This window comes from Actinophytocola sp. (assembly GCF_035762905.1).
GTDB lineage: Bacteria > Actinomycetota > Actinomycetes > Mycobacteriales > Pseudonocardiaceae > DASYTH01.
The window spans coordinates 1-115,343 of the sequence record NZ_DASUCC010000056.1 but is presented as its reverse complement, the minus strand read 5'-3'; the positions used below and the strand labels follow the sequence as shown (position 1 = coordinate 115,343).

Here is a 115,343-nt window from a genome sequence, read left to right as displayed (position 1 = left end):
GCCGCCGGTGTTCCCGGCCGGCATGTGGTCGTTGCGGGACACCGCGGCCTGGACCCGGCCGATCGCCGAGACCGAACGCGCCGGCCGGATCCGGCCGACCATCGGGACCGACTCGACCGGCAGCTTGGCGGCCTCGCCGAACATGGTGCTGCCCGGCTCGACGGTGAGCAGGTTGGTGCCGAGCTTGGCCAGCTCGCGATCGAGCTGTGCGCGGCTGGAGGTCGAGATGCCCACCACGGCGACCATCGCGGCGACGTCGATGGCGATCCCCAGCGCGGTCAGCGCCACCCGCTCCGGGCGGCCCCGCAGGCCGACCGTTCCGAGCAGCACCGCGCGGCAGCGGGCGGCCGAAGCCGCGGCGCCCGGGTGATCGACGCTTTCCTAGTTCGGCGCGTCCTCCCGGGTGATCGCGAAGCGGATGAGGTCGGCGCTGTTGACGGCGCCGACCTTGTCCCGAACCCGGCGCAGACAGGTGTCGACCGTGTTGGTCGTGATGCCCGATTTGCGGGCGATCTGCCGGTACGTCATTCCCTGTGCGAAATTGATCGGAACCTCACCTTCCCGCGGTGACAATGGTGAGCCGACCGACATCGGCGAACTCTCCCCAAGATTATCGGCAATTGTCTGGCACGGCTCACATGTTTGGTCCCGAACCCGGCCTGATCGATGTGTTGATATTGCCACCCGCGGAGCGGCATCCGGGCCGGTGATCACCTGGCGGTCTGGAAATAGCGGGCATTGCAGGTGACGTTGGTCAGGCCTTTCGCGTCCGCCTCGAACTCGACCCTGATGGTGCGGCGGGTATCGTTGCGCCAGATGAGTTTTCGGCCACTGGCCGGGGATACCCATGCGGTCTGGCCGAGCCGGTGATGCCCGTCGCGGTTGTACAGGAAGAACTTCACGTCCTTGCCGCCGGACGACGTGTTCTCCACCCGGACGTAGTGCCCGGCCGGAACATCGAAGTGATCGCCATAGCAGTCGCCGTGGCCGGTCCGTGGAATTTGGCAGACGAAGTTGACCAACACGGTCGCCTCATCCGCGACAGCGACCGGAGCGATCCCCATCGTCACCGCACCGGCGACGGCGATACCCGCGAAAAGTTGCTTGCGCAATTCCATCGAATCCTCCCCATTTGCACGACTATTTCCGATGCTTGCCGACGTTCCGGGACGAGGCAAGTCGCCCGGACGGTTCTCACCCGGTCGTGGTACGGGAACGGCGTCTTGCTGAGCGGACCGGCCACCGGCTGAGTTGGTGTGTGGAACGGCCCCGGAATCCGTACGGGTTCCGGGGCCGTCCCACACCAACCTCGACGTTCCTAGTGCAGGCCGATGGGTCCCCAGTTCTTGACGCTCTCCTCGAGCGGGTGCAGCCGGCCCTGGAAGATGCCGATCGCCAACTCCTCGTACGCGGTCACCGCGGTCAGGTCGACGGCGTCCACGGCCAGGCCGATCTCCACCAGCCGGGTGAGGTACTCGTCGCGCTGCAGCGGAAGCCGGTCCCGGTCCTCGGGGCCGAGGCGCTCGTCGGCGCTGAGCTCGGCGTAGCGGGTGCGAACCAGCGTGTCCAACTCGCCAAGCCGCTGGCGCAGGAACGCCCGGAGCTGCTCCGGCAGCAGGCTGTAGTGGATGCCAAGGGAGCTCGACTTCCGGACCAGGTCGTGGATGTCGTCCTTGAGCTGGTTGTTGACCTGCCGCCACCCGGCCTGGTCGATGCTGTCGTACGCGGTCTGCCCGTCCGCCAGGCGCCGGGCCCGGCGCTCCTGGAACTTCCGGGCGGCGTCCCGGTCGGTCAGCTCAAGGCGTCCGGTCAACTCGGTCAGGTCGGCGAGGTTCTTCTCGAAGTCCGCCCACGGCGGCTTCAGATACTGGTCCGGGCCCCGGCTCGCGCTCAGCGCCTGCAACATCGTCTGCGCCTCGAGCAGCAGGTAGTGCGCTTTCGCCTGGTCGTGTCGCTTGGCAAGCAGGGCGTGCAGATCGTCCAGCCTCCGGCGCAGTACCGGCCCGGTGTTGGTGGCCTCCGCCGGGTGCAGCCCGCCGGACAGGGCGGCCCACTTCGTCCGTGCCGCCGAGGCGGCGTTCTCGATCTCCGGCCACGGCGGAACCTGCCGGACCGGGATGTCGATCAGCGCGCTGGCCGCGAGATCGAGGTGTGGCACCCGTACCGAGGCGCGAATGGTCCAGCCGACCTCGAACTCGAGCGTCAGCTCCACGGACGTGCCCGGCGGTACGTCCGTCGGCAAGTCCGGGACGGTTACCGTGCCGATCCTGATCCGGCCCTCGTAGAGGCCCACCGTCAGCGTGGAACCGGTCGACGCGGTCTCGAACCGGTGCCGCGCCCGGTGCGGAAGCCTGGTCCCCGCCTTGACCACGGTGCGCAACTGCCCGTCGACCAGCGGCACCGAGAAGTCGTGGGCCAGGACGTCGCCGTCCACCCGCGGCGCCGGTCCGCCGGCCGGCCGCACGGTGATCCGCTCGGCCGCGACCACGGCACCGTCGGCCACCACCCGGATGGTGAACTCGTTGTCCGCCAACGGCAACGGCACCTCGAGGAAGAGGAAGTCGCCCAGCGGCACCGAAGCGGGCTCGGACCACTGGTCGTTCCCCTGCGCGGCCACGAGCTCGACCACGATCTCGGTGGCCGTCTCCAGCGGGCCGTGCCGCAGCACCCGGCCACCGATGTCGACCGCCGACCCGACCGGTTCCGGACTGTCCAGTTCGAGCAGGCCGCTGCGCAGGCTGGCGGTGTCCGCCTTCAGCGCCGCCCCGACCGCGACGCACAGCTCCGGGTTCGACAGCCGCGGCCGGATTCCGTAGTGCTCGGCCAACAACCCGGCCACGAGCGGAATCCGGGACGAGCCGCCGACCAGCACCACCTCGTCGAGGTCGGCCTTGGTCAGCCGGGCGCGGGCCAGGGCCTGGTCGCACTGGGCGATGGTGTCCCGCAGCTGTTGCGCGATCAGCCGGTCGAACCCGGACCGGGTGAGCACCAGGTTGACGTTCATCGGCCGGCCGGCCCGGTCCTCCAGGTCCTGGATGATGATGTCGGTCTCGGTCTCGCGGGAAAGGTCGTGCTTGGCCGCCTCGGCGACGGCCAGCAGCCGGGCGAGCAGGCCCGCGCTCTGCTCGTCGCCGAGCCGAAGGTCGTAGGCCGGAACCTGTTCGGCGATCCAGTCCACGATGGCCCGATCGAAGTCGTACCCGCCGAGGAAGCGGTCGCCGTCGAAGGACCGGCTGGTGAACCCGTCCCGCGGATCCCACGACACCACCGAGGTGTCGAACGTGCCGCCACCCAGGTCGTAGACCAGGAACCGGCGCTGCCCGGCCGGTTCCGTCTCAGCGTCCCGCATGTAGGCCAGCGCCGCGGCCACCGGCTCGATGAGTGTCTCGACCACCTCGAGCCCGGCCTCGGCACCGGCCGCGGTGGTCTCGTTCTTGGCCCGGGTCTCGAAGAACGCCGGAACCGTGACCACCGCCCGGTCCACCGCGACGCCGATTGCGTCCCGCACCACGTTGCGCAGGTGGCGCAGGACCAGCACGGACGCCGCGCGCGGGGTCAGCGTCGCGTGGCCGGCGGTCACCGGCTGGTCGGAACCCATGTTGCGCTTGAAGAACATCGCCGGCGGCGCGCCGGGCAGCCGGGCCTTCCGCTTGGCCGCCGCCCCGACGATCGGGGTGCCGTCCCGGTCGACCCACACCACCGAGGGGGTGGTCGCCGACAGGTCGGGGTTGGTGACGATCAGGGCGCCGCCGAGCGGTCGCAGCCGCCCGGCGGCGAGCAGGGCGTCCTTGTCGGGGATCTCGGCGCCGGCCGGCACGGCGACACAACTGTTGGTGGTGCCGAGATCGATCCCGACCACGATGCTCATCCGGGCGTCCTCCTCAGCGGACCGGTTCGGCCGCGTCGTCCAGCAGCGGGGCGAACGTCCGCGCGCCGGGGTCGGGCAGGATCGCGGGCAGCACCCGCGGGTCGAGTGTGTCGTGCAGATCCGTGACCGCCCGCGGCGCGGTCTGCGCCCCGAGGCCGGCGGCCAGCTCGAAGAATCCGGTGGTGTCCAACAGATCCAGCAGATCGGCGAGTTCGCCGGGATCGGCGTCGCCGGTCACCGGTCGGTGGGTGAGCAGTTCGGCGAGCAGCCGACCGCGGGGCGTGCCGAGCCGCTCCTCCGCCTCGTTGATCTCCGCGACGGTCAGGGTCCGGCCGAACAACGGAAACCGGTCCGCGGCGTGTGCGATCCGCCGCCTGCGGACGTTGGCCCGGGTCCGCACCGCCGACTGGTCGGCCATCGGGTCGACGTCGACCACCTGCAAGGCGGTGGACAGGTACGGGTTGCCGCCCTCCCAGGCCCAGACGTTGTCGACCACCGCGTTTCCCTTCTGTATCAACGGAAACCGAACCGGTACGGCTGCCAGACAGGATCGCGTTCCAACTGCTCGCACTGCGCCTCGAGCTCGAGTGCCTGGTTCACGACGCTGTCGACCTGCCCGTACATGCCGTGTTCCCAACGGTTTTCGCTCAACCGCTTGGCCAGCCGGCAGTGCGCGACGGTCTCCTGGAGCGACTCGACCAGGGCGTCGAACCGGCGTGCCTCCAAGTTGGTCACCGATCTGAGCCACTGATGGTATCCCCACCAGAACTCGTACATCGCCAGTTCCTGAACGAGATCGTCCAGTTCCTCGCCGGCCGTCGCCTTGCCGGTGGACCGCGGAGTCAGCCCGAGGCTCTGGCACGCGGGGTTCACCAGCCTCCTGATCCGGCCGAGAATCCGCCCGGCCCGGCTGTTCCAGGCGGCCCAGTCGTCGCCGCGATAGGTGTGCTCGCTCCACCGCCGCCCGATCTCCACCGCAAGCATCACCATGTCCGCATTGGTCGGATCGATCGTGAGCAGCGGCTCGAGGTGGCGCAGCGCCGAGTCGAACCGGCGGTCGTCGACGGACTGGGCGATGGCGTGGAGCGCCGGCTGCCGGTGCACCTTCGACCTGGCCGGCATCGCGGCCCGCACCAACGCCATGTGCCGGCGGGCTCGTGGCGGGTCCTGCTCGCGCAGCTGGGCAGCCAAAACCTGGTTCGGGGCAAGGAGATGCTGGACCAGCTCGGCACGCACACCGGTGATTGCCCCGTCCACATCGGACGGCGTGGCGTCGGTGAGCACCTCGGTCAGGTGCGCTCGCATGCGCTCCCACCAGGCGTCGTCGGCCTGCAGCCGGACCCAGTAGCCGATCGCCTTGTCCCAGTGCGGCAACGCGGCCGGGTCGCCGGCCAGCTCGAGGTCGTAGGCGTGCGCGTGATGCGCCACCGCGAGATGGTGCAGCCGCGCCGGGTCGGCGGATCCGGACTCGGCCGCGGTCCAGATCAGCTCGGCCCGGTCCGCCCACGGACAGGTCACCTCGCCGCGCCGCAATGCCGCGGTGGCAAGCTGGTCCGGGATCTCCCCCAGCCGGTCCAGCTGCCCGGCCAGCCGGTCGATCAGCTCCGAGCGCCGGGCGTCCCGGTCGAACCGCCGGGCCAGGTCGAGCAGACCGCGCGCCCGGTCGACCTGCCCGGCGAGCGCCGCCTGGGTCGCCTCCGCCACCGCCCGCCGGGCGGCACCGTCGCTCAACTCGCCCGATTCGGGCTCCGGCCGGGAATCCAGCGCCGAGAACAGCGTCGCGTCCCGGCGGCAGACCGCGGCCAGCACCGGGCCGGCGCCCACCGCGCACCGGCCGGCCCACTTGCCGCCGTGCCGGTCGAGCAGCGTCCGGGCGCCGTCGGCCACGAGATCGTCGTCCGCGGTCAGCAGCCCGAGCAGCACCCGCGCGTTGGCCAGCAGATCGGACCCGTCGGGCGGCGCGGTGCCGAGCAGGTCGCGCAGCGTCTCGGCCGCGTCCTCCGGCCGCCGGGCACGCAACTGCGCCCAGGCCCGCATGAACACCAGCGGCGCCGAGAACGTGCGCTCCCGGCGCTTGCCCAACTCGGCGAGCACCTGGGTCGCCGGCCGGCCGCGGGCCAGCGTCGCCGCGATCCGGACGGCCCGGTACCCGGCGTCGTCGGCCAACCCGATCGCCGCATCGCACTGCCGCTCCGCCCCACCCGCGTCCCCGCCGGCCAGCCTGCGGAACCCGTCGATCGCCAGCAACCGGGCCAGCCTCGGCCGCGCCTGCTCACAACCCTTGTCCAGGGCCAGCTGGTAGCGCCGGACGGCACCCTCCTCGTTGCCCTTGGCCACCGCGTGATCGCCGAGCACGCCGAACCAGTCCGCCCGGGTACCGGGCCCGAGGAAGTACAGCACCTGCCAGACCGGCGAGGCCGACAACGCGAGCTGATCGAACCGCGCGTCCACGGTCTCGACCAGCCGCGCGAGCGCCAGCCGCCGGAACACCGGCGAGACGCCCCCGCGCTCGGTCCGGCGCAGCACCTGGTCGAGCAGCCGGTACCAGTCGTTGTCCCGGGCGCCGCCGGCCGAAAACGCGCCGGCCGCGGCCGCCCAGGTGACCGCGAACCCGTCCGGGTCGGGCCGCCGAACCCACGCCCGCAGCACCGCCTCGGTGCCCTCGCTCTGCGGCCCGTGCCGGCCGACGATCCGGCACAGCGTCCGGACCGCCTCGTCCGGCAGGACCGGCGCCGCCACCCCCACCCCGGACCGGAGCAGCGGCAGGCTCCCGCGCGCCGCGTCGTCGCCGGCCCGGTCGAGGAAGTCCGTGACCGCAGCCAGGGCCAGCCGCCCCTTGGCGACGGCGTCGGTCTCCTGGTCCGCCCGGCGAAACGCCTCGCGCAGCGTCTCCTCCGCCGGGCGCTCGCCCCCACCACTGTGCCAGCCGGCCATGCCGCTCCGACGATCTCTGCCATGCCCCGGTTCCCGAGCCGTGTCAGGATCGAGTCGGTGACCGGTTTGACACGATTTGCGGTGATCGCCGGGGCGGGCGCCACCGTCGTGCTCGGCCTGTGTTGGCTCGCGCTGGCCGAGGCCATCGTGGACCGGTCCGGCACGCCCACCCCGGCGGACACCGCGGTGCTGACGTTCATGATCGCGAACCGCAGCACCGCCGGCACCGCGGTCATGTTCGTGGTCACCACGCTCGGCGGAACCCTGGCGATGTCCGTCGCCGCACTGCTGGCCGCCGCCTGGCTGTCCCGGCGCCGGGCCTGGTCCCAGGCCACCCTGGTGCTCCTCGCCGGAATCGGCGCGTTCGTGCTCCTGCCGCTCACCAAGCACCTGATCGATCGCAGCCGGCCGCCGCCGGGCGCGCAGCTGGTGCTGATGACCAACCCGGCCTTCCCGTCCGGCCACGCGCTCGGCTCGCTCGCCGTGATCGGCGTGATCACCGCCGTGGCGCTGGCCCGGCTGCGCGCCGGCCGCACCCGGATCATCGTCGCGGCGACCGCCACGATGTTCGTCCTCCTGGTCGGCGCCAGCCGCCTCTACCTCGGCGTGCACTGGGCCACCGACATCCTCGGCGGCTGGCTGCTCGCCGGCACCTGGCTCGGCCTCTGCCTGGCCGGCTACGCCCTTCGCCGCAGGCCACCGTCCTGAGCGCTGACAGCGATCACTCGCGTGCGGTCGGGGCGCCGGACACCTCGGCGACGCGGGCGTGCAGCCGCTCCCTGATCTGGTCGGGCGTGTAGGCGCGGCGGCGCCGCTCTGCCCGGGCGATCACCACGCCGGTTGCGGCGATCCCGACGAAGCCCGCCAGGCCAAGCACTTTCAGCCAGCGCATCTGCCTAGGCTACAACGGTGGCCGACACCCAGATCAGCCTCGACGAGGCTGTCGACGTGACGCGTACCGGTGATGTGTGGCTCTTCCGTGGCCGCAGCAAGGCCGACCGGGCGATCCAGGTGACGACGAACAGCCCGGTCAACCACGTCGGCATGTCCGTGGTCATCGAGGATCTGCCGCCGCTGATGTGGCACGCCGAGTTGGGCCGGTCCTTGCCCGACCTGTGGACCGGCGCTCACCAGCGCGGGGTGCAGTTGCACGACCTGCGTGACGCCGTCGTGGTGTGGGCAACGAGGTACGGGCAGCGGGCCTGGCTTCGTCAGCTGGACCAGCCGATCACCCAGGAGGTGGAGGATGCGGTGCTGCGCACTATCGCACGGCTTGACGGCACCCCGTTCCCCTCCACCGCCCGGCTCTTCACGCGCTGGCTTGGCGGCCGGCTGCCGAGGCTGAAGCGGGGCGCGCCGGACACCGGTCTGGAGACCGCCTATTGCGCGGAGGTCGTCGCGGTGACCTATGAGGCCATGGGTCTGCTGCCCGCGGGGCCTCGACCGAACTGGTACGACCCCGGCCGGTTCTGGAGCGGTGACGACCTGAGGTTGCTGGCCGGCTCGCGGCTCGGGAAGGAGATCGCCGTACGGATCCCGCCCGACGCGCGCGTCACGGCCAAGGGCTCCGTCAAGAACTGACTCCGTCGGCTAGGGCTTGCCGACGTAGTCCATGAAGTGGGCTTGGATCGTGACCGGGTTGGTGGGGAGGTCGACGCCGCCTACGGCGAGGAGGTGGCGGGTGCGGGGGATGGCGGTGACGGCTTTCATGCTGACGCCGCTGGCACCGTTGGGGGTGGGGACGAGGGTGTCGGTCCATTTGCCGTCGGCGTAGGTGGTGAAGGTGGTGGTGGAGGCCGGCGGGTAGGTGCGGATCAGCCAGGGTTGGCCGTCGGCGTCGACGGTGAGGTCGGTCATCACGGCGTCGGGGAGGTCCCGGAACGCTTGCCAGGATTTGCCGTCGCTGTGGACGACGAGTTGTTTGCCGCCCATGTTGATGTGGCCGGCGGCCCACACGTCGGTGCCGGACCGGCCGGCAACGGCGACCAGGGTGAATTCCTCGTTGTAGCTGCCCACCTGGACGACCTGCCAGCCGGTGCCGTCCCAGTGCAGCAGCAGCGGGCCCTTGAAGCCGGCCCATGCGCCGTTGCCGGCGGCCCAGATGTCGTCGGGGCCGAACGCGGTGACCGAGTTGAGGTTGCAGAAGTTGGGCATGCCGGCGAACGAGGTGCCGCCCTGGGTGCATTCGGCCGGAGGTTGGTGCGCCTTCCAGGTCTGGCCGTCCCACTCCTGGATGATCGTTTTGACGCCCTCGTGACCGACCAGCCAGGTGTGGCCGCCGACGACGGCCATGCCGGTGATCGTCAGCGAGCTCGGCGTCGCACCGGGCGGGAACGCGACCTGCTGCCAGTTCGAGCCGTCGTAGCGCAGCAGCATGGTCAGGTTGGCGTCCGGGCTGGTGATCCACGGGCTGCCCTTGATCCACACGTTGGTGGGTGAGTCGGCCGCGACCAGGCTGACGCCGGTCGCCTTCCAGTCGGCCGGTAACTCCATCCGGGTCCACTGCCGGCCGTCCCACTTGGCGACCAGCGGGTGGCCGGTCGTGGCCGGCGCGTCCACCGAGTACCCGTCGCCGCCGCCCACCGACCAGGCGTGCGTCGCGTCGAGCGCCGCCACGTCCCAGTACATGGTGGTGGGCTTGGTCGGTGGTGGGGTGGCCGAATACCAGCCGGGCGCCCGGGGTGGGGTCGTCGCGGTGGCGGACTGCGTGCCGGAGGCGGGGCGGGCGCCGCCGAAGGCGAGGGTCGGGCCGCTGGGCGGGTGACTGCAGGCGGAGACCGCCAGGACCAGGACCGCCGTGATCGCGACCGGTCGCCACCGCACCATGTCCGCCTCCCCTGCGTGAGGACCGCACTCTTACCGCGACCGGGCGGCCCCGTCAAGCGCGCAAGGGGTCTGTGGGAAGGTCGACTGTAGCCAGGCGGGCACTGGAAAGGAAAGGCGATGCGGACCCTGCACTTCGGCCTGCGGGTGGCCGATCTCGCCGCCAACGGCGTCGACGCCGAGGCCCCCGGATCTCCGGACGGCTCCGCCGACTCCTCACCTCCTGGATCAGCGATCCCGACGGCAACCGGATCGAGCTGGTCCAATGGCCGCCCGGCCACCCCGACGGCCTGAGCGCGGCCGACTGGACCGAACAGGAGTCCCGCCCGCATTAGGATCGGCAGCGTGACCGACCTCGCCGCGTTCGCCGAGTTGGTGCCGCTCGACCACGGGCTGTGTGTGGTCAACACGGTGCGGGGTGACGGCAGCGTCCAGTCCTCGGTGGTCAACGCCGGGGTGCTGGCCCACCCGCTGCGGTCCGATCAGGTCGTCGGGTTGGTGGCCGTCGGCGGCTCGCGCAAGCTGCACAACCTCCGGGCCCGCCCCCGGACCACGATCGTCGCCAGGGCCGGCTGGCGTTGGGCGAGCGTCGAGGGAGACGTCGAGCTGATCGGCCCCGACGACCCGCACCCGGACCTCGACGCCGAAGCCCTCCGCTTGTTGCTGCGCGAGATCTTCCGGGCCGCAGGCGGCACCCACGACGACTGGGACACCTACGACCGCGTGATGGCCGAGGAACGCCGCACCGCCGTCCTGATCACCCCACGTCGCGTCTACACCAACCCCGGGTCCTAACCGACGCGCTCGATCCTGGCGCGGCGGATCAGGTTCTTGCCCGGTTCGCGGACCTGGTCGAAGGCGGCGTCGTTGAGCAGGACGCAGCTGCCGGAGACCGCGGTGACGGTGACGGTGGTGGATTTGTCGTTGTCCAGGTTGGTCACCCGGAGCCGGGTGCCGGAGGGGAACCGGTCGCTGGAGGCGGCTGGTGCACCGTCCTCACCGGACAGGGTGACCGTGGAGCCGGGGCAGACGACCGCACCCGGGTCGGGCGCGGGCGGGGCCGCGGGTTGGGGCGGTGCGGTGGGTTGGGTGGGTTGTAGCTGTGCGGGTGGGGTGGGGGCGATGTTCGTGGTGCAGCCGGCGGCTTGGCGGCGTTGCTGGAGCTGGTCGACCACGGCTTGGCGGTTGGCGATCCGGGCCGCCGACTGGGCGTCGGGATCGGCTTGCTGGGCGGCGATGAAGTTCAGGTTGTTCTGCAGGGCCTGATCGAGGCCGGCGCAGGACTCGCCGGAGTTGCCGGGGTTGATCGGTTGTGCGGCAACGGTTCCGGTGCAGCCGGCGGCGTGGCGGCGTTGCTGGAGCTGGTCGACGACGGCCTGGCGGTTGGCGATCCGGGCCGCCGACTGGGCGTCGGGGTCGGCTTGCTGGGCGGCGATGAAGTCGAGGTTGTTCTGCAGGGCGGTGTCCAGTCCCTGGCAGGATTCCGCGGCCTCGCTGCTGCCGCCGGTCAGGACCACGGCGACCGAGGCGATGGCCGCTGCGCCGACCGCGACGGCCAGCCCGAGTCTCGCCCGCTTACGGTGCCGGCCAACGCTTGCCAACAGGGACATCCACCACTCCTTCACGCGTTCGTGCCGCCCTCACCGCTGGATACGAACGGGTAACAAGAGTGGTTCAATCCAATTGCGGTTTCACTGAGTGAAAACCCGGCTACCACTCGCCGCGCGGGCGGCTGATCGTCAGAGGCGGGCTTTCCGTTCGGTGGCAGGGAGTGACGCGATGATGACGGAGTTCGTTCGCGACCGGTGGTACGTCGCGGCGTACGGGGACGAGGTGGGGCGGGAACTGCTGGCGAGGACGGTGCTCGGGGAGCCGCTGGTGTTGTTCCGGGACAGGGCGGGGTCGGTGGTGGCGCTGGCGGACCGGTGTGTGCACCGGCGGTTCCCGCTGTCGGAGAGCCGGCTGGCCGGGGACACGATCGTGTGTGGGTACCACGGGTTCACCTACGACACGAGCGGCGCCTGTGTGGGGGTGCCCGGGCAGACGCGGATTCCGCGCACGGCACGGGTTCCGGCGTATCCGGTGGTGGAGCGGGACTCGTTCGTGTGGGTGTGGATCGGGGACCGGGAGTTGGCCGACGAGTCGACGGTCCCCCGGGCGCCATGGCTGGCGGATCCGCGCTACGCCACCGTGCGCGGGATGGAACCGCTCGCCGCCCGGTACCTGCTGCTGGTGGACAACCTGCTGGACCTGTCGCACGAGACGTACCTGCACGCCGGTCACATCGGCACGCCCGAGGTGGCCCAGACGCCGATCGTCACCGAGGTGGACGAGGACAACGCGATCGTCTACGTGAGCCGGCGGATGGCCGACGCCGCCTGCCCGCCGTTCTACGCGCGGTCGACCGGCATCCAGGGCCGGATCACCCGCTGGCAGGACATCGAGTACCACCCGCCGTGCCTGTACCTGCTGCACAGCCGGATCGCCCCGGCTGGGGTGCTGCCCGAGCCGGACGGCTCCGACCCGCACGGCTTCCACGTCGAGGTGGTGTACGCGATCACGCCCGAGACCGAGCACAGCACGCACGACTTCTGGGCGGTGGCAAGGGACTTCGCGATCGACGATGCGGAAGTGTCGGAGTTCCTCAGGCAGAGCAACCACACCGTGGTGATGCAGGACGTGACGGCGCTGAACATCCTGGAGCGGGTGATCGCCGAGGAGCCGGCCGGCGGCCAGGAACTGTCGATCAACATCGACACCGGGGGCCTGGCCGCGCGGCGGATTCTGCAACGGATGGCGGCCGGCGAGCACCGGCCGGTGCCGGCGGTGACCTGAGATGAGCGGGCTTGCGAGCGAATCTGCCCTGCCGACGGGTGGGCGAGGCGGCGAGGCGGCTGCGGCGATGACCCGCACCGTCTACACGGTGCACTGGACGCCCGGCACCGACCTCCTCGTCGGCACCTGCCATTGCGGCGCCGAGCACACCTTCGAGGATCCGGCCACCCTGTGGGACTGGCTGCTGCGCCACCCCGACGGTCACCGGCCGGTGCCGGCACGGTGACGACCGAGGGCGCCCTGGTGCTGGCGCACCGGGAGATCGTCGCCCGGGACGTCGTCCGGCTGACGTTGCGGCACCCGGAGAACGAGCGGCTGCCGGCGTGGGAACCGGGCGCGCACCTCGACCTCGTGCTGCGCCCCGAGCTGGTGCGTCAGTACTCGCTGTGCGGGGATCCGGCCGACCGGTCGGTGTTCCAGCTGGCCGTACTGCGCGAACCCGCCGGCCGGGGCGGCTCGGCACACGTCCACGACCGGCTGCGGCCCGGCGACCCGGTCCGCATCCGCGGGCCGCGCAACAACTTCCCGTTGGTCGATGCGGCGCGCTACCTGTTCATCGCGGGCGGCATCGGGATCACGCCGATCGTGCCGATGGTGGCGGCGGTCGCCGCGCGCGGGGTGCCGTGGCGACTGGTGTACGGCGGGCGGCGCCGGACGTCGATGGCCTTTCTCCCGGAGCTCGGCCGGTACGGCGACCGGGTGCGCGTGTTGCCCGAGGACGAGACCGGCTTGCTGCCCGTTGACGAGCTGCTGCGCGGAACCGGTCCGGACACGGCGGTGTACTGCTGCGGTCCGGAACCTTTGCTGGCCGCGGTGGAGCGGCGCCGCGCCGGCCGGACCCTGCACGTCGAGCGGTTCACCCCGGTGGCCGCCACCGGTGCCGGCACCGGCTTCGAGGTCGAGCTGGCCCGGTCCGGCCGGACCCTGCACGTGCCGGCGGACCGGTCGATCCTGGACACCGTGCTGGCCGCCGGCATCCCGGTGCTGTCATCCTGCCGGGAGGGCACCTGCGGCACCTGCGAGACCGGGGTGCTGTCCGGGGAGCCCGATCACCGCGACGCGCTGCTCTCGCCGGAGGAGCGCGCGGCCGGAGAGGTCATGATGATCTGTGTGTCCCGCGCGTGCGGAGCGCGTCTCGTCCTTGATCTGTAGGGAGGGGAGATGGCGGCGACCCGGTCGGTCACGGGAAAAGTGCTGGCGCTGCTGGGCGCGTTCACGCCGGAGGCACCGGAGCTGACCCTCAGCGAGCTGGCCCGGCGGGCCGGGGTGTCGATTCCGACGGCGCACCGCCGGGTGCGTGAGCTGGTCGCCTGGGGGGCCATCGAACGCGGCGCCGACGGCCGGCTGCGGATCGGACTGCGGCTGTGGGAGGTCGCCTCGCTGGCGCCGCGTGGACTCGGGCTGCGTGAGGCCGCGATGCCGTTCCTCGAGGATCTCTACGAGGTCAGCCACGAGAACGTCCAGCTCGCCGTGCGCGCGGGCCTCGAGGTGGTGTTCGTCGAGCGGATCGCCGGCCGGCACGCCGTTCCGGTCCTGACCCGGGTCGGCGGCCGGTTCGCCCTGCATGCCACCGGTGTCGGGCTGGTGCTGCTGGCGCATGCCCCGGTGGCGGTGCAGGACGAGCTGTTGGGCACGCCGCTGCATGCCTACAGTCCCAAGACCATCATCGACCCGGTCCGGCTCCGCGAGGTGCTCGCCGCGACCCGACGCAACGGTTACGCGGTCAGCGACGGACAGGTCACCGTCGATGCCCTGTCCGTCGCCGCGCCGATCCGCGACCCGAGCGACGCTGTGACCGCCGCGGTGTCGCTGGTGGTCCGGGCGGACTGCGCGCAGCCCGCCGCTCTCGCCCCGCTCGTCATGGCCGCCGCTCGCGGCATCACCCGCGCACTGCGCGGGTTCGGCCGCTGAGCGGTCCTACAGTCGCGCCCGGCCCGCATCCGCGGCGGCCTGGACGGCCCCGGCGCGGCGCTCGCCGGCCCGGTCGGTGGCGCGGTCCCGACCGGTGCCGGCGGGCCTGGCCGTCCCGGGTTCGTCGTGGTCACCGACGATCCCGCCGCGGATGCGGTTGTTGCCGGCCACCTCGGCGACCGGGTCGTTGGCCTCGAGCACCAACCGGCCGTTGATGATGTTGTCGTCGACCACGGTGCGGCCGGTGGTGCCGGAGATCGTGACGTCGCGGCCGAAGAAGCCGCCGGAGCCGCAGCTGTCCAGGTTTCCGTTGGGGCCCAACTGGATGCCGCCCTGGTTGGTGCCGAACGTGGCCGCGCCCTGCACGGCGCTGCCGCAGACCACGCTGCCGGTCGCGTTGTTCCGCACGGACAGGGTTCCGTCGAGGAACGAGTCGACCAGGTCGGTGTAGTAGGCGCCGTCGGTGCTGAGGTTGCCGGTGATCTGGGCACCGGTCAGGCTGAACTCCCCGACCCCGGACGTCACGTTGCCGTTGATCGTGGTGTCGTCGACGAACAGGAAGCCCTGGACCGTGGTGCCGCCCTGCGGCGCCAGCGTGATGCCGCCGGTCTCACTGCCCCGGAGGAAGGCGCCGAAACCGCCTGCTGCCACCATGATCTGGCCGGTGACGGTGGTGTCCGTCACGTCGAGGTAGCCGTCCAGCGCGACCTGGACGTCGCGCTGGAACGTGCCACCGGAGACGATCAGGTTGCTGCCGGCGGACACCCGCACGTTACCGGTGACCGTGGTGCCGTCCAGGGTGCAGGACTCGCCGGCCGGCACGAGGAGATCACCGGGGACGGTCACGGCCCCGCCGGTGCCGACGCAGTGGGTGACCAGATCGGCGCTCGAGGTGGGCGCGGCCACCACCATCGACACGGTGACCAGGGCGCTCGCGGTGAGCGCGACGATGGCCTGTCTCTTCATTGCTGCTCTCCTCGCTTGTCAGTAGCCGATGTCGGATCGCGCGGCCGCGCGCACGATGACGCCCTTGTCCCTGCGGGTGAGAACGCCGGCGGTCACCAGGGCCTCGATGACCGCGTCCACGTGCCGGACGAACGCGGCGTGGTCGGCGTATTCGGCGTCCTCGTCGATCAGATCGTTGATGGTGCAGCCGTTTCCGGTGTCCACATTGGTCACTCCGGTGTTTTCGGCACCGATGACCACGGTTGGTCGGATGTCGGAGTTCGGGCAAACGTCGGGCCCGGGTTCGACCACGGTGAACGACACCATCTCCTCGGGCGCGGTGTTGCCCGCGACGTCGGTGGCCCGGTAGTGCACCATGTGCGCACCCAACTGACGCACCACCACCGGAGCCGTATAAGCCGTCCACGGCCCGCCATCGACGTTGTACTCCACCGTGGCCACCCCGGACCCAGCATCCGTCGCCGACACCGTGACCGTGGCACTGCCCAGATAGTTCCCGGAACCGTCCCGCTCCCCCGACACCACCGCCGACACCTCCGGCGGCGTGGTGTCCGCGCCGCCGGGGCCGACCGTGAACTCGCCGACCATCGTGCTGTGGCCCGGAATCGCGCAGAAATAGCGGTACCGGCCGGGCGTCAGGGTCACCTCGGCCTCGTGCCGACCGCCGTTGGCGTCGAACGGGTTGGCCAGGATGTTCAGCGCCACGTCGTGGTTGTAGCCCGGCGTCGAGGTGTCGAAGGTCAGCGTGTGCGGCATGCCGGTGGTGTTGCCGGTGGCTGCGCTGTTCTCGAACACGATCGTCGTCGGGCCGGCCACTGCTGTGGCCGGTGCCGAGGCGTACCGCGTGGTGCTGTCGTTCGCGGTCCAGGTCAGGACCTGCGCCACCACGGCCGAACTGGGCACGGCGACCAGCAGCGCCACCACCAGCGCCGCGCCCAGCACGGTTGCGAGCATCCGGCGAACCGTCACAGCGGCCGCACCCGGATGTTGCGGAAATCGATCAGATCGTTGGTGCCGTGGTTCTGCAGCCCGATGAACCCGCTGAGGAACTGCCGCAGATCCGTCGGCGGATCCCCGGCCCGGGAGGACTGCTTGCCGGGCGTGTTGTCGAACTCGTTGAGCACCACGCCGTTGCGGATGATCGTGTAGTGCTGCCCGACGACCCGGATCTCGTAGTTGTTCCACACACCCTTCGGCGTCGCGCCGGCCTGCTCGAGACCGAGCGGGTCGAAGTTGTAGACCGATCCGGTCTTCTGCGGCTCACCGGTCTCCCCGTCGTAGATCTGGATCTCCTGACCGCAGAAGATCGCGACCCAGGCCGGCGAGGTCCGCGCGTTGCCGACCGTTCCGCAACTGTCCGGCGGCCGCTCGGCCAGCGGTATGCGCGGATCCGGGAACCGGGTGAACACGCCGCTGTTGGCGCGGAACGCCTCCGGCGAGGAGTCCCGGAACTGCAGCCGAACGGAGAAGTCGGCGAACTCCTTGCGGGCGTACCAGAGCATGCCGAGCCCGCCGCTGGATCGCAGCGAGCCGTCCGGCTGGATGGCGAACGAGCCGGACGGCGCCTGCACCCAGCCGGCCAGCGACTCGGCGGTGCCGTCGAAGATCGACTCGTAGCCGGTGGTGCCCGGGTTGCCGATGTCCGACGACGCCGCGGCCCTGGTCAGGGTGCCCCGCTCGCGTCCATTGAGGACACCGTCGGCCACCAGCGCATCGGTGACCTGGGTGACGTGCCGGACGAAGCTGCCGTGGTCCGGCCAGACGCCCTCGTCGTCGATCAGGTCGTTGACCGTGCAGCCCTGGCCCACCTCACGGTTGGGCACGCCGGTGTCGGTTTCGCCCAGCCACACGGTTTCCCGGCCGTCGGTCACCGCACATCCGACGGTGACCTGGGTTCGGGTGCTGGCCCGCTCGCCGTCGGCGTAGGTCACGGTCAGCGTTGCGGTGTAGGCACCGACCCGGGCGTAGGTGTGCCGCGGGTTCGGCTCGGTGGACGTGCCGCCGTCGCCGAAGTCCCACTGGTAGGACACGCCGCCGGACTTCGTGCCGGTGAAGGCGACGGTGAGTGGCCGGTTGTGCAGGCCGACCGCCGAAGCGGTGGGTGCCGGCGTCGGCGCGCCGCCCTGGTAGGTGATCCGGATCAGCTTCTGGTTGGGGTGCACCGTGAAGAACCCGCCGCCGTAGTCGAGCAGGTACAGCGCGCCGTCCGGGCCGAACTTGGCGTCCATCCAGCTCTGCAGCCGGTCGGCCGCGCCGCCGCCGGGGACGATCGCCCGGAGCGACTCGGCGAAGGCCGGCGGGGCCGCCTGCGCGACGCCGGCCGGATCGACGGTCACCGCGACCCGGTTGGCGGAGTTGCACTCGTCGGCGATGAACCACTTGTCGTCCCAGTACGCCGGCCACGCCACGCCGCTGTTCACGTTGACCAGCGAGCGGTGGTAGGTCGGGCCGTTCATGATCGCCTGACATCCGCCGCGCAGGTACGGCTGGGTGTAGGTGGCCTGCGCCGCGTTGTAGGTCGGGATCCCGCTGCCGTCCGGACGCATCGGGAACACCGGGCCGCCGCCGTCCGGCGAGTACCAGATCATGTTGTCCCGCACCGGCGGCAGGTCCACAAGGCCGGTGTTGCGCGGCGAGGTGTTCTTCGGGTTGTCGCAGTCGTACCAGCCGGTCAGCACCGTGGCATCGGTGTTGCTGCGGTCCCGGTACGGCTGCCGGTTACCCATGCAGTACGGCCAACCCTGGTTGCCGGCCGAGGTGATGATGGTCGCGTGCTCGTACTTCGCCGGACCCAGTTCCGGGCTCGGCGTGTTGGCGTCCGGTCCCACCCAGGCAGCGGTGAGCCACTGGTGCACCGGGTCGATCGCCAGCCGCGAGATGTTCCGCACGCCCATCACGTAGATCTCCGGACGGGTCTTGTTGTCCGGGTCCTGCGCCTCCGGGAACAGGTTGCCCGCGGGGACCGTGTAGGTGGCGTCCGGTTCCGGATGGATCCGCAGGATCTTCCCGTTGAGGTCGTTGGTGTTCCCCGCGGTGCGGCGGGCGTCCTGGAACGAGGTGCCCTCCCAGTGCTGGGTCCAGTTGTTCCCGGAGTAGCCCATCGAACCGAGCGAGGAGTTGCTGTCGCCGGAACCGATGTAGAGGTTTCCGTTGGCGTCGAAGGACATGCCGCCGCCGGCGTGGCAGCAGCTGTGCGTCTGGGTTTCCCACTGCAGCAGGTCGCGGCGGGTTGCCTGGTCGATGGTCTGGGTGGCGAAGTTGTAGGTGAACCGGGAGATCGTGCGCTTGCCGATCCGGGTGACCCGGTTGACCGTGTCCTGCGGCATCCAGTAGGCGTAGATCCAGCCGTTGAGCAGGAACTGCGGGTCGTGCACGAGGCCCAGCAGGCCCTCCTCGTTCTTGACCAGCTCGCCGCCGCTGCCCCGGTTGCCCATCACCGGCAGCGTGGTCAGCAGCTTGACCTGCTTGGTGTGCGGGTCCCAGCGGTGGATCGTGCCGCAGCCGAGGCCGATGTTGGGGTTGGTCCACTCGTTGGGCTGCGGAACGGCGTTGCCCGCGCAGGCCGCCTTGCCGATGTAGAACACCGAGCCGTCCGGCGCGATGGCCAGCCCGTGCGGCTCGCCGATCTGGTCGAGCTGACCGGTCTGGTTGGCCGTGGTCAGCCGCTCGATCTTGTAGTTGGCCGCGATGGTGGCCTGGCAGTCGCCCCGCACCAGACCGGAGGTCCAGCGCAGCGCTCCGGTGAGGTGCGTGCGGAACGCGGCCTCGCGGTAGCTGCCCTCGGTGTGGCCCATGCCGGTGTAGAACGACCGGCCGCCGTCGTAGTCGCGGCACCAGGAGACCGGGTGGAACGGCCCGTTGGCGCCCGGACCGGGGTTGTAGTGCCGTTCCTCGACCTGTGCGACCGTGTGCACGATGCCGACCGGGTTCGGATCCCAGTTGTACCAACGGTCCGAGCGGGTCAGGTTCAGCGGCAGGGTCTTGTTCGCCGGGTGCTGCCGGTCGACCAGGTTGACCACGGCCTGGTTGATCCCGGGGTTGGGCGGCGGGGTGGGATCGCCGGCGAACAGGCGCAGCTCGGCGAGCTGGATCAGCGGCTCACCCGCGTTCGCGGTGATGTTGAGCCGGTAATGCCGGTACGCCTGGGTGTTGGCCATGTCGTACCGTTTGGTTTGGAATCTTTCGGTGAACGTCTGGTTGGTCTGGGTGTCCAGGTCGGTCCAGGTCTGCCCGTCGTCGGATCCCTGCAGGGCCCAGTCCTTCGGGTCGCGCCCGGCGGCGTCGTTGGCAGACGTGAGCGCGTATCCGTTCACCGCAAGCGGTGCGGCGAGCTGGCCGGCGACCCAGCCGGTCCGGGTCCGGACCAGCCATTTGGTCTGGTCGTTGCCGTCGAAGACCTTGTCCTTGGTCTCGTTCGGCGGGTTCTCGCCGCTCGCGGTCGGCTGGGTCACCGGCAGCGGGGTACGCACCGCGCCGAGCGGGCGAGTGCCGATCAGGCCGGTGAACCAGGCCGACTCGAGCTGGGCCTTCGCGGCGTCGCCGATGCCGAGGAAGCCACCGCCGGCCCGGACGTAGCCCTGCAGCGCGGCTTCCTGGTCCCGGCTCAGCGGGGAGCCCTCGGTCGACAGGAACACCACCCCGCGGTAGCGGCCGAGGTTGGCCGCGGTGAACACGGCCGGGTCGGAGGACGTGTCGACGGTGAGACCGTTCTGCTGACCGATCTCGGTGAGCACCGCGGCGGCCCGGGCGACCGGGTCCTGCTGCGCGGCGGCCGCGCCGTGGAAGAGCAGCACCGAGCCCACCGCGGCGGCCGGCGCGGCGGGTTGGGCCGATGCCGCCGATCCGGGTGCCGCCGACAGGCCCAGCACCATGGCGGCGCCGATCGGCACCGCCAAGGCCCGCTGCCAGCTTCTGCGCCGGTAGGAAGAAATTGACAGTCTTCGCCCCATCCTGACTCCCTTGTCGGTGGCCGGCGTGCGCTAGCCGTGCGAATGCGAGTGAGCGTGGAACCGGTCGATGGCCGCCTGGGCGCCGGGCGGCATGGTGCCGTCCGGGTTGCGGACGAGGAACAGTCCGACCATTCCGCCGTCCGAGTGGAACTGCACGTGGCAGTGGTACATCCAGACACCCGGCCCGACACCCTCGCCGGCGATCACCTGGAACCCGAACGAGCTGCCCGGGTCGAGGTTCTTGTTGTCGATCACGTGGCTCGGGTCGGCCGGGCCCTCCAGCATGCCGGTGCGGTTGTCCGCCCAGCGATGCGCGTGCAGGTGGAACGTGTGCGGCAGGCCGCCGTGCCCGATGCAGATGAACTCCACCCGCTGGCCCTGGTGGGCTTCGAACATCGGGGTGTGCGGCGCCATCCTGTTGTTGATCATCATGTCGTTGAACACGACGGTGAACTGCCGCTCCGGCAGGATGTCGCCACGACGGCGCACGATCAGCCCGCCGTAGAGGCCCTTGGCGATCCCGGCGGTGCCGTGGTCGGTGCCCATGGCGTGGTCGTGGTAGTGCCAGTAGCCCGCGCTGCCCGGCATGAACCGCCGGCCGGCGGCGGCGGACATCTCCCTGGTGTGCCAGACATACCTGCGCGTCTCGCCGGGATCGTTGAAGGAGTCGTTGAGCGGGCTGCCGTCCGAGTCGACCGAGTAGTCCACCCCGTGCGGATGGATGCTCAGCCGCTGGTTGGTCGCGTTGACCAGGTCGATCTCGAGGGTGTCGCCCTCCCAGATCTCCAGCACCGGCCCGGGTACCGTGGCCTGGCCGGGCGCCGTCCCGTAGCCGAACAGCCCGCCGGGCAACGCCTCGGCGTACAGGGTGATCCGGCGGGTCACGCCCGTGGTGGCACCACTCACCGTCACGGCGGCCGGGACCGCGATGCCGACCGCGGTACCGGCCAGCACGGCGCGCCGGGACACCGGAGTGTCCATTGTGGACTCCATTCGGGGCAGGTAGTGTCGACGGCTGCACGAGCTGGCGCCAGGGCACGGCGGGGAGACCCGCACCTCCCCGCCAACCGGCGAACCCCAGCACCTTTCGGTTGGTCAGTTTCGAACTTATGCAGTGGCCAGACAAAAGCTAAGGTCCAAACGGCCTAACGTGTTGACAATTCACGACAAAATTCGTTCGCCCTTCAAACAAACCGGTTCATTTGACAAATCTATTTGTCGAATGCAGGATGGTCGCCGTGGCCACCGGTGCGATGACCCTGCTGGCCGAGCCGGAGCGGCTTCGGGCGGCCCTGACGCCGCTGCGCCGGCGACTGCTCGAGCGGCTGCGTACCCCGGCATCGGCCACGCAGTTGGCCGGCGAGTTGGAGATCCCCCGGCAGAAGCTCAACTACCACCTGCGCACGCTGGAGCGGGCCGGCCTGGTCGAACTGGTCGAGGAGCGCAGGCGCCGGGGCTGCACCGAGCGAATCCTGCGCGCGACGGCGTACGCCTTCGTCGTCGACCCCGCCGTGATGAGTGCGGCGGAGTTCACCGCGATCGGCGACCGGTACGCCGCCGAGCACCTGGTCAGGGTCGCGGCCGACACCGTGCGCCAGGTGGCCCGCATGCAGGCCGGCGCCGAACGGACCGGCACCCGCCTGCTCACCTTCAGCATCGAGGCGGACATCCGGTTCGCCCACCCCGCCGACGTGCACCGGTTCACCGACGCCCTCCATGAGGCACTGGCCAGGACCGCCGCCGAGTTCGACCGGCCGGACGGGCGGTCCTACCGGATCGTGGTCGGCGGCCACCCCACTCCCAAGGAGACCAGCAATGACTGAGGCGAACAAGCCGTTCCGGATCGAGGTGACCATCGCGGCGCCGGTGGACGAGGTGTGGCGGTCGCTGCGCGACCCGGACCTGATCCGGCGCTGGCACGGCTGGGACTTCGAGGACCCCAACGGCGGGCTGGACGCCGAGATCGACTTCATCTACCGGCAGCACGCCACGCCGGACGAGGCCGAGCACACCCTGGCCCTTGGCGATGGCAGCACGTTCACGCTGCACGACGCCGGTGCCGGCGCGACGATGATCCGGCTGGTCCGCTCGCCGCGGGACGACAACTCCGAATGGGCCGACTACTGGGAGGACATCAACGAGGGCTGGGTGACCTTCCTGCACCAGCTGCGGTTCGCGCTCGAGCGCCATCCCGGCGCCGAGCGCCGGACGCTGTTCTTCAGCGGCCAACCGGGTCCGGCCGGGGAGCCGCGCGCCGCACTCGGCCTGGACCGGCTCGCCGGGCTGGCCCCGGGCGAGCCGTACTCCGCCGAGCTGGTCGGGGCGCCGGCCGCCGGCCAGGTCTGGTTCCACTCCGCAAGGCAGATCGGGCTCAGCGTGGACAGCTGGGGCGACGGCCTGATGATCGTCGGCACCGCTCCCCCGTCGCCGGTCCGCCCGAACCCGCAGGCGATGGCCGTGCTCACCACCTATGCCCTTGCCGACAAGGAGTTCGACGACCTGCGCGACCGGTGGACCCGGTGGTGGGAGCAGACGTTCACCAGTTGAGGTAGGTGCTGAGCCGGGTGATCCCGGCGACGATGTCGTCGTCGGACATTCCGGAGAAGTTGAACCGGGCGTGGTTGTGTTCGGGCGTGGTCGGGAAGAAGGTCGCGCCGGGGACATAGGCGACCCGGGCCCTCGGCACGGCCACGTCGCGCATGAACTCCGCGGTGTCGAAGCCGGCGGGGAAGGTCAGCCAGGTGAACAGTCCGCCGCGCGGCGTGGTGAAGGCGACCGTGTCCGGGAAGGTCTTCTGCAGGACCTCGAGGATGAGGTCGCGCTTCGCGCGGTAGCCGGCCCGCGCCGCGGTGATGTGCGCGTCGATGTCGTGGCGGTCCAGGTAGCGCGCGGCGGCCGCCATGTTCAGCGTGCTGCACTGGGTGTCGGCGGCGAGCTTGAGCAGTGCCAACCGGTCCAGCACTTCCGGGTCGGCCACCGCCCAGCCCAGCCGCATCCCGGGCGCCAGGATCTTGGAGAAGCTGCCAAGGTGCACCACCCGCCCCTCGGTGTCCAGGCTCTTCAGCGTGGGCAGCGAATCGCCGTCGTAGCGCAGCTCGCGGTACGGCGTGTCCTCCAGCACCAGCAGGTCGTGCTCGTTGGCCAGCTCGATCAGCCGGCGCCGCCGCGGCGTGCTCATCGTGATGCCGGTCGGGTTCTGGAAGTCCGGGACGGTGTAGAGCAGCTTCGCGCGCGGTGACCGCGACAGCACCCGCTCAAGGTCGGCCATGTCCATGCCGTCCTCGTCGGTGCGCACCGGGGCGTAGGCCGGCTCGAACGGGTTGAACGCGATCAGCGCGCCGAGGAACGTGGGATTCTCGGTGACGACCGTGTCCCCCGGGTTCAGCATCAGCTTCCCGGCGAGGTCCAGCCCCTGCTGCGCCCCCTGGATGATCAGCACGTCGCCGGCCGTGCAGTCCATCCCGTCCCGCCGCATCCGCGCGGCCACGTGCTCCCGCAGCTCCGGCAGCCCGTCCGAGGGGCAGTACTGCAGCGCCGCCGGGTCGCCACTGAGCAACTCGGCGTACACCCCGTGCAGCTCACCCGCCGGAAACAGCGCCGGATCCGGATACCCGCCGCCGAACGAGATCAGCTCCGGATCCGCCCCGTGCCGCAACAGATCCCTGATCGCCGAGGGACCCACCCGCCCCATCCGGTCCGCAAACCGCACGGCTCCTCCTCGCGCTCACCCGACCAAAGGACCATTGTCGCCCGGCGCACAAACCGAAACCGGCCGGAGGCCGGCGCCTGCGGCGCCGGCCTCCGGCCGGTTCAGGGGTCACAGGGAGCCAGGCGACCTGCTTTGACCGCGGCCAGCATGGCGGCCGAGTCGACCCGGATCATCGGCTCGGTGAGACTCTTCGGTTCCCGCACCGTGCCTAAGCTCGCCGGCTCGACACAGTCGACGCGGTTCCGCTGCCCTTCGACTCGGCGCTCAGGTCTCATGACTACCCAGCAACAAAAGTATCCATCTTAGGCCTTGGCCCTCATTTCTGAAATGGTCAACAAAAACGAGTGCGACAAGGGCTCCGAGGAAGAAGTTGTATAATTGCAAAGGACTGAGCCCGGACCAGGGTGGATAGCCAACCAGGCGTAAACGCAGGGCCAGCCGAAAGAGTCCCTTTGGGATCGCCCGTCTCGGTACATGCAACTTTACCCGGTTGGTGTTGAAGTACCACTCCTCGCCAGCAGCATCAACAAGGAAAACTTCGGCGATCGCCTCGGTGCCATACTTGGCTTTGCGGGGTCGGTTCCGCCTGGGCCGCAACCTTCGGTCGACTACGGCGTTTTCCCAGTTCAACCAAGGTTGATCTGGACCGGCCCGCCGCTGGTCACGCCATTTGGCCCACTCGTGCCATTCCTGGCGCCACTTTTTGCGTAGACGTTCTACCACCGGAAAATCGATCATCATGATCGATTTGTTGGGCTCCGCATCCGTTGCGTCATCTCGCTCGAATGTGCCAAACCATTGATGGTGATAATAAACCTGCAATCTCAGTATGTAGTGATTTTCTGGATTAATGATCCGAATGCCGTCGGTGATAGCTTGCACGCTTATGAGCGCGACCTGCTTCCTACGCTCATTCCGAACCTGGCGCCGAAAGGTTTTGCGGCTATAGTACAGGGCCAGGGCGCTAATCAACAGTGGCGACCAAGTAATGACGTCACTCACGTGAATCGTCAGGTCGCTAAGCAATTATCCTCCCATGCAGTGCAGGCGAAATAGTAAACTGTCGACCCAAGGCTGGCAATATCGAAATGACTGCCTCGCCACATGAACCGCCGCTCACCACACACTGTCTATTGTGGACCTTCGCTCGGTGATGGTGACCGGGTCGCCGACGGCGACGTGGCCGGGGGTGTGGACGGTGGCCTTCATTCCGAAGGTGACCCCGTCCGGCTCGCGGCGGTAGTCGGCAAGGGTGCGCAACGGCTCGGGGCCGGCTCGGACACCGGCCAGTTGGTCGACCATGGTGATCGCGCATCGGATCGCCAGCTCGCCGAAGCCGAACTCGGCGGTGCCCGCGGTCATCCGGGCCACCCGGTCCTCGGTGTGTGCCTCGGCCCAGCCCGTGACGATCATGTTGGGGCGAAAGCGGTTCATCGGTACCGGGGGCGCGCCCCGGGCAAGGATCCGGGTGTTGAGGCCGTCCAGCGACGACCGCGACGTGATCAGCAGCGCGGTCGGGTCGGCGCCGGTGCGGGCACCCGGCGGCTCACGCACCAGGCGGACCGCAACGTCGAGCAGTTCGGAGAGCCACTCCGCCGCCGCATCGCCCTGGTCGATCCCCCGGCCGGGCCACTTCTCCACCTCGACCGCAAGGGTCCGGCCGCCGGCCGCCGCGTCGACCTCGAGGTCGTCCGCGCCGGGGGCGCTCAACACGATGCCCGCGCCCAGCACCCGGCCCCGAACGGTCGCCATGCGTGGCACGGCGCCCTGCCACAGGCTCGCGCCCGACCGGTCGACGACCGCGAAGGTCCGGTCGTGCGTCAACCCGGCCGGCGTGACCTCGCTGCGCTCCAGAACGACCCCGGCGCACCCCTTGATCGGGTAGCACACCAACCCGGAAACCACCGCCACATCACCAAAGTACTTCCGTACCAAGGATTTTGACACCGCTGCCGGACCGAGGGCGAGAGGCGGCACCTGAACCACGTTAGGAGTCGGCCAGCCAGGCGAGCAGGCGGCCGCGCGACCAGCAGCGGCCGATGGCTTCGGCGTGCAGGGTCGAGTGGTTGAACACGGCCAGGCCGATGATGCTGTGGCCGGAGGCGCGGCGATCGCCGAGGGTCGGGATCGCCGGCGCGACTCCGACACCCTCCACCGACACCCATGAAATCGGCCGATTGGTCGCCGCTTCGTCGAGGCGGTGCAGGAAGCGCAGGCGGTGCTCGAGCGGGAACCGGGACAGCGCCCAGGTCGTGGTGACGACCGGCAGGGCGGTGGTGGGCACCTGGGCGAGGGCGTCGGGCAGCACCTCGACGGGGTCACCGGGCAGCAGCCGCGGCGGGGCGGACGCCGCCAACGCCAACTCCGCTTCGAGTCGCGCGGCTCGTTCCGGCTGATCCGGCCACTGGCAGGCGCGTAACCATCTGGCGTCGTCCGGGTCGGTCACGGCGAGGGGATCGAGGTCGATGCCGATCCGGGCGACGACCTCGGGCATCGCCCGCGTCGGAATGGGCCGGTCGCCCACGATCGAACACGACTGCCGCACCGGAGACGCCGGGTCGCCCAGCGATTGTCCGTTGCCGTAGGTGATGCCGACGCGATCGACACTGAGATTGAGCCCGGCCGAACAGCCCACGTCGATCAGCCCGACCGCATCCGCGCCGACCCGGCGCGCCGCCTCGGCGATGGCCGGGTACAGCACGGCGCAGCGTCCGGTCTCGTCGGTCCGCGTCGGCCGGCGTACGGCGATCGCCGCGACCGCGTCGGTCATCCGCAGCAGCGTGTCGATCGCCGCGGCAGCGGCAGCCGCGCCGTCGGCGGCGGCAAAGGCCGCGGCGAGTGCCGGGGCGCGTCCGGCCAGGGCGAGGTCGTGCAGCGCGGCCAGGATCACCGTGGGGCTCCGCTTGCGCGCCGGCACCGCCTCGATGGCGCGCAGCGCCTCCTCGGACTCGCTCAGCGCGACGGCGACCCGGGCGTACAGCGGCGATGATTCGGCGGCGTCGACCTCACCGAAACGCCGGTACACCTGCGCCAGCGAGCGGGCCTCAGCCATCCCGATGATCCTAGCCATCGCCGGCTAGTCGGGCTCGGCCGGTGGATCAGCGCCGGTGGCGAGCGGGCGTTGGGCCCAGGCGACGTCGTGCCAGGCGCCGTGTTTCCAGCCGATGCGGCGGTAGGTGCCGACGGGTTCGAAGCCCATCGCGCGATGGAGTCCGACGCTGGCGTCGTTGGGGAGGGTCATGCCGGCGACCGCGGTGCGGAAACCGCGGCGGGACAACCGGTCGAACAGCGCGCGGTAGAGCGCGCGACCGGCGCCGGTGCGGCGGCGACCGGGTTCGAGGTAGACGCTGACCTCGCACGACCAGCGGTAGGCCGGCCGAGCCTTGTACTGGCCGCCGTAGGCGTAGCCGACCACCCGGCCACCCTCCTCGAACACCACCCAGGCGTGGGTGCGCAGCGCGGTGGCGATCCGCTCGGCCATGTGGTCCGGCGTCGGCGGCTCGCTCTCGAACGTGATCGCGGTACCGGTGACGTACGGGGCGTAGATCGCCGCACACGCCGCGGCGTCGCACTCCGTGGCATCCCGGATCATGATGACGATAATAGCGTCAACTGTCGCTATAGTGACAGGGTGCCGGACCCGTTCTCCGCTTCGCTCGCCGAGGCCCTGAAGACCGCCCGAGCCTCCCGTGAGCTGTCGGTCAGCGCGCTCGCCGACCGCTCCGGCGTGTCCCGGGCGATGATCACCAAGATCGAGAACGGCGACGCGCAGCCCACCGCCGCGCTACTCGGCCGGCTCTGCGGCGCTCTTGGCATCACGCTGTCCCAACTGGTGGCGCGGGCCGAGGACGACGGCGGGCGGCTGGTGCGCGCCGCCGACCAACCCACCTGGACCGACCCCGAGACCGGCTACCTGCGCCGCGCGGTGTCCCCGGCCGGGGGTCCCCTCGAACTGGTCGAGGTGGAACTGCCGGCCGGCGCCCGGGCGTCCTTTCCGGCCGACAGCTACACCTTCGCCCACCACCACATCTGGGTGCTCGCCGGCCACCTCCGGTTCCACGAGGGCGACACCGCACACGACCTGCACACCGGCGACTGTCTGCAGCTCGGCCCGCCGGCCCCGTGCACCTACCACAACCCCACCCGCCGCCCCTGCCGCTACCTCGTCGTGCTCACCCGGCGGTCCGGCTGAGCGCGGGCCGCCGGCCTCCCGGGCGGCCGGCGGCCCGCGCGGCGTTCGGCGGCGCCGCGGGTGCCTACGTGGCGGCGGTAAGGGAGCATCTCGCCGGGCAGCGACTCGCCGCGACCGAGGACCTGATCGACGCGAGCTGGCCCTTGGCGGCCAGGACATCGTCCTCGCGGAGTTCCATGCTCTGCTCGAAACGAACCCGGTGCGGGCACGCCTGTGCCGGCAGATCATGCTGGCGCCGTACCGGACCGGGCGAGCCGTGGAGGCGTTGTGCACCGGGCACTGCGGGAGGCGCTGACCATCCTCGAGGAGCTCGACCATCCCGATGCCGGTGCGGTCCGGACCACGCTGTCCGACACCGCCGGCTCGGGTTGACCCCTGGATTCTCGTAGGGCTCAGGTCAGCTCTCGGGTCAGGGCGAAGACCCGGTCGTCGTCGTGCACCTGCCACCTCCTGATCGAATCGACACTCCGCGCGGGTGCGCTCCCTCAGCTGCCGGCCGGACCGGCCACGCCCGCGCCGTCACGGTGCGCAGTCTGCTGTGCCCGACTGGACACGCGCTGTACGCGGGCGGCTGAGGCTTGTCACATGGTCGACAAGTGTGCTTACACTACGTGCTGGGAGCGCTCCCAGAACAGGTGGCGCACACCAGGCGTCCACAGGTCGAGAAGGTCAGGGGTGACCGATGGTTCTGACACGTTGGGGTCGAGTACGACGTTGGGCCGCCGCCATCGCCGTTTCCGCGGCGGCGTTCGCCACCACCGCGACCACGACCAGCCAGGAGGCGGCGGCGGTCCCGGAGCGGGACTGGCTGCACGTGCAGGGCAACCGGATCGTGGATCTGGAAGGCAACCGGGTGTGGCTGACCGGGGCGAACTGGTTCGGCTTCAACGCCTCGGAGCGGGTGTTCCACGGCCTGTGGTCGGCCAACATCACCGAGCTGACCGCGGCGATCGCCCAGCGCGGCATCAACATCGTCCGGGTGCCGATCTCCACCCAGCTGCTGCTGGAGTGGCGCGCCGGGCAGACCGTGGCCCGCCCCAACGTGAACACGTTCGCCAACCCGGAGCTGGCGAACATGAACAACCTGCAGATCTGGGACTTCTGGCTGGCGCTGTGCGAGCGGTTCGGGATCAAGGTCATGCTCGACGTGCACAGCGCCGAGGCGGACAACTCCGGCCACATCTACCCGATGTGGTTCAAGGGAACGATCACCTCGGAGCAGTTCTACACGGCCTGGGAATGGGTCACCCAGCGGTACCGGGACAACGACACCATCGTCGCGATGGACATCAAGAACGAGCCGCACGGCACGCCCAACTCGCCGCCACGCGCCAAGTGGGACGGCAGCACCGACACCGACAACTTCAAGAACGCCTGCCAGGTCGCCGGCCGGCGCATCCTGGCGATCAACCCGAACCTGCTGATCCTGTGCGAGGGCATCGAGGTCTACCCGCGCCCCGGCGAGACCTGGAACTCCCCCAACACCGATCCCGACCTCAGCCCGAACTACTTCTACAACTGGTGGGGCGGAAACCTCCGTGGCGTCCGGGACTTCCCGGTCGATCTCGGCGCGAACCAGGACCAGCTGGTCTACTCTCCGCACGACTACGGCCCGCTGGTGTTCAACCAGCCCTGGTTCCAGGTGCCGTTCACCAAGGCGACCCTGACCACCGACGTGTGGCGGCCGAACTGGCTCTACATCCACGAGGAGAACATCGCGCCGCTGCTGATCGGCGAGTGGGGCGGGCGGCTCGGTCAGGACGAACGGCAGGACCGCTGGATGACCGCGCTGCGCGACCTGATCGTGGACGAGGGCCTGCACCAGACGTTCTGGGTGATCAACCCGAACTCCGGCGACACCGGCGGCCTGTTGCTCGACGACTGGCGCACCTGGGACGAGCAGAAGTACAACCTGCTCCGGCCGGCCCTGTGGCAGTTCAACAACAAGTTCGTCGGCCTGGACCACCAGGTCCGGCTCGGCGGCGCCGGCAGCACCACCGGGATCAACCTGGCCGAGCGGTACGGCAGCGGCCCGATCGACAGCACCGCGCCGAGCACCCCCACCGGCCTGACCGTCACCGGGACGACCTCGGCGTCGGTGTCCCTGTCCTGGAACGCGGCCACCGACAACGTCGGAGTGACCGGCTACCAGATCTTCCGCAACGGCGCGATCGTGAACACCGCGCCGGGCACCAGCTTCACCGACACCGGCCTGGCCGGCGGCACCACCTACACCTACACGGTGCGCGCCCGGGACGCGGCCGGCAACACCTCGGCCGCGTCCACGGCCGCCACCGGCACCACCCAACCCGGTGGCGGCGGCGGCAACTCCGGCTGCACCGCCACCTACCGCAGCACCAACAACTGGGACGGCGGATTCCAGGGCGAGGTCACGGTGACCAACACCGGCACCGCCCAGATCCGGGGCTGGTCGGTCGCGCTGACCCTGGCCACCGGCCGGAGCATCTCCAACGTCTGGAACGGAAACCTGACCGGCACCACGGTCACCAACGCCGGGCACAACGGCGCCCTCGCCCCGACCGCGAGCACGAACTTCGGCTTCGTCGCGAACGGCCAGTCCACCGATGCCGTCACCGTGGCCAGCTGCACCACGAACTGAGAATCCGCAAGGTTCTGGATCAGGCACCACGCGCCGGCGGCTCGACCCGGCCGACCTGCTCGGCCGGGTCGACGCCACGCGCGAGCTGAATTCGCGACGAACGGGCGCTTGCGATCGGGCGAACCGGGCCGGAAGATCATGCGATGGCTGACATCGACCGGCGTTCGGTTCTTCGGGGTGCGGCAGCGGTAGCGGGTGGAACGGTGATCGGCGGTCCGTTCCTCGGGTTCGTCAACCGGGCGGCGGCCGAGCCGGTGGCCGACTCCGGCGGGTTCCGGGAGCTGCGGCCCGTCCCCGACCTGCGCGACGGGACCGTCCGGTTGTGGCTGCCCGAGGACTTCCAGTACCGGTCGTTCCACGACACCGAGGTCCCGGTGGTGCTCGACGACGGCACCAACCTGCCCGGCCGGCACGACGGCATGGGCGCGTTCCGAGGCGAGGGCCGGCACTGCCGGCCGGGCAACTATCTCCTGGTCCGCAACCACGAGCTGAACAACGCCGGCCCGGCCTTCGGCGATGCCGGCAAGGCCTACGACCCGATGGCCCAGGGCGGGACCACCACCATCGAGGTGACCCGGTTCGGCGAGGTGGTCCGCGCCCACACCAGCCTCAACGGCACCCAGATGAACTGCTCCGGCGGGCGGATGCCGTGGGGCAGCTGGATCAGCTGCGAGGAAACGGTCAACGGACCGGACGTCGGGCCGGACTTCACCGGCGCGCCGAACACCGCGCTCACCCAGCGGCACGGCTTCGTGTTCGAGGTGCCGGTGGACGGCGAGTCCGACCGGGAACCACTGACCTCGGCCGGCCGGTTCGCCCACGAGTCGGTCGCGTTCGATCCGGACGGCGGCGCGCTCTACCTCACCGAGGACAACTTCGGCTTTCCGTCGGGCTTCTACCGCTACACCCCGCGGCGCAACCCGATGCGCACCGGCCGGATGGACAACCGCGGCCGGCTGCAGATGCTGGCGGTCAAGGGCCGGCCAAACGCCAACCTCGCCGCCGCCCAACCGGACCGGGCCAGCTACCGGGTGCAGTGGGTCGACATCGACGACCCGGCACCGAGCTTCCCGTACACCCCGGGCCAGCCCGCCCCCACCACCAACGACACCGCGCTGACCCACGTCGGCCGCCAGGGCTGGGCGCAGGGCGCCGCGTTCTTCTCCCGGCTGGAGGGCTCCGCCTACGACGACGGCACCGTCTACTTCACCTCGACCCAGGGTGGCGGACCCGCCGAGACCGGGATCGGACCGATCGCCGACGGCTACGGCAACGGCTCCGGCCAGATCTGGGCCTACCACATCAGGTCGAACACCCTGCGGCTCGCCTACCAGTCCCCCGGACCGGACGTGCTGGACTTCCCCGACAACGTCACAACCAGCCCGCGCGGCACCCTGGTGGTCTGCGAGGACAACGTCAACGACAACTACATCCGCGGTCTGTCCCGCCGTGGGCAATTGTTCGACATCGCCCTCAATCGGCTCAACAGCAACACCGGCACGCCGCGGTTCAACGACGAGTTCGCCGGCTCAACGTTCAGTCCGGACGGCCACACGCTGTTCGTCAACATCCAGGCGTCCCGCGGCATGACCTTCGCCATCTGGGGCCCCTGGCACCGGATCGGCGTCTGAGTCAGGCGAGGCTGAACTTCTCGGCGTGCACGGCCAGGTTGGGAACCTGCAGTGCCCGCAGGCTGTCCAGCACCGCGGCGGTCATGGCAGGCGGACCGCAGACGTAGACGTCCCGCCAGGCGATGTCGGGTACCAGGCGAAGCAGATTGCCCGGCTCGAACGGCCGCGCGCCCTGCCCGGTCCGGCCGGTGAGCAGGTGCAGCATCCCGCCGCGCGCCGCGACCAACTGCTGCAACTCGTTGCCCAGCACGGCATCGGCGGCGCTGTGCACCCGGTAGAGCACGACCACGTGCCCGGCCGACTGCTCCTCGAGCAGCGCCCTGATCGGCGTGACCCCTACTCCCCCGGCGATCAGCAGCAGGTGCGGGCGGGTCCGGTGCATCGAGGTGAACGCTCCATACGGGCCCTCGACGAACGCCCTGGTGCCGATCGGAAGCCGGCGCAGGCTGGCGCTGGTGGTCCCGACCGCCCGCGCGGTCAGCCGCAGGAACCGGCCGTTGGGTGCCGCGGACAGGGAGAACGGGTTCGCCTGCCACCAGCCGTTGTGCCCGGGGAAGCGCCAGATGCAGAACTGCCCCGCCCTGGCCGGCAACCGGTCAAGGTGCCGCCCGCCGACGTAGACCGACACCACGTCGTGCGCCTCGGGAACCACGGCCTCCACCCGGAACTGGTGGTAGGCGTTGCGCCACACCGGCACCACGATCCGTCCCACGATCAGCGCGCCGAACGCGAAGATCCACAGCAGCCACCAGTAGGCCATCGCGAACGCGGACGACCGGAACGTCGTGGTCTCGATCAGCTGGTGCACGAACGCGAACCCGAGCGCCAGGTACACCAACAGGTGCAGCGCATGCCAGGTCTCGTACCGCAGCCGCCGCCGGGCATACCGTGCCGAGACCGCCGCGATCACCACGATCAGGCCGGCGGCGAGCATGCCGAGCAGTGACGCCGGCACGCCGGCCAACGCCAGGAACGTCTCCGGCATCGACACCCCGTCCAGCACCGCGTACCCGAGCACGATCAGCGTGGCGTGGGCGAGGATGGTCCACAACAGAGTGAACCCGACCCACCGGTGCCACACCGTCAGCCGGTCCATCCCGATCCGACGGTCCAACCACGGCAGCCGCGCCACCAACAGCAGTTGGAACATCATCACCAGCGCCGCGTGCAGGCCGATGAACTTGCCGACCGTGAGAATCCCGTTCTTCCCGCTGTCCGCGGTGAAGAAGAGCGCCTCCACGATCGCCACGTTGATCGCGACGAATGTCCACATCGCCCACCGCGCCCGCACCACCGGCGGCGCATGCTCCCGCGCCGTGCGCGGACCCATCGTCGCTACCATCGCTACCTCTCCCCACCCGCCGGCCACACCCTGCACCAGTATGCACAGCACATCCCCAGACCACTGTGCACTCTCGGGCACGATTCGCTGCCCTAACGAACTCACCGGGCACGGTGCGTGATGGGCCGGTTGCTGGGCGGACCGGATCAGACAGTGCCGCACGGCTCTCATCGCGGGGACGTTGGTCCCCGCGACCTGAAGGAGGTGGTCCCTGGTCGCCAGGGACCGGCCCGGGCAGGCTCGACGTGCACGTCGAGAGGATCACGGTGACCATGGGCGCGACACACCAGAACACGGGCGGTGAGCCTTCGATGGGAATAAGGGTGTCGCGATTGGACGCTGACGACCGTCCACCCACGACCGGTCGACGGGTGTCGATGCTTGCGCTGGCCACCGTCGGGTTCGTGGTGAACTTCTGGGCCTGGGCGCTGCTCAGCCCGCTTGGTCCGCGGTTCAAGGACGACCTGGGGCTGACGTCGTTCCAGCAGGCGCTGGTCGTGGCCGTGCCGGTGGTGGTGGGGTCGCTCGGGCGGATTCCGGTGGGAGCACTGACCGACCGGTTCGGTGGCCGGCTGATGTTCCCGCTGGTGAGCCTGGCGACGATCGTGCCGGTGCTGTTCCTCGGGCTGGCCGGCCATTCGTCGCTGGCCGCGCTGCTGTTCGGCGGGTTCTTCCTCGGTATCGGCGGCACGGCGTTCGCGGTGGGGGTGCCGTTCGTCAACGCGTGGTTCCCGCCGCAGCGGCGCGGGCTGGCGATCGGGATCTTCGGCATGGGCATGGGTGGCACCGCGATCAGCGCGCTGACCACGGTGCGACTGGTCGACGCCGGTGGCCTGGCGACGCCGTTCGTGGTGACCGCGGTGGTGCTCGCGGTCTACGCGGTGGTGGCGGTCCTGCTGCTGCGCGACGCGCCGGGCCGGGTCGTGCCGACGGAGTCGTTGGGCCGCCGGCTGGCGGCCACCCTGCGGCTGCCGGTCACCTGGCAGGCCTCGGCGCTGTACGCGGTGGCCTTCGGCGGGTACGTGGCGTTCTCGGTCTACCTGCCCGCCTACCTCAAGACCGCCTACGGGCTGACCCAGGCCGACGCGGCCAACCGGATGGCGGGGTTCGTGCTGCTCGCGGTCCTGTTGCGACCCGTCGGCGGGTGGCTGTCCGACCGGCTGGGCCCGGCCGTGGTGCTGGTCGTCGCGATGGCCGTGGTGGCGGCCGGAGCCATCGTCACGGCGTTCACCCCGGCGCTGATGCCGCTGGGCACGATCGCGTTCCTGTCCATGGCGGCGGCGCTCGGCGCCGGCAGCGGCGCGGTGTTCGCGCTGGTCGCCCTGCTGGCACCGGCGAACAAGGTCGGCTCGGTCACCGGTGTGGTCGGCGCGGCCGGCGGGCTTGGCGGGTTCGTGCCGCCGCTGGTGATGGGTGCGCTGTACGGGGCGATGTCCTCCTACGCGCTGGGCCTGGCCGCCCTGGCCGTGGTCGCCCTTGCCGCACTGGCCTTCACCGCCAGCACCGTGCGCCGCGCGGTGCAGAACCGCGACACCACGGAGGCGACGGCGTGAGCGAGCTTGCGAGCGAATCCTTCAACACTGCCCCGGCGCCGAGCCTGCGCGGCGGCGGGGTCGGGCCGCACCGAGCTTGCGAGGTGCGGCCGTGAGTGATTCTGGTCTGGACGGCGGGCTGACCGACGCGCTGGTCCGCACCCGACGGTTCTTCACCCGCGCCGAGGTCTCCAGCGACCTGCGCACCCTGTACCGGATCGGCGGCCGGCAGGCGGACGACTTCTACCGGGACCGGTGGAGCCACGACAAGGTGGTGCGGTCCACCCACGGGGTGAACTGCACCGGCTCCTGCTCGTGGAAGGTCTACGTCAAGGACGGGATCATCACCTGGGAGACGCAGCAGACGGACTATCCGTCCGTGGGGCCCGACCGCCCGGAGTACGAGCCGCGGGGCTGCCCACGGGGGGCGGCGTTCTCCTGGTACACCTACTCGCCGACCCGGGTGCGCTACCCGTACGTGCGCGGCGTGCTGCTCCAGATGTACCGGGAGGCCAAGGCGCGCACCGGTGATCCGGTGCTGGCCTGGGCGGAGATCGTGACGAACCCGGAGACCAGGCGCCGGTACCAGGAGGCCCGCGGCCGCGGCGGTCTGGTCCGCGCGTCCTGGGACGAGGCCACCGAGCTGGTCGCCGCCGCGCACGTGCACACCATCAAGAAGTACGGGCCCGACCGGATTGCCGGCTTCTCCCCCATTCCGGCGATGTCGATGGTGTCGCACGCGTCCGGTGCCCGGTTCGTGTCGCTGCTCGGCGGGGCGATGCTGTCGTTCTACGACTGGTACGCCGACCTGCCGGTGGCCTCCCCGCAGGTGTTCGGCGACCAGACCGACGTGCCGGAGTCCGGCGACTGGTGGGACGCCGGCTACCTGATCATGTGGGGTTCCAACCTGCCGGTGACCCGCACCCCGGACGCGCACTGGATGGCCGAGGCCCGCTACCGCGGCCAGAAGGTGATCGCGGTGGCCCCGGACTACGCCGACAACGTCAAGTTCGCCGACGAGTGGCTGGCCGCGAAGCCCGGGACCGACGGCGCGCTGGCGATGGCCATGGGCCACGTGATCCTGCGCGAGTTCTTCGTCGAGCGGCAGGTGCCGTACTTCACCGACTACGTCAAGCGGTTCACCGACCTGCCGTTCCTGGTCCGGCTGGACGAGCACGACGGCGGCTACCGCCCGGGCAAGTTCCTCACCGCCGAGGACCTGGACGGCATGGCCCATACCGAGAACGCCGCGTTCAAGACCGTCCTGCTGGACGCCGCGACCGGCCGGCCGGTGGTGGCCAACGGCTCGGTCGGCTTCCGGTTCGGCCAGGACGGCATGGGCAAGTGGAACCTCGACCTGGGCGCCATCGATCCGCAACTGTCGCTGCACGACGCCGACCCGGTGCCGGTCACACTGCCCCGGTTCGACACGCCGGACGGCGCGGCCGGCGCGCTGCGCCGCGGGGTGCCGGCCCGGCGGGTCGGCGCGCACCTGGTGACCACCGTGTTCGATCTGCTGCTGGCGCAGTACGGGGTGCACCGGCCGGGGTTGCCCGGCGACTGGCCGACCGGCTACGACGACGCCACCCAGCCGTACACCCCGGCCTGGCAGCAGCCGATCACCGGTGTGCCGGCCGCGGCGGCAGCCCGGATCGGCCGGGAGTTCGCCGCCAACGCCGAGGAATCCCGGGGCCGGTCGATGATCGTCATGGGTGCCGGCACCAACCATTGGTTCCACTCCGACACCATCTACCGGGCCTTCCTTGCGCTCACCACGCTGACCGGCTGCCAGGGCGTCAACGGTGGCGGCTGGGCGCACTACGTTGGGCAGGAGAAGTGCCGGCCGGTCACCGGCTGGGCACAGCTGGCGTTCGGCCTGGACTGGTCCCGCCCGGCCCGGCAGATGATCCAGACCGCGTACTGGTACCTGCACACCGACCAGTTCCGGTACGACCCGTTCGGCGCGGACACCCTGGCCGCGGCCACTTCGGACGGACAGTTGGCCGGCCGGACCACGGCCGACGTGATCGCCATGGCCGCCCGGCTCGGCTGGATGCCGTCCTACCCGACGTTCGACCGCAACCCGCTCGACCTGGCCGACGACGCCGAACGCTCCGGTCTGTCCACAACGGACTACGTGGTCGGCGAGCTGAAGGCCGGGCGGCTGCGGTTCGCCTGCGAGGATCCGGACGCGCCGGAGAACTTTCCGAGGGTGCTGAGTGTGTGGCGGGCCAACCTGCTCGGCTCGTCGGCGAAGGGCAACGAGTACTTCCTCAAGCACCTGCTCGGCGCCGACTCCTCGCTGCGGGCGCAGGAGGCTCCGCCCGAAGCTCGCCCGAAAGACGTGGTGTGGCACGACGAGGCTCCGATCGGCAAGCTGGATCTGTTGCTGTCCCTGGACTTCCGGATGACCAGTACCACGCTGTTCTCCGACGTCGTGCTGCCGGCCGCGACCTGGTACGAGAAACACGACCTGAACACCACCGACATGCACCCGTTCGTGCACTCGTTCAACCCCGCCATCGCGCCACCCTGGCAGACCCGCACCGACTGGGCCGCGTTCCAGGCGATCGCCGAGGAGTTCAGCCACCTCGCCGAGAAGCACCTCGGGGTACGCAAGGACGTCGTGGCCACCCCGCTGCTGCACGACACCTCCGACGAGCTGGCCACGCCACACGGCCGGGTCCGGGACTGGAAGGCCGGGGAGTGCGAGCCGGTGCCCGGCCTGACCATGCCGGCGCTTGCCGTGCGGGAACGGGACTATCCGGCGGTCGCGGCGAAGATGGGTGCGCTGGGGCCGCTGGCCGAGACGCTCGGCGCGACCACCAAGGGCGTGACCTACAAGCTGGACCGCGAGGTCGAGTACCTGCGGAGCAAGAACGGCGCGGTGCGCGGCGGCCCGGCCGACGGCCGCCCGTCGCTGGCCCGGGACGTGCACGCGTGCGAGGCGATCCTGGCCCTGTCCGGGACCACCAACGGACACCTGGCCACGCAGGGCTTCCGGACGCTGGAGGCGCGCACCGGCACCGAGCTGGCGGACCTGGCCGCCGAGCACGAGGGCAAGCGGATCACCTTCGCCGACACCCAGGCGGCGCCGGTGCCGGTGATCACCTCGCCGGAGTGGTCCGGCTCGGAGACCGGTGGCCGGCGCTACTCGCCGTTCACCATCAACGTCGAGCGGCTCAAACCGTGGCACACCCTGACCGGCCGGCAGCAGTTCTTCATCGACCACGACTGGATGGCCGAGTTGGGCGAGCAGCTCCCGGTGTTCCGGCCACCGCTTTCCATGGCCGAGCTGTTCGGCGAGCCGGTCGTCGGCGAGCACGGCTCGCTCGGCATCACCGTGCGGTACCTGACCCCGCACTCCAAGTGGTCGATCCACTCCGAGTACCAGGACAACCTGTTCATGCTGAGCCTGTCCCGTGGCGGGCAGACCATTTGGATGTCCAAAGAGGACGCGGCGAAGATCGGTGTGGCGGACAACGACTGGATCGAGGCGGTCAACCGCAACGGCGTGGTCGTCGCCCGTGCCATCGTCTCGCACCGGATGCCGGAGGGCACCGTCTACATGCACCACGCGCAGGACCGGCTGATCGACGTACCGCGCGCGGAGACCTCGGGCAAACGCGGCGGAATCCACAACTCGCTCACCCGCCTGCTGATCAAACCCTCCCACCTGATCGGCGGCTACGCCCAACTCTCCTTCGCGTTCAACTACCTCGGCCCCACCGGCAACCAGCGCGACGAGGTCACCATGATCCGCCGACGCAGCCAGGAGGTGCAGTACTAGTGAAGGTTATGGCGCAGATGGCCATGGTGATGAACCTGGACAAGTGCATCGGCTGTCACACCTGCTCGGTGACCTGCAAGCAGGCCTGGACCAACCGGTCCGGGGTGGAGTACGTCTGGTTCAACAACGTGGAAACCCGTCCGGGACAAGGGTATCCGCGCACCTACGAGGACCAGGAGCGCTGGCGCGGCGGCTGGACGCTGAACCGGCGCGGCCGGCTCGTGCTCAAGGGCGGTGGCCGGTTGCGCAAGCTGCTGACCATTTTCGCCAATCCCAAGCTGCCCAACATCAAGGACTACTACGAGCCCTGGACCTACGACTACGACACCCTGACCAACGCGCCGCTGCAGGAGCACACCCCGGTGGCCCGGCCCCGGTCGCTGATCAGCGGTAAGTTCACCAAGATCACCTGGTCGGCGAACTGGGACGACAACCTCGGCGGCGCCCCGGACCACGGCCACGCGGATCCGTTGCTGCGCAACATCTCCGACAAGGTCCGGTTCGAGTTCGAGCAGACCTTCATGTTCTACCTGCCGCGCATCTGCGAGCACTGCCTCAACCCCTCGTGCGCCGCATCCTGCCCGTCCGGCGCCATCTACAAGCGCACCGAGGACGGCATCGTGCTGGTCGACCAGGACCGCTGCCGCGGTTGGCGGATGTGCGTGTCCGGCTGCCCGTACAAGAAGGTCTACTTCAACCACCGCACCGGCAAGGCCGAGAAGTGCACCTTCTGCTTCCCCCGCGTCGAGGTGGGCATTCCCACCGTGTGCGCCGAGACATGCGTGGGCCGGCTGCGCTACATCGGCCTGGTCCTCTACGACGCCGACCGGGTACTCGCCGCCGCGGCCACCCCGAACGAGCGCGATCTCTATGCGGCGCAACGGAACATCCTGCTCGACCCGAACCACCCGGCCGTGGTGGCGGAGGCCGAGCGCGCCGGCATCCCCCGCGACTGGATCGAAGCGGCCCAGCGGTCACCGGTCTACGCGCTGATCAACAAGTACCGGGTGGCGCTGCCGCTGCACCCGGAGTACCGGACCATGCCGATGGTCTGGTACATCCCGCCACTGTCCCCGGTCATCGACGTGGTGCGCGACACCGGCCACGATGCCGAGGACCACGGCAACCTGTTCGCCGCGATCGACGCCCTGCGCATTCCGGTGGAGTACCTGGCCGAGCTGTTCACCGCGGGCGACACCGAACCCATCGACGCGGTACTGCGCCGGCTGGCCGCGATGCGTGCCTACATGCGGGACATCAACCTGGGCCGGGAACCCCGCGAGGAGATCGCCACCCGGGTGGGGATGACCGGCGAGCAGGTCTACGACATGTACCGGCTGCTGGCCCTGGCCAAGTACGACGAGCGCTACGTCATCCCGCCCGCGCACGCCGAACAGGCGCACGGCCTCGAGGAGTTGGCCACCGAGTGCAGCCTGGACTACGCGGGCGGGCCCGGCATGGGCGGCTCCGGCCCGTTCGGGGAAAGCTCCGGCGGCGCCTCGCCGATCGCCGTGGAGAACTTCCGCATGCTGCAGGACCGGCAGACCAGCGACACCATGGCGGCCCCCTCGGACAAGGGCAACCGGGTCAACCTGCTCAACTGGGACGGCAAGGGCACACCGGAAGGCCTGTTCCCACCACGACCGGACGCCGAGTCATGACGGCGACGGCCTGGCAGGTCCAGTCGCTGCTGCTGGACTATCCGGACGAGGCGCTGCTCGGCCGCGTTCCCTTGCTGCGCACCGCGGTCGCGACCCTGCCGGACGCGATCGGCGCGCCGCTGCCGGCGTTGCTCGACCACCTGGAGTCCACGCCGCTGACCGACCTGACCGCCGAGTACGTGGCCACCTTCGACCACCGCAAGCAGTTCAGCCCCTACCTGACCTACTTCGTCTACGGCGACACCCGAAAACGCGGCATGGCGCTGCTGCGGTTCAAACACGCCTACCGCGCCGCCGGTCTCGTGCTCGACGACGCCGAGCTGCCCGACCACCTCGCCGTCGTGCTCGAGTTCGCCGCGGTGGACCCGCCGGCCGGCCGCCGGCTGCTCATCGAGTACCGCGCCGGCCTCGAGCTCCTGCGGGTCGGTCTGCGCGAGGCCGGCTCCCCCTGGGCCGCCGTGCCGGAGTCCGTCTCGGCCACCCTGCCGCCGCTCGGCCGGCACGTGCGGGACGCCGTCGCCCGCCTGGCCGCCGAGGGCCCACCCGAGGAGGAGGTCGGCCTGGCCCCGTTCGGAGGAGGTTTCTCATGAGTACCTGGGACATCCTGCTGTGGGTGGCGGTCCCCTACGCCGCCATCGCGATCTTCGTCGTCGGCCACGTCTGGCGCTACCGGTACGACAAGTTCGGTTGGACCACCCGCTCCTCCCAGCTCTACGAGAACCGCCTGCTGCGGTTGGGCAGCCCGCTGTTCCACTTCGGCATTCTGCTGGTCGCCCTCGGGCACGTCGGCGGCCTGCTCATCCCCGAGTCGTGGACCGAGGCGCTGGGCATCAGCGAAGCCGCCTACCACGCCGTGGCCGTCACCCTCGGCGTACTCGCCGGGATCTGCACGCTCGCCGGCGCGGCGATCCTGGTCTACCGCAGGCGCACCGTCGGCCCGGTGTTCTCCGCGACCACCCGCAACGACAAGATCATGTACGTGCTGCTGGTCGGCACCATCGTGCTCGGCCTTGGCACCACCGTGCTGGGCAACCTGACCGACCACCCGCACAACTACCGCGAGACCGTCTCCCCCTGGTTCCGCTCGATCTTCGCCTTCCAGCCCGAGCCCGAGCTGATGACCAGGGCCCCGATCGGCTTCCAGCTGCACGCCACGGCGGCCTGGGTGCTGTTCGCGTTCTGGCCGTTCTCCCGCCTGGTGCACGTGTTCTCCATGCCGCTCGGCTACCTCACCCGGCCCTACATCGTCTACCGCAGCCGGGACACCCGGCTGGGCAGCCGGCCGCCGCGCCGCGGCTGGGAACGCGTCGGCTGACCACCGGTCATGGTTTGACGGGGTCAGCTCCGCGAGCGTTGAATGCCCGGAGATCGCATCGGGTTGGAGGCGCGCATGGGGTTGAGCCGGCGGGACGTGTTGCGGGCCGGGGCGGTCGGGGCGGCCGCGGCTGCCGCAGGCGGGTTGGCCACGCCGGCCGCGGCGGATCCGTGGCGGACCAACCCGGAGCACACCACGCTGGACCGCACGCTGCTGCTCGGGGCGCCGGGCGCCGGTGGCTACCGGCCGATCGTCGCCGGCCCGGGTGAGCCGTTCCTGGTCCGCGACGAGCTGCTGGCCACCCGGCCCGCGGGCCGCCGGCACGGCCGGCCGATCCTGGCCTTCGGCCAGCTCACCGACATCCACGCGATGGACACCCAGTCACCGGCCCGAGTCGAGTTTCTGGACCGCTACAACGATCCCGACTCACCGTTCGCCGGCCTGCTGCCGTTCGAGTCGTCCTACCGCGCGCACGAGTTCCTGTCCGCGCAGATCAGCGACGCCATGGTGCGGGCGGTGAACCTGGTCCGGCGCGGGCCGGCAACCGGAGCGCCGCTGTCGTTCGCCATCGCCACCGGCGACAACGTGGACAACGTCCAGTTCAACGAGCTGCGCTGGTACATCGACCTGCTCGACGGCCGCCGGGTGCGGCCCGACTCCGGCGACCTGTCGCGCTACGAGGGCGTGGCCGACCAGGTCGCCTACGACGTGCGGTACTGGCATCCGGACGGCACCCCGGCCGGGCAGCCGGACGACCTGCCCCGGGCCCGGTTCGGCTTTCCCACCGTGCCGGGCCTGCTGGACGCGGCCCGCCGGCCGTTCCGGGCGCGCGGCCTGAACCTGCCGTGGCTGACCGCATACGGCAACCACGACGGGCTGATCCAGGGCAACCTCCCGCCGTTGCCCGCGCTCGGGCCGCTGGCCACCGGCAACCGCAAGATCGTCGATCTGCCGCCGGGCACCGACATCATCCAGCTCGCCCTGCAACTGCAGGCGCTGGATCCGCGCGGCCTTGCGACGCTGCTCGCCGGTCCGGCGCGCACCGTCACCGCGGACCCGAACCGGCGCTTCGTCAGCCGGATCGAGACCATCCGCGAGCATTTCAACACCAGCGGCGCGCCACGCGGGCACGGCTTCGGCGGGTGGAACCTGGCCACCGGCAACGCCTACTACGCCTTCGACCGCGGTGTGGTGCGCGGTCTCGTGCTGGACACCGTCAACCCCAACGGCGGCGCCAACGGGTCGATCGACGCCGAGCAGTTCGCCTGGCTGGAGCGCGAACTGTCCGCCGGCAGCAGCCGGCATCTCGACGCCGCCGGCAACCGGGTGTCCCGGCGCTGCCGGGACCGGCTGTTCATCCTGTTCAGCCACCACACCATCGACACGATGGACAACATCGCCGGGGCGCCGCCGCGGATCGGCGGTGCCGGCGTGCGGGAGCTGTTGTTGCGCCACCCCAACGTCGTGCTGTGGGTCAACGGCCACACCCACCGCAACACCGTGACCCCGCACCGCGCTCCGGGTGGCGGCGGATTCTGGGAGGTCAACACCGCCGCGCACATCGACTGGCCGCAGCAGTCCCGGGTGCTGGAACTGATGGACAACCAGGACGGCACCCTGTCGATCTTCGGCACCATCCTGGACATGGCCGCCCCGGCCACCCCCCGCGGCCGGCTGGACGACCCGGTCACGCTGGCCGCGCTGGCCCGCGAGCTCGCCGGCAACGACTGGCAGTCCCGGGACCGGCCGAACCCGGGCGTCGACGGCCGGCGCGGATCGGTCCAGGACCGCAACGTCGAACTTCTCCTACCCAGCCCGTTCCCGCTGACGCACACCCGCGATGCGGCCACGGTGGCCATCCCCCACGGGGTTTGAAACTCCGTTCCGCCCTAGACAGTCCACCGGGGCGGGCATAGGACGGGGGGATGCGACCGTCTGATTCCCACGAAGAAGCTTCGGTTACCCCGTCCCGACGTGTGGTGCTGACCGGCACCCTTGCCGCGGCGGGCGGGATGTTGTTGCCGGTGACGGTGTCCGCCGCGGACGCCGAGCCCATCGGCGAGCACGGCATCGATCCCGAGTTGCGGGCGTTGCTGCGCAACGTCGACCGGCGCCGGATCGAGGCCAACGTGCGCCGGCTGGTCGGCTTCGGCACCCGGCACACCCTGTCCAGCCAGACCGACCCGGTGCGCGGGATCGGCGCCGCCCGGGACTGGATCAACGCCGAGCTGAGCCGGTACGCCGAACGCTCCGGCGGCCAGATGACCGTTGCGCTGCAGTCCTACGTACAGCCGCCCGCCCCACCCCGCATCCCGGTGGAGACCACCATCACCAACGTGGTGGCCACGCTGCGCGGCACCACCACCCCGGAGCGGGTGTACGTGATCACCGCGCACTACGACTCCCGGGTGACCGACGTCAACAACTTCACCGCCGACGCCCCCGGCGCGGACGACGACGCGTCCGGCGTCTCGGTGATCATGGAGGTGGCCCGGGTGCTGTCCACCCGGCCGACCGCCGCCACCGTGGTGTGCGCCGCGGTCGCCGGCGAGGAGCAGGGCCTGTTCGGCTCCAACTTCATGGCCACCCAGTTCAAGGCCGCGGGCGCCGACGTGCAGGGCATGTTCTCCAACGACATCGTGGGCAGTTCGACGGCCGAGGACGGCTCCCGGGACCCGCACACCATCCGGCTGTTCGCCGAGGGGGTGCCGACCTCGGAAACCCCGGCGGAGGCCAACACCCGCCGCTCGGTGGGTGGGGAGAACGACTCGTCGTCCCGGCAGCTCTCCCGGTTCGTCGACGACGTGGCCAGGCGCTCCGGCGCGGGACTCGACGTCCGGGTGATCTGGCGCCGGGACCGGTACCTGCGCGGCAGCGACCACATCTCGTTCCTGCAGCAGGGTTATCCGGCCGGCCGGTTCACCGAGCCGGCGGAGATCTTCGCCCACCAGCACCAGGACGTCCGGGTGGAGAACGGCGTGCAGTTCGGCGACCTGCCCGAGTTCTGCGACTTCGACTACATCACCCGGGTGGCCAAGCTCAACCTGGCCACCATGTGGTCCCTCGCCCAGGCACCGGGCACGCCGAAGAACGTACGCATCCTCACCGCGCAGCTGACCAACGCCACCGATCTGGCCTGGAACCGGGGGCCCGAGCCGGACCTGGCCGGCTACGAGATCGTGTGGCGGGAGACCACCGAAGCCGACTGGACCCATGTGATCCGGGTCGGCGACGTCACCGCCGCACACGTCGACATCTCCAAGGACAACGTGTTCTTCGGGGTGCGGGCGGTCAACCGGACCGGGCAGCGCAGCCCGGTCGCCTTCCCCGTTCCGGCTGCCAGCTAAGGAGAGCGTTCCGCCGCACGCGCGTGCTGGTCCCGGCCCGCGACGTGGACCCGACCACAACCGGTCCTGATGGAAAGTTTCCAATCAGCCGTGTTGTGTGCCAAGATCGTGCCGATCTTGGAGCGGGTTGCGTCGAGCGAACGGAGCGCGATCATGGAGTGGCCGCAGTCGACCCAGTCCCGGCGCTGGCTGCTTTCCCGCGGGCTGACCGCGGGAGCCGCGCTGGCCCTGCCGGTGACCCTGGGCGCCAAGGCCGCCTCGGCGGCCACCGCACAGGCCACGGTGGACATGGAACAGGTGTTGGTGGCCTGCCAGGTCGACCCACCCAAACCCAACACGGACACCACGCCGGGCACCCCGGCACACGTGACCGCCGTGGAACAGGCGCTGCGGGCCGAAGGGCTGCTCGTGCCGGGACAGGTCGACGGCCACTACGGCACCGCAACGCTCTCCGCCTACGCCGCCTGGCAACGCAGCCTCGGCTTCACCGGCATCGACGCCAACGGTGTGCCCGGCCGCACCAGCCTGACCGAGCTCGGCGCCGGCCGGTTCACCGTGGCCAACATCGTCACCGCCGGATCCCGCACCGACAGCTACGGCGGCCGGCGGGTCAACACCCGCACCGCCACCATGCTCCGCGCCGCCGACCAGATGTTCTCCTGGAGCCTCGTGCTCACCCAGGGCTCCTACACCTCGGACAACCCCGACTCGGCCGGCACCCACGACGGCGGCGGCGTGGTCGACATCAGCGTCAGCGCGCTGACCACCACCCAACGCTGGCAGACCGTCCGCGCCCTGCGCACGGTCGGCTTCGCCGCCTGGCTCCGCACCCCCAGCGACGGCTTCGCCTACCACATCCACGCCAACGCCATCTCCGACCCGGACATGTCCCGCCCCGCCCGCAACCAGGTCCACGACTACTACTTCGGCCGCAACGGCCTCGCCAACCACGCCGCCGACAACACCCCCCAGGCCTACCGCGTCCCCTTCACCTGGTGGGAACGCCACCAACGCGGATGATCCGCAGTGACCCGCCGGCCTCTGGCGGGTCACTGCGGAACCGCTAGGCCGACCGCTGGTTTCCGGACCGGGCGGGCGACGGGGTCTCGACGAGTCCGGCCAGTGCCGGGGGCAACGGGTCGTGGTGCAGGACGCCGAGGCGCTGGGTGGCGCGGGTGAGGGCGACGTAGAGCTCGGCCGCGCCGCGCGGGCCGTCGGCGAGGATCCGTTCCGGCGCCACCACGAGGACGGCGTCGAACTCGAGGCCCTTGGTCTCCGCCGCCGGTACCGTGCCCGGCACCCCCGGCGGCCCGATCACGATGCTGGTGCCTTCGCGGCTGGCCTCGTCCCGGACGAACTCCGCGATGGCGGCGGGCAGCTCGGCCGCGGTGACCCGCCGGGACCACGGCTGGACACCGGTCGCCCGGACCGACTCCGGTGGCTCGACCCCGGGGGCGAACTCGGCGAGCAGCGCGGCGGCGACCGCCATGATCTCCGCCGGGGTGCGGTAGTTCACCGACAGCGCCCGGTAGACCCAGCGACCCGGCACGTACGGCTCGAGCATCGCGTCCCACGCGGTCGCTCCGGCCACCGACCGGCGCTGGGCCAGATCGCCGACCACCGTGAAGGACCGGCCCGGACAGCGCCGCATCAGCACCCGCCAGTCCATTTCGGACAGTTCCTGGGCCTCGTCGACCACGACGTGCCGGTAGGTCCAGTCCCGGTCCGCGGCGGCCCGCTCGGCCAGTTCCCGGGTGTCGTACTCGACGAAGCGCTCCGCGAGATCCTCGGCGTAGAGCAGATCCGTGGCGAACAGGTGATCCTCGTCGTCCATCGAGTCCTCGCGGCTGACCAGGGTGCTGAACACGCCTTCGGCGTACTCGGCGTGCGCCCGCCGTTCCCGCTCGGCGGCCTGCTCGGCCGCCTGGTCGACCGCCTTGTCCCGGCCGAGCAGGTCGATCAGCTCGTCGAGCAGCGGCACGTCGGACACCGTCCAGGCGTCGCCCTGCGCCCGCAGCAGGGCCGCGTCGGCGCCCGCCGCACGCAGCCGGTCCGCGGACGAGAGCAGCGGTGCCAACAGGGTTTCCGGCGTCAGCACCGGCCACAGCTGGGCCAGCGCGGTGGTGAACGCGGCGTCCTGGGCCAACTCCTTGATCAGGTCCGCCCGCAGTTGCTCCCAGGCCTCGCGGTCCGACCGGGTCAGCCAGCCCCGGCCGATCCGGGCGATCGCCCGTTCGGTGAGCACGTAGGTGACGATCTCGGTGAACACCGCGCGGGCCTCGTTGTGCGGCAGCCCACTCGCCCGGGCCTCCTCCCTGGCCCACTCCGCGGTCTCGGCGTCGATCCGCACGGTGACGTCGCGCAGCTCGATCGGCACCGGATGCTCCGGCAACCGCTGCCGGTCGGCGATCGCGGCCGCGAGCACGTCCAGGATCTTCAGCGATCCCTTGAGCCGCGCGGCTTGCGGCGCGTCCTCGGCGGTGACCCGCAGACCGGGCACCAGGTCGCCGGGGGTCATGAACACCACGTCGGACTCGCCGAGCGACGGCAGCACCTGCCCGATGTGGTTGAGGAACGCCGGGTTGGGCCCGACCACGAGCACGCCGTGCCGTTCCATCCGCTCCCGTTGGGTGTAGAGCAGATAGGCGACGCGGTGCAGCGCCACCACGGTCTTCCCGGTGCCCGGGCCGCCCTCGATCACCAGCACGCCCGGGTGATCGAGCCGGATGATCTCGTCCTGCTCGGCCTGGATCGTCGCCACGATGTCGCGCATCCCCGCGCCGCGCGGCGCGTTGACCGCGGCGAGCAGGGCCGCGTCCCCGCGCTCGCCGGCATCGGGGCGGCCGAACACCTCGTCGGTGAAATCGACCACCTGCCGCCCGCGGGTGTGGAACTGGCGGCGCCGGCGCAGGTTCTCCGGGCTCGCGCCGGTGGCGACGTAGAACGGGCGCGCTGCCGGCGCCCGCCAATCGAGCAGCACCGGTTCGTATTCGTTCTGCTCGTCGAAAAGGCCTATTCGCCCGACGTAAGAATGTTCACCCGAAAGGGTGTCCAACCGGCCGAAACACAGCCCGTTGTCCGCCACGGCCAACCGCTTCATCTCCCTGGCCCGCGCGCGCACCTCGACATCCCGTTCCATGGGTGTGCCGCCGTTTCCCCGCAATGCCGAGGTGTACTCACCCTTGACCCGGGCGCGCTCGGCATCGAGCCGCGCGTAGAGCCCGCCGATGTAGCTCCGCTCGGACCGCAATTCGTCCGCATACCCCTGACTTGACACGTACCCCTCACAGCAGCTAACCTGACAGTAGGTTCGGCGGGTTTTCCATTGGAATTGGAAAGCACGCCGATTTTTTATTCTCCATGCCGTGTCAAGAGCGCGGGCGGTCCGGCCCGCCGCGTCGGCGGGCCGGACCGATTTCGATCAGATGATTCCGCGGGCCTGGAACGCGGCCCGAACGGTCGCGGCGTCCGCCGCCCCGAACAGCGCCTGCGCGGTGTCCACGGTGACCTGTGCGGCCGCCGCCATCGTGATGGTCGGGGTGAAGGAGAACTGCGACTCCAGCACGATGGTGGCCGACCGGTCGCGGCCGAGCGCCCGGAAGACGTCGTTCAGGGCGCGGGACCAGATCTGCCCGTCGAAGTGCACCTGCCCGATCCGGTCGGCATAGGTGAGGTCGGTGTCGGTGCGCCGCAGGCAGTGCGGCTCGTCGGAGGTGTACGACACCGAGTCCCAGTCGGCGATGCAGGCCAGCGGCGTGATCGCGGTGTCCCGCTGCAGCGGCGCGGACATGATCATCGCCCACCAGTCGCCGAACGCCTCACCGATGGACCCGGCCTCGATCGAGTCACCGAAGTTCGGCACCTGCGCGTCCTGGATGGCGTGGCCGTACTCGTGCCAGATCACCTCGGCGTCCTCGGCGTCGTCCACCCCGCCGGTGCCCATGGTGATCCGGTCGACGCTGGGGTCGTAGAAGGAGTTGTCGTCCGGGAACCCGGTGGTCTTGATCTCCTGCGGCTCGTTGTTGACGTCGGTGAACCCGAGCCGCTGGATGTACTTCTGCGCCTCGGTTTGACCCCAGTAGGACATCACCTGCTCGAAGAAGTCGCTCTCCCGCAGGTAGACGAACGTGTTGGTGGCCGAGCGCGCCTGCCGGCCGCGCGGATCGACGTTCCTGGAGAAGTCGCCGCTGAGCGAGCCGGATCCGTCCAGGTTGGACAGTGTGACCCGGTGGTAGGCCACGTCCGGCACGGCCCGGTTCTGGTCCCGCTGGTCGGTCAGCGCCTGGGCCTGCAGATCGGCCACCGGGTTCGGCGAGAACACCTGACCGGTGCCGTCCACGTGCTTGATCGGGCTCTCCACCTTCAGCACCGACCCGGACACCGCGTCGACGATCGTGCGCCGCGCGCCCGCGTCGCCGTCGGTGAGCACCGCGTAGACCAGCTTGGCCGACTTCCCCGGCAGCACGGCGACCTCGGTGGACAGCGCCGGGCCGGACGCCGCGGCCCGGGCCGCCTCGGCCCCGACCCGAGGGGTCGCCGCCGCGTCCAGCCCGCCGACCTCGACCCGGCCGTCGGCGACGCTCACCCGGCCGGTCTTCCGGTCGACATGCCTGGCGTAGAAGCTGCCGAGCACGTCGTGCCCGGCGAAGGTCTGGACGTACCACTCATGGGTCGCCAGCAACGACTGATGGGTGACGAGAAGTCGCAGCCCGTCCGGCGCGGGTGCGGCCTGGGCGGGTATCCCGGTCAGCGGGGCCGCGAGTGCGGCGATGCCGGCCGCCGTGACGAGACGACGCAGACGCATGGTCGGCTCCTGGCGCTCGGGTCCGACCCGGCGCCGGACCGTGCCAGCCGACGCTAGAAGACACCGCGGGGACACGGCGAGAGCCGAACGGATGGGATGTAGATCGCCCGCGGGCCGGGAGTTCGACGCCAGACCCCGGCCTGCCGGCGGGGGATTCGATTGCCGGCAGGCCAGGGCTTGTCGGCGCTAGATCTTGCGCCACACCTGGTGGGCGGTCACCTCGGCGCACGCCGACACCTGAATCGGTGCGCCACGCTCCAGCGAACCGTCCCGGACCTCGAGGCACTGCCCGAACGCCCGGTTGACGATCCGCAGCGGGCCGGGCACCGCACCGGCGAGGATCTGCCAGCGCTGGCTGACCAGCTTGGGCGTGCACCGGGCCAGCACGACCGGTGTCCCGTCGGCGAACTCCCCGTCCAGCAGGTCCATGCACAGCCCGCGGGCCTGGTTGACCAGTTGGACGTTCAGCGGATCCGTTGCCAGCGGCTGCGCCAGCCACACCTGGCTGCCGCCGGTCTTTTCCGTGCAGGGCTGCTGGACCACCGCGGTGCCGGTCGGATCGTCGAGCGACAGGTCGGCACACTGATCGGTGCCGGTGTTGATCAGTTGGAACAGGTCCGCCCGGACATCGGTGCCCCAACCCGACGCGCTCGCCGGACCCACCGTCGCGAACCCCCCGACCGCGGCACCGATGACCGCCGCCACGGCGGCCAGAACGTGTCGTGCCCGCATGGGTTTCCCTCCCTCGTTCGGAACTTCCCCCAGGTCACGTCGTCAGGTCGTGGCCGCGGGGCCGCGCAGAAACGCCGCCGGGCGCATCGACGAGTCGGACACGCGCCAGCCGACGGCCGCGCCGCGGTCGCCCGCGGCGCAGATCCCGTTCAGCGCGGTGCCGACGTTCTCCTGCACGCCAGGGCTGCCGACCAGGCCGGCGAACTCGGCGGTCAGCCGTTTTCCGTCCCAGCGCGCGACATGCGCGGTCTCCGGCCCGTCGGCCATGATCGCGTACCCGCAGAACAGGACGTTCTGCTCCCCAAGCACGACCACCCCGCTCATGTGCGTGATGAAGGCAGGCGTCGGCACGGACCGCCAGCTCACGCCGTCGAAGTGCAGGACAAGGCCGGTGGCGGTGCGGGTGCTGGCGCCGACGGCCCACAGCGAGCCGGCGCCGGCCGGCGCCAGCCCCACCAGTTCGCTGTCCATGGCGAGGTCCGGGGTGGGTAGCTGGGTCCAGGCCGAGCCGTCCCAGTGCAGGATCAACGCATCCGACTGCCCGGGCGCGCTGCCGCACTGCCCGACCGCCCACACGTCGTCGGTGGCGCGCGCCGCCACGGCGTTGAGCCGGTTGGTCAGGGTCCCCGGGTTCGGGCTCGGGACCGTGCTCCAGGTGCTGCCGTCCCACCGGGTGATCAGCGTCTGGGTGAAGTCCGCTCCGGCCGGCCCACTACCGCCGACCGCCCACCCCTCGGTCGCCGACAGCATGGCCACGCCGTGCAGTGCGCCGTCGACCTCGGGTGCGTCCACCGCCACGGCGGGTTCGGACAGCCGCGAGTAGCGCTCGATCCGCGGGCGCCGGCCGCCGCCGGTGGAGATCTCGCCGACCGCCCAGACGTGGTCGGCGGCCAGGCCGACCGCGTTGAGCCGCACCTCCGCCCCCGGGTCGGTCGCCGCCGGGACGACGAACTGGAGGTCCGGTGCCCACCGGACCACCAGCGCGCCGCTGCGGTCCTTGAACGCGGGCGTGAGGCGGCCCACCGCCCACAGCTCCCGCGGCGAGACCGCCACTGCCCCCCGCAACTCCCCCGTGCCACCCGACCCCGGCCGCGGATCGAGCCGCCAGATCGACAACGGCGGTGAGGTCTTGACTGCCATCGAGTCGCTCCCCTACTGCTCGGTGACATCGGGCCGTTCGCTCCCCAACGACCCGACGGTGACGGGGAAATCCTGCTCGGGACCGGGCCGCCGGGTCCATCCGACGGCATACCGATCTTCCCGGCCCGGTTACTGAGACTTGCCGGTCACATCCGGTAGTCGAGGATCCGCGTACCGGGCCAGCGCGACCCGGTTCGGCTGGCCGGTCTTGGCCAGCAGGTTCGCCACGTGGGTCTCGACGGTGCGGCGGGAGACGAACAGCCGTTCGCCGATCTCGCGGTTGCTCAGCCCGGCGGCGACCAGCGTGAGCACCTCGTACTCCCGCACGGTCACGCCGATCAGCCGCAGCTCGGTCGGCAGGGTGTCGGCGCCGCGCCGCCAGTGCCGGACCGGTTCGCCCGCCCGGCGCAGCAACGCCCGGGCCGCCGCGGCCACCTGGGGCGCCGGCATGGTCAGAAAGAACGCCTCGGCCGTACGCAGCCAGCGGGCCGGCTCGCCCCACCGCCCGTCCAGGGCCGGCTCGGCGAGCAGCCGCAGCCCGAGGTGGCGGGCCAGCGGGAAGGGCTCGGCCGCGGCCTCGAACTCCGCAAGCGCCGTCGCGGTCGCCTCCGCCCGGCCCTCCCGAGCGGACAGCACCGCGTCGGCCAGCGCCAGGAACACCCGGTTCCACCTGGCCTGTCCGCTGGCCGACCGCCGGGCCGCGGTCAGCTCGAGCCGGTCGGCGCCGCCCTCGAGCACCGCGAGGAACAGCCGCGGCCCATGCACGTAGGACAGGTACTGCGGCGGCCGGTTCGCCTCCGCCTTGGCCGCCTGGTCGAACTCGGCAAGGGCGCGCGGGCGGTCCTCCTCGAGCAGCGAGCAGAACGCCAACCCGAAGCCCCACAGCGCCGAGGAGAAGTCGCTGCCGGCGCCGCCGCGCCGTTCGTAGTCCTCGAGCAGGGCCATGGTCTCGGCCCGCCGGCCCTGATGGGCACTGATGCAGACCCGCAGGCCGAGCGCGGTCAGCGACATGTCGGCGAGGCGAAGCCGGCGGGCGGTCTCCTCGCACTCCCGCGCGTTGCGCTCGGCCGCGCCGTACTCGCCCCGGATCAGCTGAACCACGGCCAGCTCGGCGACGATGTCGAGCGCGGTGACCAGCGCGCCGGCCGCGTGCGCCGCGTCCCGCGCCTCGACGAGGCGGGCCGGGTCGGCGACGTGGATCCCGGCCTGCACACCGAGGTCGAACAGCAGCCGGATGCGCCACAACGCGAGATCGTGTCGCTCGGCAAGATCGAGCGCCGCGCCGAACCGCGCTTCGGCCTCGTCGAGATCGCGGACCCGGGCACAGGTGCCGAGCAGTTCCAGCGCTTCGCAGGCGATCTCCGGCAGGCCGGCCTCGGTGGCCGAACGCAGCGCCCGCGCCGCCAGCTCTTCCGCGCGGGCCAGCCGGTCCGGTTCCGGATCGGTGAACGCCAGCTGAGCCGCGACCACATCGACCCGCGCCGCCGCGGCCGGCCGAGCCCCGGACTCGATCAGCCGGCGGGCCCGGTCCAGCTCGCCGCGCCCCCACGACCACTGCCCGGCCGCGGCCGCCGCCCTGGCGAGTCGCAGATGCACCCTGGCCCGGACGTGTGGTCCGGCATCGAGATCGAACCGGGCGCCGAGCTCCCGGGCCCGGTCGACCTGGCCGGCCGCGACCAGGGCCTCGAGCAGCGGCTCGAGCACCGAGGCCGGATCCGGGCCGAGCCGGTCCCCCTCGAGCAGCGCCAGTCCGCGCTCGAGCAACGCGATGGCCGTGGCGAGCGCGCCCTGCCGAACCGCGCGCCGGCCCACCCGGCCGAACAGTTCGGCCGCGCGGGCCGGAGCGCCGGCCCGCTCCCACAGCTCGCCGGCCAGCCGGCACCATTCGCCCGGCAGGTCCGGCTGGGCCGCCTCGATCGCCTCGGCGGCCCGGGCGGACAGCACCGACCGTTCCCCCGGCAGCAGTTCGGTGCGCAGCGCCTCCACGGTCAGCGCATGCCGGAACAGGTAGCCGTCGTCGGCCACGTCGACCAGGCGCGCGCCGACCGCCGAGCGCAGGACGTCGCGCAGCTCGGCATCGTCCACTTCGGACACGGCACCGACCAGCGCGGCCGAGAAGTGCTGGCCGAACACCGATGCCGCGCGCAGCACCCGGGGGCCGTGCGGGCCGAGCCGGCGCACCCGCGCGGTGACGCTGGCCAGCACCGAGGCCGGCACGGCGGGCCGAACCGTCGCGTTCTGATGCCAGGCGCCGTTCGACCGCACCAACTGTCCACCGCCGACCATCTCAGCCAGCAACTCTTCGACGTAGAACGGGTTTCCCCCGCCGTCGGCCAGCAACCGGCCGAGCGTCTCGGCCGGCACGTCCGCGGAATCCACGCCGAGGCAACCGGCGACCAGCCGCCGGATCCCGGCACCGTCCAACGGCGACAGTTCGACGACGATGGCGGCGCCCCGCCGGCAGGCCGCCCGGACCAGGTCGATCGCCGGCCCCGGCTCCGGCCGGACGGTGCCGACCAGCAGGACCGGCTCGCCGGCGAGGTTGTCGGCGAGATAGTCGACGACGGCCAGCGTGTCGGCGTCCGCATCGTGCAGATCGTCCAGCGTCACCAGGCATCCGGACCCGCCGGCCACCCATCTGAGCAGCCGCAGCACCGCTTCGGCGAGCACCACGACGGAGTCGTCCGCGGCCGTCATCCGCTCCGCCCGCCAGTCCGGGATCAGCCGGGACAACGCATGCCGGTACGGCGCCAGTTCGGCGGCGTCCGGCACCCCACGGTGCCGGAACACCGACAGACACGCCTCCGAGAGCGCGCGGAACTGCGCCAGCGGCGAGGTCGCCCGGCCGCGCAGCACCACCCGCCCCGACGACTCGGCGATCCGCGCGGCCTCCCGGACCAGCCTCGTCTTGCCAAGACCCGGCTCACCGACGACGAAGATCGTCGCACCGCGCGTCCGTACCCCGGCGAGCGCCGACCGCAGCATCCCCAACTCCGCGTCCCGGCCGACGATGTCCGAGGTAGCCAACCGAATCGGCACGCCCCGGCCCGGACAGGCGTGGAATGTCATATGCGCGGCCTCCCCGCAGATGGGGTCGTCCGATCCGGGTCGTTCGTGACGGTGCCCCGGTGCCGGCGATCACGGCGTGCTGTCGAGGAAGTTCTCCACCAGGTAGGTGCGCACACCGCGGTAGCCGTGCAGGATCGCCTCGGCCTGCTCGGCGCAGTTCCTGGCGTTGTGCGGTTCGCCGATCGCCTCGTAGAGCCGGCCCCACTGGCGCAGGGTGATCGCCGAGAAGTACCGGTCGCCGATCTCGTGGGCGATCGCCGCCGCCTCGGCGAGATCCTGCTGGGCGGCGGTCACCTCGCCGTGCTGGAGCCGGATCTTGGATCGGCACACCAGTCCGTTCCAGGTCGTCTCCGGATAGCCGACCGCCTTGCCTTGCGCGATGCCGGCGTCCAGCAGGGCCGCGGCGGTGGCGCGATCGCCGAGCAGCGCGTGCACCTGGCCGAGCCCGACGGTGGTGCAGGCCTCGCCGAACGGGTCCGCGACGGCCTTGCGCAACGCCAGGCTGCGTTCCAGGAACCGCCGGGCGGCGGGCAGCCGGCCCGCGTGCGCGTAGGACTCGGCCAGGTTGTGCAGCGTCGTGGCACAGGACGCGGTGGCGCCGAGGCGCCGGTGCAGGTGCAGGCTGTTGGCCATGCACCGGATGGCCGCGGCGGGGTGTTCCATGCTGTCCAGCACCATGCCGAGCAGGACCAGGCAGACCGCCTCGCCGTGCGGGTCGCCGATCGCCTGCCGGATCGCCAGGGATTCGGTCAGCCGCGCCACTGCCGAGTCGAACCGGGCGGCCCGCCGGTCGACGATGGCGAGGCAGGCCAGCGCCAGTGCCCGGCCCGGTGCGTCCTCGTGGACCTTCGTCGCCTCCTGCACGACCGTGGCCAGGGTGATGAAATCGTCCCACCGGCCGCGCGAGGGCAGGTAGCTGCGCAGCGCCTGCAGCAGCTCGACGATGACCCGACCGGTGCTCGCCGGCGTTCGGGCACACTGCTGGGCAAGGGCGACGATGTTGGGCAGCTCCGTGTCGAGCCACGCGATCGCCTCGTCCCGGTCGGTGAGCCCGTGCGCGCCGCCGAAATCCGCCGGCGCCTCCGAGGTGGGCCGCACCAGCGTGACCGCCTGCCAGGTGGTGAGCCGGTAGTAGTCGTACATCCGCGACTTCGCGGCCTCGCCGGCCTCGTGGTCGTGACCGGCGCTGAGCTCGACGCTGAGCAGGCGCAACAGGTCGTGCGTGCCGTACCGGTCGGGCGAGGACTCGGTGAGCAGGTTCGCCGCGGTGAGGGTGGTGACCAGCTGCCGGGTCCTGGCCACCGGCAGCCCGCCGAGCGCGGCGGCGGCCGCGATCGAGATGTCCGGACCGGGATGGTGCCCGAGCAACCGGAACAGCCGGGCGGCGTCGGCCGGAAGCGCGTCGTACGACCAGGTCAGCACGGCCCGCACATCGCCCCGCACGTCCACGGCGGACAGCAGGTCCAGGCGGTTCGCGGCGCCGAGTTCGTCGGCGATGACCGAGAGCGGGAAGTCCGGCTGGCCGGCCGCCCGTGCCGCCACCACGGCCAGCGCGAGCGGCAGCCGGGCGCACCGGGCGATGATCGCCTCGCAGGCCTGCGGCTCGGCGGCGATGCGGTCCGGGCCGAGCCGGCTGATCAGCAGCCGGCGGGCATCGGGTTCGGGCAGCAGGTGCACCGTGATGGTGCGCGCGGCCTCGGTGGCGACGAGGCCGCGCAGCTGATCACGGCTGGTGATCAGCACCAGGCAGCCGGGCGCGGCCGGCAGCAGCGGGCGAACCTGCTCGGCCTCCCGGGCGTTGTCCAGCATGATCAGCACCCGGCTGCCGGCCAGCAGGCTGCGGTAGAGGCCGATCCGGGCCTGCGGCTCCCCGGGAATCCGCTGTTCGGCAACGCCGAGTGCGGCCAGAAACCCCCGCAGCGCCTCGTGTCCGGTCATCGGCTCCGGCCCGGAGTCGAACCCGCGGAGGTTGACGAACAGCTGGCCGTCCGGGAACCGGTGCGCGATCCGGTGCGCCCAGTGCACGGCCAGCGCCGTCTTGCCCACCCCGGCGGTTCCGTTGATCACCACCACCGGCGGATCGTCCGCCTGGCCGGCGATCGCCTCCAGCGCACAGAGCTCGACGTCCCGGCCGGTGAAGCCGCGCGGATCCATCGGCAGCTGCATGGGCGTCACCGTTGCGGCCGGCCCGTCGACCGGGGCCGACGCCGCGCCCGGTCCCAGCTCGCCGCGCAGGATCGACTGGTGCACCGTGCGCAGCTCGGCTCCCGGCTCGACCGCCAGGTGCTCGGCCAGGAGCTTGCGGGTCGCCGAGTAGTGGTTGAGCGCTTCGGCGTAGCGGCCCACCGCGCACAGCGCCCGCATCAACATGGCGATCACCGGCTCGGCAAGCGGATGCCGGGCCGCCAGGTCGATCAGGCGGTCGACGATCCCCTGCGGGCGGCCGAGCCGCAGCTCCACATCGGACCAGGCGAGGACGGCGTCCACCCGGTGCTGCTCCCAGACCGAGCGCGTCCGCTCGGCCCAGTCCCCCGCGATGTCGGCCAGCGGTGTTCCGCCGCACAGCTCCAACGCCGTGCGGAGCAGCTCCGCGCGCTCCTCGTCCTGGCACGCCGGCGCCCGCGCCTGGTCGACCAGCGCGTGGAACCGGTGGACGTCCACGCCGAGCCGGTCGATGTCCAGCAGGTACCCGGGCGCCTGCCGCAGCACCCGGTCGGTCCCGGTGGCCTGCCGGAGCTGACCACGGATCCGCGCGACATAGACCTGCAGCGCCTCGCGCACCCGGCTGGGCGGTGCGGGCCCCCAGACCCGTTCGACGATGCGGTCGACCGACACCACCGCGCCCGCGTCCGCCGCCAGCGCGGCGAAGACCGCCCGCTGCCGGGGCGCCCCCAGATCCACCCGGGTGCCGCCGGCGGCCACCGCGACCGGACCGAGCAGCCGAACGTCGGCGCGCCGGCCGCGCCCGGCCGTCCGGTTCGACCGGTGCTCGCGGACCGGTGTCCCGGATTCGCCGCCGCGGTCGGGGTTTCGGCCCTGGTCGTCCTCGAACCGCTCGCGTTCCCACCCGCGCAGGCCGAATGCGTCGGCGAGCAGCCGCACCGACTTCTGCCGGGGCACGTTCGCCCGACCGGTTTCCAGATCCCGGATGGCCCGCACGCTCAGACCGGTCCGCCCGGCCAGCTCCTCCTGGGTCAACCCCAGTCGTTGCCGGTGGGTCAGCACGGCGGCGCCGAACCGGCTCACCGGCGGGCGCCGGCCCTCCTCGTCCGCCCGCGCCGACAGTCGCACCGCCGGACTGTCGGTGAGGATCTGCTGGTGCAGCTCGCGCAGTGCGGGGCAGGGGTCGGTGCCGAGCTCGTCGGCCAGCCGGGTGCGGATCCGGTCGTAGCGCAGCAGGGCTTCGGCCTGCCGGCCGCTGCGGTAGAAGGCGAGCATGACCTGCGCGGCCAGCCGTTCGTCCAGCGGGCGGCCCGCCGCCCGGCCGACCAGCTCGCCGACCAGCGCGGTGTGCTGGCCCCGGCGCAGCCGCAGATCCGTGTGATCCAGTTCGGCCGTGACCCGCACCGCCTCCACCCGGTCGCGCAACGCGTTGATCCACGGGGTGTCCATCTCGGCGAAGGCCTCGCCGCGCCACATGGCCAACGCCTGCTCGAGCAGCGCCAGCCGGCGATCGTCATCGTCGGTGGCGTGCGCCTGCGCCACGGCCGCGGAGAACCGGTGCAGGTCGACGAGGTCGGGATCGAGCGAGAGCACGTACCCGCCGGCCCGCCGGCCGATCCCGAACTCCGGTACACCGGCCATGGCGTTTCGCAGCCGGGAAAGGTAGGCCCGTAGGGTGGACGGCGTGCTTGCGGGGGTTTCCTCGCCCCACGCGCGTTGGGCCAGTTGACCCGGCGACACCACCCGGTTGGGCTCGGCGAGCAATGCCACCAGCACGTGCTGCTGGCGCGCCGGGCCCAAGTCGAGGCGCACGCCACCGGCCCACGCCTCGACCCGCCCAAGAACCAGAAACTCGACCGCCATGCCCCGGCCTCTGCCCCATGCGTTCGAACCCCCAAGGGCCGAACGCACCAATGCGTTGCGCCACTGATGCCGCCATGCATCGTATTGCGGCGTCAAGCAAGGGCGGTGCCGGCCGGCTACGTCTGGCTGGGCTTGACCGAGAAGAGCTCCAACAGGTCGTCGAACCTGGTGACGATCAGGGCCGTGGCCAGGCCGGCCAGCCCGGCCACGATCGCCGGCTCGGCCAGGACCGGGCCGGCCGGCGTGACCAGGGCGCCGACCAGCCCGAGCGTCGCCACCACCGCGAGACCGCCGTTGCGCGCGACGTGCCGGCGGCCGAGAACCTCCTCCGAATGGCCGAAACACCGGCAGGCGACCCGCGCCCCCCGGCGCAGACCGAGCGCGATTCCGGTGGCCAGCACGGCAAGCAGGACCGCGGCGAGCGCGAACCCGAGCGCTTGTGCCCTGGCCATGGGAAGGGCGAGCAGGACCGGGATCGCCACCTCGGCGAGCACGGCGGCGATCGCGACCGGCCGCAGGATCGCGGGCGAGACGAACCCCAGCCGCCGCAGCGAGTCGGCGAACGCGCCGAAGGCGTCGGGACCACGCAGCTTGCTCGCCGCCGACACCACGAACAGCATCCCGATGAGGCATCGGATGCCGATCACGACGTAGGTCACCGCGGACTCCTCCTCGTCGATCCGGACTCCTCCGGCGGTCCGCCCAGCCGGCGGACGATCACACCCGCGATGTCGTCGAGGGTGGACAGGCCCCACTGGCGCGAGTCGTAGCTGTGCCCGCTGTTGTCGCCCAACGCGACGAGATGACCGGGCGGCACCACCGTGCCGGCCGGCCAGCCCTGGGACGAACGGACCGGTTCGGGCACCGGGTTGCCCGGCAACGCCGCGATGCGCTTGACCAGCCAGGGTCCCCGCCGGTCACCGGGTGGCGCCGCCGGATGCCGGAGCACCACGACCTGGCCGGCGCGCAGCACGCCGGCCGGCATCCGCCGGGCGAGCACCCGGTCGCCCGACACGAACCCCGGCGACATGCTGGGCCCGTCCACCACGACCACGAGAAACTGCAGTCGTGTCAAGAGAAGGACCAGGGCGGCGAGCATCACGGCGGCCAGCCCGCACAGCGCCGGAATCATGACAGCGGTGCGGCGGGCACCGGCGTATCCCGGTACCCGGCCGCCTGCAGGCGAAACAGCCGCGCGTAGCTGCCGTTGCGGGCCAGGAGCGCGGAATGCGACCCCGCCTCGGTGATCCGGCCGTCGTCGAGCACCACGATCCGGTCCGCCGAACGGATCGCGCCCAGCCGGTGCGAGATCAGCAGGCTGGTGCGCCCGGACCGCAACCGGCTGATCCGGTCATGGATCTCGTGCTCGGCCTCGGCATCCAGCCCGGAGCTCGGCTCGTCGAGGATGAGCAGGTCCCGGTCGTGCCGCAGCAGGCAACGGGCCAGGGCGATCCGCTGCCACTGACCGCCGGACAGCATGCCGCCCACGTCCTCGTCGTCCTGCTCGTCGTAGAACGACCGGCTGAGCAGCGTGTCGTATCCCTTCGGCAGCGCGGCGAGCGCCTCGTGCACGCCGGCCGTTCGGGCCGCGTCGACCAGTGCGTCGCGCTCGGCGATCCGGGTGAGATCACCCAGTGCGATGTTCTCCGCCCCGGTCAGGTCGTACCGGACGAACTCCTGGAACACCGCTCCGATCCGGCGCCGCAACACCGCCGGATCGACGTCGCGGATATCCGTGCCGTCCCAGCTGATCGAGCCCCGGGTCGGGTCGTACAGCCGGCACAGCAGCTTCACCAGCGTGGACTTGCCGGCGCCGTTGCGGCCGACCAGCGCGACGCTGGTTCCGTGTGGTATCACCAGGTCGACGCCGCGGAGGACCCACGGCCCGTCCGGGGTGTAGCGGAACCACACGTCGCGCAACTCGATCCCGTTCCGCAGCGGGGCAAGGGTCCAGGCGTCGGCAGCGACCGGTAGGTCGGCCGCCGCCGACGTCACCCCCAGATAGTGCTCGAAGTTCAACCGCTCCTGGTGGACCCGGGCGAGCGAGCGCACCACGGTGTGCAGCGCACCCTGCACCCCACCGACCGTGGCGACGAACAGCGCCACGTCTCCGATGGTCAGCGTGCCGGCCTTGGCACCGAAGATCGCGAACACCAACCCGCCGCCGGCGACCATGGCGGACAGCAGGCCGAGCCCGCTCTGGTAACGGAGTTCCCGGCGGTCCTGCCGGCGGTGCTCGGAGTCGGTGACCCGGCGGGCCGCGAGCATTCGGCCGCGCAGGAACGCGCCGATGCCGAACAGCCGGACCTCCTGCGCGGCGCGCGCGTCGACGAGGAGGAACCCGTAGAGCATCTCGCGCCGCTCGGTCGGGCTGTTCGCCCAGATCATCGCCGCCCGGCGCCGGGCGAGGGCCCGCTCGGCGATCAGCGCGGGAACCATGGACGCCACGATGATCCCGGTCATCACCGGGCTCAACACGAGCAGGGCGCCGAGAAAACCGGCCGCGGTCAGCACGCCCCGCGCGATGGACAACCAGCCGTCGACCAGACCGCTCGGCGTGTTGCCGCCGGACTGCTGGGCCAGCCGGAGACGGTCGAGGAACCGCGGGTCCTCGAACGGGCGAAGTCCCACGATCCGGTCCACCGCAAGGAACAACTGCTCCTGCGCCACCAGCGCCGCGGTCCGTTCCTGCTCGGCCCGAACGTACTGGTCCAGCTCGGGAAGGGCGGTGGCCAGCAGACCGAGGACGGCGAGCGCCGCGGCGAGCACCGGCAGATCGCCGTGCGACCGCGCACCACCGAGCTCGTCGAGGGTGAGCTTGGTGAGCAGCGCGACCGCGACCGGGAGCAGGGCGCCCGCCAGGGTGAGCGCCACGTGTGCGATCAGCCAGCCCGGGGCGGCCCGAACGACCAGGCGCAGGGCCGCGATGCTCACCCGGGCACCGCCCGCCGGGGTCATACGGCGGCGACCGGATCGGCGACCGTCGTGATGTCGTGCCCGCTCGAGGTGATCGTCCGCTCGTCGAGGACGCAGAAGGACGGGAAGGCTTCCGCGGCGAAGGCCTTGGTCACCGCACCGCCCGGTTCGTCGAGGACCACCCGGGCGACACCGCGGAGCCGGTCGACCATCGCGGCCCGGTCCCCGTCGCCCAACTCGACGACGGCGAGCACCTGGGACGGCCCGCCGGGAACGTCCGCGGCGATGTCGACGAACGAGGGGAGCTGGAGATGGCACGGTTCGCATCCGGGGGCGAAGAAGCCGACGAGCGTGCGGCCGGACAGACCGTCCGCGCTGACCCGCTCGCCCTCGATCGTCGTCGCGCTGAACGCACCGACCTCGGAACCGGCCGCGAGGACCCCGTCGCCCATTCCCCCGGCTCGACCGAGGGCGGCGATCGCCGTGCTGTGCTCGCGCAGTCGCCGGACCACGCCGAGGATGAAGAGCAGGTTCAGCAGGCACAGCGCGCCGAGTACGGCGAGTGCGATGGGGACGAACATGTGCGGCTCCTCGTGATCGATGGGGAGACGCCGCCCCTTCGCGGGGACGAGGTAGCGGCGCCCCGAACGGTCAGACGCAGTACGAGCCCGCGTACCGGCAGGTGGACGGGCACTGGTACGCGGAGTTGCAGCAGTGGTACCGGCGGTATCCCCTCGCTCCTGAGCAGTAGCAGTGCTCTCCCCACCAGCAGGAGCCGGGTTGCTCGCAACACGTGGGTGCGGCCTTGGCGGTGACCCGGGGCACGACCCGTTCCACCATCGCGTCCGACCAAAGTCTGAGCAGTTTCACCATAAAACGACCTCCCTGGCCGACCCGGTACCGCGGTGGCGCGGCACCGGACCACAACCTTCGGTGCCGGGCGCTGCAGAAACGTTGCACGAATCGCCCGCCGCTCCCCCGGTTCCGGGCCGGATCCGGCGCAACCCTTGCGGAATCCCTAACCGCCACGACCAGCGCCGAGCAGCGACCGGGCCGACCGGCGGCGGGTCGCGCCGCCGGTCAGCGCCGCCAACTGCCGGTCAACTGCCGTGTCTCCGGGTCACGGCGAGAGCGCGGGTGACCGCGGTGCTGAGGATGCGCACCCCGGAGGCCGAGCCCGGGTCGATGTCCACCAGCTGCCGCACCCGGTGCAGCCGGTAGTCCAGGGTCCTGGGATGGATGCGCAGCGCCTCCGCGGTGTTCAGCCGGCTCATGTCGTTCTGGTAGTAGGCGTCCAGCGTGCCGACCAGGTCGGGACCGGCGGTCAGCCGGCGGGCGAGATCGCCGAGCCAGTGATCCACCTCGGGCAGCCGCATCACCCCGAGCTCGATGAACACGTCGGCCATGGTGTGCAGCCGGTTCGGCGTCGCCTGCGCCGGCGCCACCCGGCTGATGCTGCGGGCCAGGGCGACCACCCCGGCAAGCGCGCCGGTCCGGCCGGTGGCGATTCCGGCCGCGCACGGCGCCTCGAGCATCCCGGCGACCTCGCGGACCAGGCCGAGTGCGCCCGGTTGGGGTGCCGCCGGAAGGTAGGTCGGATCCGAGCCGCTGCTCGGCAGCAGCATGACCAGCTCGTCCGGCTGGTACCAGGCGACCGGAATCCGCCTGCGGCGCAACAAAGCCTGGACCACCCGGTCGTGCCGCCGGCCCGAGGCCAGGCCCGGAACCCGGACCACCAGCACCAGGTAGCGCTTGGCGAGGTGCATGTCGAGGTGGTCCGCCAGGTCCTCGGCCGCCGGACTGTCGTCGAGCAAGAGTGTTGTGAGCGTGTGAACACGCTGAATGATGGTCCGCAAATTCAGCCCCTCGTCTGAATCGTGACAACTGACCGTCCCCAGGTCCGGCCGCCCACGGCGTTTTCTCGCTTTCTCACGAAGACAGCCGTTCCGCGGGCTCGAAACACTGGCTGCCGTGACCTCAGCTGACGTCGCTGTACACCGGTTGGAGCCGGCGGATGTGACGCGTGGTCTGGCGCTGCTCACGACGATGCTGCGGATCCGGGCGTTCGAGGAGACCGCGCTGGATCTCACCCGGCGCGGGGAGATTCCCGGTGCCGTGCACCCCTACACCGGGCACGAGGCGATCGCCGCCGGCGTGGGCGGTCGGCTCGGACCGCGCGACGAGGTGGTCAGCTACTACCGCTGTCACGGCCACGCGCTGGCCTGTGGCCTCGAGCCGGCGGCGATGTTCGCCGAGCTGCTCGGCCGGGCGAGCGGGGTCAACCGGGGCAAGGGCGGTTCGATGCACCTGGCCCAGCGGTCCCGCCGGTTCCTCGGCGGCAACTCGATCGTCGGGGCCGGCGTCGGCATCGCGGCCGGCATGGCGGCGGCGGCCCGGATCCGCGGCAGCCGGGCGGCCGTCGTGGCGTTTGTCGGCGACGGCGCCATGGGCGCCGGGGTGGTGCTCGAGACGCTGCGGATCGCGGCCCGGCAGGCGTTGCCGCTGCTGCTGGTGTGCGAGAACAACGGCTGGCAGGACCGGACCGCGAGCCCCCTGGTGTCCGGCCAGCCGCCGGCCGCCGTCGCCACGGGTCTGGGTGTGCCGGCGCGGACCGTCGACGGCAACGACGTGGGCGCGGTCGCCGATCTCGCCGGGGAGCTGCTGGCCGAGGTCCGGGCCGGGCGGGGCGCCCGGTTCCTCGAGGCGTCGACCTACCTTCGGGACTTCCACTGCCAGTTCGGTCCGGTGCCGCCCGAACCGTATCGCCCGGCGGAGGAGGTGCGGCGCTGGCGGGACCGCGACCCGGTCAGCACGGCCGAGCGGGCCCTGCTCGCCCGCCGGGTCGATCAGTCCACAGTGGACGAGCTGCGAGCGGGCGCCTACCGGGAGATGGCCGAAGCCGCCGAGTGGGCCCTCGCCGAACCGGCGCCCGGTCCCGAGGAGATCGGAACCGATCTCATGGTCAGCCGGTGGTGACCCGGCGATGATCGCGCTCTACACCGCCCTGGTCCAGGCCCTGCGCCGCGATCCCGAGCTGGTCTACCTGTGCACCTGGCAGTCGCCGAAGTTCGTCGACGAGTTCGGGCCGGAGCGGATCCGCAGCATGCCGATCGCCGAGAACGCCATGCTCGACTTCGCGGTGGGGTTGGCCGCGGCCGGCATGCGGCCGGTCGTCGACCTCGCCCGGGCGGCGTTTCTGTTCACCGCAATGGATCCGCTGGTCAACCAGGCGACCAAGCTGCGCTACATGACCGGCGGGCAGTACTCGGTTCCGCTGACCGTGCGCGCGCAGACCCGCGCCGCGGAGTCCCTTGGGCCGCAGCACGAGCACGTGCCCTATGCCATGCTCGCCCAGATACCCGGGTTGGTGGTGGCGGTCCCGGGCAGCGCGCAGGCCGCGGCCGGCCTGCTGGCCACCGCGCTGCGCCATCCCGACCCGGTGGTGCTCCTCGAGGCACCCGCCCTGCTGGCCGATGCGCCGCAATGGGACGGCACGCCGATCGCCGAGCTGCCGTTCGGTCGCGTGCACGTGGCGCGGCCGGGCACGCACCTCACCATCGTCGCGATCGGCCTGGCCGTGCGGCACTCGCTCCAGGCGGCCGACCGGCTGGCCGAGCGCGGGGTGAGCGCGATGGTGGTGGACGTGCGCACCGTCGCCCCACTGGACGTGGCCGGACTTTCCGAAGCGGCGGCGGCCACCGGCGACGTGCTCGTCGTGGACGACGCACCCGCGCCCTGTTCGGTGGCATCGGAGATCACCGCCCGGCTGGTCACCGCGCAGGCGGTCGCGCCGTCCCGGATCCGGGCGCTCAACGCACTGCCGGTGCCGTCGCCGTTCAGCCCGGCGTTGCACCGGGAGGTCTTCCCCAACCCGGAGTCCATCGAACGGCAGGCCCTCGCCCTGCTCAACGGAAGGTCGCTGACATGACTCTGCTCCGGCCGGAGATCGAGCACCTCGATGAGCCGTCCTACCAGCTGTTCGTCCGGGCCAGGGAGCGGGAGCGGTGGTCGGCCCGGGAGCTGATCGGAACCGGGCAGACCGTGCTGGACGACGACGGGCTCGAACGGGCCTGGCGGTTGGCTTCCACGTCCTACTGGGCCGAACAGGCGGGCCTGGTGGCCGCGGCCGAACTGGTGGTGGGAACCGAGGATCTGGCGGTGCGGATGAGCCTGGCCACGGCCGTCGACGACGAGGCCAGGCACAGCGACGCCTTCCTCGCCTACGCGGTCGCGCGCGGCGGCGAGCTCGCCGAGGTCTACCAGGACGGCAGCTACCTCGACGAGCTGCACGCCACGCTGTCGGCCGCCGATCAGGCCGAGAAGTTCCTGATGCACACCATGTTCGAGGGGCTGGCCGCCGACGAGTTCATTCTGCTGCAACGAATCTTCGCCGGAGACCCGCTTGCGGAGATCTACCGGCACGTGCGCGCGGACGAGACCCGGCACGTGGCGATCGGTCTGAACTACCTGCGCCGCAGCTACGCCAGCAAGGACGGCCGGGAGAACTGGGACGCGCACGGCGCGGAATGGGAGCGACGCGGCCTTGCGGTGATCAACCTGCCGGCCGCGTGCACCGGGCTCGCCGAACTGACCGGGCAGCCGGCGGAACGGATCGAGCGCTGGTTCATGCATCGGCACCGCGCACGGCTGCGCGGCGTCGGGATCCGGATCCCGGAGAGGAGGTGAACGATGGTCCTCAAGAAGGTGCGGCTCAACACGCTGGTCACCAACACCTGCTACTACCCCGCCCCACCCAAGGCCCTCAAGCGCATCGCCAAGCAGGGCTAGGCACTTTCGCCGATCGGGGGGCGATCCGCCCCCCGACTCCCTACCGCTGGGATCTTTCACATGACCGAGCTCGGAATCTGCCTGGTCACCATGCCGTGGCAGACCCTCGATTTGCCGTCACTACCCCTCGGGCTGCTCACCACCGTGTGCCGGGAGGCCGGCCGGGCGGGGCCGGACAACTATCACGGCAACCTGCGCTGGGCGGAGTTCCTGTTCGAACGCACCGGCGGCGAGATCGGCCCCGCGGACTACGTGGAGGTGGCGGAAAACGGCATCTTCCAGGGCATCGGTGACTGGGTGTTCACCGGGGTGTTGCACGGCAACGACTTCGGCCGTACCACCTTCGCCGACTACGTGCGCCGGCACGAGATCGATCCCGGTCGCGCGGTCGACATGCGGGCCTACGCCGAGGAGTTCGTCGACCGGGCCGCCCGGGAGATCCTGGACAACGAGCCGGACGTGGTCGGCTTCAGCACCACGTTCATGCAGAACGTGCCGAGCCTCGCGGTCGCCGCGCGGATCAAGCGGTACGCCCCATCGGTGATCACCGTGCTCGGCGGCGGCAACTGCGACGGGCCGATGGGCGCCGCGCTGCACCGCAACTACTCCTTTGTGGACTATGTGGTGCGCGGTGAGGGCGAGTCGGTGTTTCCCGCCCTGCTGGACGCGATCGAACGCGGGGAACCGCCGGCCGACGTGCCGGGCGTGTGCTGGCGGCGCGGGGAGACCAGCGTGGCCAACGCCGACCGGCGCCATCCGCTGCCGCCCGGCCGGATTCCCGTCCCGGACTTCGACGACTGGTTCGACCATCTGGAGAACTCACCGCTCGAGGGGTACATCGAGCCCAAGCTGGTGCTCGAGTCCGCCCGCGGCTGCTGGTGGGGTGAGGCCCATCAGTGCACGTTCTGCGGACTCAACGGCTCGCTGATGCAGTTCCGCAGCAAGCCGCCGCGGCGCACGGTCGACGAGCTGACCGGGTTGGTGGCCCGGCACCGCACCCTCGACGTGATCATGGTGGACAACATCATCGACAACCACTACTTCACCGACGTGCTGCCGGAACTCGCCGCGCTCGACTGGGATCTGCGCATTCACTACGAGGTCAAGGCGAACCTCACCCGGGCGCAGATCGAGGCGCTGCGAGCCGCCCGGGTCGCGCACGTGCAGCCGGGCATCGAGTCGCTCAGCACCAGGGTGCTCAAGATCATGGACAAGGGCGTCGACGCGCTGCGCAACGTGCGGACGTTGCGGGACTGCGAATCCGCGCACCTGAGCACGACGTGGAACCTGCTCTACGGGTTCCCGGGCGAGGCCGACGAGGACTACTGGCCCGTGATCGACCAGGTTCCGGCCCTTGTGCACCTGCAACCGCCGTCGGCCGCGAGCCCGATCCTGTTGGAACGGTTCAGCCCGAACTTCGACCGGCCGGAGCTCGGCTTCGCCCGGCGCGCGCCGGCCGCGATCTACCGCCACGTGTACGACCTTCCGCAGCGGGAGCTGGCCGATCTGGTCTACCTGTTCGACACCGACGCCGCGGGCATTCGCGGCCCGGTGGTCGAAGCACTGCACCAGGCCATCGAGGACTGGGAAAAACGGCACCACGACAGCACCCTGGTGCGATTCGAGTCGCCGGACGGGATCGGAGTCCGGGACCGGCGCAGCGGCTGGCCGGAGCGGGACCACCGGATCGAGGATCCGGTGCTGGTCGCCGCCTACCACCAGCTCGAGCACGGCCGCTCCGCCCGCGCGATCCGGGACCGGCTCACCGACGAGGGCCTCGCGATCACCGGTCCGCGGCTGGCCGCCTGGCTCGACGAGCTCGACGAGGCCGGGCTGCTGTTCCGGGACGGCGACCGGTATCTCGCCCTGGCCACCACCGACGTTCCGATGAGGATAAGGACATGACGACGGCGCAACTGTCCGAACGGGAGCGCGCGGTCGGCCCGGCGCGGCTGACCGAACTGGACCCGGTCGCGTTGTACCGCAACGGGTTGCGTTCCCTGGTGCTCACCGAACCGGTCGTGCTCGGCGCCGACGACGAGTTCGACGTGCGCTTCCTGCGCCTGCTGCGCGAGGCGATGTCGGTGATCCTCCGGATCGACTGGACCGCCGGGTCGGCCCTGCCGTTCGATCCGGCGCTGGTGTGCCACCTGCCCCCGCCGCGACCCGGACCGCAGGACGGCGTCGGAGAATGGCGGCGGCGGCACCGGTACGGGCTCTGCTACTACCGGACCGGACCGGGTTTCCTGCTGCTGCGGGACGTTCGTGCGGAGGGGATGCGCTACCGGCTGGACGACGAGCGGGCGGTGGCGTGCTGGCCCCGGCTCGAGGCGGTGGCCCACCTTCCCGGCGCCGAGCCGGACACCCGCACGCTGTGCGACCTGCTGGACGCCGAACGGCTGGTGGTGCGCCGGGGCGCGTGGGCCACCCTGCTGCCCTACCGGATGCGCCAGTGGCCCGTGCCCTTCGACGCGGTGTGACCGGCGGCCCGGCGGCCGGGCTGCTCCGGACCAACCCCACGTTCCGGACGCTGTGGTCGGCGCATGCGGTGAGCGGGCTCGGCGACCGGTTCTCCATGCTGGCCTTGCCGGTGTTCGCGCTGACCGATGCCGGCGCCACACCGGGGCAGGTGGCGTTGCTGTGGGCGGTGCAGACGCTGCCGGCCGCCGTCCTCGCCGCGCCGATCGCCGCGCACCTGGTCGGCCGCCCGGAACGCCGCACGATGATCGCCTGCGACCTGGCCCGGATGCTGCTGCTCGGCGCGGTGGTCGGGCTGGCCTGGCTCGGTGGGCTGCGGCTGTGGCTGCTGTTCCTCGCCGTCCTGCTGATCGGCGTGGCCGGCACCGCGCACGAGGTCTGCGTGCAGTCCTACCTGCCGCGGATCGTCGACCGGACCGGATACGCCGAAGCCAACAGCCGGGTCGCCCAGGCCACCGCCGCGGCCGAGGTCGCCGGCCCGGTGCTGGCCGGGCTCCTGATCACCTTCGCCGGGTCCGCGGCCGCGTTGCTCGTGGACGCGGCGAGCTTCCTGGCCTCGGCGGTGCTGCTGGCCATGATCCGGGGCGCGGCCGCGGCTGCGGCGGTGCCGGCCGGGCAGGACCGGCTCTGGGATCGGCTGCGCGCCGGGGTGGGGTTCGTCTGGCGGCACCGCGGGCTGCGCGCGCTCGCCGCCGCGTTCGTCCTGTTCAACTTCGGCAGCTCGATCGTCAACGCGCTCTGGCTGCCCTACGTGCTCGACGGGCTCGGGCTGTCCACGTCGGTGATCGGCGCGCTGGTCACGGTCGGCGGGGTGACCGCGCTCGGCGCCGCGCTGGCGGTGCGGCGCACGATGGACCGGCACCGCCCGCGCGTGCTGCTGCCGGTCTCGCTGGCCGGGTTGGTCGCCGCGCTGTGGCTGGTGCCGCTGGCCGCGAGCGGGTCGCCGGTGCTCTGGCTGGCCGGCTACCAACTCGGCTACAGCTTCGCGCTGGTGTACTTCAGGGTCAGCGCGGCCACCGCGCGGCAGTTGCTGACCCCGGTCGACTACCAGGGCCGGGTCTACGCCACCGTCTACGCCGTCGCGTGGCTCATGGTCCCGGCCGGCGGAGTCGTCGCCGGTGCGCTGGCCGCGTCGACCTCGCTGGTGACGGTCATGTTCGCCGGCGCCCTGATCTCCAGCACCAGCCTGCTCCTGGTCCGGTCCCTCGCCGGCCTGGCCCGGCCCGCTCCCAGCCTGTCCCGATGATCGTTCGGAGGTCTCGATGTTCGGTTCCGACAACTACCGGCTATGGCACGGCGCGTCGCCCATGGCCCGGTTCTTCCGCGACTCCGATCCGGGCATGTTCCTGGTCAGCGGATCGGACAGCACGGTGCGCGACCGGGCCGGCCGGGACTATCTCGACGCCCGGTCGTCGATGTGGAACGTCACCCTGGGGTACTCCTGCGAGCCGGTGAAGGCGGCCATCCACGCCCAGTTGGAACTGCTGCCGTCCGGCACCGTGATGCGGTACGAGCACCCCACCCAGGTGGCCGCGGACTACGCCGCCCGGCTCGCCGACACGCTGCCGGATCCGTTGAACTACGTGCGGTTCGGCAACACCGGCAGCCAGATGACCGAGGCCGCGGCGATGTTGTCCCGGTACTACCGGCGGATGACCGGACAAGCCGGCCGGGACCACGTCATCACCGTGCAGGGCGGCTACCACGGCACCGGTCCGCTGGCCACGGCGCTGACCGCCGATCCGGTGTTCCAGGAGTTCTCCGCACCGCTGGACCGGTTCGTCCGGCATGTCGGCACGCCGGACTTCGACGAGACGCCCGGCACCGACCCGGTGCGGCCGGTGCTCGATCTGATCGACCAACTCGGCGCGCACCGGGTCACCGCGATCATGCTGGAGCCGGTGCTCGGCAACTTCATGCGGCCGGTTCCGCTGCGCTACCTGAACCGGCTGCTCGCCGAGTGCCGGGCTCGGGACATCCACGTCATCGCCGACGAGGTCACCACCGGGGCCGGCCGGGCCGGCTCGATGACGGTCAGCGAGCGGCTGGCCGGCGTGCCGGACATGGTGGTGCTCGGCAAGGGACTGAGCGCGGGCTACTTCCCGCTCGCCGCGCTCGTCGTGTCCGCCCCGCTCTACGACCGACTGGCCGGCGCCGAGCATCCGGTCGGGTTTCCCAACGGCTCCACCACCGACGGCCACCCGCTGGGCATGGCGGCCGGAGCGGCGGTGCTCGATGTGATCACCGCACCCGGGTTCTTCGCCTCGGTGCGGGCGACCGCGGCGTACCTCACCGGACTGCTCCGGGACGCTCTTGCCGGGCATCCCGCGGTGCGCACGGTGGGCGGCGAGGGAATGATGATCGGCGTCGAGCTGGCCCACCCGGACCGCACCCCGTGGTCGGTGGCCGACGTCAACCGCCTGCGCCTCGCCTGCCGCGACCACGGCCTGCTCACCAGCTACGCGCACGGCGTCCTCCCCCTGCTGCCCCCGCTGACCATCAGCCGCGCCGACTGCGAGGAACTGGCCCGTCGGCTGGCCAAGGCCCTGCACGAGCGCGGCCCGGCCTGACCGGCGCGCGGCGATAGCCTTTGCCGGTGCTGTTTCTGGTCGACGAGCTTCCGCCAGGTGACCGGTTCCGGTTGGCGGGCCTGCGGTCCGGTGCCGCGCGGCGGGCCCGGGCGCACCGCCCGGGTCAGGAAGTGTTGCTCGGCAACGGTCGCGGCGGGACGGCGCGCGCGGTGGTGACCGAAGTGGCCGGTGCCCGGTTGGATCTGGAGGTGACCGGGCGCGAGTTCGTGCCGCGGCCGGAACCGGCCGTGCTGGTCGTGCACGGCGTGGCCGGCGCGGACCGGGACGGGCTGGCCGTCGCGGAGCTGACCGCGGCCGGCGCCGCCGAGATCGCGCCGATGGTGCCCGGCCCGGTGGCCGACCGGTGGCAACGCCGGGATCCGGCACCGTACTGGCGACGGGTGGCCCGGGACGCGGCGGAGCGGTCCGGACAGGTGTGGCTACCCAGGATCGGCGCGGTGTACCGGTCGGTGGTGCGCCGGTTCGAGTGGGGCGCCACCGGGTTCGTCCTCGATCCCACCGCGACCGAGTCACTGTCTACTGTGGACTTGCCGACCGCTGGTGAGCTGGTGCTGGTCGTTCCGGGCGATCCGGGCGAGCTGGCGGCGCTGGCCGGGGCCGGTGCGATCCCGGTCCGGCACGACCCGCCGGAGCCCGACCCGCGGACGGCGGCGATCGCGGCGGCCACCGCGCTGGTCAATCGCCGGATCAGCACAGCCGGCCATTGACAGCCGGCGTGCGACCCAGTAGAAAACCACCTGGTTATGAAAACTAGGGGTTATGACCATGAGCACTGATCAGTTGGACGCGACGTTCGCGGCGTTGGCCGACCCGACCCGGCGGGCGATCCTGGCCCGGTTGACCGCCGGCGACGCCTCGGTGACCGAGCTGGCCGCACCGTTCGCGATGAGCCAGCCGGCGATCTCCAAGCACCTCAAGGTGTTGGAGCGGGCCGGGCTGATCTCGCGCGGGCGGGACGCGCAGCGCCGGCCGTGCCGGTTACAGGCCCGCCCGCTCAAACACGCCAGGGACTGGCTGGAGAACTACCGGAGCTACTGGGCGGAAAGCTATCAGCGCCTGGACGGGCTGCTGGCCGAACTGAAGGCCGAGGAAGGCTTTCATGAGTGAACCGCTGACGGTGACCACGCCGACGGACACCGACATCGTGCTGACCCGCGAGTTCGACGCCCCCCGCCGCCTGGTGTTCGACGCGCTGACCAAACCCGAGCTGGTGACCCGCTGGTACGGCGCCCGCGGCTGGAACGTCACCGAGTGCTATGTGGACCTTCGGATCGGCGGCACCTGGCGGTTCGTCTCGCACGGCCCGGACGGCGCCCGTATGGTCCAAAGTGGCGCATACCGGATGATCGAGCCGCCGGAACTCCTGGTCTACACCGAGGTGTTCGACGACCAGTCGTACGAGGGTCAGACCCTGATCACCCACGAGCTGTCCGAACGCGCCGACCGCACCACGCTCACCACCACCGCGCGCTACGCCTCCCGGCAGGCCCGCGACACCGTGCTGCGCTATCCCATGCGCCGCGGCGTCGGCGAGTCCTTCGACCGGCTCACCGACCTGCTGGAACTACTGAAGAACGGAGATCGCGACATGAACTGGACCCTGGAGGTCATCCTCGTCCCGGTCGCGGACCTGGACCGCGCCAAGGACTTCTACGCCGGCAAGCTCGGCTTCAACGTCGACCACGACACCACGGTCAGCGACGAGGTCCGGGTCATCCAACTGACCCCACCCGGCTCCGGCTGCTCCATCGTCCTCGGCAAGGGAATCGGCAACACCATGTCCCCCGGTTCCCTGCAGGGCGTGCAACTCGTCGTCGCCGACCTGCACAAGGCCCGCGCCCAACTCCTGGACAACGGCGTCGACGTCAGCGACATCCAGATCGTCGCGGAAAACCCCTCCCCCCAACCCGACCCCCTTGACAACGTCGGCTTCCTCTACTTCTCCGACCCCGACGGCAACAGCTGGGCCGTCCAGCAGATCTCCACCCGCGGCTAGGTCTACTCCGCCCGCATCGGCACAGCCACCAGCGAAACCGGCCGGAGGCCGCCGCCTGCGGCGCCGGCCTCCGGCCGGTTCGGCTCGACGGCGACCGACTTCGTCGAACAGATTCCGAAGAGCGCCGCCAGCACGAAGCCAACCCCCGTGGTCGTCGGCGAGCGATACCACTCAAAATGCCCACCGGACTGACCTTCGCTCCTAGCCCATGTAGCGGCTGGACGTTTGCCGACAGGTGCTAGCCGTCACCAACCCTCGGCAATATCACCGTCGGAAACTGCCCCTGCTCGTCTGTCCGTATCGGGCTGGCGTGCAGGTCGTCAGTCGGCCAGTTGAGCCGGATGCCTTCGCCGCGTTCGATGGCTTCCTCCAGCAGTTCGGTCACGGTGATGGCCTCGCCATGGCCGCGGAACAGATGGCCTGGCCGGCGGTAGTCCTCGATGCGTCCACCAGCGGTCTGTTCTGCTCTGGCGTGTTGCCGCATCGCGTGCAGTCTGCGGTCCCGCCGCACGCTAACGATCAAGAACGAGACCGCCACCACCAGCCCGAAGACCAGCGACACCACAAGCGTCAGGGCTACCGACAGCTCGTCCATGATTCACAACCGAAGCCCGGACCTTCGCTGCCGCTGTCGGGGTGGCACCCAGCGCCGGTAAGAACGGCCGCCGGGAGGCGGCCATGCCGGGAGAGTGCGGCGCTGGGTGCCATGGACATCACCAAACCCCGGTGGAGGGCGGGTGGGTAACCAGGTGTCTACCCCTGCCACACGGGTTGTCACCTGCGGTTACGCTGGGCAGTACGGCAGGCGGAGCGACATCGAGCAGTCTGGATGAGATGGCCAGGGAAAGAGCAGTCACGCAGGGGCAGCTCGCAGCCGCCACCTACCTCGACCGGACGACGGTGTCCCACATCGAGAAGGGCCGAGCGCGGGCCGGTGAAGCCTTCTGGGTTGGTGCCGACCGTGTGACGGAGGCGGGCGGGCAGCTCCTCACCGCATACCGCCGGCTCGAAGCGGCCAAGCACGAGCAGCAGGCGGCCGCCCGTTCAAGCGACCTGGCTGCCATCCGCGCCAAGGCCGACGATTTCCGGGTAATGCCGACGGCGACCGCCGATGATGAAGTGGCGGCCGTCGAACTGGCACGGCGGGTGGCTGCCAGCGACGTGGGAGCCGAGACGCTGACCCGCCTTGAGCAGGCTTTCGACGACCTGGCAATGGCGTACCCGGTGACTCCTCCGACCGGACTGCTGGCTCGGCTCCGGCATCACCTGGCGTATGTCGGTGCACTGATGGACAGCCGCATGACCCTGAACGAGCGCAAGCGCCTGATCGTGGTTGGCGGCTGGCTGTCCCTTCTCGCTGCCACCGTTCATGTCGATCTCAAGCAACTGGCCGCTGCCACGGCGCGGTTGCGCACAGCGGCGAACTTGGCCAAGCAGGTCGATCACGCCGAAATTCGGGCCTGGTGTTTTGAGACCGACGCCTGGCGGATGCTGACCGAGGGCGATTACCGCCGCGCTTTGCAGCTCTCCCATGCCGCACAAGAGTTGGCCCCTGCTGGTAGTTCGGTAGCCATCCAAGCCACCGCTCAGGAAGGCCGGGCCTGGGCACGGTTGCATCGACCACGCGAGACGTACGACGCGATCGATCGCGTCGACAAGTTGGTGTCGCCGTTGCGGCGGCCCGACCGGCCCGAGCACCACTACCGCTACGACCCGGACAAGTCCGTTGCCTACGTCGCCACGACGTTGGCGTGGGTCGGCGACCCGGCCGCGGAAAGTTATGCCCGGGAAATCATCACCCGGCTCGAACCGACTGAAAGCAATGGCAAGTGGCCGCGCCGGATGGCTGCCGCCAATCTTGACCTGGCGCTGGCCTTGTTGGTGACCAACCGGCTCGATGAGGCCTGCCATGCCGCCAACCAAGCCATCTCGTCCGGCCGGGTGGTGCCGTCGAACCACTGGCGCGCGGCTGAGGTGATCCATGCGGTTGAGGCAAAGCAGTTGCCGGAAGCTGCCGAACTCAGGGATGCCTTTGAGCAGATGCGGCGCCAGCAGTTGTCAGTCGGTGGCTGACCGTTCCACCACGCCAGGACAGGTAGGGAGAACCGGACCGTTCGTTCCGATCACCACGGTGCAGTGCAGGTCCGCGGAGCTGACGATGCGGGGATCCAGGCCGTGGGTGGTCATGGCGGCGGCGGTCCGGGGGGCCTGGTCCGCGCCGGTCTCGATGAGCAGGTGGCCGCCGGCCGCGAGCCAGGGTGCGGCACCGGCAGCGATGCGGCGGTGGACATCCACGCCGTCCGGGCCGCCGTCGAGCGCCACCCGGGGTTCATGGTCGCGGGCTTCCGGTGGCATGGTGGCGATCTCGCCGGACGGGACGTACGGGGCGTTGGCGACCAGGAGGTCGACCCGGCCGCGCAGGGTGGCGGGGAGCGGGTCGTAGAGGTCGCCATGGTGCACCCGGCCGCCGAACGCGGCGAGGTTTCGGCGGGCGCAGCGGACCGCGGCCGGCTCGATGTCCGACGCGTGCAGTTCCACCCCCTCGACCGCGGCGGCGACCCCGGCACCGAGCGCGCCGGTGCCGCAGCACAGGTCGACGACGACGGAACCAGGGCGAGCCAGCCCGACCGCCTGCTGGACCAGGAACGCCGTGCGCCTGCGCGGCACGAACACCCCGGCGTCGACCGCGATCCGCAGGCCGTGGAACTCCGCCCAGCCCACGATGACCTCGAGCGGTTCACCCTCGACCCGGCGCCGCACCATGGCGTCCAGGTCGGCCGGGGACCGGGCGGCGCCGGCCAGCAGCCGCGCCTCGTCCTCGGCGAACACACAACCGGCCGCCCGCAGCCTGGCCACGACATCGGACATCGAGGCCGGTGTCACAGGTCGACGAGCTCGACGGTCACCGGAGCGATGTCACCGGCGTCGAGGGCCTCGGCCCTGCGGACGGTGCGCTTGATCGGCAGCACATAGCAACCCCGGGCGCCGTCCGGGAAGATCGAGGTCGTCCAGGTGCTGCCGCCGAGCGTCGCCCGCACCCGCACCGAGCCGAACCCCCGCCGCTGACCGCCGGTCCGCTCGCGGATCTCCGCGGAGCACTCTGCGGGCAGGCTGACGAAGGTCCAGCTGTCGGCGCGCCGGGCGTCCCAGATCCACAACTCGGCCTCGAAATCGACCACCACCGCACCAGCATCACACAGGGCACGACCGGCCGGGGCACGGCCATAACCCCGGGCCATGCTCGCTGTTTGTGACTGCCCGGCGACGCTGCGCGGCGGTACGGTCGGTTCGGTTGCCCGGCCGGGTGGGAGGAAGTGGCATGACGAACGAGTTCCTTGGACCGGAGTCGTCCCCCGGATTCGAGATGGAGCGGCGCCGGGTCCTGCAACTGATCGGGGCCGGCGCCCTGGGCTCGGCGGTCGCCGCGCCCACCGGCACGGCGGCGGCCGAGGGTGCGGCCGCGGATCTCGTTCTGCATTCCGGAATCGTGTGGACCGGGCGGCGGCACCGGCACCGGCGCGGGGTCACCGGGGTCGCGGTGCTCGGCCAGCGCATCGTGGCGGTCGGATCCAATCGGGATGTGCTTGCCTGGGCGGGAAAGCGGACCCGGGTGATCGATCTGCGCGGCGCGTTCGTGGCACCCGGGTTCCGGGACCAGCACACCCATCTGCTCAACCAGGCCGATGCCGACGCCGCAGCCGAGGCGTACCGGCCGCGGTGGGACGGGCACGACGAGGAGGCGGCGTTCGAGGGCCGGCGGGCGGTCGGCCAGCGCCACATCGACACGTTCAACCAGGGCCGCAGCCCCGCCGACGACTTCCGGCACGGCGTGGTCACCGAGGCGCTCAAGAACGGCATCCTGCGCATGCAGGACGAGGCGGCCAAGCAGGGGGTCAGCACGGTGGTGGAGGCCGGGCTGACCGACCTGCGGGTGGTCGACGCGTTGCTGCAGTTGGCCGACGAGGGGCGGCTCAAGGTGCGGCACCTGATCCGGGTGCGCTGGGGCGGCATCGAGCGCGCCGCGCAGCTGGGCTGGCGGACCGGGTTCGGCAACGAGTGGGTGAAGATCCTCGGCGTCAAGATGTACGCCGACGGCTGGCTCGGCCCGCGCACCTGTGCCCTGCGCCGGCCGTACCACGACGACCCGTACGACTGGGACCTGCCCAACGGCGTGCTGTTCCTGGCCCAGCAACGGGCCGATGCCGACGTGGCCCGGGCGCAGGAGCTCGGCTTCAACATCACCGCGCACGCCATCGGCGATCTCGGCGTGCAGACCATGCTCAACGCCTACGACCGGGCCGGGGTCACCCGGCGGGACCGCTGGTGTCTCGAGCACGTCCAGGTGGCCGGCGACGACCTGCTGGACCGGATGGCCGACCGCGGCGTGATCGGCAGCATCCAGCTCAGCTTCCCGACCTCGGACCACTACTTCGCCGCCAACGCGTTGGGCGAACGCCGCACCCGCCGCGAGTCCTACCGGTGGGACACCATGCTCCGACGCGGGGTGCCGCTGGCCGGCGGCACCGACTTCAACATCGAGGTGCTGGATCCGTTGTGGGGCCTGCAACGCTCGGTCACCCGGCGCGAATTCGACGGCAACCCGCCCGGCGGCTTCCTGCCGCGCGAGGATGTCACGGTCGACGACGGCCTGCGCCTGATCACCTCCGACTGCGCCTTCGCCAGCTTCGAGGAGCGCGACCGCGGCGACATCGAGGTGGGCAACTACGCGGATCTGGTCGTGCTGCGGGAAAACCTGCGCAGCATCCCGCGCGACCGCATCGCCTCGGCGACCCGCATGCTGACCGTGACCAACGGAAGGATCACCTTCGAGGGCGCGGTCGCCTATCCACCCGGCCAAACTCCATAAAAGGATCAAGAATCCCTTTCCATGCGGCCGAAAATGGGCCGAATGTGTCGTTGACATCTCCGGGTAACTGGTGTGCAGTTGATGTTCGGCCAACCCTGAAGGCCTACTCCGTGCAGGACGGGTCGACGACGTGCTGGGTCGACGTCACCGCCGACCCGTTGCCGCTGGCGTCGACCGCGCGCACCGACACCGTGTTGCTGCCGACGGCCACCGACACGGCGTCCACCTGGGTCTGGCCGCGCACCGTCGCCGCCGGCGCGCCGTCGACGGTGACCTCGTAGTCCAACTCCGCCGTGGGGTCGGTGTCGTCCGTCGCGGGCTGCCAACGGATGTCGGCGAACGCACAGCCGTACCGGTCCTCGGTCACCTGTAGACCCGACGGCGAAGTGGGAGCCGAGCCGTCGGAACTGGCCGGCGTGGTCACCGCAACCGTGTTGGTCGGCGCCGACAACGTCGTCCGCACGGCCGCCACCGAGAAGGCGTGCGCCGAGCCCGGGGCCAGCTGCCGGACCGCAACGGTCGCCGGCAGCCCGGTCCACGACGACGCCCACGTGCGGGCAACCAGCACCGACCCGTCGAACACCTGGTAACCGGACACGTCGAAGTCGTCGTCAGGCACCGTGAACGACAGCGTCACCCGGCCCGGATCCACGTCGGTGGCCACCAGCTCGCGCGGCCCGCCCGGCCGCACCCCCGGCCCGCGGGTCTGCACGGTCAGCGTCCGCGTCGGCGCGGAGGCGTTGCCGGCCAGGTCGACCGACACGACGGTGTAGGAGTACCAGGCGCCCGGCGTCAGGTTCGCGTCCGTGTACGAACTGCCGACCGAGGTCTTGGCCAGCACGCCGTTGCGGAACACCCGCCATCTGGTCGGTTCGGTCAGCTGACCGGGTGTCCAGTTGAGCACGACCTGCGACGCGGAGACGTTCACGACTCGCGGCATCGTCGCCGTCGGCGGAGCCGTCGTGTCGGCGGCGGCCACGGGGGAGGTTCCCAGCGAGACGGACACACAGAGCACAGTGGTGGCCAGCACGGTGACCACCCGCAAGTTTCGGTGACGGATCATGCGGACTTCTACGCCGGCCAGTTGTCCCCGGTTCAGCTCGTCTCCCCGGCGAGGGAGAAGGAGCGCAGCCGGGCGGTCGCGGCCATCGTGCCGCCGACGGCGATCACCGCCGCCAGCACGATGGCGGTGACCGGTGCCAGGTGTGCCGGCAACCAACCGGTCCCGCCGATCCACTCGGCGATGGCCGCCGCGTACTCCCGGATGCTCAGCACCCGGGTGCCGTCGACGAAGCCGGTCAGCAGGTTCTCCCACAGGATGATGTAGACCAGCCCGACCGCGACCGGGCGGCGGCTCATCAGGCTCAGCGCGACGAACACCGCCGAGTAGGCCAGCGCGCCCACCGCGGCGCCGAGCAACAGGCCGGCGGCAAGGCCGGCCGACCCGACGAGCAGTCCGGCGACCGCGATCGGCACGGCGGCGGCCCACGTGCAGACGGCCCAGGCGACGGCCAGCTTGGCCAGCACGATCTCCTGACGAGGCAACGGTTTGGTGAGCAGATGGGTGATCGTGCCGTCCTCGATCTCCAAGCCGAGCACGCCGCTGCCGATGATCAGCGCGGTGAGCGGGAGGATCACGCCGAGACCGAGCTGACCGAACACGATCGGACCCCACTCGGCGACCGGCTCCGGGCTCCCGTTCGCGATCAGGGTCAGCGTGATCAGCACCGCCGGCATCGGCAACAGCAACAGCACCCGCCTGCGGCCGAACAGCGCCCGGGCGGTCAACGTGGCGATCGTCAGGTTCATTGCCCCACCAGGTAGGAGAACACGTCCTCGAGGGACTCGTCGGAAGGCAGCACGCCGGTCAGCCGGATGTCCGCGTCCCTGGCCGCCTTGGCCAGGGCCCGGGTGAACGTGCCGTAGTCGTTGGCTCGCACCTGCAGGCCCGTGTCGGCGACCAACTCGACCCCGGACACCGATGGCTGGTGCATCAGCACGGTTCCGAGCCGCCGGTCGTCCGAGGACTCGATGACGAAGACGTGCGGCCGGGTGGTCATCAACCGGCGGATGTGCCGGTAGTCCCCGGACGCGGCGAGCCGGCCGGCGACGATCACCTGCACGGTGCCGGAGAGCTGCTCGACCTCCTCGAGGATGTGCGAGCTGAACAGGATGGTCCGGCCGTCGCCGGCCATCCGGTGCAGCAGGTCCATCATGTGCAGCCGCTGCCGGGGATCCATGCCGTTGAACGGCTCGTCCAGCACCAGCACCTCGGGATCGTGCACCAGCGCGGCGGCCAACCGGGTCCGCTGCCGCATCCCCTTGGAGTAGGTGGAGATCCGCCGGCGCTCGACGTCGGAGAGCTCCACGATGTCCAGCGCGCGCCGGGTCGCCGCCGCCGGGTTCGGCAGCCGGTGCAGCGTCGCGCTGGCGTGCACGAACTCCCACGCGGTGAGGAACCCCGGCACCCCTTCGTGTTCGGTGACCAGACCGAGCCGGCGGTACACGTCGGGGTTGCGCCAGCTCGGCGCCGCCCCGACGGTGAGCGTGCCCTGGGACGGGCGCAGCAGGCCGGCGATCATGTGCAGCACGGTGGTCTTGCCGGCGCCGTTCGGCCCGAGCAGCCCGGTCACCCCGGGACCCACGGTCAGCGTCACGTCGTTGACCGCGACCACGTTGCCGTACCAACGCGAAACCGACGCAAGCTCCACTGTGGTTGTCTTCATGCCTTCACCTTCCGGTAGCGCCACAGTAGGGCGGCGGTGCCGGCGGCGATCAGTGCCAGCGCGGCAAGGCCGTACACCGCGCCGTACGGCCCGGTCTGCACGAGTCCCTCGCCGAACAGCCACCGGTCCACCCCGTTGACCAGGCTGACCGGATCGAGCAGGCCGGCGAGTTGGCCGAGCGCGCCGTCGTCGAGTGCCCGGACCGCACCGGACACCGGCGCCGAGAGCAGGAAGACGGCCATGATCAGGCCGGTGCCGAACATCCGGCGGCCGGTCAGCGCGGCCAGCGGCAGGGCCAGCGCCGCGAACACCGCCGAGTGGATCACCGCGGCGGCGAGCCCGGCGAGCAGGCCGCCGATCTCGTCCAGGACTCCGGAAAGGCCCGTGCTGGTGTTGAACGCCATGCCGACGAACATGATCAGCATCGGCCCGGTGAACAGGACGAACACCGCGGTGGCCAGTGCGGCCAGCTTCGCCAGCGCGTAGTCCGACCGGTGGATCGGCCGGGACAGATACAGGGCGAGCACCTTGTTGCGCAGATCCCTCGACACCAGCTCCGGCCCGACGATCGCCGCGAAAACCGTTGCCGCGTAAGAGAACGTGGCGACCAGGCCGACGTAGCTCAGCACCGGTTCCGGCGACTGGGTGTTGACCATCACCAGAACCACCGACGCGATGCAGGCCAGCGTGAACAGCCCGAGCGGCAGGATCTTCGCCTTGGCGGTGCGCCCGAGCCCGTATGCGGTGCGCAGACTGTAGGTCCACAGTGAGCGTGCGGCGTAGCCGCGGCCCAGCCGGGCGCCGGTGTAGCGCTGGTATCCGATGTCGTGGATGACTCCGCCGACACCCGCGGGAGCGTTACCCGACATGGTTCTCCTCAACCGGTTTCAGGTCACGGAACAGGTCGGCCACCTGGTTGCGGCGCCGCTGCATCCGGTGCAGGGACAGCTCGAGGTGGGCGACCGCGTCCCGGATGAGGTCGTAGGTCCGGTCCCCGTCCAGCTCGACCAGCAGCCCACGCTCGGCCCGGCGAACCGTCAACCCGGCCTCGGCGAGCCGGTCGGCCAGCGGTCCGGCGTCCTCGTCCACCTCGACCATCAGCACGTCCTGCTGGCGGGTCATGGCCGACAGCGAAGCCGAGCGGAGCAGACGACCGGCGTCGATGGCCACCAGCGAGGTGCAGATCCGTTCGATCTCGCCGAGCAGGTGCGAGCACACCAGCACCGAGATCCCGAACTCGGTGCCGATCCGGTGCACCAGGGCCAGCATCGCCCGGCGGCCCTCCGGATCCAGCCCGTTGGTCGGCTCGTCCAGCAGGAGCAACTCCGGGTCGTGCACCAATGCCTGGGCGAGCTTGACCCGCTGCCGCATTCCGGTCGAGTAGCCGCCGATCTGGCGGTACCGCTCCTCGTACATGCCGACGTGCCGCAGGGTCTCCGAGGCCCGTTCCCGCGCGGTCGGCGCCGGTAGCCCGGAGATCCTGGCCAGGTGCGTGATCAGCTCGGCGGCCGAGACGTCCGGCGGCAGGCAGTCGTGCTCGGGCATGTACCCGACCCTGGCCCGCACCGCCGACGCCTCGGTCACCGGATCCAGCCCCAGCACCCGGATCGCGCCCCCGGTCGGGCTGAGCAGCCCGAGCGCAAGCTTGATCAGCGTGCTCTTCCCGGCCCCGTTGGCCCCGACCAACCCCACGATCCCCGGTTCGATTCCCACGCTCAGCCCGGCCAGCGCCGTCACGCCACCCTCGTAGCGCTTCTCCAGCGCATCCGTCTCGATGACCACCACGGAGAGAGACGGTACGGCCACACCCCAGCCGCCGCATCCAGCGTCAACCCTGATTCCGCACCCCTAGGGGTCGCCTCGGGTGATCGCCTTCATCGGCCGTGTGGCTCGTGCCGCAGCACGCAGAACTCGTTGCCCTCGGGGTCGGCGAGCACCACGAACCCCTCGGTTCCGGTCTGCCCGACGTCGGTGCGCCGGGCACCGAGCCCGATCAGCCGCTCGACCTCACCATCGACGTCGCCGTCCACCGGCCGCAGGTCGGGATGGTTGCGGTTCTTGCCCCGCTTGGGTCCACCGGTGTTCTGCAACCACAGGTTGGGCACGTCCGGCGGAGCACCGGCCGGCGGGTACAGCATCACCGAGCCGTCCTCGCCGCGGTCGGCCTTGAACCCGAGGGCCTGGGACCAGAAGTCCGCCATCAGCTCGGGGTCCTGCACGTCCAGCGTCCACTGCGCGAACCGAACCGCCATCGGTCATGCCTCCTCGTCCGACAGCGTCCTGCGCCGCAATGGCCGGGTGGCCGGGCCTTCGAGCACCGCACCGTCGACGTCGAACCGCGAGCCGTGGCACGGACAGTCCCAACTGGACTCGGCGCCGTTGAACCGAAGTAGGCAGCCCAGATGCGTGCACCGCAACGACACCGCGTGCAGCCCGCCCTGCTCGTCGCGGTACACCCCGGTCTGCCCGACGCCGTCCCGCAGCACACGCGCCTCGCCGCGCGGAACGTCCGCCGGATCGGACACCTCGGCCGGGCGCAGCCGGTCGCCGACCAGGTCCACCGCCACCTTTCCGTTGAGCCGGGCCAACTCCGGCAGATCGCGCAGGCTCAGCCGGTGCGGAGCGAACAGGGCGGTCCACGGATTGCTCTGGCCGGTAAGGGAATCCCTGAGCAGCATGGCCGCCGCGGTGGCCGTGGCCAGTCCCCACTTCCGGTAGCCGGTGGCCACGAACACATTGCGCGAGCCGGGGGTGTACGAACCGATCATCGGTAGGCCGTCGTAGGCGTAAAGGTCCTGTGCCGACCACCGGTGGGTGATCTCGGCAACGTCCCAGTGCTTGCGCGCGAACGACTCCAACGCCAGGTAGCGTCCCGCGTCCACGCCGCGTTCGCCCGCGGGATGGCCCTGTCCCCCGATGATCAGCAGGTCACCGGCGGACGCGATCGACCGCACCGGGTCGCCGGCATTGATCGCCAGCCCGACCGGCGGGCGGCCGGAACGCAGCCGGGCCGCCACGCAGTACGACCGCATCGCCTTGAGCCGGGCGAAGTACAGGCCGCGGTCCAGCATCGGGGCGTGGGTGGCGATCACGATCCACTCCGCCCGCACGGTTCCCCCCGCGGTCCGCACCGTGGATGTGCCGCCGGCCCGCACCTCGAGCACCCGGCTGTCCTCGTACACCCGGCTCCGGTCGCCGTGCACCGCGGCCGCGAGCCCACGCAGGTAGCGCACCGGATGAATGGCCAACTGGTCGGCCAGCCGTACCGAGCCATAGGTCGGGAGCGGCAGACCGGCGCCGTCGGAGTCCTGGACGACGGCAAGCCCGGCCCGCCGGGCCGCCTCGAACTCGGCCGCGACGGTGTCCCGCTCGGACTCGGAGATGGCGTAGGTGAGCGCCGGCCGGCGCTCCAGGGCACAGTCGATGCCCTCCTGCTCCACGATTTCGGCCAGTGTCGCCACGCCGGCCAGGTTGGCCTCGGCATATCCGGCCGCCGCGGCCACCCCGTGCCGCCTGATCAGTTCCGAGTAGACCGTCGCCTGCAGGGCGCTGACCTTCGCGGTGTTGTTGCCGCTGGCGCCGTGCCCGACCCGGCCGGCCTCCAGCACGGCCACCCGCAGACCGGCCCGGTTCAGCAGCAGCGCGGTGGTCAGCCCGGTGATGCCGGCGCCGACCACCGCCACGTCCACGGTCACCGCCCCGGCGAGCGCGGGATAGTCCACCCCGGCGCCGGAGTCTGCCAGCCACAGCGACTGTCGCGCGGTCGTCGTCGTCATGATCGTGGCTACCCAGCGCCTTCGGCCTTACACATGGTGAGCGGGGCGCACCCCGACCAGTTGAACCCCCGCACGCCCGCGACGTCTCGGTTTCGCCGGATGGCAAAGCGGGGAAGCCGCCGTCATGGAGTTGCTCGGCGTGCGGTTCCCCGGCCCGGTCAGCGCGGTCACCCGGTTGAGTCGAGGGCTGGCCGGTCTGGCCCTGACCGCGCTGGAGAACGGGCCCCGGCGTCGCGTGTGGACCTGTCCGGGACGGTTGTACGTGGAGGTGCACGGCGTGCACGGCCCGCGCGGCGAACGGGTCGCACGCCGGATCGAGCGGGCGCTGAACGATCACCCCGGGGTGCATTGGGCCAGGGTGAACGCGCCCAGCTCGCGGGTGATCATCGCGGTGCACGATCCGGCGCCCCGGCGTTCGGAGCTGATCCGCCTGGTTGCGCGGGGCGAGACGGAGCCGGCCAGCCCCGAGGAACGCACCGCCGAGGAGGAGCTGCACCACCCGGCCGACGGCCCCGCGCGCACCCGGCTACTGCCCACGCTCGCGGTGGACGGGCTGGGCCTGCTGCTCGCCACGATCAACCGGATCGCGCCGTGGGCGCCGTTGCCGGCCGAGCTGGCCGGTCTGGTCGCGGCGCTCGACCTGCACCCGGACCTGCGCCGGCTGGCCGAGCGGCGGCTGGGTGGACCGGAACGCGCGGACAGCACCACCTCGATGGCGGCGGCGCTGGTCCAGGGCCTGGCGGCCCGAGGCGAGGGCACCATGCTGGACATCGGTCAGCGGACCGTGCAATGGCACGAGGCCCGGGCCCACGCGCGGGCCTGGTGCCGGGCCGAGTCCGAGCTGATCCCCGGACCCGAGCACGCCGCCGCGGACCCGGTGGTGGTCGAGCGGCCCCGCCCGCTGCCCGGATCCCCGGCCGACCGGTACGCCCGGCGGTCCCTGACCGCGGGTGCCGCGGCCGGGGTCGCGGCGCTGCCGTTCGCCGGAGCGCGCAAGGCCATCGCGCTCGGACTGGCCTCCTTGCCCAAGGCCCCCGGTGCGGCGGCCGCGGCGTTCGCCGCCCGGCTCGGCGTGCTGCTGGCCCGCCGGGGTGCGCTGGTGATGGACCGGTCCGTGCTGCGCGGTCTGGACCGCCTCGACGTGCTGGTGCTGGACGCCCGGGTGCTGGGCACCGGCCGCTGGCTGCTCGCCGACCTGGTCCCGCTGCCAGACGGCGACCCCACCGAGCTGGCCGAGCGAGCCTTTCAGTTGTTCAATGAGACGGACCCGATGGCGGTGCGGCGGGACGGCGACTGGGTGCTCGGACCACTGGCCAAGCTGGACCTGACCGGCCGCAAGGGTGCCCGTGAGCGGCAGCGGCTACACCGGCGCGGCGCGGCCGAACTGCTCGGTCTCGCCCGCGGTCGTCGGCTGCAGGCCCTTCTGGCCATCGACGAGGAGACCGCGCCGGGCATCGAGACGGTCGCCGCCGCGGCACACGACGTGGGGCTACGGGTACTGGTGGCGCAGGCGCGGGAGCACAACCGGTTCGGCTTCGCCGACGACCTGCTGCCGACCGGTGACGGCCCGGCGGGCCTGGTCGGCGCGGTGCGCGGGCTGCAGGCCGACGGGCACGTGGTGGCGCTGCTGTCCGCCGACCGCCGCGCGCTCGGCTCGGCGGACTGTGGCATCGGCGTGCACCCGGCCGGCGACCCGCCGCCGTGGGGCGCGCACCTGCTGGTCGGAGCGGACCTGGAGACCGCGGCACTGATCGTCGCGGCGACCGGCGTGGCCCGGCGGGTGACCGACGACGGAACCCGGGTGGCGCTCGCGGTCAGCGGCATCGGCGCGGTGAACGCCCTCGGCGCCCGGGCCCGGCCGGCCGGATCGGCGCTGCGCGCGGTCAACGCCGGCGCCGCGATCGGCTTCGTCGACGGCTTCCTGCGGGCTCGCGGCCTGGGCCGGTACTCCCCCGCCCCGGCCGGCGGCGGTGCCACCCCCTGGCACCTGATGCCGCCGAACGTCGTGCTCGACCGGGTCCGCTCGGCCATCGACGGCCTGCCGGAGCAGGAGGTCCGGCGCCGCCGCACCGGTGGTACGGACGGTGCCGGCCCGGCCAGCGCCAGCCTGGTCCGCACGTTCCTGGCCGAGTTGGCCAACCCGCTGACCCCGGTGCTGGCCGCGGGCGCGGCGATCTCGGCGTCGGTGGGCTCACCGACCGACGCCGTGCTGGTCACCGGCCTGATCGGGCTCTCCGCACTGATCGGCAGCCTGCAGCAGGTGCACACCGAACGGGCGCTGGCCAGCCTGCTGGAGCGCTCCGCGGTGGCGGCGACCGTGCGCCGGTCCGGCGCACCGCACCGGATCGGCGCCAACCAGCTGGTGATCGGGGACGTGGTGGTGCTCGAGTCCGGCGACGTGGTGCCGGCCGACTGCCGGCTGCTCGAGGCCGACGGCGTCGAGGTGGACGAGTCCTCGCTGACCGGCGAGTCGCTGCCGGCGGCCAAGGACCCGGCCCCGGTGGTGGCGGCCGAGATCGCCGAGCGCGCCTCCATGCTCTACGAGGGCACTACGGTGGCGGTCGGCCGGGCGGTCGCGGTGGTGGTGGCCACCGGCGACGCGACCGAGGTGGGCCGGGGCATGGCCGCGGCCCGGCGCGCGGCGCCGGCCACCGGCGTGGAGGCCCGGCTCGCCGAGCTGACCCGGCGCATCCTGCCGGTGGCCGCCGGCTCGGCCGCCGCGGTCGCCGGTGCCGGGCTGGTTCGCGGCATCCCACTGCGGCAGAGCCTTGGCGCCGCGGTCAACCTCGCGGTGGCCTCGGTTCCGGAGGGCCTGCCGTTCCTGGTCAACGCCGCGCAGCTGGCCGCCGCCCGGCGGCTGGCCGAGCACGGCGCGATGGTGCGCAACCCGCGGACCATCGAGGCACTGGGCCGGGTGGACGTGCTGTGCTTCGACAAGACCGGCACGCTCACCGAGGGCCGGCTGTCGGTGAGCCTGGTCGACGATGGGGAAACCGCCGTCCCGGCGACGAAGTTGGACCAGCGGCGGCGCCGGGTGCTGGCCGCGGCGCTGCGGGCGACCCCGGGTGCCGAGGATCCGGCCGAGCTGCCGCACCAGACCGACCGGGCCATCGTCGAGGGCGCCCGCCGGGCCGGGGTCGGCGTCGGCACCGGCTGGCGCGACACGGACTCGGTGCCGTTCGAGCCCAGCCGCGGCTACCACGCCACCGTCGGACGGACCGGCCGGCGCACGGTGCTGTCCGTCAAGGGCGCACCCGAGGTGATCCTGCCGCGGGCCACCCGGCACCTGTGCAACGGTTCCCGGCACCCGATCGACGAGGCCGCCCGCCGGCGGCTGGCGGACCGGGTGGCCGAGCTCGCCGCCGCCGGGCACCGGGTGCTCGCCGTGGCCGAGCGCGAGCTGGACACCGCGGCGGAGCCCTCCGATGAGGCCGTGCGCGACCTGGGTCTGCTCGGGTTCGTCGCGCTGGCCGACCCGGTCCGGGACAGCGCCGCGCCCGCCGCGACCGCGCTACGCGAGGCCGGCGTCCGGATGGTCATGATCACCGGCGATCACCCGGCCACCGGCGAGGCCGTCGCGGAACGGGTGACCGGGCAGAACGGCGAGGTCACCGTGCTCACCGGCGCCGAGATCGACGACCTGGACGACGACCGGCTGGCCGACGCGCTCGCCGGGGTCGACGTGATCGCCCGGTGCAGCCCGGCGCAGAAGGTCCGGATCATCCAGGCCTACCAGCGGCACGGCCGGGTGGTGGCGATGACCGGCGACGGCGCCAACGACGCCCCGGCGATCCGGCTCGCCGACGTGGGCATCGCGCTCGGCAAGCGCGGCACCCCCGCCGCCCGCGCCGCCGCCGACCTGGTGGTCACCGACGACCGGCTGGAGACCATCATCAACGCGCTGGTCGAGGGCCGCGCCATGTGGGTGTCGGTGCGCGAGGCACTCGGCATCCTGCTCGGCGGCAACCTTGGCGAGATCGGCTTCACCGTGCTCGGCTCGCTGATCACCGGCCGGTCCCCGCTCACCGCCCGCCAACTGCTGCTGGTCAACCTGCTCACCGACCTGGCCCCGGCCATGGCCATCGCGCTGCGCCACCCGGGCGCCGGCACCGACCTGCTCCGCGAGGGCCCGAGCAGCTCGCTCGGCGCCGCCCTGACCCGCGACATGGCCACCCGGGCCGGCACCACCACGCTGGCCGCCACCACCGCCTGGACCCTGGCCCGGTTCACCGGCCGCCCGCGCCGCGCCGGCACGGTCGCCCTGGCCGCCCTGGTCGGCACCCAACTCGGCCAGACGCTCATCGCCGGCGGCCGGGACCGCACCGTGCTCGCCGCCGGCCTCGGCTCCGCCGCGCTGCTCGCCGGCATCATCCAAACCCCCGGGGTGAGCCAGTTCTTCGGCTGCACCCCGCTCGGCCCACTGGCCTGGACCATCGCCCTGTCCAGCGCCACCGCCGCCACCGTGGCCGGCGCGACCATCGGCTCCCGAATCGCGCCGAACCCTGGGCCGACCTAGGCCGACACCCGGCGCAGATACGCCAGGTTCTCCCGCAACCGCCGCTCAAGCGGCAGCACGGTCGAGAAGTCCTCGACCGTCACCCAGCCGTCGTAACCGTGTGCCCGCAACGCTTCGAAGTAGCCGGCCACGTCGGCCTGCCCGTCGCGCAGCGGCGCCCACTCCTCGCGCCACCGGGTCGACCCGTCCTGGCCCGGTCCCACCGCCCGCCACACCGCGTTCTTCACGTGCACGTGCGCGAGATAGTCGCCAAGCATCTGAAACGCGGCCAGATAGTCCTCCTGCCCCTCGATCACCAGGTTGCCCAGGTCGTGGATCACGCCGACGCACGCGGGGCTCAACCCGTCCACCAACCGGATCGCGGCGGAGGCCGAGGCGACGATCGTGCGGTGGTGCAACTCGACGACGGCCCGCACCCCGTGGACGGCGGCCCGCTCGGCGACCCAGGCCAGGTCGTCGCGGGCCGCCGTGAACAGCTCCCGGTAGTGCCCGGTGCCGAGCGCCGGCATGATCACCCGCAACCGCTGCGCCCCCAGGGTCGCCGTCGCGGCCAGCAGACGCTCGACGTCGGCCCGGGCGGACACCGGCGCGTAGCCGCCGATCCCGGAGACGGCCAGGCCCGCCTCCCGGGTGACGCGGGCCATCGCCGGTAGCGCCGACTCGAGCCCGGTGAGCGGCCACGTCGCCCGGTTTCCCTTCCAGAACCCGGGTTCCGGGGCGTCGTCCTGGTCGGTGACCCGCCATTCCACGCCGTCCCAACCCTGGTCGGCCAGCACGGCCGCCGTCTCGGCGGGGGTCCAGTCCGGAGTGGACGCCGTGAAGACCGAGAACCGCATGCTATTTCACCGCTTTCCGGCTCACACCGTCACCGGCACCTGGTCGTAGCCGCCCTGCAGGACGTGGTCGATGGGGATCGGGCGGCCGAGGGTCGCCGACAGGTAGATGGCCCTGACCACGGCCAGGGCGACCAGGCCGTCGTGCACGCCGATGCTGGCCGGGCGGCCCGCCTCGATCGCGGCCACGATGTCGGCGTACTGCCGCAGATGTCCCAGCACGAAGCCGTCTTCCGGCTTCGCCGCGCCGTACCGCTCGCCGGCCGGGACCGCGGCGGCCGCACCGTCCGGGCCGGCGCCGAAGAACTCGAGTTGGTCATCGTGGATGACGGCCGAGCCGAGCGAGCCGTGCACCGCGATCCGGGCCGGCAGACCGGGATAGGCGCCGGTGGTGGCGTGCAGCGCGGCGAGCGCGCCGGAACCGAACCGGATCGCCGCCACCGCGACGTCCTCCACCTCGATGCGCTCGTGCGCGAGCCGGGCGGTGTAGGCGAACACGTCCTGCGGCCGGCCGAGCAGCCACACCAGCAGGTCGACCGTGTGCACGCCCTGGTTCAGCACCGCGCCGCCACCGTCGAACGCCCAGGTTCCGCGCCACTGCGCGGAGTCGTAGTAGTCCTGGCCGCGCCACCACGGCACGGTCGCCACCGCCGAGGTGAGCCGGCCGAGCCTGCCGTCCACCACGGCCAGCTTGACGGCGGCGCTGGCCGGGTCGAACCGGTGCTGGCTGATCACCGAGCAGACCAGCCCCCGCGACTCGGCCTCGGCGGCCAGCCGGGCCAGCCGCCGCGCCCGCGGCAGCGACACCTCGACCGGCTTCTCGATCGCCAGATGCCGGCCGGCCGTGACGACCTGCTCGGCGGCGCCGCCGTGCAACCCGGACGGCGTGCAGATCGCGACCAGGTCCACCGCCTCGGCCAGCGCGGCGGCCAGCGTCGCGTGTGCCACCGGCGGCGGGCCGCCGGTGTGGCCGGACACCTGGGCCGCCATGCGGTCACGGGCCTCGGCGACCGGGTCGACGACGGTGCTGATGGTCAGCCGGGGATGCCGCAGGATCGCGGCGGCGTGGTTGCGTCCGATGATCCCGCACCCGACGATCGCGACCCGGATCACTTGACCCCTCCCGCCGTCAGACCGTCCACCAGGTATCGCTGGAAGACTAGGTAGAGCAGCACGACCGGCGCCGCGCACAGCATCGACGCCGCCATCAGCTGCCCGTACACCGGGATGGCGCCGCCCTCCTGGGTCGCACCGAACACCTGCAGCGCCACCGCCGCGGTTCGGGTGTCCGCGTTGGTCATCACGGAGGCGAACAGCACGTCGTTCCAGCCGAGCAGGAAGGCGAAGATGCCGGAGACGACCAGGCCGGGCCAGCTCAGCGGCAGCACGATCCGGGTGAGGATCCGCCAGGAGGACGCCCCGTCGATGCGCGCCGCCTCGTCCAGCTCGGGTGCCAGCCCGCGCAGATAGGTGACCATCACCCAGGTGGAGAACGGAAGCGCGAAGGTCAGGTAGGTGATGCCAAGCCCCCACCGGGTTCCGATGATCTGCACGCCGAGCACGGTGGCCAGGCTGGAGAACAGCACGAACACCGGCAGCAGCAGCAGTGTGCCCGGGATGCTCTGCAACGCCAGCAGTGCGCGCAGGATGGTCAGCCGGCCACGGAAGGCGTGCCGCACCAACACGTACGCGCTGCCCACCGACACGAACGCGCACAGCGCCGCGATCGCGCCGGCCACGAGGAGGCTGTTCACCAGGCCGCCGCCGAGGTCCACTGTGGACCAGATGCGCAGGTAGTTGTCCAGGTGCAGGGCGTCCGGCAGGACCGCCCCGGCCGCGACCGACAGATCCGAGCCGACCGAGGCGAGCACCATGTACAGCACCGGGCCAAGCACGAGCGCCAGCAGCACGATGATCACCAGGGCCTGCACCGGCCGGGGCAGCAGCCGGTGCACCTCGTTGCTGGTGCTCATGCCGTCCGGCCCTCCTCGGCGGTGTCCAGCCGCACCGCGCGCAGGTACACGGCGAGCGGCACGGAGATCAGCAGCAGGGAGAGCACGGCCATCGCCGCGCTCAGCCCGAACTGGAAGTTCTGGAAGGTCTCCACGTAGGTCAGCACCGGAAGTACCTCGACGTCGTGCGGGCTCGGCACCCCGAACAGCACGAACGGCAACGTGAAGTTGTTGACGTTGTGCAGGAACGAGATGATCACGCCGAGCGCGATCGACCCGCGCAGGTACGGGAAGATCACGTAACGCAGCTTCGTCCAGCAGCCGGCGCCGTCCAGGGCGGCGGCCTCGTGCGCCACCGGATCGACCGACTGCAGCCCGGCGAGTACGAGCAGGTAGACCAGCGGCCATGAGCTCCAGATCTGCACGATCACCAGCGCCCAGAAGCTCTTCGGACCGTTGAGCCACAACTCGTTTCCCAAGCCCAACAAGGAGTTGGCCACCCCGTCCGGTTGCAGGATGATCCGCCACACGGTGCCGACGACGAATGCCGGCAGCACGTACGGAATCAGGAACACCGACCGGACCAACCCCCGGCCGCGGAACCGGTTCTGCGTGGCCAGCGCGGCGGCCACACCCATCGGCGTGATCACCGCGGTGACGATGGCCGAGTAACCGAGGCTGACCGTGACCGCGTGGCCGAGCGCGGTTTCCCGCCACGCGGCGAGGTAGTTGCCAAGGCCGACCAGCGGCGCGCCGGTCCACTGCCGGAACGTGTACTGGTCCAGCTCCAGCAACGAGATGAGGACCGCGACCAGCAACGGCACCGCGATCACGGCGACCAGCAGCACGCCGCCGGGCAGCAACATCCACAGTGGCCGGCGCTGCGGCCCGGCCCGGGTCCGCGGCCGGGGTGGGCCGGCCGCACCCGGCGGCCGCGCGCCGGCCCGAGACCGCCGCACCGGGGTCGAGGTGGTCACTTCTCCTTGTCCAGCGCGGACTGCGCGGCGGACTGGGCCGCGCCGATCAGCGAGTCCAGCCGGCCGTCGTCCAGCCGCCCGGCCGACAGGTCCGGCACCGACTGCACCACCACGTTCACCAGCGCGAGCTGGATCTGGCTCCACGCACCGGTGAACGGCGTGCCGACCGACTTGCCGGCCGACTCGACCAGCGCCGCCAGCGCCGGGTCGGCCTGCAACGTCTTGGCCTCCTCGGCATTGGCCGGCAGCTCGCCGAACGTCTGGTAGTAGGCGCGCTGCGTCTGAGCACCGGTGAGCATCTTCACCAGCGCGAGCGCCAGGTCCTTGTTCCTGGTGTAGTTCGCCACCACCAGGTTGTCCCCGGACAGGATGCTGGTGGCGGCCTTGCCGCCGTCGGGCAACTTCGTGGCACCGGGCGGAATCGTCGGCATGACGACGTAGCCGTATTTGCCGGCGACGGCCGACTTGTCCAGCGTCACCTTGGAGCTGGCCGACACCATCGGCAGGAACGCCGCCTTCCCCGCGCCGAATGCCGCGATCGCCTGCGCGTTCTTCCAGCCGACGGCGGCCGGGTCGACCACGTGGTCGGTGGCCAGCCAGCCAAGGTAGGTGCGGTAGGCGGTCTGCGTCGTGTCGTCGTCGATCCGCGCCTTGTCCCCGTCCACCAACGGGTTTCCGGCCTGCACGCTCATCGCCCAGACGAACTTCCACGGGTCGAAGCTGTCCGCGTAGCCGATGGCGAGGCCGTAGACGTCGCCCGAGGTGAGCTGCTTGGCCTGGGCGCGCAGGCCGTCCCAACTGTCGGCCGGCTTGTCGATCCCCGCCTTGGCGAGCAGATCCCTGTTGTAGGCCATGACGAACGGCCGGCTGACGAACGGGATGCCGACCTCGTGCCGGTCGTCCGGGCCGGAGATGCCCAGCGTGGCCGGCAGGAAGCGGTCCCGGCCGCCGACCTTCGCCCAGTCGTCCGCGGACAGTTCGAGGAAGGCCTTGGTGGCGTACGCGGTCGGCGTGAACGTGGTGCCGAGCCCGTAGACGTCCGGACCCTGCCCGGACAGCACCGAGGTCTGGATCCGGGTGAGCTCGTCGTTGGGGCTGGCGAACGTCTCGAACTGCACCTTCGCGCCGGTCTCCCGTTCGAAGGCGGCGGAGACGTCGGCGAACCATTTCCGTTGCTGCTCGGGGAAGACGGTGTTGACCCCGAGCAACACGGTGAGCGTCTGCCCGGCACCGTTTAGCGTGCCGGAGCCGGAGTCCGAGCCGCCACCGTCGGAGCCGCAGGCGGTGAGAACGGCCGCGCCGACCAGTGCCATGAGGGTGCGTTTCGCTGTCATATGCCCACTCCTCGTCGAGCAGCATTGCCTCCGCTTGGCGCATCGACGCTAACAGCGGGAAAAATCGGGTGGCAATCGTTTGCCATTCTTTGCCAACCATGCTTGCCTGCCCCGGTGGAAAGACCAAGACCGGTGACGATCACCGACATCGCCAGGGCGACCGGGGTCGCGCCCTCCACGGTGTCGCGGGCGCTGTCCCGGCCGGGCCGGGTGAACGCGGCGACCCGGCAGCGCATCGAAGCGGCCGCCCGGGAGCTGAACTACATCCCCAACACGCAGGCGCGGGCGCTGACCTCCGGGCGCACGCAGACCATCGCGGTGCTCGTCACGGACGTCACGAACCCCTTCTACTTCGGCATCATCCGGGGCACCCAGCAGGAGCTCAAGTCCGCGGGCTACGCCAACCTGCTGATCGACACCGAGGACTCCGGCGAGGTGGAAACCCAGATGCTGCACCGGATGCGACCGTCACTGGACGGTGCCATCCTGGCCGCGTCGAGGCTGTCCGAGCGGGCGTTGGTCAACCTCGCCGCGGAGATCCCGCTGGTCACGATCAACCGCAACGTGCGCGGCGTGCAGAGCGTCATGATCGACACTCCGAGTGGCGTCGCGCAGGCCGTCGAGCACCTGGCATCATTGGGGCACAACGACATCGTGTACGTCTCCGGGCCGGAGAAGTCCTGGCCCAACGAGGCGCGCTGGACCGCGTTGCGGAACACCGCGGCCCGGCACGGCGTGCAGGCGCACCGGATCGGCCGGTTCCCCGCCGCCCGGCCATCCGGCTCGGCCGCCGCCGACGCCGTGGTCAACACCCGGGCGACGGCCTGCGTGGTGTTCAACGACCTGCTCGCCATCGGCATGCTGACCCGGCTGCGGGAACGCGGTGTCCGGGTGCCCGAGGATCTCAGCATCGTCGGCTGCGACGACGTCTTCGGCGCCGACTTCTGTCATCCGCCGCTCACCACGGTCACCGCGCCGATCGGCAAGGCCGGCCGGGTCGCCGTCGCCATGCTGCTGTCCCGGCTGGCCCCCCGCACGCCCGCCCACGCCATCCGCCGGCAGGTGATCCTGCCGACTCACCTCACCATCCGCGAGTCCACCGGCCCGTGCCGGTTGGCGGCCCGGCCAATCATCTCCAACGGGTGATTGCTCGCGCCCGGTCCTCAGGGATGGTCGACACGTCCTCGGCCGCTGCGACATGGGGAGGTGGTGCACCGGTGAGCGTGGTGCCGGAGCGAGCCCCGTGGTCGAAGGCATTCGATCCACTGCGCCGCCGGCTGCAGCCCGTCACCAAGTGGGCGATGGCGAACTGGCCCGGCCGGATTCTGTTGCGGACGGTCGCCGCCGTCGTCCGGGTGGAGCTGCTCGACCGCGCGATGACCCTGGCCGCCCAGCTGTTCACCTCGGTCTTTCCGCTGTTCATCATGGCGGCGGTGATGTTCGGCAAGCGGTACGACAACCAGATCGCCGACGCGGTCGGGTTGCCCGAGGGCACCCGGCAGGTGCTCGACGAGGCGCTGGCCGGCGGCGGGTTCAGCGCGTTCGGGGTGCTCGGCGCCGTCATCGTGCTGATCTCGTCGACCAGTCTGGCCCGCACGATGATCCGCGGGTACGGCACGATCTGGCGGCTGCCGCGCCCGCGACGCAGCATGCGGTCGGCCTGGCGGCTGCCGGCCGCGGTGCTGCTGCTGGTGGTCCTCGTCGTGCTCGAGCGCCTGCTGGTCTGGCTCACCGGGAGGTTTCCGGTCCCGCCATTGACCACCCCCGTCCTGACCTTCCTCGCCGGCACCGCGCTCGCCGTCGCGCTGCCCTGGATCCTGCTGGCCGGCGCGCTCCCCACCCGCCTGCTCCTGCCCGGCGGCATCGTCTTCGGCCTGACGATGCTCGCGGTCCGCCCGGTGGGCTCGATCTACCTCCCGCACGCCCTGGAGGTCAGCGCCGACCGCTACGGCACGATCGGCCTGGCCTTCACCTACATCGGCTGGCTGTACATCCTTTCCCTCTGCTACCTCGCCGCCGCCATCGTCGGCCAGGTCCTCGCGCAGGACGAAGGCCGCCTCGGCCAGCTGATCCGCGGCCGAGCCGCCCTACCCGCACCGGACCAACCGGACCGGCACGACTGAGCCGAAACCGGCCGCGGGCCGGCGTGTCTCGTCGTTCAGCCACCGGGCGAAGAAGCCAGCCGAACCACCGCGTCCATGGTGATCAGGACGCCGCCGGTCGCGAGGATCCAACCGGTGACGCCGGCCGCGTGCCGGTCGAAGAAGGTGTCGACCGTGGTGAGGATCGGGCCGGTCCGCTCGGGCAGGGCGAGCCGCATGGCCAGCAGCACAAGTGCGGGCAGGATGATCAACAGGGAGTAGCCGGAAAGGAGGGCGACGGCGGCCACCGGGTCGAGCCGGGGATCGACGAGCAGCAGCGCACCCAGGTACGGGAACATCGTTCCGTCCTCGAGCAGGCCCTCGCTGAGGGTGAACCTGGCGAGGGTGCGCGGGGAATCCGCGGCTCGCCGCACCCGGTCGGACCAGTACGCCGCCAACGGCTTTCCTCTGTCAGCACGGCGTTTCGGGACGAAGCGGAGACTGAGTACGAACATCCAGACGCCAAGCCCCAGCTTCCACCAGTCCGCCGGCCAACCGTCCAGGTTGTCACCGAAGCGATCCGCCGCCGCCTCGGCCCCGAGCACGATCAGCACACCGAACGCCAGATAGCCGACCGTGATCGTGACCAGGTAGCCGAGGACCCACCCGGCGCGGAGCCGGCCGGGAAGCCGCATCAGCAGGACCGGAACGAACAGCGTGCCGACGCTGGTACTGGCCAGCAACGCCAGCACGACAAGTGACCCAACGGCCACGGCACTCATGTTGCCCCCAGCAGGCGGCCGGCAGGACCGGAACGTATGGCTTGATCGCCTTCGGGTTCGACAGCGTACCCCCGAGGAAACGCCGCCGTTCGCGTTGTCAAGCGGGGCGCGGCGGGGTCGCTTACCGTGATCCGGTGTCCGCTGATTCGCAATCCGATCGCGGGCGTTCGGGTGTGCGTTGGAACGCCTGGAACCTGCTGCTGATCGTTCCGTTGCTGTGGCTGCTCACGCCGGTGTTCAACCGGGAAGGCCCGGCCCTGTTCGGGATGCCGTTCTTCTACTGGTTCCAGTTCGCCGGCATCGCCGCCGGGGTGGCCTGCACGTCGGTGGTCTATCTGAAGACAAAGGACGAACCGGTGATCACCGCGCCGGACCGGCTCGACGTGGACGACCTCGGCGAGGGAGTCCGCGATGAGTGACCTGCAGTGGCCGGAGCTGATCATCTTCACGCTGCTGTTCGGGCTGGTGACCGTGCTCGGCTTCGTCGCGGCCCGCTGGCGCCGCGCGGACACCCTGGACCACCTCGACGAATGGGGTTTGGGCGGGCGCCGGTTCGGCTCCTGGATCTCCTGGTTCCTCATCGGCGGCGACCTCTACACCGCCTACACGTTCGTCGCGGTGCCGGCGTTGCTGTTCAGCGCCGGGGCGACCGGCTTCTTCGCGCTGCCGTACACGGTGATCACCTATCCGATCGTGTTCCTGCCGTTGCTGCGGTTGTGGTCGGTGTCCCGAGTGCACGGCTACGTCACCCCGGCCGACTTCGTGCGCGGCCGGCACGGTTCCTCCGTCCTCGCCCTGCTGGTGGCGATCACCGGGATCGTGGCCACCATGCCCTACATCGCGCTGCAGCTGGTGGGGCTGGAGGCGGTGCTGCGCACCATGGGCTTCAACGAGGGCGGCATCTTCGGTCACCTGCCGCTGCTGATCGCGTTCGTGATCCTGGCGGTCTACACCTACCAGTCCGGGCTGCGTGCCCCGGCGCTGATCGCGTTCGTCAAGGACATCCTGATCTACCTGGTGATCCTGGTTGCCGTGATCTACCTGCCGATCAAGCTCGGCGGCTGGGACACCATCTTCGGTGCGGCCGACGAGAAGTTCCAGGGCACCCCGGCGGCCGGCGACGGGATCCTGTTGAACGCCAACAACCAGCTGCAGTACGCCACGCTCGCGCTCGGCTCGGCGCTGGCGTTGTTCCTCTACCCGCACTCGATCACCGGTGTGCTGGCCTCCCGCGGCCGCGGCGTGATCAAGCGCAACATGTCCGCGCTGCCGGCCTACTCGCTGATGCTCGGCCTGCTGGCGCTGCTCGGCTACGTGGCCGTCGCGGCGGCCGTCCGGCCCCTGCAGAACCAGGCCACCGGCCGGGCGGACACCAGCACGATCGTGCCCGAGCTGTTCGACAGCCAGTTCCCCGCGTGGTTCGCCGGAATCGCGTTCGCGGCCATCGGCATCGGCGCGCTCGTGCCGGCCGCGATCATGTCGATCGCGGCGGCGAACCTGTGGACCCGCAACGTCTACAAGGAGTACCTGCGGCGCGACGCCAGTCCCCGGGACGAGGCCAAGCAGGCCAAGATCGCCTCACTGGTGGTGAAGTTCGGCGCGGTGGCGTTCATCCTGTTCATCGACCCGCAGTTCTCCATCGACCTGCAGCTGATCGGCGGCGTGATCATCCTGCAGACCCTGCCGGCGGTGGCGATCGCGCTCTACACCAGGTGGTTCCACCGCGCCGGCCTGATCGCCGGCTGGGTGGCCGGCATGGCCTGGGGCATGTACCTGCTCTACCTCATTCCCAGCGCGGACGGCTCGCGCAAGCACTTCGGCACCTCCGCGTTGCCGCTGGACAAGGTGAGCCTGTTCGGCTGGCATCCGTTCGCGGGTTCTCCGGTGCAGATCTACGTCGGGGTCCTCGCCCTGGCCGCGAACCTCGTCGTCGCCGCCCTGGTCACCCTGGTCGTGCGCCGCGTGCGCATCGCGGACGGTCCGGACCGGACCGCCCCCACCGACTACCACGTCGACGAGGACCACCCGGAGCTCCGCCCGGTCGCGGCCGGCTGACCGCTTCGACCGCAGACACTGGCGACCAATCGGTATAGCGTTGCCCGGTGGGCTCGGCCCGAGCGAAGGTTTCGGTGGGGCGGACGGTGCGGCACCGTCTTGATGCCGCGCGCCGGGACACCTTCGTCGGGCGGGCCGGCGAGCTGGAACTGGTGCGGACCGCGGTGGCCGGCCCGGAGCTGCCGTTCGTCGTGTTGCACGTGTGCGGGCCGGGCGGGGTCGGCAAGTCCGCGCTGCTGCGCCGGTTCGCCGATGTGGCCGCGGAGGCGGGCGCGGAGTGCTTCGCCGTCGACGGTCGGGACACCGGGGCGACCCCCGCGGACTTCCTGACGGCGCTCGCGGCGCAGCTGGGGGTCGGTGGCGATCCGGTCGAGGCGATGGCGTGCGGTGGCCCGGCGGTGCTGCTGATCGATACGTTCGAGGCGCTGTCCGAGCTGGAGGCGTGGTTCCGGAACGAGTTCCTGCCGCGCCTTTCGGCCCAGGTGCTGGTGGTGACCGCCGGCCGGCAGGGGCTGTCCCCGGCGTGGCGGGCCGATCTGGGGTGGCGGGACCTGGTTCGGACGGTGACGCTGCCGAACCTCAGCTCTGCCGAGACCGCGGAGTTCCTGGACCGCGCCGGTCTGCCGGCGGTCCTGCACGAGCAGGTGTTCGGCCTGACCGACGGCCATCCACTGGCGCTGGCGCTCGCGGTCGATGTGTTGCGGCAGCGGGGTCTCGACCCTGAGCTGGGGGTGGCGGAGGCGCCCGACGTGGTCCAGGCGCTGATGGTGCGGTTCGCCGAGGGGTTGCCGGACCAGCTGCACCGGCACGCGCTGCAGGTGTGCGCCGAGGCGCGGACCACCTCGGAGGCGGTGCTGCGCGCCGGGCTCGACCGTGACGACGTGCACGACCTGTTCGAGTGGCTGCGCGGCCTGTCGTTCGTGGCTTCCGGCCCGCATGGGATCTTTCCGCACACGCTCGCGCGGGACGTGCTGGTCGCCGACCTGAGTTGGCGCGACCCGGAGGTCCGGGACCGGCTGCACGGCCGGGTCCGGGCGCATGCCACCGCCCGGATGCGCATGGCGACCGGCCGCGAACGGCAGCCGGCCATCCTCGACTTCCTGTTCACCGAGTACAGCCAGCCGAAGTTCCGGTCCTACTGGAAGCAGTGGGACACGACCGGCCGCGTCTTCGGTGCGCCGGCCACCCCGGCCGACCGCGCGGCGATCCTGGATCTGGTGCACCACAACGAAGGTCCCGAATCCGCGGCGATCGCGGCGCGCTGGTTCGACCGCCAACCCGCCGCGTTCACCGTCTACCGCGGCCAACACGGCGTGCTGGGCTTTCTGTGCTGGCTGTCGCTGCACGAGGCGGCGGCCGCGGACATCGAAGCGGACCCGGGAACCCGGGCCGCGTGGCGGATCTCCGGGCCGTCCGAGTCCGGGGAGGACATCCTGATGCTGCGGTTCCTGATGGACCGCGACGCCTACCAGGGTTCCTCCAAGCTGTTCAACGTCGGCCCGGTGGTGCACGTGCTGCACGTGCTCGACCGGCCCCGGCTGCGGTGGGACTTCCTCGCCGTGGCCGATCCGCAGTTCTGGACGCCGTTGTGGACCTACATCGGCTACGACCGCACCCCGGAGGCCGACTTCACCGTCGGCGGGCGCCACTACGCCGTCTTCGCGCGGGACTGGTGGACCGCCGCCTCGGTACCGGCGAAATGGTCGGAGATCCTGAGCTGCCGGAGCAACCGCCCGGCCCACTCGGGAGCCGGCCTGCCGCGCCCCGAGTACGAGCGGGCCGCGCGGCAGGCGCTGCGCGACCTGTGCCGCCCCGACCTGCTGGCCGGCAACCCGCTGGTCGACTGCCGGCTGGTCCGCGAACGCGGCGGCGACGCGACCGACGCGCTGGCGGATCTCGTGCGGCAGGCCGTGGACACGCTGCGCCAGCATCCCAGGGACGCGAAGCTGCACCGCGCGCTCGACCGCACCTACCTGCGCCCGGCCGCCACCCAGGAGTTGGCCGCCGAACTGCTCGGCCTGCCGTTCAGCACCTATCGCCGGCACCTGACCCAGGGGGTGGCCCGAGTGGTGTCCCTGCTCTGGGAAGGCGAGCAGAAACCGAGCACTTTCCGGTCTGGGAACTGAGCAGCTCCGGCTCGCATGCTGCGCACCGATGAAGGAGGTGCGCTATGGGGCGCGACAAACGGAACCACGCGGTGGTGCTCGGGGCGAGCATGGCCGGGCTGCTCGCGGCCCGGGTGCTCGCGGAGGCCTACGAGCAGGTCACCGTGCTCGACCGGGACACCATGCCGCGCGACGCCGAACACCGGCGTGGCGTGCCGCAGAGCCGGCACGTCCACGGGTTGCTGGCGCGCGGACAGCAGATCCTGGAGGAGCTCTTCCCCGGCCTGACCGCGGATCTGGTGGCCGCCGGGGCTCCCGCAGGCGACCTGCTCGGCGACGTACGCTGGCACCTCAACGGGAACCTGTTGCGGCAGAAGGAGACCGGGCTGACCGTGCTGTGTGCGAGCCGGCCATTGCTGGAAACCCGGGTCCGGGAAGGGGTTCTCGCCCATGCCAACGTGACATTGGCGCAGCGCCATGACGTCGTCGGCCTGACCGCGACGTCCGACGCCAGCCGGGTCACCGGCGTACGGGTCCGGCGCGCCGGCGCCGATCCCGACCGGACCATCGCCGCCGACCTGGTCGTCGACGCGACGGGGTGGGGCTCGCGGCTGCCGGGATGGTTGGTGCGGCTCGGATACCCGGCACCGGAAGAGGATCGGGTGCGAGTGGACATCGGCTACTCCACCCGAATCTTCCGGTTGCGGCCCGGCGCGCTCGGCGACGACCTGGTCGCCGTGGTCGGCCCGACCCAGACCAACCTCCGCGGTGCGGTCCTGGAAAGTCTCGAGGGCGACCGGACCATGGTGACGCTGATCGGCCGGCTGGGCGACTACCCACCCACCGACCCGGACGGTTTCCTGAACTTCACCCGGACCCTGTCCGTACCCGACGTGCACGACGCGATCCAGGGTGCCGAACCGCTCGACGCGCCCGTTCCGGCCCGGTTCCCGGCCAGCGTGCGCCGGCGCTACGAGAACCTGCGCCGCTTCCCGGCCGGGCTGCTGGTGACCGGGGACGCGGTGTGCCGGTTCAACCCCACCTACGCCCAGGGCATTAGCGTCGCCGCGCTCGACGCGCTGGCGCTACGCCACGCGCTCGAGCGCACCGGCGAACCACGGGCGGACCGGTTCTTCGCGGAAATCTCCCCCGGCATCGACGCCGCCTGGGCCGTGGCCGTCGGCGCCGACCTGGCCCTGCCCGGCATCGTGGGCCATCGCACCGCGATGGGCCGGATGATGAGCCGGTACGTGGCCAAGCTGCAGGCCGCGGCCGCCGACGACGCCGGCCTCGCCGAAGCGTTCATCCGGGTCGCCGGGCTCGTCGACAGCCCGCCGGCCCTGCTCCGCCCGCCGATCGCGGCCCGGGTCATCCCGAGATCGGTGCGCCGCAAGCGAACTCGCCGGCTCGAGGTGCCCGCCTGACCGGCCCTCCGCTCGCGTACCCTCGCATCGTCGGCGTCAGCACCGCTCCCGTGCTGGTAGGTGGCCGGCGGCGGTGACCCGGTCCCGGTAGGCCCGGCCGGCGAAGGCGAGGAACCGCTCCACGTCGCCGAGGGTGGACGCCAGACCGAGCGAGACCCGCACGGCCCCACCGGTCGGCAGGCCGATCAGCTCCAGGTACTCGTCGAGACCGCGCATGCCGGACCGGCGCAGCGGACGCAGCGCCCGCGGGTCGAGGCCGAAAGCGTCCTCGCCGGCTCCCGGGTTGCAGAAACACCCGGTGCGCAACGAGATCCGGGCGGCGGAGGCGTCCGCGGCGACCAGCCGCTCGTCCACCACCCGGCCGGCCGCGTCGAGGAAGTTGAACGCCACCGTGCCACCCCGGGACTCGGTGCCGGCCGGTCCGTACAGGCGCACCATCGGGCTGCCGTCGCCGTGCCGCAGCGCGGTGAGCCGGTCCAGCAGCCAGCCGGTCAGGCAGCGCACCCGGCAGTCGACCAGGTCCATGCCGATCGAATCCAGCCAGTCCAGTCCGACCTGGATGTCCGGAATGGACAGGAAGTTCAGCGTGCCGTCCTCGAAGGCGGTCTCGTCGGGCGCCAGCACGTGCCAGGGCAGCCGCACGCTGACCGCCTGGATGGTGCCGCCGGAGAACCACGGCCGGACCAGCCGGGCCAGCGCCTCCCTACGGGCGACCAGGCAGCCGACCCCGGTCGGATAACCGAACACCTTGTACCAGCTCATGATGACGAACTCCGGACGGACCGCGCCCAGGTCGAGCCGGCCGGTCGGCAGGTAGGCCGCGACGTCCAACAGCACGTCGTAGCCGTGCCGCTGGGCCAGTTCCACCCAGCCGAGCGGGTGCCGCACGCCGCTGAAGTTGCTCTGCGCGGGATAGGCGAACAGCCCGCGCCCTCGGCGCAGCGCCGCGCCCAGCGCGTCCGGATCCACCCGCAGCCACGGCGCCCTGGTGGGCACGTAGCGGGTGCGGGCGCCGCGCCGCCGGGCGAACTCGCGCAACCCGTTGACCGAGTTGTGGTTGTCCACTGTGAGCACCAGCCGGGTGCGCCGGGAGAACGGGTACGCCTCGCCGACCAGCCGGGCCGCCCCGGTGGCGTTCGGCGTGAACACGACCGCGTACTCGTCCGGATCGGCCCGCAGGTGCCGCAGCACCCGCATCCGGGCGCGCTCCACCAGCTCCGTGGCCGCCGCGCTGGTCGGGTTCTCCGAGTGCGGGTTGCCGAACACGTTGCCGTGCAACCGTTCGGTATGTGCACGCAGCTGGGACCGGGCGGCGAGCCCGGCCCCGGTGTAGTCCAGGTACACGTGGTCCTGTTCGTCCAGGTAGCCGTACTCGGTGCGGCGCAACGCATCCAGCGCTCGGGTGCGCTCGTACTCCGGGTAGCGGCGGCGAAACTCCTCCGGTGCGCTGCGTATCCGCGCTCCGGCGGTCACCGGACGGCTCCGGTCTTGCGCCGCAGCACCGCGACGGCGGCGAACCCGAACGCCACGGCGAACCCGCCGAGCAGCGCCCAGTCCGCCCACAGCGGACCGTCGAAGGTGCCGCCGTAGGAGTCCAGCAGCGGCGGGCCGAGCGGCGATGCGCCGGTCCGCCACAGCGCGGGCAGCCCGGCCGAGGTGCCGAGCGCCTCGAACACCCAGCGGTTGGACATCCCGTAGCTGAGCCACTGGCCCACCGTCGCCATCACCGGCACCGGCAGGAACGCCCCGACGAAGAGCACCTGAGGGAAGCAGAGCATCGGCAGGGTCAGCGCCGCCTGCGACGGGCTGTTCACCGCCGAGGCGGCCAGCAGTCCGAGCATCAGCGCGCACAGCGAACCCAGCACCAGGGTCAGGAACACCGCCAGGTTCCCGGACGGGCCGAGCGCGGGCAGCCGGTCGGTCAGCGACAGCAGCACCAGCAGCAGCGCATCGACCAGGCAGAGCAACGGAACCAGGAAACCCACCTTGGCCAGCAGGTACGGCCAGAGGCCGAGGCCGGCCCGCCGTTCCCGGCGCAGGATCGGGAACTCGTCGCAGATCTGGGCCAGGCCATAGGTCAGGCCGAAGAAGAAGCCGCCGAACGCGATCCAGAACAGGATCATCACGGTGGTGCCCGGGCTGGGGTGGCCGGGGTCGAACGCGCCCGGCCGGAACAGCATGAGGAACATCAGCGCGATCATGACCGGCGACCCGACCAGGATCGCCAGGGTCAGCCGGTCCCGGATCAGGATGTCGAGATCCCGGACCACCAGCAGCCACCACTGCCGGATCGCCGGCACCCGCCGCGGCGCCGATGCCGGCGCGGCCGGGCCGGTTCCGGCCGGGCGCGAGGTCCACGGCGGCGGCGTCGCCTCGGCGGTCAACCGGTCGTAGATGTCCTCGGCGGACCGCGCGGCGAAGTGTTCCAGCGCGGCGGCCGGGGTGCCGGCGAAGGCGAACCGCCCGCCCTGTGCCAGGACCACGACCTCGTCGCAGCGCGCCACGTCGCCCGGGTTGTGCGTGCTGAACACCACGGTGTGCCCGGCGCGGGTCAGATCGCGAAGGTGGCGCAGCAGATCCCGGCCGGTCGCCGGGTCCAGCCCGCTGGTCGGCTCGTCGAGGAACAGCACCGGCGGCCGGGTCAGCAACTCGACGGCGACGCTCGTCCGCTTGCGTTCGCCGCCGCTGAGCGTGCCGATCCTGGCCGCTCGCCGATGCTCGAGGCCCAGCACGGACAACACCGCACCGACGGCATCGGGATCGGTCACCGCGCGCAGCCGGGCCGCGTAGTCCAACGCGCGGCCCACCGGCAACTGCGGGTGCACCAGGTCCTGCTGCGGCACGAACCCACTGCGGGCGCCGAGGCGCACCTCGCCACCGGTCGGCGTGCGCACCCCGGCCAGCAACTCCAGCAGCGTCGTCTTACCCGCCCCGCTCGGCCCGATGATCGCCACCAGCCGGCCGGCCCCGACCTCGACGGTGACCGGATCCAGCGCGAACGCGCCGGATCGCGCCGCCCAGGACACGTTCGCCGCCCACACCCGGGATTCCATCGCCGTCCCGGTCCCACCACCGTCCATGCCGCCTCCCCAGCGCAGGTCGCGGCGCCATCTTAGCCATGGCGGTGGCTCTGCTCATCGAACTCTCGTGGTGCCAAGGCTTTCGTTGTCGGCGGGTCGGTCGTCCTGGGTGAAGTCGGCCAGCGTGGCCACGGCCTTGAAGGTGACGGTGCCGGCCGTGGCGTCGGCCGCGCTGAACGTGTAGGCGAACGGGAACTCCACGGTGCGGCCGGGTCGGGCGGGGACCCACTGGGTGAGCCTTCCGATGCGGGTGAAGAAGTCGCCGTTCTGCTTGAACAGCTCCACCGACACGGTCTCGTCGCGGCGGGTGTTGGCGATCGAGACAGTGATCGGTTTGGTCTGGTCCGCGCGTGCGCTCGCCGGCACGGTGAACCTGGCGATGCTCACGTCGTGGGTCTCGACCACGAAGTCCGTCGCGCCGGTCCCCGACCGGCCGTCCGCGGTGCTGACGCTCACCTCGACGCGGTACACGCCGTCGGCGGCGTACCGGTGCTGGACCGGACCGTTGCCGGTGATGGGGGTCGACGCACCGTCGCCGAAGCGCACCTCGCCGCTGACGATCGGCTGGTTGAGCTGGTCGCCCGCGCCCGGGAAGAACGTGACCTCGTCGAAGACCGACGCCGGGCTCGGGAAGCCGGAGATGAACGGGGTCAACGGTGGGGCGCTCGCTACCCGCAGATCGAACAGGTCCGCGCGCTCGGCGTCGGCGGCGACCCTGATGTGGTACGCCTGACCGACCTCGGCCCGGAACACGGCCACCCCACCGACCACACAGTCCACTTCGGACAGATCGGAAAGCGCACCGCCACGGTAGACGGTGACCGTCGCGGACCCGCCGAGCGCCACCGCGCTGACCCACCGCGGCGTCGGCGGAGTGTAGGAGTACCAGACCGACTGCGCCGCGGTGCCGTCGCAGCTTGCGGTCGGCTCGCCCGGCTCTGCCGATGCCCTGGCCAGATCACCGCGCGGCGTGGCCGGTATCCCGGTCACCGCTTCAGCGGCGGCGAAGTCGTCGTTGGGCGACGGCGGCACGGACTCCAGATTCATGGTGAGCGAACCGCCGAACGGCCGGACCAGGATGTGGTAGGTGGTGCCCGCGGTCACGTGGAACGTCTCGGACCGGGCGAACACGCATACGCCCGGCACGGGTGTCAGCTGCCCGCGCTCCCCGGTGTAGGCCGACAACAGCGGGCTGCTGCCCACCGCGGTGGCCTTGACGATCCCGTCCGCCGGAGCGGTGTACCGGAACCACACGCTGGAAAAGCCGCCGTTGCAGGTGGGCGGGTCATCGGGCGCAACGGTGGACCCGGCGGTGTCCTGCGTACCGCTGAACGGCAGCGCCGTGATGACAGTGGCGCTGTCGAAGTCGTCGTTGGCCGGCGGCTGGGCCTGCGCGACACCAGGAGCCAGGAAGGCGATGGCGGCGGCGGCCAGGCCGGTGATCCACGACCGCCGCGCGGTGGACAGCGTCACTAGATCCTCCCCACGAGATCATCGAACACCTGCGCCGGATCCTGGTCGGCCGGCTCGGAATCGGGGGCGGCCGGCCGCACCGTGGTGGAAATGGCGATCACCTCGTTGTCCACCGGCCGGGCGTCGCGCACTCCGAACGGGAGCGAGACCACGGCCCGGAAGGTCACCTTGCCCACCACCGCGTCCGCCGGGGTGAACGTGTAGGCGAACGGGAACTTCACCGCGCGGTCGGGCCGGGCGGGCACGTCCAGGGTGAGCGTGCCGACCTCCGTCCAGGATCGACCGTCGGACTTGAACAGCTCGACCGTCACCCCCGACTCCCGGTACCGCGTGTTGGCCACATGCACGGTGATCTGCTTGGTCTCCCCGGTTCGCGCCTTGGCCGGCACGGCGAACTTGCTGATCGACACGTCGTGCGTGGTCACCGTGACCGGGCGGGTGATCGTGCCGGTCCGGCCGTCGGCACTGACGATGCTGAGCCGGACCTGGTAGGTCCCGTCCGCGGTGTAGTGGTGCGCCGTCGAGTCGAACTCGCCGAGCGGCGCGGTGCTGCCGTCGCCGAAATCCCACTGCCCGCTGGCGATCGGGACGTCGAACTGCCCGGAGTCCGCGTGGAAGACGGTCTCCTCGTAGATGCTCGGATCGGACGGCGACGTGTCGAACGACGGCCGCAGCGGGGGCGCCTCGGTCAGGTTCAGCGTGTCCGGGCCGAACGCGCCCGACCCGCTCACCTTGAGGTAGTAGGTCACGCCCGCGGTCGCCCGGAACAACAGCGAGTCGAAGCTTCCCCGGGCGCAGTCGATCTCGCGCAGGTCGAGCAATGTGGGCCCGGTGTACACCGAGACGGCGTTCTCGGACCGGTCGAGCCGGGCCACCACCGACACCGCCGCGGTCGGGGTGAAGGCGTACCAGACCGTGCGGTTGGCCGAGCTCGCGCAGCGCGCGGCCGCCTCGTCGGGCTCGGTCGAAGCCGTTGCCAGGTCGATGGTCCGGGTGAAGGGCAGCGTGTCGACCGGCTCCGCGTCGGCGAAGGCGTCGTTGGGGGCGGGCGGGACCACCTGTAGTCCGAACGACAGCGCCCCGCCTGCGACGTTGTACCCGGCGACCATGAAGTGGTAGGTCGTCCCGGCGGTGGCGCGGATCGTCACGGCGGCCCCGCCGAAGGTTCCGACACCGCACCCGTCCTGTATCGGTACCAGACCACCGGGAACCCCGGTGTGGGCCGCCAGGATCGTCCAGTGGTCGCTGCCCGCCGTGCTGGCGCGCAGCAGCACGTTCTCGGTGGCGGTGTAGCTGAACCAGACCGTGCCGCCGACGTTGAAACCCTGACACCAGAAGGGATCGTCGGTAGCCTCGGTCGCCTCGCCGGTGTCCTGCTGCACCGCGAACGGCAGCGCTTCTACCACCGTCGAGGCGCCGACTTCGTCGTTCGTCGGCGGCGCCGCCTGCGCCACCCCGGGCAGCACCACGCCGGTGACCACCAGCGCCACAGTGATCGTCGTGATTCGCCGCAGCCATGCGGGCATCGTCACCATCCCCAGACCCTCGCTCCCAGCGCCGACGCAAGTGACCTCGGCCGGTATATCCGGCCACTCGCACCCGCCGTAACCCACGGCGGGCAAACCTGCGGGAAAACTGCGGGCGAATAGGCTGGACGTTCCGGATCGGTGTGGACGGCGAAGCGGGGTGTGGCATGGGTGAGCTGGTCGCCGAACGAACCTGGTCGGTTCAGGGCGTGACGATCGATCTGCCGGTGCGGATCAGGGACGCCGAGCTGGCCGGTGCGGTCTTCACCGCCCGGCCCGCCGAGGTGTCGGCCCTGCTGGCCGGGACCGGCCTGCGTCCGTTCCTCCTGGCCGGCCGGGCGGTGAGCCTGCTGATGCTGGTGCACTACGGCGAATGGGTGCTCGGCAGCTACGACGAGGTCGGGATCGGTCTGCTCACCCGCGGCCCGCGCGGCCGGTTGGGTCTGCACGTGGTCGACCTGCCGGTGACCGGCGAGCTCACCCGCGAGGCCGGGCAGGACATCTGGGGACTGCCGAAGTGGCTGATGCGCTGCGAGCTGACCTTCCACGGGCCGACGGCGTCGGTCACCGTCCACGACGGCGACACCTTCGTGCTGCGGACGACCCTGCGTGCCGGCCGGGTCAAGGTCCCGTTCCCCGTGCGCTCCCGCCTGCGCACCTGGAGCAAGCTCGACCACGGCGCACAGGCCGGCGTGCTGCTGCGCGGCGCCGCCCCGATGACCCTGCACGCACCCCAGCTCGGTCGCGGCACCATCACCGTGGAACTGGGCGAGCACCCGATGGCCGACCGCATGGCCGCCCTCGGCATGACCCGCCGCCCCCTCCTGACCCTGCACACCACCCGGCTCACCGGCGACCTGGACGCCTTCGACCCGGTCGGCTGACCCGGTTTGTCGGTGCCCTGTCCTATCGTGCGAACCGACACCGACCCGAACGCAATCCCGGAGGTTCCCATGGCGACTCTGCCCGACCGGCCGAACACCGCGCTGCTGATCATCGACGTGCAGAACGGAGTGGTGCAGGACGCGCACGACCGGGACGCCGTGATCGCCAACATCAACACCCTGGTCAGTGCGGCGCGCAAGGAGCACGCGCCGGTGGTCTGGGTGCAGCATTCCGACGAGAACATGGTGCGGGACAGCGATGCCTGGCAGTGGGTGCCGGAGCTCAAGCGCGACGACTCGGAATCCTTGGTGCACAAGTCGTGGGGTGACTCGTTCGAGGAGACCGAGTTGGAGCGGGTGCTCGCCGAGCGCGGGATCGGCCGGCTGATCGTCGCCGGGGCGCAGACCGACGGATGCATCCGCTCCACCCTGCACGGCGCGATCACCCGCGGCTACGACGTCGTCCTGGTCGGTGACGCGCACACCACCGAGGACCTCACCGAGTACGGCGCGCCGGCTCCGGCTGAGGTGATCGCCCACACCAACCTGTACTGGAAGTACCACGCCGCTCCCGGTCGCAGCGCCGACACGGTGAGCACCGAAGAGGTCACCTTCACCCCGTCCGGCACCTGACCCCGGGACGGCCGGCAATAGGCCGGTAACCCCTTGGGAACAATTCGCCAATTGCACACTCTGCCCCCAGGAATTTATGGCAATTGATGACCTGGGTCACCAAAGAATGTAATGGACTAAATCGTGATTATCGTGCGATCCTCGTATGGCCGAATCGAGGGGTGACGATGACACAGAAATGTCCCGTGCACGCTCATCCGATGCTGGTTGACGACGAGCGGTTCTGGATCGATCCGAACCCGGTGCTGACCGGACTGCAGAAGCAGGGCCCCATCCACCGCGTGTGCATGCCGGACCGGATCCCGGTCTGGCTGGTCACCGGGTACGAGGACGTGCGGGCCGGGTTGCGGGACCAGCGGCTGGCCCGGCAGCGGAAATACGCCGGACCCGACTACACCGCCACCGCATACCCGGAGGGGCAGCCCGACGGCCGGCTGGTGATGGAGGACCCACCCGAGCACACGGCGACCCGGCGTCTGATCAACTTCGCGTTCACGCCGCGGTACATCGCCACGATCGAGCCGAGAATCCACGAGATCGTGACCATGCTGCTGGATCGGGTCGAGCGGGAGGTCGCCGAGCGCGGCGTCGCCGACCTCGTCCGGACCTTCTTCGCGCCGCTGCCCGTCTGGGTGATCAGCGGGATCCTCGGCCTGCACGCGCGGCACCTGGACAAGGTCCTTGCCGTCACCGACGCCGAGTTCGCACTTGCCGAGACCAGGGGCGACGACGATGACGCCGACCCGATCGGCGCCGCGTTGACGATGGCTCAGGCGGAACTCAACGAGATCCTCACCGAGCTGGTCGGGTTCCGGCGCGCCGAACCGAGCGACGACCTGATCTCCCACTGGGCGACCGCGACGGACGACAACGGCGAGCAGCTCCCGATCTACGATGTCGTGGATCTGGTGATGATCCTGTACTTCGCCGGCTCCGACACCACCGCCGGCACGCTCGTATCGTCCACAGTGGACCTGCTGGCGCAGCCGGAGCAACTCCTCCGCCTGCGCGCCAACCCGGAGCTGTACCCGTCGGCGATCGAGGAACTGTTGCGCCGCAACGCTCCGGCGCTCCGGGCGATCCGGCGGTTCGCCACCGAGGACATGGTCATCGCCGGGCAACGGATCGCCGCCGGCGACACGGTGATGCTGAGCATCCGGGCCGCCAACCGGGATCCGTCGGTCTTCGCCGACGCAAGGGCCTTCGACATCGGCCGGCGGAGCAACCACCGCCACCTGGCCTTCGGGCACGGCCCGCACCACTGCCCGGGCAGCACCCTGGCCACCGTTGAGATGACGATAGCGCTGCGCGAGCTGTTCCTGCGGTTCCCCGACCTCCAACTCGCCGTCCCGCCCGAGCAGATCCCCTGGCGCAGATCGACCCTGATCCGCGCCTCCTACGGCCTCCCGGTGCGCACGACCGCCGCGTGACATCGCATCCGCTCAGGAACCGGGCACCATCAGCACCGCCGCGCACCCGACCAACGCGACCCCGTGCGGCCACGACACCCGCATACCCCATCATGCCAACCCGGTCCCCCGCACAACTCAGTCCGACCGGTCACCACCGGGCCGGTGGAGTTCTTCGGTCCGGCCGTCGGGTTGCAGGATGCGGTGGGCTTCGGCGCGGACTCGGGCGTCCCGCAGATTGGCCAGCACCGCTTGCTGGCTCGGGGCCGGATCCCACCACACTGCCCGAATGGTCGCCCGATCGGATGCCCGCGGTGGTGAGCCACGCGCATACCGTCTGTCCAAACGTGCCCATGGACGAGGGGGAGACGCCATGTCTTTACCAGTGTTAGACCGGGAAAGTTACCAACACACCGCATCCGAGTGGGTGGTCCAGGTCGGGAACGCCTTGAAGGAGGCCGGGTACCTGCAGGCCGAGCCGACCGGGATGTACGACGAGGAGTTCACCGCGGCGCTGACCGCGTTCCAGGAAGCCCATGGCATCAACGAGGAGAACATGGTCGGCCCCTACACCTGGGCCGCGCTGGGTATCGATGAGACCGGCTTCGGACAGTCCCACGACGAGCACGCCGGCTACGACCAGACCGACCAGGTCAGCCAGGTCGGCCAGGTCGGTCAGTTGTCCGACGACGGCCAGTGGCAGTGGGACGGGGCGCAGTGGCTGCCCGCGGTGGCGGCAGGGCCCACCGCGGCGGCGTTCGCATCGGCGGCGACCACCACGACCGCGGATGCCTCCCACTCCGAGGACACCGAGCTCGCCAGCAGCATCATCGACTACGAGCTCGAGATCCTGGTCCAGTGGAAGGCCGCACTCGACTCGTTCAACGAGGTCATGGAGAGCGACACGGAGAAGTCGGCAAAGGCCGACTTCAACAAGGCGCTGTTCAAGATCTTCAGCGAGAAGGTCCTCGGCGCCTTCGCGAAGGACGCCAAGGCCACACTCGTCATCGACGTCCTGAAGGGTCTGGTCGGCGAGGCCGAGCGAGCGCGGAAAGCCCAGCAGTCCGTGGCGTTCCGCGACTTCTACACCACTCACCAGACCGAGATCGCCAACGTCCACAAGGAACTCGTACTGAAGAAGCGCGGGTTCGTCACCGGTGTCCGGCAAGAGGTCGAGCGCATGCTGCGCAATGATCCCAATGCGTACGGCATGCTGCGGATGGAGCTGATGGAACTCCATCAGGATGCCGAACAGCGGCTCCGGGAGGCGACCCAGGAGGCGTTGTTCTCGGAACTGAGTGCCGAATGGATCAAGTTGGGCGTCGCGTTCAGCCGCCCGGCGGCGGTACAGGGCGAGATCCGCGTGCGCGTCAACGAGAGCGACCTCTCGGTTCTCGGCGTGGACATCAAGGCGCCCGACGGCGACAAGCTCCTCGAACAACTCACCAGGCAGCCGGGCGGTATGGACGTGTGGAACATGCACGTGCCCAAGGTGATCATCTACATGCACCCCACCAAAGGCAACGACGGCACCGTCCGCCTGGACGCCAACAACCGGCTGGCCAACCTGCCAGCCGAACAGGACGGCAAATACAGGCAGCGCTACGACCGCCTCATCGCCCAGGGCGGCCTGGCTCCCGTGACGAGGCGCTAGCCACAGGCCCGTTACGGCAACCGGGCTAACCCGGACTGCTCCGTCTTGACCTGTTCGTTGTCCGATATCGTCGCAATGTGCTCCTTGCGGAATGTAAATTTCTGGTACGCGGCTTGCCCGTTGCCCCCGGGCTGAGCGACGCGAACCGGAGAGGCTGCGAGGGGGAGCGGATGTGGCCGGACGCCGCGAGCGGATCATCCTCGCGACCGACCTGGGCATCGCTATGGCCGAGTATCTCGATGGGGACGAGGAGGCCGTCGACGCGGCCAGTGACCTGGAGTTCATGCAGGATCCGGACGACCGCCCGGTTCCGTTCCAGTTCGACATCCTCCGGGTGGCGCTGATCGAGGTCCCCGCCGGGAGGCTGATCGGCGTGATGTGGTGGTATCCGATTCCGTACGGGCCGACGCTGTCCCGCACGTCCTGGAACATCGGCATCAAGCTGATATCGGAGGCGCGCGGCCGGCGGCACGGCGCCCGGGCGGCCCGGCTGCTGGTCCGGTACCTGTTCGACACCACCGAGGTCGACCGGGTGCAGGCCACCACCGAGGAGGCCAACCTGCCGGGCTTGCGCGGGTTGGAGCTGGCGGGTTTCCGCCGCGAGGGCATCCTTCGCGGCATCACGATCCGGGGCGGCGAACGCCGGGACATGGTGCTGTACGGCCTGCTGCGCTCGGACCTCGAACCGGACGACGACACGGACCACACGCCTTGTTGTGGCTGAGGCCATGGTCCTTGTCGGTCAGGGACCTTGGTCTCGCCGCCTGAATCAACGCACTACCAAGGCCCCTCGGTTCGGGGACTTTCGACTCCAGAGCAACACGTTGCGGTTCAACAAGACTGGATACAGTCGAAAGGAGAACCCGATGAGCACCAAGGAACACCCCAGCACCGTCAGGGTTCCGGTCCACACCACCGTCGAGGACACCGCCACCGCACCGAGCACGATCACCCCGACCGCGGCCAACCTGATCGCCATCACCCGCATCGCCATGGGGCTCGTGTTCACCTGGGCGTTCCTCGACAAGACCTTCGGCCTCGGTTACGCCACCCCTGAGCAGGGCGCCTGGATCAACGGCGGCTCCCCCACCAAAGGCTTCCTCGGCGGCGTCGACCACGGACCCTTCCAGTCCCTGTTCAACAGCTGGGCCGGCGACCCCTGGGCCAACTGGCTGTTCATGCTCGGCCTGGCCGGCATCGGCATCGCCCTACTGACCGGCGTCGCAATGCGCATCGCCGCGGTCAGCGGCTCGCTGATGCTGCTGCTGATGTGGGCCGCCGAATGGCCACT

98 protein-coding genes (1 of these 98 running past the window's edge) are annotated in these 115,343 nt (G+C 71.2%); 47 read left to right on the top strand and 51 right to left on the bottom strand.

Annotated features, from left to right (window positions below):
- The 6 genes from VFV67_RS10585 to VFV67_RS10560 all read right to left on the bottom strand — a co-directional run.
- On the bottom strand, positions 1-330 hold the 5' portion of the coding sequence (locus tag VFV67_RS10585) for an ABC transporter permease (RefSeq protein WP_326469170.1). Its footprint begins 222 nt before the window's first position; 330 of the gene's 552 nt are visible here — the first part of the coding sequence; it begins with the start codon at positions 328-330; its stop codon lies beyond the left edge, outside the window.
- A gap of 51 nt (positions 331-381) precedes the next feature.
- Positions 382-591 (bottom strand): helix-turn-helix transcriptional regulator, encoded by a 210-nt coding sequence (locus tag VFV67_RS10580; protein WP_326469168.1) that lies wholly within the window; start codon positions 589-591, stop codon positions 382-384.
- A 119-nt stretch (positions 592-710) separates the two neighbouring features.
- Entirely contained in the window at positions 711-1,118 is a 408-nt protein-coding gene (locus tag VFV67_RS10575; RefSeq protein WP_326469166.1) for a hypothetical protein, read from the bottom strand.
- Between the two features lie 200 nt (positions 1,119-1,318).
- Entirely contained in the window at positions 1,319-3,868 is a 2,550-nt protein-coding gene (locus tag VFV67_RS10570) for an Hsp70 family protein (protein ID WP_326469164.1), read from the bottom strand.
- 13 nt (positions 3,869-3,881) lie between these two features.
- A complete protein-coding gene (locus tag VFV67_RS10565) occupies positions 3,882-4,364 on the bottom strand; it encodes a hypothetical protein (protein WP_326469162.1) in 483 nt (160 codons plus the stop codon).
- Between the two features lie 17 nt (positions 4,365-4,381).
- Positions 4,382-6,802, bottom strand: a complete 2,421-nt coding sequence (locus VFV67_RS10560; protein WP_326469161.1) for a hypothetical protein — start codon at positions 6,800-6,802, stop codon at positions 4,382-4,384.
- 57 nt (positions 6,803-6,859) lie between these two features.
- On the opposite strand from VFV67_RS10560, the gene VFV67_RS10555 reads away from it, so the two are divergent.
- Positions 6,860-7,510, top strand: a complete 651-nt coding sequence (locus VFV67_RS10555) for a phosphatase PAP2 family protein (RefSeq protein ID WP_326469160.1) — start codon at positions 6,860-6,862, stop codon at positions 7,508-7,510.
- A 13-nt stretch (positions 7,511-7,523) separates the two neighbouring features.
- Here the strand turns inward: VFV67_RS10555 and VFV67_RS10550 are convergent, their stop codons facing one another.
- The gene (locus VFV67_RS10550; RefSeq protein WP_326469158.1) at positions 7,524-7,694 is read right to left on the bottom strand and encodes a hypothetical protein; all 171 of its coding nucleotides are present in this window, start codon (positions 7,692-7,694) and stop codon (positions 7,524-7,526) included.
- A 17-nt stretch (positions 7,695-7,711) separates the two neighbouring features.
- Here VFV67_RS10550 and VFV67_RS10545 point away from each other — a divergent pair, with 17 nt between their 5' ends.
- Positions 7,712-8,383, top strand: coding sequence for a hypothetical protein (locus VFV67_RS10545; protein WP_326469157.1), 672 nt, complete (start codon positions 7,712-7,714; stop codon positions 8,381-8,383).
- 9 nt (positions 8,384-8,392) lie between these two features.
- On the opposite strand, the gene VFV67_RS10540 is transcribed toward VFV67_RS10545, so the two are convergent.
- On the bottom strand, positions 8,393-9,628 hold the full coding sequence (locus tag VFV67_RS10540) for a hypothetical protein (RefSeq protein WP_326469156.1): 1,236 nt from the start codon (positions 9,626-9,628) through the stop codon (positions 8,393-8,395).
- A 117-nt stretch (positions 9,629-9,745) separates the two neighbouring features.
- Here VFV67_RS10540 and VFV67_RS10535 point away from each other — a divergent pair, with 117 nt between their 5' ends.
- A complete protein-coding gene (locus tag VFV67_RS10535) occupies positions 9,746-9,919 on the top strand; it encodes a hypothetical protein (protein WP_326469155.1) in 174 nt (57 codons plus the stop codon).
- A gap of 51 nt (positions 9,920-9,970) precedes the next feature.
- Positions 9,971-10,420, top strand: a complete 450-nt coding sequence (locus VFV67_RS10530) for a TIGR03618 family F420-dependent PPOX class oxidoreductase (RefSeq protein WP_326469153.1) — start codon at positions 9,971-9,973, stop codon at positions 10,418-10,420.
- Here VFV67_RS10530 and VFV67_RS10525 read toward each other — a convergent pair.
- Positions 10,417-11,016, bottom strand: a complete 600-nt coding sequence (locus tag VFV67_RS10525; RefSeq protein ID WP_414636221.1) for a hypothetical protein — start codon at positions 11,014-11,016, stop codon at positions 10,417-10,419. The two genes, VFV67_RS10530 and VFV67_RS10525, sit on opposite strands and share 4 nt — an antisense overlap.
- 391 nt (positions 11,017-11,407) lie before the next feature.
- Between VFV67_RS10525 and VFV67_RS10520 the strand changes: the two genes are divergently transcribed.
- The 4 genes from VFV67_RS10520 (at position 11,408) to VFV67_RS10505 (ending at position 14,371) form a co-directional block, all read left to right on the top strand.
- A complete protein-coding gene (locus tag VFV67_RS10520; protein ID WP_326469218.1) occupies positions 11,408-12,460 on the top strand; it encodes an aromatic ring-hydroxylating dioxygenase subunit alpha in 1,053 nt (350 codons plus the stop codon).
- Between the two features lie 67 nt (positions 12,461-12,527).
- Complete coding sequence (locus VFV67_RS10515; protein ID WP_326469151.1) at positions 12,528-12,686, top strand: hypothetical protein; 159 nt, start codon at positions 12,528-12,530, stop codon at positions 12,684-12,686.
- Complete coding sequence (locus VFV67_RS10510; RefSeq protein WP_326469149.1) at positions 12,683-13,612, top strand: PDR/VanB family oxidoreductase; 930 nt, start codon at positions 12,683-12,685, stop codon at positions 13,610-13,612. The genes VFV67_RS10515 and VFV67_RS10510 overlap by 4 nt, the downstream gene beginning before the upstream one ends.
- A gap of 9 nt (positions 13,613-13,621) precedes the next feature.
- Positions 13,622-14,371: an IclR family transcriptional regulator gene (locus VFV67_RS10505; RefSeq protein ID WP_326469147.1), complete on the top strand. Its 750-nt coding sequence runs from the start codon at positions 13,622-13,624 to the stop codon at positions 14,369-14,371.
- 6 nt (positions 14,372-14,377) lie between these two features.
- Here the strand turns inward: VFV67_RS10505 and VFV67_RS10500 are convergent, their stop codons facing one another.
- The 4 genes from VFV67_RS10500 to VFV67_RS10485 are packed head-to-tail and all read right to left on the bottom strand — an operon-like array spanning position 14,378 to position 21,267.
- Positions 14,378-15,337 carry a hypothetical protein gene (locus tag VFV67_RS10500; protein ID WP_326469145.1) on the bottom strand — a complete coding sequence of 320 codons (960 nt, stop codon included), beginning with the start codon at positions 15,335-15,337 and terminating at the stop codon, positions 14,378-14,380.
- 18 nt (positions 15,338-15,355) lie between these two features.
- Entirely contained in the window at positions 15,356-16,291 is a 936-nt protein-coding gene (locus VFV67_RS10495) for an OmpL47-type beta-barrel domain-containing protein (RefSeq protein WP_326469143.1), read from the bottom strand.
- 11 nt (positions 16,292-16,302) lie between these two features.
- Complete coding sequence (locus VFV67_RS10490; protein ID WP_326469141.1) at positions 16,303-20,286, bottom strand: ThuA domain-containing protein; 3,984 nt, start codon at positions 20,284-20,286, stop codon at positions 16,303-16,305.
- 30 nt (positions 20,287-20,316) lie between these two features.
- A complete protein-coding gene (locus VFV67_RS10485) occupies positions 20,317-21,267 on the bottom strand; it encodes a multicopper oxidase domain-containing protein (RefSeq protein WP_326469139.1) in 951 nt (316 codons plus the stop codon).
- A 248-nt stretch (positions 21,268-21,515) separates the two neighbouring features.
- On the opposite strand from VFV67_RS10485, the gene VFV67_RS10480 reads away from it, so the two are divergent.
- Positions 21,516-22,109 (top strand): ArsR/SmtB family transcription factor, encoded by a 594-nt coding sequence (locus tag VFV67_RS10480; protein ID WP_414636218.1) that lies wholly within the window; start codon positions 21,516-21,518, stop codon positions 22,107-22,109.
- On the top strand, positions 22,102-22,833 hold the full coding sequence (locus tag VFV67_RS10475; RefSeq protein ID WP_326469137.1) for an SRPBCC domain-containing protein: 732 nt from the start codon (positions 22,102-22,104) through the stop codon (positions 22,831-22,833). The genes VFV67_RS10480 and VFV67_RS10475 overlap by 8 nt, the downstream gene beginning before the upstream one ends.
- Here VFV67_RS10475 and VFV67_RS10470 read toward each other — a convergent pair.
- From VFV67_RS10470 to VFV67_RS10450, 5 genes are all read right to left on the bottom strand, one after another.
- Positions 22,823-23,995, bottom strand: a complete 1,173-nt coding sequence (locus VFV67_RS10470; RefSeq protein WP_326469135.1) for a PLP-dependent aminotransferase family protein — start codon at positions 23,993-23,995, stop codon at positions 22,823-22,825. The two genes, VFV67_RS10475 and VFV67_RS10470, sit on opposite strands and share 11 nt — an antisense overlap.
- Positions 23,996-24,259: 264 nt before the next feature.
- Entirely contained in the window at positions 24,260-24,997 is a 738-nt protein-coding gene (locus VFV67_RS10465; RefSeq protein WP_326469134.1) for a hypothetical protein, read from the bottom strand.
- A gap of 114 nt (positions 24,998-25,111) precedes the next feature.
- Positions 25,112-25,906 (bottom strand): MOSC domain-containing protein, encoded by a 795-nt coding sequence (locus tag VFV67_RS10460; protein ID WP_326469132.1) that lies wholly within the window; start codon positions 25,904-25,906, stop codon positions 25,112-25,114.
- 76 nt (positions 25,907-25,982) lie between these two features.
- Positions 25,983-27,047: a DUF2332 domain-containing protein gene (locus VFV67_RS10455; RefSeq protein WP_326469130.1), complete on the bottom strand. Its 1,065-nt coding sequence runs from the start codon at positions 27,045-27,047 to the stop codon at positions 25,983-25,985.
- Positions 27,048-27,071: 24 nt separating this feature from the next.
- Complete coding sequence (locus VFV67_RS10450; RefSeq protein WP_326469129.1) at positions 27,072-27,587, bottom strand: GNAT family N-acetyltransferase; 516 nt, start codon at positions 27,585-27,587, stop codon at positions 27,072-27,074.
- A 39-nt stretch (positions 27,588-27,626) separates the two neighbouring features.
- Between VFV67_RS10450 and VFV67_RS10445 the strand changes: the two genes are divergently transcribed.
- From VFV67_RS10445 to VFV67_RS10435, 4 genes are all read left to right on the top strand, one after another.
- Positions 27,627-28,187 carry an XRE family transcriptional regulator gene (locus tag VFV67_RS10445; RefSeq protein ID WP_326469128.1) on the top strand — a complete coding sequence of 187 codons (561 nt, stop codon included), beginning with the start codon at positions 27,627-27,629 and terminating at the stop codon, positions 28,185-28,187.
- A gap of 136 nt (positions 28,188-28,323) precedes the next feature.
- On the top strand, positions 28,324-28,482 hold the full coding sequence (locus VFV67_RS36755) for a BTAD domain-containing putative transcriptional regulator (protein ID WP_414636220.1): 159 nt from the start codon (positions 28,324-28,326) through the stop codon (positions 28,480-28,482).
- Positions 28,483-28,869: 387 nt separating this feature from the next.
- Positions 28,870-30,807, top strand: coding sequence for a cellulase family glycosylhydrolase (locus tag VFV67_RS10440; RefSeq protein ID WP_326469127.1), 1,938 nt, complete (start codon positions 28,870-28,872; stop codon positions 30,805-30,807).
- Positions 30,808-31,010: 203 nt separating this feature from the next.
- Positions 31,011-32,438, top strand: coding sequence for a PhoX family protein (locus tag VFV67_RS10435; RefSeq protein ID WP_326469125.1), 1,428 nt, complete (start codon positions 31,011-31,013; stop codon positions 32,436-32,438).
- A 1-nt stretch (position 32,439) separates the two neighbouring features.
- Here the strand turns inward: VFV67_RS10435 and VFV67_RS10430 are convergent, their stop codons facing one another.
- Entirely contained in the window at positions 32,440-33,780 is a 1,341-nt protein-coding gene (locus VFV67_RS10430; RefSeq protein WP_326469123.1) for a ferredoxin reductase family protein, read from the bottom strand.
- A 377-nt stretch (positions 33,781-34,157) separates the two neighbouring features.
- Here VFV67_RS10430 and VFV67_RS10425 point away from each other — a divergent pair, with 377 nt between their 5' ends.
- The 8 genes from VFV67_RS10425 to VFV67_RS10390 all read left to right on the top strand — a co-directional run bounded on the left by VFV67_RS10425 (position 34,158) and on the right by VFV67_RS10390 (position 46,445).
- On the top strand, positions 34,158-35,333 hold the full coding sequence (locus tag VFV67_RS10425; RefSeq protein ID WP_326469216.1) for an MFS transporter: 1,176 nt from the start codon (positions 34,158-34,160) through the stop codon (positions 35,331-35,333).
- Between the two features lie 91 nt (positions 35,334-35,424).
- Positions 35,425-39,102 (top strand): nitrate reductase subunit alpha, encoded by a 3,678-nt coding sequence (locus VFV67_RS10420; RefSeq protein WP_326469122.1) that lies wholly within the window; start codon positions 35,425-35,427, stop codon positions 39,100-39,102.
- The gene (narH, locus tag VFV67_RS10415) at positions 39,102-40,763 is read left to right on the top strand and encodes a nitrate reductase subunit beta (protein ID WP_326469121.1); all 1,662 of its coding nucleotides are present in this window, start codon (positions 39,102-39,104) and stop codon (positions 40,761-40,763) included. The genes VFV67_RS10420 and narH overlap by 1 nt, the downstream gene beginning before the upstream one ends.
- Positions 40,760-41,353 carry a nitrate reductase molybdenum cofactor assembly chaperone gene (gene narJ / locus VFV67_RS10410; protein ID WP_326469120.1) on the top strand — a complete coding sequence of 198 codons (594 nt, stop codon included), beginning with the start codon at positions 40,760-40,762 and terminating at the stop codon, positions 41,351-41,353. Before narH ends, narJ begins: the two co-directional genes overlap by 4 nt.
- Positions 41,350-42,078: a respiratory nitrate reductase subunit gamma gene (narI, locus tag VFV67_RS10405; RefSeq protein ID WP_326469119.1), complete on the top strand. Its 729-nt coding sequence runs from the start codon at positions 41,350-41,352 to the stop codon at positions 42,076-42,078. Before narJ ends, narI begins: the two co-directional genes overlap by 4 nt.
- 75 nt (positions 42,079-42,153) lie before the next feature.
- The gene (locus VFV67_RS10400) at positions 42,154-43,953 is read left to right on the top strand and encodes a TIGR03767 family metallophosphoesterase (protein ID WP_326469118.1); all 1,800 of its coding nucleotides are present in this window, start codon (positions 42,154-42,156) and stop codon (positions 43,951-43,953) included.
- Positions 43,954-44,003: 50 nt separating this feature from the next.
- Positions 44,004-45,425 (top strand): M28 family metallopeptidase, encoded by a 1,422-nt coding sequence (locus VFV67_RS10395; protein ID WP_326469117.1) that lies wholly within the window; start codon positions 44,004-44,006, stop codon positions 45,423-45,425.
- A gap of 153 nt (positions 45,426-45,578) precedes the next feature.
- Positions 45,579-46,445 (top strand): peptidoglycan-binding protein, encoded by an 867-nt coding sequence (locus VFV67_RS10390; RefSeq protein WP_326469115.1) that lies wholly within the window; start codon positions 45,579-45,581, stop codon positions 46,443-46,445.
- Positions 46,446-46,488: 43 nt separating this feature from the next.
- Here the strand turns inward: VFV67_RS10390 and helR are convergent, their stop codons facing one another.
- The 11 genes from helR to VFV67_RS10335 all read right to left on the bottom strand — a co-directional run bounded on the left by helR (position 46,489) and on the right by VFV67_RS10335 (position 63,926).
- Positions 46,489-48,702, bottom strand: a complete 2,214-nt coding sequence (gene helR / locus VFV67_RS10385) for an RNA polymerase recycling motor ATPase HelR (RefSeq protein WP_326469113.1) — start codon at positions 48,700-48,702, stop codon at positions 46,489-46,491.
- Between the two features lie 144 nt (positions 48,703-48,846).
- Entirely contained in the window at positions 48,847-50,229 is a 1,383-nt protein-coding gene (locus VFV67_RS10380) for a M36 family metallopeptidase (RefSeq protein WP_326469111.1), read from the bottom strand.
- A gap of 186 nt (positions 50,230-50,415) precedes the next feature.
- Positions 50,416-50,961, bottom strand: coding sequence for an RICIN domain-containing protein (locus VFV67_RS10375; protein ID WP_326469110.1), 546 nt, complete (start codon positions 50,959-50,961; stop codon positions 50,416-50,418).
- A gap of 42 nt (positions 50,962-51,003) precedes the next feature.
- Positions 51,004-52,101 (bottom strand): hypothetical protein, encoded by a 1,098-nt coding sequence (locus tag VFV67_RS10370; RefSeq protein ID WP_326469109.1) that lies wholly within the window; start codon positions 52,099-52,101, stop codon positions 51,004-51,006.
- 129 nt (positions 52,102-52,230) lie between these two features.
- Positions 52,231-55,170, bottom strand: a complete 2,940-nt coding sequence (locus VFV67_RS10365) for an AAA family ATPase (RefSeq protein WP_326469107.1) — start codon at positions 55,168-55,170, stop codon at positions 52,231-52,233.
- A gap of 69 nt (positions 55,171-55,239) precedes the next feature.
- Positions 55,240-59,196, bottom strand: a complete 3,957-nt coding sequence (locus VFV67_RS10360; RefSeq protein WP_326469106.1) for a BTAD domain-containing putative transcriptional regulator — start codon at positions 59,194-59,196, stop codon at positions 55,240-55,242.
- A 116-nt stretch (positions 59,197-59,312) separates the two neighbouring features.
- Positions 59,313-59,855, bottom strand: coding sequence for a MauE/DoxX family redox-associated membrane protein (locus tag VFV67_RS10355; protein WP_326469105.1), 543 nt, complete (start codon positions 59,853-59,855; stop codon positions 59,313-59,315).
- The gene (locus tag VFV67_RS10350) at positions 59,852-60,328 is read right to left on the bottom strand and encodes a S26 family signal peptidase (RefSeq protein ID WP_326469103.1); all 477 of its coding nucleotides are present in this window, start codon (positions 60,326-60,328) and stop codon (positions 59,852-59,854) included. Before VFV67_RS10350 ends, VFV67_RS10355 begins: the two co-directional genes overlap by 4 nt.
- On the bottom strand, positions 60,325-62,130 hold the full coding sequence (locus VFV67_RS10345) for an ABC transporter ATP-binding protein (protein WP_326469101.1): 1,806 nt from the start codon (positions 62,128-62,130) through the stop codon (positions 60,325-60,327). The genes VFV67_RS10350 and VFV67_RS10345 overlap by 4 nt, the downstream gene beginning before the upstream one ends.
- A gap of 20 nt (positions 62,131-62,150) precedes the next feature.
- Positions 62,151-62,693 carry a TlpA disulfide reductase family protein gene (locus tag VFV67_RS10340; RefSeq protein ID WP_326469099.1) on the bottom strand — a complete coding sequence of 181 codons (543 nt, stop codon included), beginning with the start codon at positions 62,691-62,693 and terminating at the stop codon, positions 62,151-62,153.
- A gap of 519 nt (positions 62,694-63,212) precedes the next feature.
- Positions 63,213-63,926, bottom strand: a complete 714-nt coding sequence (locus VFV67_RS10335; protein ID WP_326469097.1) for a helix-turn-helix domain-containing protein — start codon at positions 63,924-63,926, stop codon at positions 63,213-63,215.
- Between the two features lie 202 nt (positions 63,927-64,128).
- On the opposite strand from VFV67_RS10335, the gene VFV67_RS10330 reads away from it, so the two are divergent.
- The 10 genes from VFV67_RS10330 to VFV67_RS10285 all read left to right on the top strand — a co-directional run bounded on the left by VFV67_RS10330 (position 64,129) and on the right by VFV67_RS10285 (position 73,965).
- Positions 64,129-65,088 carry a thiamine pyrophosphate-dependent dehydrogenase E1 component subunit alpha gene (locus VFV67_RS10330; RefSeq protein WP_326469096.1) on the top strand — a complete coding sequence of 320 codons (960 nt, stop codon included), beginning with the start codon at positions 64,129-64,131 and terminating at the stop codon, positions 65,086-65,088.
- A 7-nt stretch (positions 65,089-65,095) separates the two neighbouring features.
- The gene (locus VFV67_RS10325) at positions 65,096-66,040 is read left to right on the top strand and encodes an alpha-ketoacid dehydrogenase subunit beta (protein WP_326469095.1); all 945 of its coding nucleotides are present in this window, start codon (positions 65,096-65,098) and stop codon (positions 66,038-66,040) included.
- Entirely contained in the window at positions 66,037-66,798 is a 762-nt protein-coding gene (locus tag VFV67_RS10320) for a hypothetical protein (protein WP_326469094.1), read from the top strand. The genes VFV67_RS10325 and VFV67_RS10320 overlap by 4 nt, the downstream gene beginning before the upstream one ends.
- A 162-nt stretch (positions 66,799-66,960) precedes the next feature.
- Positions 66,961-68,805, top strand: coding sequence for a RiPP maturation radical SAM C-methyltransferase (locus tag VFV67_RS10315; RefSeq protein WP_326469092.1), 1,845 nt, complete (start codon positions 66,961-66,963; stop codon positions 68,803-68,805).
- Positions 68,802-69,380, top strand: coding sequence for a DUF5825 family protein (locus VFV67_RS10310; RefSeq protein ID WP_326469090.1), 579 nt, complete (start codon positions 68,802-68,804; stop codon positions 69,378-69,380). The genes VFV67_RS10315 and VFV67_RS10310 overlap by 4 nt, the downstream gene beginning before the upstream one ends.
- Positions 69,377-70,624: an MFS transporter gene (locus VFV67_RS10305; RefSeq protein WP_326469089.1), complete on the top strand. Its 1,248-nt coding sequence runs from the start codon at positions 69,377-69,379 to the stop codon at positions 70,622-70,624. The genes VFV67_RS10310 and VFV67_RS10305 overlap by 4 nt, the downstream gene beginning before the upstream one ends.
- 16 nt (positions 70,625-70,640) lie before the next feature.
- A complete protein-coding gene (locus VFV67_RS10300; protein WP_326469088.1) occupies positions 70,641-71,948 on the top strand; it encodes an aminotransferase class III-fold pyridoxal phosphate-dependent enzyme in 1,308 nt (435 codons plus the stop codon).
- Between the two features lie 26 nt (positions 71,949-71,974).
- Positions 71,975-72,676, top strand: coding sequence for a hypothetical protein (locus VFV67_RS10295; protein ID WP_326469087.1), 702 nt, complete (start codon positions 71,975-71,977; stop codon positions 72,674-72,676).
- 58 nt (positions 72,677-72,734) lie between these two features.
- Positions 72,735-73,076 carry a metalloregulator ArsR/SmtB family transcription factor gene (locus VFV67_RS10290; RefSeq protein WP_326469086.1) on the top strand — a complete coding sequence of 114 codons (342 nt, stop codon included), beginning with the start codon at positions 72,735-72,737 and terminating at the stop codon, positions 73,074-73,076.
- Complete coding sequence (locus VFV67_RS10285) at positions 73,069-73,965, top strand: SRPBCC domain-containing protein (RefSeq protein ID WP_326469085.1); 897 nt, start codon at positions 73,069-73,071, stop codon at positions 73,963-73,965. The genes VFV67_RS10290 and VFV67_RS10285 overlap by 8 nt, the downstream gene beginning before the upstream one ends.
- 2 nt (positions 73,966-73,967) lie before the next feature.
- On the opposite strand, the gene VFV67_RS10280 is transcribed toward VFV67_RS10285, so the two are convergent.
- Together VFV67_RS10280 and VFV67_RS10275 are read right to left on the bottom strand one after the other, a co-directional pair.
- Positions 73,968-74,099 carry a hypothetical protein gene (locus tag VFV67_RS10280; protein WP_326469084.1) on the bottom strand — a complete coding sequence of 44 codons (132 nt, stop codon included), beginning with the start codon at positions 74,097-74,099 and terminating at the stop codon, positions 73,968-73,970.
- Between the two features lie 104 nt (positions 74,100-74,203).
- Positions 74,204-74,560 (bottom strand): hypothetical protein, encoded by a 357-nt coding sequence (locus VFV67_RS10275; RefSeq protein ID WP_326469082.1) that lies wholly within the window; start codon positions 74,558-74,560, stop codon positions 74,204-74,206.
- 239 nt (positions 74,561-74,799) lie between these two features.
- On the opposite strand from VFV67_RS10275, the gene VFV67_RS10270 reads away from it, so the two are divergent.
- Positions 74,800-76,038: an XRE family transcriptional regulator gene (locus VFV67_RS10270; protein ID WP_326469081.1), complete on the top strand. Its 1,239-nt coding sequence runs from the start codon at positions 74,800-74,802 to the stop codon at positions 76,036-76,038.
- On the opposite strand, the gene VFV67_RS10265 is transcribed toward VFV67_RS10270, so the two are convergent.
- Both VFV67_RS10265 and VFV67_RS10260 read right to left on the bottom strand, forming a co-directional pair.
- Positions 76,024-76,833: a putative protein N(5)-glutamine methyltransferase gene (locus VFV67_RS10265; RefSeq protein ID WP_326469080.1), complete on the bottom strand. Its 810-nt coding sequence runs from the start codon at positions 76,831-76,833 to the stop codon at positions 76,024-76,026. The two genes, VFV67_RS10270 and VFV67_RS10265, sit on opposite strands and share 15 nt — an antisense overlap.
- 11 nt (positions 76,834-76,844) lie before the next feature.
- On the bottom strand, positions 76,845-77,147 hold the full coding sequence (locus VFV67_RS10260; protein ID WP_326469079.1) for a DUF1905 domain-containing protein: 303 nt from the start codon (positions 77,145-77,147) through the stop codon (positions 76,845-76,847).
- 137 nt (positions 77,148-77,284) lie between these two features.
- Between VFV67_RS10260 and VFV67_RS10255 the strand changes: the two genes are divergently transcribed.
- Complete coding sequence (locus tag VFV67_RS10255) at positions 77,285-78,832, top strand: amidohydrolase (RefSeq protein WP_326469078.1); 1,548 nt, start codon at positions 77,285-77,287, stop codon at positions 78,830-78,832.
- A 103-nt stretch (positions 78,833-78,935) separates the two neighbouring features.
- Here VFV67_RS10255 and VFV67_RS10250 read toward each other — a convergent pair whose 3' ends face one another.
- The 7 genes from VFV67_RS10250 to VFV67_RS10220 form a co-directional block, all read right to left on the bottom strand.
- A complete protein-coding gene (locus VFV67_RS10250) occupies positions 78,936-79,895 on the bottom strand; it encodes a fibronectin type III domain-containing protein (protein WP_326469077.1) in 960 nt (319 codons plus the stop codon).
- Between the two features lie 32 nt (positions 79,896-79,927).
- A complete protein-coding gene (locus VFV67_RS10245; protein ID WP_326469076.1) occupies positions 79,928-80,641 on the bottom strand; it encodes an ABC transporter permease in 714 nt (237 codons plus the stop codon).
- Positions 80,638-81,558 (bottom strand): ABC transporter ATP-binding protein, encoded by a 921-nt coding sequence (locus VFV67_RS10240; protein WP_326469075.1) that lies wholly within the window; start codon positions 81,556-81,558, stop codon positions 80,638-80,640. The genes VFV67_RS10245 and VFV67_RS10240 overlap by 4 nt, the downstream gene beginning before the upstream one ends.
- Positions 81,555-82,427 carry a hypothetical protein gene (locus VFV67_RS10235; protein WP_326469074.1) on the bottom strand — a complete coding sequence of 291 codons (873 nt, stop codon included), beginning with the start codon at positions 82,425-82,427 and terminating at the stop codon, positions 81,555-81,557. The genes VFV67_RS10240 and VFV67_RS10235 overlap by 4 nt, the downstream gene beginning before the upstream one ends.
- Entirely contained in the window at positions 82,417-83,343 is a 927-nt protein-coding gene (locus tag VFV67_RS10230) for an ABC transporter ATP-binding protein (RefSeq protein ID WP_326469072.1), read from the bottom strand. Before VFV67_RS10230 ends, VFV67_RS10235 begins: the two co-directional genes overlap by 11 nt.
- An 89-nt stretch (positions 83,344-83,432) precedes the next feature.
- Positions 83,433-83,810, bottom strand: a complete 378-nt coding sequence (locus tag VFV67_RS10225) for a VOC family protein (RefSeq protein WP_326469071.1) — start codon at positions 83,808-83,810, stop codon at positions 83,433-83,435.
- A 3-nt stretch (positions 83,811-83,813) separates the two neighbouring features.
- A complete protein-coding gene (locus VFV67_RS10220; protein ID WP_326469069.1) occupies positions 83,814-85,334 on the bottom strand; it encodes an FAD-dependent oxidoreductase in 1,521 nt (506 codons plus the stop codon).
- Between the two features lie 124 nt (positions 85,335-85,458).
- Here VFV67_RS10220 and VFV67_RS10215 point away from each other — a divergent pair, with 124 nt between their 5' ends.
- Positions 85,459-89,850: an HAD-IC family P-type ATPase gene (locus VFV67_RS10215; protein WP_326469068.1), complete on the top strand. Its 4,392-nt coding sequence runs from the start codon at positions 85,459-85,461 to the stop codon at positions 89,848-89,850.
- Here VFV67_RS10215 and VFV67_RS10210 read toward each other — a convergent pair.
- Genes VFV67_RS10210 through VFV67_RS10190 form a run of 5 tightly spaced genes read right to left on the bottom strand, consistent with a single transcriptional unit; the run spans position 89,847 to position 94,946 of the window.
- Positions 89,847-90,686 (bottom strand): sugar phosphate isomerase/epimerase family protein, encoded by an 840-nt coding sequence (locus VFV67_RS10210; protein WP_326469066.1) that lies wholly within the window; start codon positions 90,684-90,686, stop codon positions 89,847-89,849. The two genes, VFV67_RS10215 and VFV67_RS10210, sit on opposite strands and share 4 nt — an antisense overlap.
- Before the next feature lie 21 nt (positions 90,687-90,707).
- Positions 90,708-91,796: a Gfo/Idh/MocA family oxidoreductase gene (locus tag VFV67_RS10205; protein WP_326469064.1), complete on the bottom strand. Its 1,089-nt coding sequence runs from the start codon at positions 91,794-91,796 to the stop codon at positions 90,708-90,710.
- Positions 91,793-92,656 (bottom strand): carbohydrate ABC transporter permease, encoded by an 864-nt coding sequence (locus VFV67_RS10200; RefSeq protein WP_326469062.1) that lies wholly within the window; start codon positions 92,654-92,656, stop codon positions 91,793-91,795. The genes VFV67_RS10205 and VFV67_RS10200 overlap by 4 nt, the downstream gene beginning before the upstream one ends.
- The gene (locus VFV67_RS10195) at positions 92,653-93,612 is read right to left on the bottom strand and encodes a sugar ABC transporter permease (protein ID WP_326469061.1); all 960 of its coding nucleotides are present in this window, start codon (positions 93,610-93,612) and stop codon (positions 92,653-92,655) included. The genes VFV67_RS10200 and VFV67_RS10195 overlap by 4 nt, the downstream gene beginning before the upstream one ends.
- Complete coding sequence (locus VFV67_RS10190) at positions 93,609-94,946, bottom strand: sugar ABC transporter substrate-binding protein (protein ID WP_326469060.1); 1,338 nt, start codon at positions 94,944-94,946, stop codon at positions 93,609-93,611. The genes VFV67_RS10195 and VFV67_RS10190 overlap by 4 nt, the downstream gene beginning before the upstream one ends.
- Positions 94,947-95,060: 114 nt before the next feature.
- On the opposite strand from VFV67_RS10190, the gene VFV67_RS10185 reads away from it, so the two are divergent.
- A complete protein-coding gene (locus VFV67_RS10185; RefSeq protein WP_326469059.1) occupies positions 95,061-96,092 on the top strand; it encodes a LacI family DNA-binding transcriptional regulator in 1,032 nt (343 codons plus the stop codon).
- 71 nt (positions 96,093-96,163) lie between these two features.
- The gene (locus VFV67_RS10180; RefSeq protein WP_326469057.1) at positions 96,164-97,069 is read left to right on the top strand and encodes a YhjD/YihY/BrkB family envelope integrity protein; all 906 of its coding nucleotides are present in this window, start codon (positions 96,164-96,166) and stop codon (positions 97,067-97,069) included.
- 35 nt (positions 97,070-97,104) lie between these two features.
- Here the strand turns inward: VFV67_RS10180 and VFV67_RS10175 are convergent, their stop codons facing one another.
- Positions 97,105-97,800, bottom strand: coding sequence for a GAP family protein (locus VFV67_RS10175; protein ID WP_326469055.1), 696 nt, complete (start codon positions 97,798-97,800; stop codon positions 97,105-97,107).
- Between the two features lie 143 nt (positions 97,801-97,943).
- Here VFV67_RS10175 and VFV67_RS10170 point away from each other — a divergent pair, with 143 nt between their 5' ends.
- Genes VFV67_RS10170 through VFV67_RS10155 form a run of 4 tightly spaced genes read left to right on the top strand, consistent with a single transcriptional unit; the run spans position 97,944 to position 103,393 of the window.
- Positions 97,944-98,228 (top strand): DUF3311 domain-containing protein, encoded by a 285-nt coding sequence (locus VFV67_RS10170; RefSeq protein ID WP_326469054.1) that lies wholly within the window; start codon positions 97,944-97,946, stop codon positions 98,226-98,228.
- On the top strand, positions 98,221-99,864 hold the full coding sequence (gene mctP / locus VFV67_RS10165) for a monocarboxylate uptake permease MctP (RefSeq protein WP_326469053.1): 1,644 nt from the start codon (positions 98,221-98,223) through the stop codon (positions 99,862-99,864). The genes VFV67_RS10170 and mctP overlap by 8 nt, the downstream gene beginning before the upstream one ends.
- Before the next feature lie 47 nt (positions 99,865-99,911).
- Entirely contained in the window at positions 99,912-101,990 is a 2,079-nt protein-coding gene (locus tag VFV67_RS10160; RefSeq protein ID WP_326469051.1) for an ATP-binding protein, read from the top strand.
- 44 nt (positions 101,991-102,034) lie between these two features.
- Entirely contained in the window at positions 102,035-103,393 is a 1,359-nt protein-coding gene (locus VFV67_RS10155; RefSeq protein WP_326469050.1) for an FAD-binding monooxygenase, read from the top strand.
- 36 nt (positions 103,394-103,429) lie between these two features.
- Here VFV67_RS10155 and VFV67_RS10150 read toward each other — a convergent pair whose 3' ends face one another.
- From VFV67_RS10150 to VFV67_RS10135, 4 genes are read right to left on the bottom strand one after another with little or no spacing between them, the layout of a single operon-like run.
- The gene (locus VFV67_RS10150) at positions 103,430-104,866 is read right to left on the bottom strand and encodes an aminotransferase class V-fold PLP-dependent enzyme (RefSeq protein ID WP_326469049.1); all 1,437 of its coding nucleotides are present in this window, start codon (positions 104,864-104,866) and stop codon (positions 103,430-103,432) included.
- Positions 104,863-106,473 carry an ATP-binding cassette domain-containing protein gene (locus tag VFV67_RS10145; RefSeq protein ID WP_326469047.1) on the bottom strand — a complete coding sequence of 537 codons (1,611 nt, stop codon included), beginning with the start codon at positions 106,471-106,473 and terminating at the stop codon, positions 104,863-104,865. The genes VFV67_RS10150 and VFV67_RS10145 overlap by 4 nt, the downstream gene beginning before the upstream one ends.
- 54 nt (positions 106,474-106,527) lie before the next feature.
- Positions 106,528-107,946, bottom strand: coding sequence for a PKD domain-containing protein (locus VFV67_RS10140; protein ID WP_326469045.1), 1,419 nt, complete (start codon positions 107,944-107,946; stop codon positions 106,528-106,530).
- Entirely contained in the window at positions 107,946-109,472 is a 1,527-nt protein-coding gene (locus VFV67_RS10135; protein WP_326469044.1) for a PKD domain-containing protein, read from the bottom strand. The genes VFV67_RS10140 and VFV67_RS10135 overlap by 1 nt, the downstream gene beginning before the upstream one ends.
- Positions 109,473-109,639: 167 nt before the next feature.
- Between VFV67_RS10135 and VFV67_RS10130 the strand changes: the two genes are divergently transcribed.
- The 6 genes from VFV67_RS10130 to VFV67_RS10105 all read left to right on the top strand — a co-directional run.
- Positions 109,640-110,356 (top strand): acetoacetate decarboxylase family protein, encoded by a 717-nt coding sequence (locus VFV67_RS10130; RefSeq protein WP_326469043.1) that lies wholly within the window; start codon positions 109,640-109,642, stop codon positions 110,354-110,356.
- A gap of 69 nt (positions 110,357-110,425) precedes the next feature.
- Positions 110,426-110,989 (top strand): cysteine hydrolase family protein, encoded by a 564-nt coding sequence (locus VFV67_RS10125; RefSeq protein WP_326469042.1) that lies wholly within the window; start codon positions 110,426-110,428, stop codon positions 110,987-110,989.
- Between the two features lie 200 nt (positions 110,990-111,189).
- The gene (locus VFV67_RS10120; RefSeq protein WP_326469040.1) at positions 111,190-112,419 is read left to right on the top strand and encodes a cytochrome P450; all 1,230 of its coding nucleotides are present in this window, start codon (positions 111,190-111,192) and stop codon (positions 112,417-112,419) included.
- A gap of 178 nt (positions 112,420-112,597) precedes the next feature.
- A complete protein-coding gene (locus VFV67_RS10115) occupies positions 112,598-114,052 on the top strand; it encodes a peptidoglycan-binding domain-containing protein (RefSeq protein ID WP_326469038.1) in 1,455 nt (484 codons plus the stop codon).
- Positions 114,053-114,224: 172 nt separating this feature from the next.
- A complete protein-coding gene (locus VFV67_RS10110; protein ID WP_326469037.1) occupies positions 114,225-114,776 on the top strand; it encodes a GNAT family protein in 552 nt (183 codons plus the stop codon).
- Between the two features lie 142 nt (positions 114,777-114,918).
- The coding region (locus VFV67_RS10105) for a hypothetical protein (RefSeq protein ID WP_326469035.1) at positions 114,919-115,343 on the top strand (425 nt) is incomplete at its 3' end.

Excerpts from the sequence above, each read along its gene's own strand:
- VFV67_RS10580 (WP_326469168.1), bottom strand. The coding sequence starts at position 591 with ATGTCGGTCGGCTCACCATTGTCACCGCGGGAAGGTGAGGTTCCGATC.
- VFV67_RS10575 (WP_326469166.1), bottom strand. The coding sequence starts at position 1,118 with ATGGAATTGCGCAAGCAACTTTTCGCGGGTATCGCCGTCGCCGGTGCG.
- VFV67_RS10570 (WP_326469164.1), bottom strand. The coding sequence starts at position 3,868 with ATGAGCATCGTGGTCGGGATCGATCTCGGCACCACCAACAGTTGTGTC.
- VFV67_RS10560 (WP_326469161.1), bottom strand. The coding sequence starts at position 6,802 with ATGGCCGGCTGGCACAGTGGTGGGGGCGAGCGCCCGGCGGAGGAGACG.
- VFV67_RS10550 (WP_326469158.1), bottom strand. The coding sequence starts at position 7,694 with ATGCGCTGGCTGAAAGTGCTTGGCCTGGCGGGCTTCGTCGGGATCGCC.
- VFV67_RS10540 (WP_326469156.1), bottom strand. The coding sequence starts at position 9,628 with ATGGTGCGGTGGCGACCGGTCGCGATCACGGCGGTCCTGGTCCTGGCG.
- VFV67_RS10535 (WP_326469155.1), top strand. The coding sequence starts at position 9,746 with ATGCGGACCCTGCACTTCGGCCTGCGGGTGGCCGATCTCGCCGCCAAC.
- VFV67_RS10520 (WP_326469218.1), top strand. The coding sequence starts at position 11,408 with ATGACGGAGTTCGTTCGCGACCGGTGGTACGTCGCGGCGTACGGGGAC.
- VFV67_RS10515 (WP_326469151.1), top strand. The coding sequence starts at position 12,528 with ATGACCCGCACCGTCTACACGGTGCACTGGACGCCCGGCACCGACCTC.
- VFV67_RS10505 (WP_326469147.1), top strand. The coding sequence starts at position 13,622 with ATGGCGGCGACCCGGTCGGTCACGGGAAAAGTGCTGGCGCTGCTGGGC.
- VFV67_RS10500 (WP_326469145.1), bottom strand. The coding sequence starts at position 15,337 with ATGAAGAGACAGGCCATCGTCGCGCTCACCGCGAGCGCCCTGGTCACC.
- VFV67_RS10495 (WP_326469143.1), bottom strand. The coding sequence starts at position 16,291 with ATGCTCGCAACCGTGCTGGGCGCGGCGCTGGTGGTGGCGCTGCTGGTC.
- VFV67_RS10490 (WP_326469141.1), bottom strand. The coding sequence starts at position 20,286 with ATGGGGCGAAGACTGTCAATTTCTTCCTACCGGCGCAGAAGCTGGCAG.
- VFV67_RS10485 (WP_326469139.1), bottom strand. The coding sequence starts at position 21,267 with ATGGACACTCCGGTGTCCCGGCGCGCCGTGCTGGCCGGTACCGCGGTC.
- VFV67_RS10480 (WP_414636218.1), top strand. The coding sequence starts at position 21,516 with ATGGTCGCCGTGGCCACCGGTGCGATGACCCTGCTGGCCGAGCCGGAG.
- VFV67_RS10475 (WP_326469137.1), top strand. The coding sequence starts at position 22,102 with ATGACTGAGGCGAACAAGCCGTTCCGGATCGAGGTGACCATCGCGGCG.
- VFV67_RS10455 (WP_326469130.1), bottom strand. The coding sequence starts at position 27,047 with ATGGCTGAGGCCCGCTCGCTGGCGCAGGTGTACCGGCGTTTCGGTGAG.
- VFV67_RS10450 (WP_326469129.1), bottom strand. The coding sequence starts at position 27,587 with ATGATCCGGGATGCCACGGAGTGCGACGCCGCGGCGTGTGCGGCGATC.
- VFV67_RS10440 (WP_326469127.1), top strand. The coding sequence starts at position 28,870 with ATGGTTCTGACACGTTGGGGTCGAGTACGACGTTGGGCCGCCGCCATC.
- VFV67_RS10430 (WP_326469123.1), bottom strand. The coding sequence starts at position 33,780 with ATGGTAGCGACGATGGGTCCGCGCACGGCGCGGGAGCATGCGCCGCCG.
- VFV67_RS10425 (WP_326469216.1), top strand. The coding sequence starts at position 34,158 with ATGCTTGCGCTGGCCACCGTCGGGTTCGTGGTGAACTTCTGGGCCTGG.
- narJ (WP_326469120.1), top strand. The coding sequence starts at position 40,760 with ATGACGGCGACGGCCTGGCAGGTCCAGTCGCTGCTGCTGGACTATCCG.
- narI (WP_326469119.1), top strand. The coding sequence starts at position 41,350 with ATGAGTACCTGGGACATCCTGCTGTGGGTGGCGGTCCCCTACGCCGCC.
- VFV67_RS10400 (WP_326469118.1), top strand. The coding sequence starts at position 42,154 with ATGGGGTTGAGCCGGCGGGACGTGTTGCGGGCCGGGGCGGTCGGGGCG.
- VFV67_RS10395 (WP_326469117.1), top strand. The coding sequence starts at position 44,004 with ATGCGACCGTCTGATTCCCACGAAGAAGCTTCGGTTACCCCGTCCCGA.
- VFV67_RS10390 (WP_326469115.1), top strand. The coding sequence starts at position 45,579 with ATGGAGTGGCCGCAGTCGACCCAGTCCCGGCGCTGGCTGCTTTCCCGC.
- VFV67_RS10380 (WP_326469111.1), bottom strand. The coding sequence starts at position 50,229 with ATGCGTCTGCGTCGTCTCGTCACGGCGGCCGGCATCGCCGCACTCGCG.
- VFV67_RS10375 (WP_326469110.1), bottom strand. The coding sequence starts at position 50,961 with ATGCGGGCACGACACGTTCTGGCCGCCGTGGCGGCGGTCATCGGTGCC.
- VFV67_RS10370 (WP_326469109.1), bottom strand. The coding sequence starts at position 52,101 with ATGGCAGTCAAGACCTCACCGCCGTTGTCGATCTGGCGGCTCGATCCG.
- VFV67_RS10365 (WP_326469107.1), bottom strand. The coding sequence starts at position 55,170 with ATGACATTCCACGCCTGTCCGGGCCGGGGCGTGCCGATTCGGTTGGCT.
- VFV67_RS10360 (WP_326469106.1), bottom strand. The coding sequence starts at position 59,196 with ATGGCGGTCGAGTTTCTGGTTCTTGGGCGGGTCGAGGCGTGGGCCGGT.
- VFV67_RS10350 (WP_326469103.1), bottom strand. The coding sequence starts at position 60,328 with ATGATTCCGGCGCTGTGCGGGCTGGCCGCCGTGATGCTCGCCGCCCTG.
- VFV67_RS10340 (WP_326469099.1), bottom strand. The coding sequence starts at position 62,693 with ATGTTCGTCCCCATCGCACTCGCCGTACTCGGCGCGCTGTGCCTGCTG.
- VFV67_RS10325 (WP_326469095.1), top strand. The coding sequence starts at position 65,096 with ATGATCGCGCTCTACACCGCCCTGGTCCAGGCCCTGCGCCGCGATCCC.
- VFV67_RS10320 (WP_326469094.1), top strand. The coding sequence starts at position 66,037 with ATGACTCTGCTCCGGCCGGAGATCGAGCACCTCGATGAGCCGTCCTAC.
- VFV67_RS10315 (WP_326469092.1), top strand. The coding sequence starts at position 66,961 with ATGACCGAGCTCGGAATCTGCCTGGTCACCATGCCGTGGCAGACCCTC.
- VFV67_RS10310 (WP_326469090.1), top strand. The coding sequence starts at position 68,802 with ATGACGACGGCGCAACTGTCCGAACGGGAGCGCGCGGTCGGCCCGGCG.
- VFV67_RS10300 (WP_326469088.1), top strand. The coding sequence starts at position 70,641 with ATGTTCGGTTCCGACAACTACCGGCTATGGCACGGCGCGTCGCCCATG.
- VFV67_RS10290 (WP_326469086.1), top strand. The coding sequence starts at position 72,735 with ATGAGCACTGATCAGTTGGACGCGACGTTCGCGGCGTTGGCCGACCCG.
- VFV67_RS10285 (WP_326469085.1), top strand. The coding sequence starts at position 73,069 with ATGAGTGAACCGCTGACGGTGACCACGCCGACGGACACCGACATCGTG.
- VFV67_RS10275 (WP_326469082.1), bottom strand. The coding sequence starts at position 74,560 with ATGGACGAGCTGTCGGTAGCCCTGACGCTTGTGGTGTCGCTGGTCTTC.
- VFV67_RS10270 (WP_326469081.1), top strand. The coding sequence starts at position 74,800 with ATGGCCAGGGAAAGAGCAGTCACGCAGGGGCAGCTCGCAGCCGCCACC.
- VFV67_RS10265 (WP_326469080.1), bottom strand. The coding sequence starts at position 76,833 with ATGTCCGATGTCGTGGCCAGGCTGCGGGCGGCCGGTTGTGTGTTCGCC.
- VFV67_RS10255 (WP_326469078.1), top strand. The coding sequence starts at position 77,285 with ATGACGAACGAGTTCCTTGGACCGGAGTCGTCCCCCGGATTCGAGATG.
- VFV67_RS10250 (WP_326469077.1), bottom strand. The coding sequence starts at position 79,895 with ATGATCCGTCACCGAAACTTGCGGGTGGTCACCGTGCTGGCCACCACT.
- VFV67_RS10245 (WP_326469076.1), bottom strand. The coding sequence starts at position 80,641 with ATGAACCTGACGATCGCCACGTTGACCGCCCGGGCGCTGTTCGGCCGC.
- VFV67_RS10240 (WP_326469075.1), bottom strand. The coding sequence starts at position 81,558 with ATGAAGACAACCACAGTGGAGCTTGCGTCGGTTTCGCGTTGGTACGGC.
- VFV67_RS10235 (WP_326469074.1), bottom strand. The coding sequence starts at position 82,427 with ATGTCGGGTAACGCTCCCGCGGGTGTCGGCGGAGTCATCCACGACATC.
- VFV67_RS10225 (WP_326469071.1), bottom strand. The coding sequence starts at position 83,810 with ATGGCGGTTCGGTTCGCGCAGTGGACGCTGGACGTGCAGGACCCCGAG.
- VFV67_RS10220 (WP_326469069.1), bottom strand. The coding sequence starts at position 85,334 with ATGACGACGACGACCGCGCGACAGTCGCTGTGGCTGGCAGACTCCGGC.
- VFV67_RS10215 (WP_326469068.1), top strand. The coding sequence starts at position 85,459 with ATGGAGTTGCTCGGCGTGCGGTTCCCCGGCCCGGTCAGCGCGGTCACC.
- VFV67_RS10210 (WP_326469066.1), bottom strand. The coding sequence starts at position 90,686 with ATGCGGTTCTCGGTCTTCACGGCGTCCACTCCGGACTGGACCCCCGCC.
- VFV67_RS10200 (WP_326469062.1), bottom strand. The coding sequence starts at position 92,656 with ATGAGCACCAGCAACGAGGTGCACCGGCTGCTGCCCCGGCCGGTGCAG.
- VFV67_RS10190 (WP_326469060.1), bottom strand. The coding sequence starts at position 94,946 with ATGACAGCGAAACGCACCCTCATGGCACTGGTCGGCGCGGCCGTTCTC.
- mctP (WP_326469053.1), top strand. The coding sequence starts at position 98,221 with ATGAGTGACCTGCAGTGGCCGGAGCTGATCATCTTCACGCTGCTGTTC.
- VFV67_RS10155 (WP_326469050.1), top strand. The coding sequence starts at position 102,035 with ATGGGGCGCGACAAACGGAACCACGCGGTGGTGCTCGGGGCGAGCATG.
- VFV67_RS10145 (WP_326469047.1), bottom strand. The coding sequence starts at position 106,473 with ATGGACGGTGGTGGGACCGGGACGGCGATGGAATCCCGGGTGTGGGCG.
- VFV67_RS10135 (WP_326469044.1), bottom strand. The coding sequence starts at position 109,472 with ATGCCCGCATGGCTGCGGCGAATCACGACGATCACTGTGGCGCTGGTG.
- VFV67_RS10130 (WP_326469043.1), top strand. The coding sequence starts at position 109,640 with ATGGGTGAGCTGGTCGCCGAACGAACCTGGTCGGTTCAGGGCGTGACG.
- VFV67_RS10125 (WP_326469042.1), top strand. The coding sequence starts at position 110,426 with ATGGCGACTCTGCCCGACCGGCCGAACACCGCGCTGCTGATCATCGAC.
- VFV67_RS10120 (WP_326469040.1), top strand. The coding sequence starts at position 111,190 with ATGCTGGTTGACGACGAGCGGTTCTGGATCGATCCGAACCCGGTGCTG.
- VFV67_RS10115 (WP_326469038.1), top strand. The coding sequence starts at position 112,598 with ATGCGGTGGGCTTCGGCGCGGACTCGGGCGTCCCGCAGATTGGCCAGC.